The sequence below is a fragment of the Methylotenera sp. L2L1 genome, assembly GCF_000744605.1.
In the GTDB taxonomy this organism is placed as follows: Bacteria; Pseudomonadota; Gammaproteobacteria; order Burkholderiales; family Methylophilaceae; genus Methylotenera.
In genome coordinates this window covers 922241-1037583 of record NZ_JQMG01000001.1, presented here as the reverse complement: position 1 = coordinate 1037583, position 115343 = coordinate 922241, and the positions used below count along the sequence as shown (strand labels likewise).

The following is a 115343-nucleotide window of genomic DNA, read 5'->3' as shown; positions in this document are numbered from 1 at the left end:
ACGTGCACGCCCAGTGACAACGTAATTGAGCCACGCCGGATTAGGTTTGGCTAACGACCCAGTAATGATTTCAACATGATCACCGTTATGCAGCTCTGTACGTAATGGTGCAAGGTCGTGATTAATTCGAACCGCAACGCAGCTATTGCCGATATCCGAATGCACTGCGTAAGCAAAATCAACGGCAGTCGCCCGTTTAGGTAAGGCCAAAATCGAGCCCTTAGGCGTAAATACATAGACCTCATCCGGGAACAAATCAACTTTAAGATGTTCAAGGAAATCTAGTGAATCTATGCTCTCGCTTTGAATATCCAGCAAGCGCTGTAACCACTGGTGGGTCTGCTGTTGCAACGCGGTGAGCTGTGCATCACTTGCCTTGTAAAGCCAGTGTGCGGCAACACCTGCATCTGCAATATTATGCATGTCGGCACTGCGAATCTGCACCTCAATTGGCGTACCAAAAGGGCCAAATAAAGTCGTGTGCAACGATTGATAACCGTTCGCTTTAGGGATGGCGATATAGTCCTTAAATTTGCTAGGAATCGGCTTATACAAGCCATGTAGCGCACCTAAAGCCAAATAGCAGCTAGATAAATCTTTGACAACGATTCTAAACCCATAAATATCATACACTTGTGAGAAAGGCGTTGCCTTGCTCGTCATCTTTCGATACACACTGTAAAGATGCTTTTCGCGGCCAGACACTTCCGCTTCAATATTGAAGCTAAGTAACTGCTGTTTGATTGATTCTAATATTTTAGAAATGACTTCTTTACGATTACCGCGCGCGGCCATAATCGCTTTAGAAATTGCGTTATAGCGCATGGGGTAAAGGTATTTAAAGCTTAAATCTTCTAGCGCTTGGTAGACTTCATTCAGGCCCAGCCGGTTGGCAATCGGGGCGTAGATATCTAGCGTTTCTTTCGCGATGATTCTCTGCTTTTCTGGTCGCATCGCTTCCAGTGTTTGCATATTATGCAAACGATCTGCCAACTTCACTAAAATCACGCGAACATCTTGCGACATCGCTAATAACATTTTGCGGAAATTCTCAGCCTGCGCCTGACTAGCGCTTTGAAACTCAATCTTATCAAGCTTAGTGACACCATCCACTAGCTCAGCCACCTGCTGACCGAACCTCTCTTTGATGTCGAGCGTGGTAATAGCGGTATCTTCTACTACATCATGTAATAGTGCAGCAAGAATGGTAGGCACATCCATGTGCAGGTCCGCTAAAATACAAGCGACAGAGACAGGGTGCGTGATATAAGGCTCGCCGGTTTTACGGACTACCCCATCGTGGGCGGTAAAGGCATAGCGATAGCCATCCCATACTTGTTCGATATCTTGAGGTTTTAAATACTGTTGAAGACGTATGCTTAAGGCCGAGTCCTCGCTGTCCGCAGGCAGCAAGGGAGCCGATGTTAACTTTGATAATTCCGCTTTAAGATTGTTTGCGGTTTTTGGCATGTCAGTTTCACTACTTGTATGAAAAATTAATAAATGCCAAGGCCAAGCAGATTAAGCATGTCCGCGCGCTAAAATTTCCACACCAATTTTGCCTGCTGCAATTTCACGTAACGCGATTACGGTTGTTTTGTCGCGTGTGTTTTGCACGTTAACTTGCGGCTCTGCACCATTGTGCAATTGACGGGCACGATAAGCAGCCACTAAAGTTAATTGGAAGCGATTTGGGATTTTTTCTAAACAGTCATCTACCGTGATACGTGCCATGATGATATTTCCTAATGATAAACAAAATTAATTACTAAAAGACTAAACAACTAACAGACTAGGCAAACGCAATTTAAGTGAGCGCTTGAATTAAACTGGCATAACGTTGCAATTGTGCAGTGGCTACTAAGCGCTGTGCGCGGATAATAGCGCGAATGTCCTGCAACGCTACGTCAAAATAGTTGTTAATTGTAACATAATCGAACTCGCTCACATGGCGCATTTCAGCACGTGCAGCCGCAACGCGTTTAGAGATCGTCTCTTGACTGTCTTGACCTCGGCTATTCAAGCGCTGCTCCAGCGTCTCGATGGAAGGCGGCAGCACAAATATACTGATAGCATCTGGAAATAAACGGCGAACTTGTGCAGCGCCCTGCCAATCAATCTCCAAAATCACATCATGGCCTGCCTGCAATGGCGCATCCACCGCAGACTGCGAGGTACCGTAACGCGCGCCGTGTACTTCTGCGCTTTCTAAGAACTTTGCTTCGCTTAACATCTGCAAAAACGCAGCATCATCTACAAAGTGATAATCTACGCCATCTTGCTCGCCCGGGCGCGGTTTGCGCGTTGTGTGCGAAATGGATAGTTTCAAATGCGCATCTTCGGCCAGCAATGCCTTAATCAGGCTAGTTTTACCTGCGCCTGATGCCGCGGTGATGATATAAAGATTACCTGGAGTCATTCGGTTAAAGCTCTCTTAGCGTATGTTCTGATTATTAAAATAATCTAGCAAGCTAGATTAACACCAATCTGGGCTTGGTAATGCGCTAAATACTGCACGCAATCCATCAGACCAGCCTTGGCGAATTTGTACGTAATATGGGTCGGTTTCTGTAATGCGCTGCTGGCAATCCGCATGTAAGCTATCCACCCGGTAAATCAGCAAATCAATTGGCGCTGCCACAGACACATTACTGCGAATCGTGGAATCAAAAGAAATCAGCACACATTTAACCGTATCCATGATGTCGCTGTTTTGCTCTACTACACGATCGATAATCGGTTTACCGTACTTAGTTTCACCAATCTGAAAATATGGCGTTTCTTGTGTGGACTCAATAAAGTTACCCGCAGCGTACACATTGAACAACCGTGGCTTTTCGCCTTTAATTTGGCCGCCAACTAAAATGCTGGCATTAAACTCAATATTATGATTTTTAAAGTGCTCACCATCGCGCTCAAAAGCTGTCCTCAATTCAGCACCCACCAACCCTGCCGCATCAAACAAACTATCGACATTATGTAAGTGCTTACTAGCAGCTTCATTTTTCTCGATTCGCGCCCTCAGCGCATTCACCACAGACTGGGTAATTGCCAGATTACCCGCCGTTAGCAATACAATCACGCGCTCGTTTTTAAGCTCAAAAATATGCATCTTAGGCGTAGAAGCCACTTGATCCACGCCTGCATTAGTTCGCGTATCAGAAGCCAACACTAATCCTTGTTTCAGCAATAAACCGACACAATAAGTCATATTTTTTGTTTAATTTGGAAGAACGACAATCATACCATTTTGCGTCTACACTCGCCAAAAAACTGTAACGAAGAAATACATGCCTAAACATTATTAAGCATGTATAAAATACAATTTGTATCGTAACAATAAAGAATGCTTACATAAAACTAGCCGCTTCAGTAAACCCTCGCAAGGTGAACTGTATAGGAGTGCGCTTTACAAGGCGCTGTCGCAAATAAAGGGTAAAAGCAATATGAAATTATTTGATAACGTTGAAAAAAGTGCTGAGGATTATCCTAGCTTTATTGACAGGTTGCTTACCGCAATTCTTGCACCGATTGCTTTTGGTTTCCCAGTTTTTATAATCATAGCCTTATTATCAGGGGCTGGGATTCGCATAATTCGGCGCAATCGGCTGTTTGATCAAGTTCCGATAGATTTAATATTGCTAATAATTGTTGTGATACCAGTTATTACAGGATTCGCACTGGGCATATCTAGATTTACGGTGCTTTATGGGCATCTATTTTATACAAATATTGGATATGAGAAAGACATACGTAAAACAATTGCCGCATGGCTGTGTTTATTTTTAATTGCGTTTGGCGTGTCCAGCGTTTTGGGATGAAAACATGATTCAGAATCAAAAACACCAATCACTCATCATTATTGCAATTTCATTAGCATTAATTGCCTATGCCACAAAAGGATTTTTAAAAGAGCAAACGGCAATGCAGTATTTTTCGACTGTAATGATCATTTGCCTTTTGTCATTCGCCATTATCGGAGCTTGGTTTAGAAAGACTTGGGTGCAATATTGCTTTTTCTTTATTGCCACCTACAGTTTATTGATAACCATCTTTACGCTATTGGCAATGTCAGTGGGTGGCTGTTGTAGCTTGGACAATTTATTTTTGATAATCAATGTATCTACGGTTTTATATATTTTCACGTTGACTTATTACGCTACAGCCTATTTAGCCAAACATTTTTTTGATGAAAAAGTGAGTTTGCAACGCAATAAATTTACGGGATGTCTTTTGGTTTCAGGCATTGCAAGTTGTGCAATGGCGGCTCCAATTTTAGGAAGCATACTGATGAGATTAATGATTTCAAATGCTCAAACCGAACGATTGAATATGGCCATATTTGGCATACTTAACTCATGGAATATAGCAGAAAGTTGGTGGTTACTGGCAGTCTCAATACCTAGCTTGCTACTCAATGCATCATTAGTAATGATTATTGTGTTTATCAGCAGCAGATTATTGAAAGTGTGGTCACGCTGGCACGTGTATATGGGAGCACTGTATATTTTTTCATTCTTTCTTCTAGTGCTGTGCTTGCAATACTTAATAGCATTTATCAAAGGTCGAGAGCTATATGCAATAGCTCCGGAAATAGCATGGCATTCGATGAGTGTGATTTTGATTAGTTTCTTTACTGCAGGGCTACTAGCAGTCAACCGAAAGCAATAGATTGGCTGTCAAAATCCATTTGATAACAAATTAAAAGAGATGTATGTTAGTCCGCGTAAGGCACACTCGTTTACAGTACACCGCATGAATAATATCAATTAAGCGAACACACTAATCATCATGCTCACAACAATAATCTAGAGTTGCTCAACCGCCATTAACTATGCATTTATCGACACAGAAAAACCGATTACCTACATAAAACCAGCCGCTTCAGTAAGCTTGGCTACGTTCTCTTTAGTAAAAAATCCATCAAACCTGTCATAACGCTGCACGTATTCGATAATCAGTGAAGAATGCTCGGAAGCATTCGAGAATATCTGCTTTAGCCCCTGCTCTTTGGAGCCAATCACATCTAACAAAAAGCCTTTACCGTTTTGTGAAATCGCATTGACGACAAGATCGATATGCTCTTTTCCATTACGCTCACCATCTTTCACTGCAATCGCCATATGGTGCAAGCGTGGGCCGTAGTTCCGCACGAAAGTTTCCGTAGGGGATGGCAAGTGCTCTAAATGATTAATAAAATAGGGGGTATTGTTAGCAGTAAACACTTTTGCAGGGCTTTTAGACTCAGGTATGGCATGCGTACTTTTCGTCACGTTGGTCGATGAGTTTTGGTCTTTGATGTTATAAGCACCCCAGAAGTAATAACTTGACCATGACAGATATTCTAAAATGGCGACCTCGCGATTCTGGCTATAGACGCGCGTTGCCAGATGATCCAGCGGCAGCAATAAGTCGCTGATGCCCAGTTTGTGCTGCAAAGTTTTGGCATTTTCATAGGCAGCCTGCGCCTCGGATGAAATGACACTTAACCCTAATGCATACACGCGCGTTTCATTAGGTGCTCTTTCTAAATAGGCCACAATATTATGGGTATAGGGTGAAGGCTTGCTCACCGCAAGGTTGCCCGGGAGCTCTAACTTGCGTACGTCATCTTGATTAAAGAACCTGAAATCACGCGCTTGTTGTAAATCAACCACGCCATGTAAATCAGTCACCCGCAGGATTTCACCCATATAACGGCTATTCGGCCTTTTAGCACCGATCGGGTAAACCTCATTCAAGCTTCTAAAAATATCGCGAATACTAGGGTCTTTTACCTCGCGCAGTAATATATCTGGTGAATTTAAATCAATACGCAACACATGCGTTAAATGCTGTTCGCTTTCTAGCGTCACCAAATAATGATAGGGCGTCATTAGCGCCAACTCAGCGATATACTGAACGGCATGGCCAGGGTCGACTGAAATCATGAGCGCATCGATTTCATGAATCATGGCGGTTAACCCTAAGGCATCGCGCTCTTCTAGCAAGCGAATCAGATTTTCTTCAAAAAACGTGGAGTTCTCTTTGTCACCGTGGCGTTCAAAGGCTAGCGATTTCACAGGGCTCTTCATCAGTTGGCTGTTCTTTCATTTGTCACTTTGGTTTAAGCACTTTGGTTTAAGTGCTATATTTTAAGTGCTATATTTCAAGTACGTTGATTTAAGTACTATAGCTAAAAACTACTGTTGTTGCGCATGTTGTGATTGTTTTATCAAAGCAGCCTGTGAGAGTGCCTCCCTGCTTAACTGCGCCTGCGTTAACAATTGAGCGGCATTTATCTTTCGCTGCTGACTAGCAACTAAACCTGCTTGATTAACGATAACGCTAGACGCCATACCTTCAACCCCTCCACCTGAACGCATACCGCTGACAGGGCTAGCACTTCTGTAATCTAGCCCTGTTGCCAAACGTACATGAGTTTCACCCGCGCGGCATCCGTTAGACACATCGAAACTTTGCCATCCGTCAACTGCGACATACACGTCAGCCCATGCATGGGTTTGCATTAAGCTACCATCTTCTGTAAACAAATATCCGCTGACATAACGTGCTGGTAGGTCTATGGCTCGACAGCAGGCAATAAACACATGTGCATGATCCTGACATACGCCTTGGCCTAAAGCAAATGCCTCAATGGCGGAAGTAGTGACTTGTGTCGCGCCTTTAATATATTGCACCCGCGACAATAAGGCATGCATCATTTCCTCTAAAGCATCATTTTGGCGATGTGCTTGCTGGTATTGTTTGGCAAATATGAGCATCTCTTCACTACTTTGCGTAAGGGGCGTCTCGCGCAAATAGATAGGCAAAGGCAGTGCTAAATGCTGCGAAACGACATCAAGCCCTGTTTCAACCTGCCCCATGGCTATGATCAGTATTTCCGTATGTGGCTCATCTACCACCAAAGTATGCGTGGTGTTTCCGTAAGCATCTTCTGAGGGTTGCAACTCACCATTAACCTTAATTTCCCAGTGCCTGACGTGCTGACCAAAACCATGTTGCGGCGTTAAGCGTAGCTCCTGTATGGTGTAATTCACGTCTTCACTATATGCATAACGCGTGTGATGTTCGATATTAAGTAGCATGTTGAGCGCCTAAATTGGGTTAAGAAATGCTTAAAAAGGTTTTATGCACTTCGACCCCCAGCTTATTGTTTGCGGTGACAAACTCACTTAAAAACTCATGCAGACCATGCTGAAAGATATCTCGCATCTTACCAAAGCGTAACTTGGCGTGTAGCTCACCCGCCATCCTTCTGCACTCGGTGGCACGCGAGCTGGACAGCTGCTCTAAGATTGAAGTTATTTCATCAAAGCAAGCATGCAAAGACCTTGGCATATCGCGCCTGAGCACTAACAATTCAGCGACCCGCCATGGCTCAATCGTATCACTGAATATTTTCTGATACGCCTGAAACGCAGACACTGAACGTAGTACTGCACTCCATTCGTAATAATCGACCGCACCACCCACCTCTTCCTGCTCTGGCAACAATAAATGGTACTTCACATCTAGTAGACGCGCGGTGTTGTCAGCACGTTCAATAAAAGTACCTAAACGCACAAAGCTGAATGCATCATCACGCAGCATCGTGCCAAAACACACCCCTCTAAATAAATGTGAACGTGCTTTCACCCAATCACAAAACTCACTCAAACCGCTTTGCGATAGATCTTGACCAAAGAACTGACCAAACTCTAACCACAATGAGTTGATGTTCTCCCATGTTTCTGAAGTCATCGCCACCCGCACTGCGCGCGCATTTTCCCTCGCACTACGCAATGAGCTGTAAATACTGGATGGATTATTCATATCCATCGCAAGATAATGAATCACCCCTGCTGCCGCATATTCTTGCTGCGTTTCGTTAAAATAATCACGCTCATATGCCTCTACATTGCCAGAAATCTCTAGCGCAGGTAGCCACAAAGCCGCTTCACTTTCTGCCGCATTGGGCACTAAAGACATGTTATAGGTGACATCTAGCACACGTGCCATGTTCTCTGCGCGCTCAATGTAACGCGCCATCCAATAAAGATGATCTGCGGTTCGGCTTAACATAGCATTTCCTCTGCTTGGTTGATTTTAGACTTGTTGGGCGCCTCAACTTCCTCTTCCAGCACCCAAGTATCTTTGGTGCCGCCACCCTGCGATGAGTTCACCACCAGAGAGCCTTCTTTCATCGCTACACGACACAAGGCACCCGGTACCAACGTACATGTTTTTCCAGAAAGCACAAACGGCCGCAGGTCTACATGTCGCGGCGCAATACCCTCGTCTACCAAGGTTGGGCAGGTTGAGAGTGCTAATGTAGGCTGTGCAATATAGCTGGCGGGGCTAGAAACAATACGTAGGCGAAACTCGTCTAGCTCCTGTTTGCTAGCTGCAGGACCTACCAACATGCCGTAACCGCCAGAACCTTGTACCTCTTTGACCACTAGCTCATCTAGGTGCGCCAAGGTGTAAGCTAGGTCATCCTCTTTGCTGAGCTCATAGGTAGGCACGTTTTCAAGTAGCGGCTCTTCACCTAAATAGAATCGAATCATCGCGGGCACATGAATATAGGTCGATTTATCATCTGCAACCCCAGTACCCACGGCATTGGCCAGTGTCACACCGCCGTTTCGATACACTGAAAGCAGCCCTGGCACACCCAGCATCGAGTTTGAGTTAAACACCAAGGGATCTAAATAATCGTCATCAATGCGACGATAAATCACATCCACACGTTGCGGTCCCTCCGTGGTGCGCATATACACGGCATTGTTACGCACAAACAAGTCTTGTCCTTCTACCAGCTCAATACCCATCTGCTGCGCTAAAAACGCATGCTCAAAATAAGCGCTGTTGTATGCCCCGGGCGATAAAACCACCACGGTTGGCTCTTGTGTATTGGTCTGTGCAACGGCACGCAGGTTATTAAGCAACACTTGCGGATAGTGCTCAACGGGGGCTATAGGATACTGACGGAATAACTCAGGAAACAAGCGCATCATCATTTTGCGGTCTTCTAACATATAAGACACGCCCGACGGTGTACGTAAATTGTCTTCCAACACATAAAACTGCGATTCACTGGTACGCACCAAATCAACCCCCGCAATATGAGCATAAATTTGATTAGGCACATCCACACCAAACATTTCTGGGCGATATTGGCTATTCGCTAAAATGGTCGGCGGCATAATGCCCGCCTTGATAATATCCTGATCATGATAGATGTCGTGCAAGAACATATTCAGCGCTCGCACCCGCTGAATAGAGCCAGCGGATAAATGACGCCACTCTTTTGCTGACAAAATCCGCGGCAACACATCAAATGGAATCAAACGCTCAGCGCCGTCATTTTCACCATAAACATTGAAGGTAATCCCCACACGGCGAAATAACAACTCAGCTTCCATGCGCTTACTATTCAACTGATGATGTGGCACATTTTTAAGCCACTGATGATAAGCCTTATAAATCTCACGAACGCCATCTGCGCTACTTGCAGCGAGGTCCAGTTGCATTTCATTAAAAAATTGCGGTTGTGATTTTTTCATGATGTAAGCCTTCCCTTGATGGTTAAGGCTTAAGCAAGGTGCGTACCAGATAATTAATATAAATAAATCATATGGTTACAAAGTACACTGGAGATTTACAATCGATACCGCCCACAATAGGTGCATGAAAAAAACGCGCACGCTGATTACGCAATATAAATGTGCGAGATTGTTATAAAAACTGATAATGAATTAAGACAACAACGCTTAGACGCGGAATGATAAGTGACGAAATTAATCAACTTAAATAGGTGAGACTGGTAGCAAAACAGCTAATGTAAAGAGACTCTGCCTGCATAAGCTAAACTAAAATCGTTTAGCTATAGCTATTTCACTAAACTCTCCGCCATTCCCGCGTAGGCGCGAATCTAGCTAGTGTGAATGCTAGCTTTTTACAATAAACCACCATTCGTAGCCGCCACCTTGACTGGATTCCCGCCTACGCGGGAATGACGTGGGTGAGATTAAAGACTGGGATATAAACTTTACTTGGGTTATTTGAAAAAATAGCTATAACGCACAGCTTTCAAACTTTACTCAATATTTTGAATCTGTTCGCGCATTTGCTCTATCAGCACTTTAAGCTCCATCGACACTTGTGTCGTATGTACTGACACCGATTTTGAGCCTAGCGTATTCGCCTCGCGGTTCAGCTCTTGCATCAAGAAATCCAAACGCTTACCCGCAGGCACATTGCTGTTTAAAATACGTTTTACTTCTGAAATATGTGCAGTTAAACGGCTAAGCTCTTCATCCACATCAATACGTTGCGCAAACAGTACTAACTCTTGAGCAATGCGGTCTTGATCAATGGTTTTTAAAGTTTCATGTAATTTAGTTTCAAGCTTTAACTGATAATCTTTGTTCAGCTCAGGCAGCAAAGGCTTCACCTTAGCAACCAAGGCTTCAATTTGTTGCAATCGGTCTAAAATCAACGCTTTTAACTTTTCACCTTCGCGTTGACGAGATGCGTTCAAGTCTTGCAAGCCACGCTCGACTAGCTGCTTTACGTCTTCTATCAATGACGCTTGGCTTAACTCATCATGCATCACAACACCAGGCCAGCGTAAAATGTCTGCCACACTAAGTGCGCGGCTTTCCGGGAATAGTGTTTGCGTCCTTGCTTGCAAGGTTGCCAATTGCTGCATTAATTGCTCATCAAGCTTAGGTGCATGATTTGATTGTGAACGCTGTATTAAATGTACCTTACATTCCAGCTTGCCGCGGCTTAGATGCGTAGAGAGAAGCTCTCTTATCGTAGGCTCTAAGCTACGAAGACTTTCATCCAGTTTGAAATGCATATCTAAATAACGACTATTCACTGCCCGTAACTCTAATAAAAGCGTGGCATTTTCTATCGGCTGTTCTAATGCAGCAAAACCCGTCATGCTAAAAATCATATTAAGATTTTCCAATGAATAAAATAAATTGGCACCATGGTATCAAATACTGGTCATTTATCACTAAAAAATGCAATCTCACCGTTATTTATATGTGCTAAATACTGATGTTTAATCAAAACAATCTATCAAAAAACTTTAATTTCAGTCCATTACGCGCTATATTGCTGTAGTCAATACGGACAAAAAGCAAGCCAACATTAAAATGTAAGATTGCGCACAACCTGCATACAGGTTTAATGGTAAATATCGTTAAAGAAATCAACTTAAAGTGACCTCTACCAAGAATTTAACATCAGCGAATTTAGCGTTAACGGCTGGCTATCACTTGCATGACTACGAAATTACCAAAGTGTTAAGCTCTGGTGGCTTCAGCTTTGTCTATTTAGCACGCGATAAAGAAAAGAACATTGTCGCGATTAAAGAGTACTTACCCACGTCTATCGCAATACGTGCAGATAGCGCAACGGTGCTACCTAATGCAGACGACGTTGCTTTATTCAGACACGGCCTGAAATGTTTCTTTGATGAAGGCCTAGCGCTCGCGAAAATTGAACATAAAAACATCGTGCGGGTGCTTAACTTTTTCCGCGCCAATGAAACCGTGTACATGGTCATGCAGTACGAACGCGGCAAATCATTGCAAGAATATATACTTAGCCAATCCGAACCAGTTTCAGAAAAATTCATACGACGTGTTTTTAGCGAGCTATCGAACGGCTTGCGTGAGGTGCATACCCAAAAACTGCTGCATTTGGATATCAAGCCTGCGAACATCTATATTCGCTTAGATGGCTCACCGGTACTACTAGACTTTGGCTCATCACGTCAGGCACTCAGTGAGAACCAAGCTAAAGTCTCGCCCAGCTATACGCCAGGGTTTGCACCACCTGAGCAATATTATGATAGAAAACTGCTGGGGCCTTGGAGTGACATTTACAGCATAGGTGCCACCATGTACTCATGCTTAACTCGTACATCGCCACTGGCTGCCAACCAGCGCATCAAGAATGATTTGCTAGTACCCGCCGTCAAAATAGGTAAAGATCATTATTCGCAAGACTTACTGCAAACCATCGACAAATGCTTAAGCCTAGATTATCTTAAGCGCCCGCAAAGCGTGTTTTCACTACAAAAATCATTGCTGGAAAACATGCCCAAGACCGATAAAAAGGCTGGCATAGTACATAGAGTGATGAATGTTCTAAATAAATCGATATCGCTTAACGGCAATAAATCACAATGAAATTTACAATTTTCCAGAATAGCCGCCAAGGCCCCCGGCCGTATAACCAAGACCGGCTCGCTTACTCGTATAGCAAAGATGCCTTACTATTGGTGGTAGCGGATGGCATGGGCGGTTATCGCCACGGCGAGGTGGCGGCACAGCTTGCAGTGACCACTATGACTGATGCTTTTCAACGATTAGCCATGCCTTCACTATCTAGCCCAGCCAAGTTCTTAACTGACCATATTCAGCAAGTGCACGATATGATTGACCAGATTACGCAAGAGCGAGAGATGCTGGAAGCACCGCGCACCACCATTGTGGCGGCAATCGTGCAGCGCGGCATGCTGTATTGCGCCCATGTGGGCGACTCACGGCTCTACCATTTCCGTGATGGTCATTTACTATATCGTACCGAAGACCACTCTGTCGTACAGTCGCTATATAATCGCGGCATGATTGATAAAAGCGATATGTCTACGCATCCTTACCGACATAAAGTCTATAGCTGCCTAGGTGGTGATGTGCCGCCAAAAATCACGCTATCAGATAGACAAGAGCTGCTAGAGGGCGATACAGTGCTACTGTGCACCGATGGCGTGTGGGGAGCAATTAATGATGATCAAATCAAGCACATGCTCAGTGGCCCTTCAATTTCAGACAATCTGACACAGTTGCTGGATGAAACAGAAGCGATTAGCCAAGAACAAGGCGATAACATGAGCGCAATTGGCTTGCAATGGGGCGACAAACTTCATAGCAAATTAGCAGTTTCAACCGTCACCATGCCAATGGGTTCAACCACTACCATCATGAATCCAATCACACGCCCGAACAATAAGGAAAACCTTGATCTCTCCGATGATGATATTGAAAGAACCATCGCCGAGATTCAGCAAGCCCTGCGCAAAACCAAACGCGGTTAACCATTTATACACTACTAGAAATTCAGGATTTAAATCATGCAAGATAATATTAGACCAAGCCAGCGCGCTTGCAACCAACTCAGACCCGTTGAAATCATCCGCCATTACACCAAGCACGCAGAAGGCTCTGTACTGGTAAAGTTTGGCGATACGCACGTGTTATGTACAGCCAGTGTCGAGGAAAAAGTACCCGGATTTTTAAAAGGCAAAGGTCAAGGCTGGGTCACGGCAGAATATGGCATGTTGCCACGCTCCACCGGCAGCCGCATGGATAGAGAAGCGGCACGCGGTAAGCAGTCTGGTCGCACCCAAGAAATTCAACGCCTGATTGGCCGCTCTTTACGCGCGATTATCGATTTAGAAAAACTGGGCGAGCGCAGCATTCAAATTGACTGTGACGTGATTCAGGCCGATGGCGGCACTCGCACGGCTAGCATCACAGGCGCTTACGTCGCACTACAAGATGCAATTTCATTTTTGCTAAAAAACGGTAAAATCAGCGAATCACCATTAAAAGATGCTGTCGCTGCAATTTCAGTAGGTGTTTATAAAGGCACCCCAGTACTAGACCTAGACTACATTGAAGACTCTGACTGCGATACAGACATGAACGTGGTCATGACTGGCAAAGGTGGTTTTGTGGAGATTCAAGGTACAGCAGAGGGCGAGCCTTTTGAGCGTGATGCGATGAATGCCATGCTGGATTTAGCAGCACATGGTATTCAACAATTGATTATTGAACAAAACAAAGCACTCGGTTAAACACATGGCACTTCCTTTTAATCAACTTGTGATTGCTACTGGCAACAAAGGCAAGTTACGCGAAATTCAGCACTTACTCAGCCCATTAGCGATTGAGATCATTCCGCAATCTAATCTTAATGTGCCTGAGTGTGAGGAGCCATTTTGCACCTTCATTGAAAATGCCTTAGCCAAAGCTAGACATGCCAGTAAACATACTGGCTTACCAGCGTTGGCGGATGATTCTGGTCTATGCGTGGACGCACTACTCGGCATACCAGGCGTGCGTTCAGCCAGATACGCAGAAGCAGACGCGCTTTCTACGCTTAGCCAAGACGCACGTAATAACCTGAAATTACTAGATGCATTACAAGGCGAAACCAATCGCCATGCGCATTTTTACTGTGTGATGGTACTGGTACGTCACGAGCATGACCCAGAGCCTATCATTGCAGAAGGCCAATGGATAGGCGAGATACTCAATGAGTTGCGTGGTACGGACGGCTTTGGTTACGACCCTTTGTTTTTAGATGCAAAGACTGATAAAACTGTGGCAGAACTACCTTTAGACATTAAAAGCCGTATTAGTCACCGTGGCCACGCCATGGTGAAACTGCTACAAAAGCTGGAAAGGCTCAGTCATGACTAAGCCGGAACAAGCATGGCCTAAATGGGTGCGGGATGATAATAGCGTTGTCTCATGCACTGAAAAAGTAAAAGTGATGACTGAAAACTTTGATGAACTCAAGCAGATTGCGCAAGACGCGCTGGAAGATGGCTTATTGATGGAAGTATCCGAGCAGCAAATGCGTGATGCACTACATCAATTAGTCGATGCGCTCATCAACCCTTATAAAAAGTAATGCTGTACTTAAGAGAAACTTCTATTTAGAGAAGTTTCCATTCAAGGTGATTTTCCATTAAAAAGATTATTGAAATTAAAGCGGCTAGCGAGTTCAAGCCTCAATTAATTAATACCGTCGCGCCACTTGCGGGTGCCGCCACGCTTTCTGGCTTAAGTAACCCGCCACCGCTCTCTTTATACATCCATATCCCTTGGTGCGTGCAGAAATGTCCTTATTGTGACTTTAACTCACATGAAAGTCGTCATAAAAACGGCGAACTTCCAGAAAGTACCTATGTTGAAGCACTTATCAAAGACTTAGAGCTTGCCACACCAAAAGTGTGGGGCAGAAAAATCAAAAGCATATTCTTTGGTGGCGGCACACCAAGCTTATTCTCAGCTGAGGCGATTGATACCATTTTAAGCCAAGTACGCGCATTGACACCTTTGGACTATGACGCTGAAATCACGCTAGAAGCTAACCCTGGCACAGTAGATATTGCCAACTTCGCGGGTTATAAACAAGCTGGTGTTAATCGGCTATCGTTAGGCATACAAAGCTTTAATGCTGATTATTTAAAAGCATTGGGGCGGATTCATGATGACAAACAAGCGATTCATGCCGCGCAGCTAGGACTTGCTACCTTTGAACGCGTTAATTTGGATATCATGTATGGCTTACCAAACCAGTCCTTGCAAGATGCTTTAGCTGATGTAAAACAGGCTGTCGCGCTTAACCCCGACCACCTTTCTTTTTATCATTTAACACTAGAGCCTAATACGCCGTTTTATCATACGCCACCGAACCTGCCGGATGATGACACCAGCGCTGAAATGCAGATTGAGATTGAAAACTTATTAGCACAACATGGCTATGAGCATTACGAAACATCCGCCTTTGCAAAAAAAGGTAGCCAAGCTAGGCACAATCTAAATTACTGGCAGTTTGGCGACTATCTAGGCATCGGTGCAGGCGCTCACAGCAAATTAAGCTACCACGATAAAATCACCAGAGAAACTCGCCCCAAACACCCTAAGGCCTACATGGAACAAGCGCTTCAAGGTAATGCAGTGGAGCGTGAGTCTGTCATTAGCCAAGATGCGCTAGGCTTTGAATTTATGATGAACGCGCTCAGACTCGTTGACGGCGTACCGCTGAATTTGTTTCAGCAACACACTGGCCTGAACATCATGACGCTGGAACCAGCGATTAAACAAGCGCAAGCTAAAAAACTGCTGATTATTCAAGATGGCTACATCAAACCAACGCTGCTAGGTCAACGCTATTTAAACGAGCTATTACAACTGTTTTTAGATGATTAGTCTAAAAATATCCTAAGCAACTATCCACTCATCCGAATGTAAATCCGCCAACCTTTACAGATTAACCTCAAATTAAAGATGAGCGTAAAGTACTAAATTAAGTTCTTTGTAGCCAAAAATGACAATACAGAAATCACCAACGCTAATGCAGAGCATATCAATGCTAAGTTAGCTCTTCCTTTATCATAATACTGCACTGCTACGCCCTCACCACCATTTGGTAGCAATGACTCGCCTAAGGAAGTTGACGGGTCATTCGCATCAAATAATTCATTCAGAAACTTGCTGACAATTACATCTGAAAACAAATAAGGATTAAACCGATCAAACCCGTTTTCCTTAATAAATCGCGTTATCTTGGCATCTATCGGTGCAAACTTCATTGCCCAATCGGCAAAAGAGAGTTGATTGATGTATTTTCTAGAAATGACTTTTAAATCTTGATGTCGTGAATCAGCCGCTAATTTATCCATTAGCACATTGATTGCCTCCTCGTCACCCTCAAGACATTGAAAGAACACACCATCTCCAAAATATAAAACACCCACCAAACCATTCTTACGGTTATTTATTCTGGACTTTGCCAGAATTCTTGCGACGTTTGGCTCAATTCTGTTGGTTGAGTCAGTAGAGTTAAATGTAGAACGGCTGATGTAGATAATCTGTAAAAGTTTATTCATCTTGTTATTTCACGCTTCTTATTAAATGATTTAATTCTTTAAAGACCAACGATGATGCTCAGTTGTTCAAAAAATAATCTTAAAAATAACAAAGTGCACCACCGCACTAAGCTGCACTTACTTATCCTGTCAAAACTACACTTAAATAATGGCATGCATATTGCTAACTATCCAAACAAGAACAAATACCCTCGCTAATCTCATAGGTCTTTTATGCAAAGAAATCTTTGTTTAGTTACATCCACCTTCGCCCTAGGTTTACTGATTTCACCCAGCGCATTCGCCAATGAAACCATCTCCACAATCGCCATCAATAGCACTTGGGTTGTATTAACCGGCGCACTGGTATTTTTAATGCAGGCAGGGTTTGCCATGCTAGAAACCGGGATGTCGCGTTCTAAAAATACTGTCAATATCATGATGAAGAACTACATGGACCTATGTGTAGGCTCTTTAATATTTTGGCTAGTTGGTTATGGGCTCATGTTTGGCAGTAACACTACCGGCTGGTTTGGCACAGATCACTTTGCGTTAGGCTATGGAGATGACTGGGAGTTCACCCTGTTGTTTTTTAACATTATGTTTGCCTCCACCGCCGCCACCATCGTCAGTGGCGCCATGGCCGAACGTACTAACTACCTCGCCTATTTACTTGGGGCAGCTGGCATTACGGCCGTCATTTACCCTGTATTGGGTAGCTGGATCTGGAATGATCAAGGCTGGTTAAAGCAAATGGGGTTTATCGATTTTGCGGGGTCAACCGTTGTGCACTCGCTAGGTGGTTGGTGTGCGCTAGCCGGCGTTGTTTTATTAGGTCCTCGCTTAGGCCGCTTTAGCGAGAGCGGAAAGATACATAGCATTCCTGGCCATAATATTGGCATGATTGGTCTTGGTGGTTTTATCTTATGGTTTGGCTGGTTTGGTTTTAATGCCGGCAGCACATTGGCAGTAAGCACTAATATTGGGCTGATAGTGCTTAACACGCAACTATCTGGGGCAGCTGGCGCGGTTGGCGCAGTGCTCATTAGCGCCATGATGCGCAAGCCTATCTTGATTAGCAACACGGTCAACGGCAGCATCGCTGGGCTAGTAGCCATTACAGCAGGTTGCGCCACCATGGATGTTCCCTATGCGGTACTGACAGGCCTCATAGGCGGCATTATCTCTGTGATAGGTGTCATCTTGCTAGAGAAGCTCAGAATTGACGATGTGGTAGGCGCAATCTCAGTACATGGCTTTGCTGGCGTATGGGGCACGTTAGCTGCCGGTATGTTTTTAAAAGGCAATATGTTCAACAGCGATCAAGTCATTGTGCAGCTGATTGGCATTAGTGCTACTTTTATTTGGGTATTTTTTGCAGCACTCATCATGTATGGCTTAATTAAAGTAACCGTTGGCTTACGTGTTAGCACTATGCATGAGCAACGTGGTTTAGATATTACCGAGCACGGTGAAGTTGCATACCCAGAATTTACTCCCGATGCAGCTTATAAAGCTGAAAATCTAAAACACCTACAGAAATTATAAGCATGGACATGAATTTAACATTAAGACGCCGTGCTATTTACACCGGCCTAAAACCATTTTTGAACGCTACTGAGATGGCACAGGCGTTAGGCATGTGGGAAACCGAGTTTTCATTGAAGCCGCCATATGCCTTAGCAAGCTTCGTTACACGCTGCTGCACCACAGATGCATTAAGGAGAATACGCACGCAAATTTTAAGAGCGCTCATCACTGCACTCGAATCACCCGAAGCCTTACTCTTAAGCGACCCTGGCTCTCAAGTTGGCAAACAGACACTGGCTGATGATAAAGACGATAGCACTGTCGTGCTGGATGCTAAAAACTCAGTATTTGTCGCACTTTCTAGCGCATTATGGACGACCGTTGACGAAGCCACAGAGAAAAGTATCATAGACTTTATATTAAGAAACTTAACGCACCTAAAACTAAGTAGTGAGCAGTCTCGCAAGCTCAAAGACTGGTTTATTAACAGAAATACAGTGTTCCCGTGTAATTTTGAATTAACCACCTTACAGAAGCTCATTAATCTAAACTACATTGCACTATGTGAATACTATGGCCCAGTGAAGGCGGATAAGCTACTGTCTCAAGCAACCAATGCAGTTGAAGCTGAGGCCATACAGCGACAGTTCAACTTACATGATTTACTCTAAGCATGACTTAACTTTAAGCATGATTCGCTTTAAGTAAAACCAACAATCAACTACGGGCATACAAAGCAAATATCACTAAAAATATGCCTACAGAAATATCACCTACTGATTTTCAAGTAACTTTCTTGCTCTTGCGATAGCAGCTTTTACCTGCGATGGCGCAGTACCACCGACATGGTTACGGCTGTTCAGTGAGCCATCCAGAGTAAGCACCGCATAAACATCATCGCTGATTTCTTTAGCAAACTCTTGCAGTTTAGCTAACGGTAAATCACTTAAATCCACTTTTTGGTCTACTGCATAACGTACAGCTAAGGCTACCGCTTCATGCGCATCTCTAAAGGGCATGCCCTTTTTCACGAGATAATCCGCTAAATCTGTCGCAGTGGCAAAACCTTCGCTAGCCGCTTTACGCATATTGTCTTTATTTACGGTAAAACCTGCTTTGACCACCACGCCATTTTCCAGCACCGGCAAACGCAACATGTCTGCATAAATTTCCAGTGTCACCAATAGCGTATCAGCGGTATCGAACAAGGGCTCTTTATCTTCTTGGTTGTCTTTATTGTAAGCAAGCGGCTGCCCCTTCATTAAGGTCAACAACGCAGTTAAATGCCCATAAACACGGCCAGTTTTGCCACGCACCAACTCTGGTACATCTGGGTTCTTTTTCTGCGGCATAATCGATGAGCCGGTACAGAAACGGTCGGCAATATCAATAAACGCGAATCTTGGCGAGCTCCATAGAATTAGCTCTTCTGAAAGTCGTGATAAATGCATCATCACTGTGGATGCGGCAAAGGTAAATTCAATGGCAAAGTCACGGTCTGACACTGCATCCAGTGAGTTTTCGCATACACCCGCAAAACCCAAACTGGCAGCAACGTTTTCGCGATCGATTGGGTAGCTGGTGCCAGCCAAGGCTGCCGCACCTAAAGGCAACATATTCAAACGTTTACTACAGTCTTCAAAACGTGAGATATCGCGTTTCAACATTTCGTAATACGCCATGAGATGGTGGCCAAAGGTCACCGGTTGCGCTACTTGCAAGTGCGTAAAACCAGGCATCACTGTATCAAAATTAGCTTCAGCCAAATTAAGCAAACTAGTTTGCAAGTTAAATAAACCTGCAATCACTTGCTGACAAGTAGTCCGCAACCAAAGTCTTACATCCGTCGCCACTTGATCGTTACGGCTTCTGCCTGTATGTAAGCGCTTACCTGCATCGCCAATTTTATCGGTTAAGCGCTTCTCTATATTAAGATGCACATCTTCTAAATCGAGCGACCATTCAAATTGGCCTGCATTGATTTCTTCAAGAATCTCATTTAAACCAGCTTCTATCGCGTTGAAATCTGCCTGAGAAATAATACCCTGCGCACTTAACATACGCGCGTGGGCAATTGAGCCCTCAATATCATAAGAGGCTAAACGATAATCGAAACCAATAGATGCCGTATATTTTTTTACCAGCTCAGCCACTGGCTCGTTAAAACGCCCAGACCAACTGGTATCTTTTTTATTGAGCGCGCTTATTTTCTGTGTCACTTTATTTGCCTATCTAGTATTAACTTTTTTTATGCCTTTTAGTGGTAAAAGTGTTAATGCAAGGGTTAGCCTTTGCATTAACCTTAAACGTTAACCTGAAGTGGTTACGCCGCTTTTTCTCCATCTAAAAGGAATTTAATTGCGATTGTCGTACAAATTTTATTCAACATTAAAAAATGCTTAATAACAAACTACTTATATGCATTAGTATAATGCAAAATAAAGTCATTTAAGAAAAAGCGATTGCGCCAGACTACATAAATGCAGATAAAAAACTGATGAGAAAAACGAGCCGCCTGCCTAATTTACGCAATTTGGGTGTTGCCCTACGCATCCTTATTATCGCTAACGCAGCGTTAATGTTAGGTGCTTTTGTTTTGAGTGATGGCATCGAGACATTTCTGTATCAGCTCACTAGCATTTCTACCTTCGCCCAACCCACGTTGCTTGTTTGCCTGTTTTTACTTTATAGCTGCTACAACTTTCTAAATAAAACATCTTACCGCCAAGCCATCGCCTTTATTTTCATCCTCATCACACTAGGCACAACGGCTGTGCATGGTTTTTTTTCACAGTTCTGGATATTCAGCGATTTACCGTCACTACCGCGTATGCTTGTTTATGCATGGATAATAGGTGCGATTATTCTGTATTACTTTAACTTACATCATCGCGCTTACTCACCCGCAATCACCGAAGCTAGACTACAAGCCTTACAAGCACGCATTCGCCCACACTTCTTATTCAATAGCCTCAATGCTGTGCTGTCATTGATTCGCGACCAACCCAAACAAGCAGAAACTGCACTGGAAGACATGGCTGACTTGTTTCGAGTATTAATGGCCGAAAATCGGGAACTAGTGCCCATTGCACAGGAATTTGCTCTCTGCCGTCAATATTTAGCACTAGAGAAACTACGCTTAGATGAAAGACTAAACGTAGAGTGGCTGATTGACGATGTACCGCCTGATATCCTCATCCCACCCTTGTTGTTACAGCCCCTCATTGAAAATGCGGTATATCATGGCATAGAGCCATTAATTGGTGGTGGCACGATTACGGTTCAGGTATATACCAAAAGAAATGAAGTGCACCTGATTCTAAAAAACCCATATACAGCACAAAGTAAGCATCATAATGGCAACAACATGGCGCTTAAGAATATCAAAGAACGACTCACGCTGCACTTTGACCTTGAAGCCTCATTAAAAAGCAAACAGATAAACGACACATACGAGGTACATATTACTTTGCCTAATCAACAACAAAAGACAAATGGTTAATTACGCTAACCTCAATATTTTAATTGCTGATGATGAAGCCCCTGCGCGCAATCGGCTACGGACTTTACTCGGTGATATTGAAAACATTCGTGTAGTAGCCGAAGCAAAAAACGGCAGAGAGCTGCTAGACATTATTAATCGCTCACAGAGTGAGCAAACCTCGACAGATATTGTATTGCTAGACATCCGCATGCCAGAAATGGACGGCATAGAGACAGCACAACACTTACAAAAGCTGCCTAAACCCCCAGCTGTTATCTTTACCACCGCCTATGACACTTATGCAATAAAAGCATTTGATATGAACGCTGTGGATTATCTATTAAAACCTATCCGCATAGAACGCCTGCAGACTGCATTACAAAAAGCGCGTGTGCTACTTCCAAACCAACTTGAAGCATTAGCGCCATTAAGTCCTAAACGCAGCCATCTAAGCATTAGTGAGCGCGGCCGCATCTTATTGGTACCAATCAGCGATGTGATATACCTGCGCGCAGAGCTCAAATACATTACGGTACGTACCGCCGAGCGCGAATATTTAATAGAAGAATCACTCGCTCACCTAGAGCAAGAGTTCAGTAATCTTTTCACACGATTACACCGAAATTGCTTAGCCGCTAATGCCTACATTTTGGGCTATGAGAAACGTAATCAAGACGAACATGCAGAGAAACAATGGGTCGCATTGCTCAAGCACGTGCCTGAAACAATCACAGTTAGCCGCAGACAGCAGCACCTGATTCGTCAAAATATGCTTTAAGGACATGCAGTTTTGCATGCCCACAGCACCAAAACTGCATGATAGTGACAAAATAACCGCACTAGTGCGGTTTAAACCACACCAGCCAAAACTTACTTATTTTTGTTCCGATTAGCGTCTAATTCTGCAATGGTTTTTGCCGCCCAATCTTTGCCGCCCAAACCAAAGGCCAACGCCAATGCAAGGAAAACCGCCCCAAACACAATCACAAATAATGAGTGAATCAACTGCATGCCTATGCCCAACTGCTCTAAAGCCACAAATATTGCTAATATTTGAATACCATACTCAGCAGAGGTGCTCACTGTCAGCGCAGCAGAAAATTTAATGCTATGTAGCCATGCAAACATCAACTTGTTCACGAAGCGCGCCAATAGCGTACCAAAGATAATCACAAGAATCGCCAAGATAATACGAGGCAAATAGCCCGCTAACTGCTGTAACAGGCTCGCCACTTCAGTAAGCCCTAAGGTGCTGGCGCCCGTTGTAATGAACAAAATAATCACTAGCCAATACACCACTTGGCTAATAATGCCACTCAGGGTGACATGCAAACTGCCGCTATTCATAAAAGCCTCTAGGCCTGATCTTTGCGCAAACCGATCAAATTGCGTGAGCTCCAATAAGCGCTTAACGGCAAGTCTTACCAATTTCGCCACAATCCAGCCGAAAAAGAGAATGACGACCACTGCCAGTAATTTCGGTACAAAATGAACCAGCTGCAGCCAAAACTGGTTGAGTGACCCAATAAACACTTCAAATTGATATTGCATGTTAACCTCCTTAACATCACTAAAAATTTAAATTTAATCTTGGCTAAAGCAATTTAACCTCGGCTAAAACCTAGTTAAGCCATAAGCTTACCTGATAAATCAACATCATTTAAACACTAAACTGAAAGTTTAGGTGCTTAATGCTTGCTAGCAAGCCCTGTGCTAAAATCACAACATGCAGAATTCATACGAACACACAGCCCCTAAAAAACTCGTTATTGCCTCGCGTGAAAGCGCGCTTGCCATGTGGCAGGCTCGCCATATTCAAAGCCGCTTGCAGTTGATTTACCCTGATACAGAAGTCTCCATTCTAGGCATGACGACGACAGGCGATCAGATCTTAGATATGCCTTTAGCCAAAGTAGGTGGTAAAGGTTTATTTGTGAAAGAGTTGGAAACTGCGCTGGCTGACGGTCGTGCGGATTTGGCTGTGCATAGCATGAAAGATGTGCCGATGAACCTACCTGAAGGTTTTATATTGGCAGCAACCGGTGAGCGTGAAGACCCACGCGATGCTTTTGTATCTAATGACTATGCTTCATTGGAAAGCCTGCCGGCAAACAGCGTTGTAGGCACATCCAGTTTACGTCGCCAAAGTCAGTTACAAGCACGCTTTCCTCACCTTAAAATCGAGTCACTACGCGGCAATCTACAAACACGCCTGCGTAAATTAGATGAAGGCCAGTATGCAGCGATTATTCTGGCAGCTGCTGGCCTCATTAGGTTGGAACTTGGTGACAGGATTCGCCAATTCATCGCACCTGAACATAGCATTCCAGCGGTGGGTCAAGGTGCACTAGGTATAGAAATCAGCGCAGACCGTCCAGACTTGATCGCTGTGCTCGCTCCACTTAACCATCCAGATACACAAGTATGTGTGGAAGCTGAGCGCGGTATGAGCCGCACACTGGCTGGCAGCTGCACGGTTCCGCTTGGCGCTTACGCGGTGTGTGAGGCAGATAGCATCCGCATTACAGGCTTTGTGGCGAGCGTAGATGGTAAACAAATGTTAGTTGAGACTGCTGTAGGTAGCAGAACAAATGCTGAAGCACTAGGCAAAACGCTAGCCAATCAACTGATCTCAAAAGGCGCAGACAAGATTCTCGCGGCCCTGTAATTACACTAGGTAATCACATTACTGTAGGCTTACCCATGCGTGCCGACCATCTACTTAGCAACTTACAGATTGCGGTCACTCGGCCAGTCGATCAGGCAGCAAGCTTGAGCCTTGCTATTGCCCAGCATGGGGGGACTGCAATCTCATTCCCCTTGATTGCCATCTCAGCGTTAGATGATTACCATGCGTTTGAACAGCAACTGAACCGTATTAACACGACAGACTGGGCAATCTTTATCAGTTCAAATGCGGTTGATTACGCCATGCCGCTTTTAATCAAAAGATTTGGCAAAATTCCTGATCATTTAAAGTTCGCAGCCATTGGCCATCAAACAGCCAAGACACTCGCCCTGTATGGCGCCCATGATGTATTGGTGCCGCATACTCGTTTTGATAGCGAAACACTGCTTGCACTGCCAGAGATGCAAGATGTGTCCGCAAAAACCATCGCCATCTTTCGTGGGGTTGGTGGCCGGGAACTGATGGCAGAAACGCTTAAGGCAAGAGGCGCCAATGTCTACTTTGCAGAAAGCTATCGCCGTATTAACCCGCAACAGAGCGCGGAGCTACTTGAGGCACAATGGCGGCAAAACAAACTGGATGCAGTCATTGTGACCAGCAGTGAAGCCATGCGCCATTTGTTACAAATGTCTAAAAATGCAGAGTGGTTACGCCATGTTACATTATGCGTAAATCATGAGAGAATCGCAGAAGAACCACAACAGCTTGGTTTAAAAGTGCTAGTCGCAAAAGCACCGGGGGATGAAGCTATGCTGCAATGTTTATCACAACTTGTAAAACATCATGACTAACTCAACAGATACTCAATTTGCAGGTAAACAAAAGCCTTCTACACTGGCGATTGGCTCCATGATACTGGTGATTATTGCTATTCTAACGCTAGCATGGCAATGGCTGAATACACGCCATCGATTCAATGAGATTGAAAAGTCACTCAGCTTCAAATTAGAGGAATACCACACGCTTAACCAGCAAAGTCTGGCACTAGCAAAACAGGCAGAAGAACGCAGCACTCAAGCCAATGCGCGCACCGTGATTTTAGAACAAAAATTAGCAGAATCGCGCGATCAGCAAGAGGCCTTGCAAACACTTTACACACAACTAGCAGAAAACCGTGAAGCCACTGCTGTTGCAGAAGTAGAGCAACTGTTAACGATTGCAAAACAACAACTGCAACTGGCGGGTAATGTTAAATCAGCACTACTCGCGCTTGAAGCAGCTGACCATAGGCTACAACCGCTTGACTTACCAAGAGCCGTGCAACTACGCGAAACCTTGCAAGTAGAAATCGAAACCTTACGTGATCTGCCGCAAATAGATATGATTGCAATGAGCACACAGCTCACTTATCTGTCTGAGTTATGCACCACCATTCCGCTCATTAGCGAGCGCCAGCCGACGCTTAACGTCAATGCTGGTCAACATCTAGCCCCTGTTCAATCGCTACAAGGCGTGCAAAAGTTCTGGTGGGCTATCTGGGATGACATTAAGAACTTAGTCACTGTAGAACGTATTGATAAACCAGAGCCACCGCTACTTGCTGCAGAGCACGCATTATATTTACGTGAGAATGTAAAACTCAGGCTACTCACTGCGCGAATTGCTTTGTTGCAACATGATGAAAGCACTTACAAGGCCGACCTCAACATGGTGCACACTTGGCTTAATCAATATTTTGACACTAAGCATCCAGATACGATTAAAGCATTAGTGCTGCTGAAAAAGCTATCTAGCAACAACATCAGCTTAGAGCTTCCTCAACTTAGCGACAGTTTAGCGGCCGTGAGTAGCTACAAACTGATGCTTGAGAAGAGCGAGTAGCCAGCCATGCTTAAAAATAGATTTTTTTGGTGGGCTTTAACCTTATTCGGCATCATTCTAATCGTATGGTTAGCCAGTAACAATCAGGGCTACGTGCTGATTGTTCGCTCACCCTATCGTATCCAAATCTCTTTTAACTTCTTTTTAGTTGTCTTTGTACTGAGCGTTTTTGGTTTACATCACCTTCTCAGATTTTTACGATTCTTAAGACATTTGCCTGCGATTAGAAAGAGTAAGAAAGAATCCCTGCGCCTAAAAGCCGGCAACACTGCGCTGCTAGAGGGCATGCACGCGCTGGCAGAGGGAGATTTTGAAAAAGCGGAGGTATCAGCAAAGCTAGCGCAGGAACTGATTCAAAACTCAGACCTTGAAACGCTGATTCAGAAACTTGCTGCTGAAAAGAATAAGCAAGCGTTACTTTTCAAATAAGCTAACCATCCGTTTATGAAAAACACTGCTTTATAAAGTTAAAGGCCACTTTAAAGTGGCCTTTAACTTTTATTCTACGTGCACTTCACTAAAACCAGCACAACCTTATCTAAACACTCGTTCACCTAAGCACTAGCCGTAGCGCTTGGCACAGGTTTCGCATAGTTAAAAGCATCTGAATAGAACGCCCCTTCCGGTAGACCAGCCTGCGCAAAGCTGGCGTGTGCAACCTCCACCATGGCGGGTGCGCCACAACAATATACTTCAACATCGCTTAAATCACTAAAGTCATCCAACACGGCCTGATGCACCAGACCGCTACGGCCCTGCCAATTATCTTCCGGCAACGCATCTGATAAAACAGGGATAAACTCAATATTTGAGTACGCTTCAGCCCATGCTTGAGGAAGCGCCGGCATATACAGATCTTCTAAGGCTCTAGCCCCCCAATACAAAGTCACTTTGCGTTTAATATCGTTATGTATCATGTGCTCGATAATCGCTTTGATCGGTGCAAAGCCAGTACCACCAGCCACCATCACCATCGGCTTTTCTGAGTCGCTTCTATAGTAAAAGCTACCAAATGGCGCTTCAATACGCAAAATAGCTTTATCCGGCATTTCATTAAACACATACTCGGTAAACTGTCCGCCAGGTATTAAACGCAAATGTATCTCTAATAAACTATCCGCATGCGGCGCATTTGCCAATGAAAAAGCACGACGCTTACCATCTTTCAGCAAAAACTCAACATACTGCCCCGCCATAAACTGCAAACGCTCACTGCTAGGCAGTTTTAGAAACAAAGCCATCACGTCATGTGACAACTGCTCTTTGCGCTCTACACGCGTAGGAAGAATGCGCGGCGGAATCACCCCCGCATTGATTTCCCGGCACTCTATCGTCAAATCAGTCAGCGGTCTGGCACAACAGAACAAAGCCTTACCTGCGGCCTTATCAGCGTCCGTCAATGCGCTACTGGCGTAGTCTCCATAATCCACATCCCCACTTAACACCGTCCCTTTACAGCTACCACAAGCACCATTGCGGCAACCATAAGGGATATTAAAACCGGCTTCTATGGCTGACTCTAGAACCGTCTCATAGGCTTTTGCTTGATAGGTGTGCCCACTTGGCTGAATAGTAATTTGATAGGTCATGTCGTAATTTCTGTTTATTTTTTAAATATGTCTTAATTAATCTTCTCGGCGGAACTCGCCTTCAATCACATCATCATTGGCGGCTTGGCCTGCTTGGTATGATGATTGCCCATTGGGTGCCTGATTGTTCTTAATCGGAACCAGCAGCAAAATCACTGCAATCATATCAGTAATCACACCTGGCAATATCAGTAGCACACCCGCAATAATATTACGTGCACTGCCAAATATCGCCTTAATCGGATGATTACCGGTACGCATACTTTGCATCATACGCCCAGTAAATGATGACTTTTCATCCTGAATTAGTCGTAAGCCTAACAAAGCAATCCCGACTAAGTAAACTAACAGCCACCAACCATATTCTTGCCCGAGCTCAATCAATAGCCATATCTCAGCAATTGGAAAAGCGAGTAAAATCAAACCTATTAATAAACGCATGTCTTACTATCCTAAAATAATGTCGAATCCAGAAAATATTTTATTAGTACTCACCAACGTACCGGATGCTACGACTGCAAATCAGTTGGCAGAAACATTGGTCACGCAAAAATTAGCCGCGTGCGTCAACATCTTAAGTCCATGCCTATCCATATACATGTGGGAAGGCAAGGTAGAACGCACAAACGAAATACCAATGCTTATTAAAACAACTCAATTACAGTATGATGCACTTCAAGCAGCGATTATAAAAGCACATCCTTATGAACTTCCTGAAATAATCTCTATCAACGTAGATGGTGGCTTACCTCAATATTTACAATGGGTAACTACGCAATTATCTGCTTAAGGAACACAATGTTTAAAAGATTTTCGTATTTTTTGCTATTCAGCTTCTTTATATTATCTGCCTCTGTCAGCAATGCAGGCAATGTCACCAGTGGCATCAAAAACTTATTCACAGATGAATCTGCAGAAGATGAATTTTTATCACCAGATGCCGCCTTTGGCGTATCTATCAAGCAAGATGGACAAACGGTTCATGCAAATTTCACGGTTGCGCCCAACTACTATCTTTATAAAACACGCACCAAATTTGAGTTCACACCGGCGCAAACGTTCGAATTAAAATTACCAAAAGCAGACATTAAGAATGACCCTAACTTTGGCGAAATGGAGGTCTACCATCAGGATTTTACGGCCACCCTAGTGCTAAAAGACAAAATCAGCACACTTATTGACGTTAAAATCACCTATCAAGGCTGTAGCGAAAAAGGTCTATGTTATGCGCCTCAACACAAAAACTTTACGATTACGCCAGATGGTAGCGCCAGCCTAAATCAAGCCGCGACAACAGCTAGCAACACCTCATCCAGTAACAATAATGCCTCAGAAAGTGATAGCCAAGCTGCCAATTTACTGAAAAGCGGCAAATGGTGGCTGATTATTCTAGGCTTCTTTACGGCAGGTCTACTGCTTGCATTCACACCATGCGTATTTCCCATGATTCCGATTCTATCGTCCATCATCATCGGCAAAAATGCACATGTTTCACGTCTACATGCATTTAACTTATCGCTCGCTTATACCTTGGGTATGTGCCTCACTTACACCCTTGCGGGCATTGCAGCCGGGCTCTCAGGACAAATGCTTAGTAGTGCACTGCAAACCCCGTGGGCCTTAGGATTTGGCGCATTTATCTTTGCCTTGCTGGCGCTCTCCATGTTTGGCTTTTACGAGCTCAAACTACCAAACAGCATAGAAAACGGCCTAATGAACTTAAGCCGCCGCATCAAGGGCGGGCGCTTTTTTAGTGATTTCCTTATGGGCGTGCTATCAGCCCTTATCATCAGCCCATGTGTGGCTGCACCGTTAGCTGGCGCCTTACTCTATATCAGCAAAACCAATGACGTATTATTAGGTGGCGTTGCTTTATTCTCACTCTCTGTAGGCATGGGCACCCCGCTACTACTGATTGGTGCATCAGCCGGCACGCTTTTGCCTAAAGTGGGCAGCTGGATGAACGCCGTCCGTAATTTATTTGGCGTTCTCATGCTTGCAGTAGCGATATGGCTAATTGCACCCGTGATTCCCATGCAAGTACAACTAGCACTGTGGGCTGCACTGTTAATTGTGCCCGCCATTTACATGCATGCACTGGATAGCCTACCAACTGATGCAAAACCCGCACTCAAGTTTTGGAAAGGCATCGGGGTGATGATGGTTGTCATCGGCTTGGCCATGCTGATTGGCGCACTGTCTAATGCGAAGTCACCGTTACAACCGCTCAGTGGACTGATTGCTACGGCATCTAATGTTCAACAACAGCATAACAACTTGAACTTCCAACCCATCAAAAACATCGCTGAGCTAGACAATGCCCTTAAAAATGCACAAGGAAAACCCGTCATGCTCGACTTTTATGCGGACTGGTGTGTGGCATGCAAAGAAATGGAGCAATTTACGTTTAGTGACGCACGCGTCCAATCTGCGCTAAAAGACACACTGCTATTGCAAGTCGATGTCACTAATAATACGGAAGACGATAAAGCCTTAATGCAAAAATTCAACATTTTTGGCCCGCCAGGCATCTTGTTCTTTAATGCAAAGACGGCCGAAGAAACTCACTTAAAAGTAGTGGGTTATAAAAATGCGGATGCATTTCTGCAAATTCTAGATGAGCGCGGCAGCTGCCTGCCAGAAACCATCCAATGCTAGGAACCCAATGCTAGCTAAGATACTAAAGCCACTTTCTTTTATATTGCTAATAGTAGCAATAGCACTGGCACTGCGCTTCTTCTCAGAGCTCAGCGCAAGTAGCAAACTTAGTAGCGCACCGCTATATGCTACCAACCTACCTGACACCTCGGGAAAGGTACAAAACCTTGGCCAATATCAACACAAAATTATAGTGGTTAATTTTTGGGCAACATGGTGCCCTCCATGCAAGGAAGAAATGCCAGAGTTAATTGCGCTACAACAATCCTTTAAAAATAATAATGTGATTGTTTTAGGTATCGCACTTGATGAACCAGCATTGGTTGCTGACTATTTAAAAACCAACCCTGTAAACTACCCTATTTTTGTATCTGAAACAGCAGGCAGTTTACTAGGTGAGCAATTAGGCAATGATAAGGGCGTGTTACCTTACACGGTCATCATTAATGCTGATGGTAAAGTTGTGAATACGCACTTTGGGCGCATCAATAAAGCGATTCTTGAGGCGGCAATCAAGCCTTTAATATCGCCATAATTACACTAGCTACACATGTAAGTTAGGTATTTACAGACAAATCCAAACCATACTCAGCATGTGGGATTTACGGAATTAACTCAGGCAAATTCGCTTAAATTCTTTAAAGTTGCTGGACAAAACCCTTTAACTTCGGCAAACTCGCGTTTATGAATTATCGTAATTTATGCAAAAATCGTTTAAAACAGGTGAATCGTCATGACTACTAAGAGCATTTTGGTATTACATGGCCCTAACCTGAATCTATTAGGTCTGCGTGAACCACAGCATTACGGTAACGCGACACTAGATAGCATCAATCAAACACTATCAAACAAGGCAAAATCAGCCAACATCGCATTAGAGTCGTTTCAAAGCAATGCAGAAGCTGAACTTGTCGACAAAATTCAGTCTATTGCGACTAAAAGCGTAGATTTTGTCATTATCAACCCGGCAGCATTCACACACACATCCGTTGCAATGCGTGATGCGTTGAGTGCAGTTAAGGTTCCATTTATAGAAGTACACTTGTCAAATGTGTTTGCACGAGAATCATTTCGTCATCATTCATATTTTACAGACATCGCTGTTGGCATTATTAGCGGGTTGGGTGCAAAGGGTTATGAGCTTGCACTGGATTTCGCTATTGAAAAAATTAATCATTCTTAAAATAATAATTTATATCGAATTAGTTAGGGGTCATCATGGATTTACGTAAACTTAAAAAGCTTATTGATCTAGTAGAAGAATCAGGCATTTCAGAATTAGAACTCACAGAAGATGGCGAAAAAGTACGTATCAGCCGCAACTTCACTGCCAGCATGCCTGCGCAAAATTACAACCATTACATGCCACAACAACACGCGCCAGCACCACAAGCGGTACCTGCAGTAGCAGTTGAAGCAGCGCCAGTTGTCGAAGAAGGCCATGCGGTTAAATCGCCAATGGTAGGTACGTTCTACCGCTCACCATCTCCAGATGCTAAATCTTTTGTTGAGGTAGGCGACACAGTTGCTGTAGGCGACACACTATGTATTATCGAAGCGATGAAGCTATTAAACGAGATTGAAGCAGATAAAGCTGGCGTCATCAAAAAAATCTTAGTTGATAACGGCCAAGCCATTGAATATGGTGAACCACTGTTTATTATCGGCTAAGTCGTTTTAGCTTATTAAATTACTGCTTAATTAATTAGGTCTTATATCAATACTTAAGATATCAATTACTAAGGCCTAAATACTAGGATCTCACTTTCATGGCAATGTTTGACAAAATTTTAATCGCCAATCGCGGCGAAATCGCGTTACGCGTACAACGCGCATGTCGCGAACTCGGCATCAGAACGGTAGCCGTGCACTCCGAAGCTGACCGTGAAGCTAAATATGTAAAATTAGCGGATGAGTCAGTCTGTATCGGCCCAGCACCCTCTGGCCAAAGCTACTTAAATGTTCCTGCAGTCATCAGCGCTGCTGAAGTCACTGACGCACAGGCGATTCACCCTGGTTATGGCTTCTTATCAGAAAATGCGGACTTTGCAGAACGCGTAGAGCAAAGCGGCTTTGTATTTATTGGCCCACGCGCTGAAACTATCCGCCTGATGGGTGATAAAGTATCGGCGAAAGATGCAATGCGTAAAGCTGGCGTACCTTGCGTACCTGGTTCAGAAGGCGCACTGCCAGACGACCCTAGCGAAATCATTAAAATCGCTAAACAAATTGGCTATCCAGTGATTATTAAAGCAGCTGGCGGTGGCGGTGGTCGTGGGATGCGCGTAGTGCATACCGAAGCGGCATTACTGACTTCAGTGAATATGACCAAGGCTGAAGCACAAGCAGCATTTAGCAACCCGATGGTTTACATGGAAAAATACCTTGAGAAACCACGCCATATTGAAATCCAAGTGTTAGCTGACCAACATGGCAATGCAGTCTTCTTGGGTGAGCGCGATTGCTCTATGCAGCGTCGTCATCAAAAAATTCTAGAAGAAGCGCCAGCGCCATTACTGAATGCACGCTTACGCGACAAAATTGGCGAACGCTGTGCTGAAGCCTGCCGTAAAATCAAATATCGCGGTGCAGGTACTTTTGAATTCTTATATGAAAATGGTGAGTTCTATTTCATTGAAATGAACACACGTTTGCAGGTAGAACATACTGTGACAGAAATGATCACTGGTATTGATTTGGTGCAACAACAGATTTTTGTAGCGGCTGGCGAAAAACTAAAATTCCGTCAAAAAGATATTCAATTACACGGACATGCGATTGAATGTCGTTTAAATGCAGAAGATCCTTACAATTTTGTACCTTCTCCAGGCAAAATCACTAAATTCCATATGCCTGGCGGCCCTGGTGTTCGTATCGATACGCACGCGTATGCAGGCTACACGGTGCCACCGCATTACGACTCAATGATTGGCAAGTTAATTACTTACGGTGATACACGAGACCAAGCCATTGCACGGATGCGCATTGCATTGTCTGAAATGATGATTGAAGGTATTAGCACCAACATTGCATTACATGCTGATTTAATGGCAGATGCAGCTTTTCATTTAGGTGGTACAAGTATTCACTACCTAGAACAAAAGCTTGGTATTTATAACAAATAATTGTTATTTCTGAAGCAACACTGAAAATACGCGTTGCCGCACAAGCGGTACACGCGTATTTGCATATAGTAGTTTAAATAGATTAAGCATTAGATAGGTTGAGTATGGCGTGGGTATCATTAAAAATTGAAGCACAGGATAATAATGCTGATTTAATTAGCGATACACTCATGGAGCTAGGCGCACTGTCAGCCATTATTGAAGATGCAAATGCTGAGACCATTGATGAACAGCCGATTTTTGGTGAGCCGGGCGACCCGCCCCCAGGCATTTGGCAGCAAAATCTGGTGAGTGCTTTGTTTGATGAAGGCGTTGATGTCACTGCAGTGATTCAAGCGCTAGAACAAATCGCCAAGCTAAATCAACTTAACTACACCACCGAAACAATTCAAGAACAAGACTGGGTGCGCGCAACCCAGTCGCAATTCGACCCAATCAAGATTACAGAAAACCTGTGGATTGTGCCTACGTGGCATGTATCGCCAAATCCAGAGGCAATCAATATCGTGCTAGACCCTGGCCTAGCCTTTGGCACTGGAAGCCACCCAACCACGCACTTATGCTTAGGCTGGCTGGCCCAAACTGTGAACACAGGAAACTCTGTGCTCGACTATGGTTGTGGATCTGGTATTTTAGCAATTGCCGCTAAAAAGCTAGGGGCAAATGAAGTGGTGGGTACGGATATCGACACACAAGCCATTCAATCTAGCCTATACAACGCTGAGCAAAACCAAGTACAAGCTGAGTTCTACGATGCGAACCAATATCAATCTAAAGAGTTTGATATTGTGGTTGCCAATATTTTATCTAGCGCCCTGAGCGTACTGGCGCCAGCGTTAGCGAAGTCTTGCAAGGCCGGTGGGAAGATTGCACTTTCCGGTATTTTACGTGAACAAGAATCCGCTGTTTCTGCCATTTACTCTGAATGGTTTGATATGGGCACACCACAGCATATGGATGCTTGGGTGTTGCTCACAGGCACGAAAAAATGCGCGACATAACCCATTGCCCAAACTGCCAAACTCAATTCTTTGTTAGTGAAGATCAGCTCAAGCAGCATGATGGCTTAGTACGCTGCGGGCAATGTCTGCAGGTGTTTAATGCCAAAGAGCAATTTGTCCCTACAAGTACCCCTACCCCAGAAACACCAGCACCTAGCGCTGTGGAAGTAGCCACAGATACATTAACACCTGCCAATAGCGATGCACCATCTAGCTGGCCGACAATTGACCTGAGTTTTGAAGAGGCTGCGCCAAGCACGCATAGCCCAGAGCCTAAGCCAGAGTCTGCCGCATCAGCGGCCGCTCAATCGAGCGCAGCATCAGCAGAGAGTCACGCTACGCCAGCTAATGAGCAAACCGTAGCGACCACAGCGCACACCGGCGCACTTGCTGAACTACCGCATGACCCAAGTAGCATAGCGGAACACCCACCTCACGACGCTGGCAAACTAAATTTCGCCCATCATCCATCTAACGATTTTAATGACCTAGCCAAACACGCAAAACGAGATGGCAAGCAAAGTACAAGCCACCGCTGGCTTTGTTTGCTAGGCACACTGCTATTAGTGTTAGCCGCAGCTGGGCAAAGCGCCTATTTCTTACGCAATACCATCGCTATTTATTACCCCAATCTCAAACCGCAACTAGTGCAAGCATGCCAGCACCTAAAGTGCAGCATAGAGCTGCCCAAGCAGATTGAGTGGATTGTGATTGACGACTCAGATATGCAGGAAGACCTTGAACATACAGGGGTAATGCACCTTAGTAGCAGCCTCTTTAACAAGGCTGGCTTTGTACAAGCCTACCCAAATATAGAACTAACGCTGACGGATACGAGCGACAGCGCTGTTTTAAGACGTATATTTAAACCGGCAGAGTATTTACCACCGAACACAGACATCGCAGCCGGGTTTAGTGCGGGTAAAGAAATCAAAGTGAAGCTTGCCATTACCACACAGGATGTCAGTGTTGCAGGATATCGGCTTTACGTGACTTACTAGCTAGTTTTTTAAAATACACTGCCGATATTGCTAATCAATCATCTCCAGACAATCCGAGGCAATCGCCTTAATCGCATCTGCCACACACACCACAGCAAGCTCTCTTGCATAACTTTTACGCCAAGCAAGCGCCACCCTACGCACAGGGACTGGCGCTAAAAACGGGATAACCCTAACCAAAGGATTTAAATAGCGATCAGTAGCAGCACTGCTCGGTAAGACTGTGATACCTAGATTAGACGCCACCATATTACGTATGGTTTCCAGTGAGTTACCTTGCAATACCTGACCTTTTCTGGATAAATCTGGACAAGCCTGCAATACTTGATGGCTATAACAATGCCCGCTATTTAATAACAAGACATTTTCATCAGCAAGTTCATCGGCACTGACTGATGTACGATTTGCCCAATGGTGGCCAACAGGCACCATGACCACATACTTCTCATCATATAAAGGTAAAGTATTAATGCCTGCCACATCAAAAGGTAGTGCGACCACAGCCGCATCAATCACACCATTTTTAAGTTGGGTTTCTAATTGTGTCGTTAAATTTTCTTCAATATCCAATGGCATATCAGGCGCACTCTGGCGCAAGATTGGAATAATCTCTGGTAGCAAGTATGGCCCTACAGAATAAATCAGTCCCAAGCGGAAAGAACCACTTAACTGGTTGTTACCTTGCTTGGCAAGCTCCCGAATATAATTCACCTCTTCTATTGCCTTAATCGCCTGCTCAATGATTTTTTCGCCAATAGGGGTTGGATTAATATCAGATCTACTACGCTCAAAGATTTGTACGCCCAAGTCCTCTTCTAGCTTTTTAATCGCCAAACTCAATGCCGGCTGGCTGACGTAACACTTTTCAGCAGCACGCCTGAAGTTACGCTCTTTTGCGACAGCAACCACAAAACGCAGCTCACTTAATGTCATTTTTGTCATCCTAATACTGATTATCGATAAGTTTAGCATATCAATAAAATTTGAACATTCAATTATACAAATCAATAATCGCGCTATACACTGGTCTGACTTGCTACACTAAATTGTTTTTCCAATATTCTGAAGTAGCAACCTGAATGGAGACCGAAATGAAAAACTATTTATACGAGTTGCAAGAAATCTTTATTGAGTTATTTGCGCAATACGCATTAAGCCAATAACGAGTGTGGCATGCGCCTGATTTTCATACGACCGTGAGTAGTTTTTAATATCAACCCTTTATTGGCTGACAGCCAGAGGAGATATTGAAACAGGTCCATAAAGTTATAACAATTAAAGGAGAACACAATGACAGCTGAATCAAAATGCCCATTCTCGGGCAATGCAACCAAACCAACAGTCGCTGGAAGTGCGAACAATAGTCAGTGGTGGCCAGAACAATTAAATCTCAGAATACTACATCAGCACTCTTCTAAATCAGACCCTATGGGTCAAGCGTTCAATTATGCCGAAGCATTCAAAAGCCTAGATCTTGATGCCGTCATCAAAGACCTCCACGCCCTGATGACAGACTCTCAGGATTGGTGGCCTGCAGACTATGGTCATTATGGACCGTTCTTTATCCGTATGGCATGGCACGGCGCTGGTACTTACCGTATTCATGACGGTCGTGGCGGTGCTGGTTCTGGCTCACAAAGATTTGCACCACTCAATAGCTGGCCAGACAATGGCAACCTAGATAAAGCACGTCGTCTACTTTGGCCAATTAAACAAAAGTACGGACGCAAGCTTTCTTGGGCTGACTTAATGATTCTTGCAGGTAACGTTGCCTTAGATTCAATGGGACTCAAGACCTTTGGCTTTGCTGGAGGACGTCCGGACATCTGGGAACCTGAGGAAGATATCTACTGGGGTCCGGAAACGACATGGCTAGGCGACGAGCGCTACAAAGGCGATCGTGAGCTAGATAATCCGCTAGGCGCTGTCCAGATGGGCTTGATTTATGTGAACCCAGAAGGCCCGAACGGCAATCCTGATCCAATCGCTTCTGCACGCGACATTCGTGAAACGTTTGCACGGATGGCGATGAATGATGAAGAAACGGTAGCGCTTGTTGCTGGCGGACATACTTTTGGTAAATGTCACGGTGCTGGTGATGCTAGTCATGTTGGTCGTGAACCAGAGGCCGCAGATATCGAAGAGCAAGGGTTTGGATGGAAAAATAGTTTTGGTAGCGGCAAAGGCGTTCATGCCATCACCAGTGGCATAGAGGGTGCATGGACCAATAATCCAATCCAATGGGATAACAATTATTTTGAGAATCTGTTCGGCTATGAGTGGCAGCTAACTAAGAGCCCTGCTGGTGCCCACCAATGGACGCCTAAAGAGGCATCTGCGTCAGGCACTGTGCCAGATGCACACGACCCAACTAAACGCCACGCCCCCATCATGACCACTGCAGATTTGGCAATGAGAATGGACCCGTCTTATGAGCGAATATCTCGCCATTTCTTTGAAAATCCGCAAGCATTCGCTGATGCATTTGCTAGAGCGTGGTTTAAATTAACGCACCGTGATATGGGCCCTGTATCGCGTTACCTTGGCCCGTTAGTACCAACAGAGGCACTTATTTGGCAGGACCCTGTACCAGCAGTCAATCATCCATTAATTAATGCGCAAGACATTGCCGCGTTAAAAGCAAAAATCATGGCTTCTGGCTTATCAGTCTCTCAATTGGTGTCTACTGCATGGGCCTCTGCATCGACATTCCGCGGGTCTGATAAACGTGGTGGTGCAAATGGTGCCCGGATTCGCCTAGCACCGCAAAAGGACTGGGAAGTAAACCAGCCAACAGAACTCGCGGTAGTCATTCAGACATTGGAAGCGATCCAGAAAGACTTTAATGATGCACAAAAAGATGGAAAAAAAGTTTCTATTGCAGATCTGATTGTACTTGGTGGTTGTGCTGCTATTGAAGCTGCGGCTAAAAAAGCAGGTCAAGAAGTAAATGTGCCATTCACGCCTGGTCGCACTGATGCAAGCCAAGCACAAACCGACACTGATTCATTTGCTGTGCTTGAGCCTGTTGCTGATGGTTTCCGCAACTACATTAAAGGTAGCGTTAAAGAAGCAAGTGCTGAGTTATTGCTAGATAAAGCGCAATTACTCACGCTAACAGCGCCTGAAATGACTGTTTTAATTGGGGGCTTGCGTGTGCTGAATGCAAACCACGGAAAATCCAAGCATGGCGTATTAACTAACAGACCAGAAGCATTGAGCAATGATTTCTTTATGAATCTGTTGGAGATGAAAACAAAGTGGCAGAAATCTCATGCATCTGAAAATGTGCTTGAGGGGCGCGACCGAGTAACGAACGAACTCAAATGGACCGGAACAGTGGTCGATTTAGTTTTCGGCTCAAACTCTCAGCTCCGAGCCATTGCTGAGGTCTATGCTGCGGCCGATGCACAACAAACGTTCTTGCGTGACTTTGTGCAAGCCTGGAACAAAGTCATGAACCTTGACCGTTTCGATCTTGCTTAATTGCTAAGGCTAATCTCAAGGATTAAGGTTAGCCTGTGATAAAAAGCCGCTGTATTTTAAGTACAGCGGCTTTTTCATTGATAAACGACAGCTTCAGTGAAGTGCTACATGCCTACGCAATTCTACATACCCACACTACATACCCACATAAGTTGGGCCACTTCCACCCTCTGGCGGTACCCAAACAATATTCTGAGTTGGGTCTTTAATATCGCATGTTTTGCAGTGAATGCAGTTTTGAGCATTGATGTGCAAATAGCTCGCATCGTGCTGCTTAACAATTTCATATACGCCAGCCGGGCAATAACGCTGCTCAGGCGCATCAAAGTTTGCTAAATTAATACTGATAGGTACGTTTTTGTCTAACAGCGTCAAATGGCAAGGCTGATTTGCATCATGTGCAATATTGCTTAGGCTAATTGAATTGAGTCGGTCAAAGCTATAAATACCATCTGGTTTGGGATAGTCGATTACTGGCATTTCCGATGCTGGTTTTGTGCAATCATGGTCAGCTTTCTGATGTACCAAAGTCCATGGTAAGCGAACATGAAAAGCGCTTAGCCACATTTCAATACCACCTAACAGTGTGCCACCCCAGCTGCCAAACCTTGATAGCAATGGCTTCACATTGCGCACAGCGTCTAAATCGTTCCAAACCCATGAGTTCTTTAGCGCATCAGCATAGCTTTGCAATAATGGTGTAGCTTGCGCACTTGCCTGCGTTAATGCCTGAAACACAGCCTCAGCCGCCAACATGCCAGATTTCATCGCATTATGGCTACCCTTGATACGCGGCACATTGACCATACCTGCACTGCAACCAATCAGTGCACCGCCAGGAAACACTAGCTCAGGTAAAGACTGTAAGCCACCCTCACTAATGGCTCTTGCGCCATAACTTAGACGCTTAGCGCCTTTGAGTAAGGTTTTAATCTGTGGATGCGTCTTGAAACGCTGGAACTCATCAAAAGGAGAAAGGTGCGGGTTGGCATAATCTAAATGCACCACAAACCCGATAGAAACCAATTGCTCACCATAATGATAAATAAAGGAGCCGCCGCCAGTATCCGCAGTCAATGGCCATCCAATGCTATGTTGCACCAAGCCCACTTTGTGCTGCTCAGCCGGTACGCGCCACACTTCTTTGAAACCCAAACCATATTTCTGCGGTGAAGATTGTTTACGCAGGTCAAACTTGCTTTCCAACGCTCGTGTTAATGAACCACGCGTACCTTCTGCCACCAATGTATATTGCGCTCTAATTTCAATGCCCTGTGTGAACTGTGCGGCTTCCGCACCTTGCGCATCACGCCCCATATCACCCGTGATGACACCCACCACTCTCTGCTGCTCATCATAAAGCATCTCTTGTGCAGAAAAACCAGCATAGATTTCAACGCCCAAGCCCTCAGCCTGCTCACCTAGCCAACGGCAAACATCCCCTAGGCTCGCGATATAGTTACCTTGATTACTCATCAAAGGCGGCATCAACCAATGTGGAATTGACCAAGATTTAGCTTGCCCTAAAATCAAGAACTCATCGTCACTCACATTAGTCTTGAGCGGTGCACCTTGTGCTTGCCAATCCGGAATAAGCTCATTCAAGGCAATCGGGTCTATCACCGCGCCCGACAAAATGTGTGCGCCTACCTCTGCGGCTTTTTCAAGCACACATACACTGACGTCCTTACCTTGGTCATTAGCTAGCTGCTTAAGTTTAATGGCAGCAGCCAAACCAGACGGTCCAGCGCCCACAATCAACACATCATAATTCATCACATCACGTTGCACATCTGTCATTTTAAAGACCGTCCTTTAAGGTATTTCTGGCAAGTTAACTTGGTCACTGCGCGTGGCGCCTACTACCATTGCTTTACATAAAGCGATAAATTCACGCATACCGGTTGTCTGATACTTCTGCTTATGCCAAAGAAAATAGAAATATCTGCCTAAATTTAGGGAAGGCGTAGCCAGCGGCACTAAACTACCGCGCCGAAAGGCATCTTTAAGTGCCAAACGCGATATACACCCGATACCAAGCCCAGACTCAACTGCGCGCTTAATCGCCTCTGTATGCTCTAATTCTAGCCTAATATGTAATTTTGCATGATTGTTCTGAAAAGCGCGATCAAAAGTTGCGCGAGTACCAGACCCTTTTTCTCTTAAAATCCACTGCTCCTGTAACAGCTGCTCGATTGTAATTTTCTTTAACGCCGCCAATGGATGATTAGGCGCAGCAAACACCACCAGCTCATCAGCCACCCATTGCTGCACCTCGATATCAGCATGATTGCAATCACCTTCAATCATACCTAAGTCTAGCTCATGATTAGCAACCTGCTGCACCACCGTACTAGTGTTATGCACTTGCAGTTGAATGCGGCTTTCAGGATGCTCCTGCAAGAACTTTGCGACAAGTATGGTGGCTAGGTAGTTACCAACAGTAAGGGTTGCGCCAATTTTCATATAGCCAAACCCCGCATGCCCACGCAACTGGTTTTCTATTTCATTAGCGCGGTCTAATAGCTCTACAGCTTTCGGCAATAACTGCCGCCCAGTCTCATTAATACGTAGCGTTTTACCTACACGGTCAAAAAGCTGTAGGTCAAATTGTCGCTCGAATTCACTCAATGCGGTACTGGTGGCAGACTGCGATAACGACAATGCGCCAGCAGCACGCGACACACTCTCTGTGCGACTGATTGCAACAAAAATCTCAAGTTGTCTTAAGGTATATTTCATGCGCTCTCATATCTATAACACAGATATATAATATCTTTATAATCCACTTTATAAATATTATATGCCAATGTAAAATGCTCAGCAATTGCAGAGGAAATTGTCATGAAAATATTGGTCGCAATAAAGCGTGTAGTAGATTACAACATTAAAGTACGCATTAAGCCAGATGGCTCAAATGTAGATATTGATGGCGTCAAGATGAGCCTCAACCCATTTGATGAAAACGCCATTGAAGAAGCGGTACGCCTAAAAGAAAAAGGCATCGCTTCAGAAGTCGTGATCGTTTCATTAGGTAGTGCAGCTAATCAGGATGTATTAAGACATGGCTTAGCAATGGGAGCCGACCGCGCTATATTAGTTGAAACTGAACAAGATATGCAGCCATTGGCTGTTGCCAAGCTGCTTAAATCTTTAGTCGATCGCGAACAACCAGCGCTGACAATACTTGGCAAGCAAGCTATTGATGATGACGCAGGTCAAACCGGGCAAATGCTAGCCGCATTGCTTGACTACCCACAAGCGACTTTTACCTCAGCCATCACCGTTAACGGCAACGAAGTAGTCGCCACACGTGAAGTAGACGGCGGCACAGAAACCATCGGGTTTAACCTGCCTGCAGTGATTACTGCAGACTTGCGCTTAAATGACCCTCGTTTTGTAAAACTGCCAAACTTAATGATGGCGAGAAAGAAATCGATTGAAACCATCAGCGCCACTGATCTTGGCGTAGACACTCAGCCACGTCTGCAGTTATTAAAAGTATCAGAACCGCCTGCGAGAAAATCAGGCATCAAGGTGAGCAGCGTACAAGAGTTACTTGAAAAGCTGCGTGCTCATGAAGGAATACAACTATGAAAACCCTAATTTTAGCCGAACATAACGGTGAGGCATTAAATGCTTCAGTTTACCAATCAGTCACAGCAGCCCAATTTTGGAACGCTCCTGTTGAAATATTAGTGACGGGCAACGATGCCGCAAACATTGCACAACAAGCTGCGTTGATTGCTGGCGTAGCTCGCGTTATCCATGTAAAAGCTGACCACTTAGCACACCCATTGGCTGAAGATATTGCACACATTATTGCCAATATCGCCAATGAATATACAGTCATCTTAGCGGCGCACTCATCGTTTAGTCGCAACATTTTACCGCGCGCTGCTGCATTGCTGGATGTCGCAATGATTTCTGATGTACTAGAAATTCAAGCGAACAATACCTATGTACGCGCCATCTACGCTGGCAATATCCATACGACGATACAAAGCACTGACCGCATACAGCTGATTACCGTACACAGCAGCAACTATAGTGCGGCAGATGTAATCACCAACACTGCAGAGGTAGCCGTAGTTCCGGCGCCTGCACCACAGCAAAAAACACGTTGGATCTCTGAAACACGCACACTGTCAGACCGACCTGCCTTAAGTACCGCAAAAGTGGTCATCTCCGGCGGCAGATCATTGGGTAGCGCGGAAACATTTGAACAAGTACTCGCCCCATTGGCAGCCAGCCTTGGCGCAGCGCTTGGCGCAACTCGTGCAGCAGTCGATGCAGGCTATGCACCAAATGACATCCAAGTGGGTCAAACCGGCGTAACGGTCGCACCTGACTTATATATCGCAGTTGGCGTATCAGGCGCAGCACAACATACTTACGGCATGAAAGATAGTAAAATAGTCGTTGCCATCAACCAAGACCCAGACGCACCTATATTCCAGGTGGCAGACTATGGGCTTGTTGCTGACTTATTTGAAGTTATTCCTGAGCTAACTGCCGCTATTCAAAAAAATTAAACTAAAGAAAAATTCAACCATGAGTAAATATTCAACTGAACGCGTATTAAGTGTCCATCACTGGAATGACAATCTTTTTAGCTTTAAAACAACACGTGACCCAGGTCTACGTTTTGAAAATGGCCAGTTTGTGATGATCGGGCTAGAGGTAGATGGCCGCCCGCTTACCCGCGCATACAGTATTGCCAGCCCTAACTATGAAGAGCATTTAGAGTTCTTTAGCATCATCGTACCGAATGGCCCGCTCACATCAAGATTGCAGCATCTAAAAGTGGGTGATGATTTATTGGTCAGCAAAAAACCAACTGGCACGTTAGTGATTCACGATTTAAAACCAGCCAAAAACTTGTACCTGCTTTCTACTGGTACCGGTCTAGCACCGTTCATCAGCCTGATTCAAGACATCGAAGTATATGACCACTATGAAAAAGTCGTATTAATACACGGTGTGCGCAATGTAAACGAGCTTGCCTATGCTGACTTTATCGAAAAAGAACTACCAAACAATGAGTTCTTTGGTGAGGAAGTTCGCAACAAACTGATTTACTACCCAACCGTGACACGAGAGCCATTCCGTAACCAAGGCCGCTTAACTGACTTGATTAACTCAGGCAAGTTATTTGAAGATATCGGATTGCCACCACTTGATCCAGCAAATGATAGAGCCATGATCTGCGGTAGTCCACAAATGTTAAAAGACACCGAAGAGCTTTTAGATTCAAGAGGCTTTGTTGTTTCACCACGCGTAGGTCAACCAGGCGACTACGTGATTGAGCGTGCCTTTGTAGAAAAATAAGCTGTAGAAAATAAGTTTTAGAAAATTAGGTATAGAGAAATAAAGCAACACCCATCTCAAGCACGTGGTTGCAACATGTGCTTGAGAAACACCCAAACCGCAGGCAAGCTAGGAATAACAATTAGCGCCAGCGCCACTAAAGAGAAGTTCGCTTTCACCCACGGGTGATTCCCCACCAAAAAGCCGATACCGGTTAAGCCACACACCCAAATCAAACCACCAATCACATTATAAAAAGCAAATTTCGGATAGGTCATTTGCGCTACGCCTGCTACAAATGGGGTAAAAGTACGGATAAACGGCAAAAACCGTCCCACCACTATCGTAATCGGCCCATACTCCTCATAGAATGCATGCGCCTTATTAAAAGCATCTTTATTAAACCATCGGGAATTTTCCCAAGCAAAAACCTTGTTGCCTGTCCACTTGCCAATTGAATAATTCAACGCATCGCCAGCAATGGCTGCGATTGACAGTAATGTCATTAAGGCAGGCAAACTCATGCCACCCACCGCAGCGATGGCACCCGCCACAAACAATAAAGAATCCCCAGGTAAAAAAGGCATGGCCACTAGGCCAGTTTCTATAAAAATAATAAGAAACAGCAGTGCGTAAATCCATAGCCCCCAAGCGGCTGTCACCGCCGCCAAATGCTTATCCAAATGCAAAAAGAGATCAATGATGCTTTGTAAATCCATAGATAATTTCTAGCCTTATTTTTCTATATATCAGCCCAGTAAACACTGGCACTTAACTTATTTTCTTATTAGTTCTGCTAATCATTATAGCTATCACCAAACAATCTCACTACCACCTAGTCATTCCGTGCTTTCGCGTGTGAATAACCAGCTGAAGCTGGTATATTACACGGTGAAGACCTTCACGGTCTGACACGGAATCCAGTGACTTAAAGACTCTGGATACCGACTTTTCGCGCTTCCACTTGGCACTTTAGTGCTTAGTGGAGCGGTGAAGACCTTTCACACTTTGCTTGCCAGTTTACTGGCTTAGCAAATTGGGGAAGCCAAGCACTGGCTCACGGTCTCGTCGGTATGACAATTTGTGAGATGGGACACAGCATCGGATTATTTGGTGGAATAGCTATAACAACAGTCCGCCACTTACAATCAACAGCTTCCTAGCGCCTATACACACTGCTTATAATTGCTGTATAAGAAAGAAACCTCCAGCATTATAGCGTTCAGGTAATAAAAAACCCGCCATCAGCGGGTTTTTTATTATTCAAATCGACTACTTAAATATTACACTTCTAACTGTGGACGGCTAGCTTCAGGCCAATCCAAGTGGTAGAACTGACCACGTGGCTCATCTTTACGCTCATAGGTATGTGCGCCGAAGTAGTCACGTTGACCTTGCAACAAGTTTGCCGGTAGATCTGCACTGCGGTAGCCATCGTAATAAGCCATCGCTGCAGCAAAACCTTGTGCTGGAATACCGTTGGTGACTGCCAAAGCAATCACTTTACGCCAGCCTGCTTGACCTTCGTTCATCGCGTGCGTGAAGTATGGGTCTAACATCAAGTTTTTCAAACGTGAGTTCAATGCATAAGCATCAGTGATTTTTTGCAAGAAACGTGCACGAATAATACAACCACCGCGCCAGATTTGAGCAATTTCACCGAAGTTCAATTTCCAGTTGTAAGCCACTTGTGCTTTGTCGATCAATTGGAAACCTTGTGCGTATGCACAAATTTTAGAGCAATATAAAGCATTCTTAATCGCTTCAATAATTGCTTTCTTGTCAGACTCAACTTTGATTGCTGGGCCTTTCAAGATTTTGCTTGCTTCAACACGCTCTTCTTTTAAGCTAGACAATGCACGTGCGTACACCGCCGCTGCAATCGCGTTAGCTGGTGCGCCTAATTCAAGCGCATTTGCTGCTGTCCATTGACCTGTACCTTTTTGACCAGCAGTATCCAAGATTTGATCAACCAAGAAGCCTTTGCCTTTTGGATCTTTTTGTTGCAGGATATCAGCAGTAATTTCAATCAAGAAGCTTGATAGTTCGCCTTTATTCCACTCAGCAAATACTTTACCGATTTCATCAGCTTGCATGCCTAACAGGTTTTTCATCAACCAGTAAGCTTCGCAAATCAATTGCATGTCGATGTATTCAATACCGTTGTGCACCATTTTTACATAGTGACCAGCACCGTCAGGACCAATGTATTCAGCACATGAGAAGCCGCCTTCTACTGGTTTACCTGGTTTACCGCCTTCTAAAGGCTCGCCAGTTACTGGGTCAACTTTAGCAGCGATATCACGCCAGATTGGCTCTAAACTCGCCCAAGCTTTACGTGTACCTGATGGCATTAATGATGGACCGAAACGTGCGCCTGTCTCACCGCCTGAAACACCAGAACCGATGAAATCAATCCCTTTAGCCGCTAATTCTTTTTCGCGACGGATTGTATCTGTCCACAATGCGTTACCACCATCAATGATGATGTCGCCTTGCTCTAGGAATGGTAATAAAGCGTTGATAGTCACATCGGTTGCGCTACCAGCTTTAACTAATAAAATAATTTTACGTGGGCGTTTGATACTTAAAACAAATGAAGCTAAATCAGCATGGCCAACAACGTTAGCATGTGAAGGTTCATTATTTTTGCATTCTTCAATGAAATTCACCATTTTTTTTGGGTCACGGTTATAAACCGCAATGGTGTAGCCATGATCGGCAATATTCAGAGCCAAGTTTTGGCCCATAACAGCTAGGCCAACTAGGCCAATATCAGCATTCTTCGTAGTCATTTATCTTCTCTTTTGGAGTTGTTTAATGGAAAGGTTTTTTGGTAGGCAAGATTATAGAGCTTTTTCTTCAATAAATTACTGAAAATTGACGTAGATCAGAGAATTTTTTTCAATTGCTGTCAATATCCGCCATAAGGCCTTAAAAGCTATCGAAATAACCCTGACTTCAATGCAAGAGTAAGGCGAAAGATTTGTGGCGTATTAGGAATTAAAGTGAATGCCAGCTATATGAATATGGAGATTCAACAATAGTCGCTAAGTATGAGTAAAACGGGATGTAAGAATGCGTACTTTTTAATAATCACTACTTCTGCCGGTTGAGTATCCAGCGGGCACATCATTTTGCCATGCTCCGCAATCGGCACAACAATGATCGTGCATGGTCGGACTTAACACTAAATGCCTACTTTTACATGCCTTACAGTGGGGAACATCTTCTTCAGTCACTTTGTGGTGCAAGCGATGATGCTCTGTTGCAACCTTGCTACTACCTAACCCGTATTTATTATCCATGGCCGACTCCATGTTATGTCTAAACTTGGAATAACTAACTTACGCCTTTTTCATATGGTCAGCAAGTGTTAATCAACAATTGAGTAAACTTCACAACAGGTGTTACAGCAAAAAGCTATCTAAATTAAACCTAGCGTCCAGCTTGGGTCTTGTTGATAGGCTTCCACCCAGCCCTGAACATTGTGCGCAGGCATTGGGCGTGCAACCCCATAACCTTGCACCACAGAACAACCCATATGCAACAACCAAACGCCTTGTTCTGCGTTTTCCACGCCTTCAGCGACCACTTTCCGCTTAAAGTCTCGGCTTAAGCTGATGACACCTGCAACCACGGCCAAATCGTCAACGTCTTGTAGCATGTCGCGCACAAATGACTGGTCGATTTTGATGGTCTCGACAGGTAATCGGCGTAGATAGGTCAATGAAGAATAGCCTACACCAAAATCGTCAAGTGCAAAGCTCACGCCTAATTGCTTACAGCTATTAATGGTATTAGCGACACCCGAAATATCTTCAATTGCAGCGGTTTCTGTAATTTCAAATTCGATTCGGTCTGCTTTCACTTCAGGGAACTCGGTTAACAACAAAATTAAGCGATCTGTAAAGTTAGATTGCACAATATGTCTTGCTGCGATATTCACGCTGACCTGGAAATCCAGACCTGATGCTTGCCAGACCCTAATTTGACCTAAGGCCTCACGGATTACCCATTCGCCCAATAGAATAGAGAAATCAGTATCTTCTACGATAGGTAAAAATGTGGCTGGTGAACGTAAGCCTAGTTCAGGATGCTCCCAACGTATCAAAGCCTCCATCCCAACCACCTTGCCTTGGCGCAGATCGACTTTAGGTTGGTAATACAAGCGGAATTCATTATTCGGTAACGCCGCTTCTACGCGCTCTCGGTCTTGGCGCAAACCTCTAAATTGACGATCATGATGTGAGTCAAATTGTTGCACACGACTACCACCGTTAAGCTTGGCCTGATACATCGCGTGGTCTGCATGCCTCAGCAGCGTATCTGGCTCACAGCCGTCATCAGGGAAAATAGTGTAACCAATACTAGAGGATACCGTGACTGACTTGTCACCAATGCTATATGGGGTTTTAATCACGCTGAGTAAACGCTCTAATGTTTGCGTACATTCATCGACACTTTGCAAACCGCACAGCAGTACTGCAAACTCATCACCACCCAGCCGCGCAACGGTATCGCTGTCGCGCAAGCATGCACTCATACGCACCGCCAGCTGAACTAGCAGGTAGTCGCCAGCCTCATGCCCCAAGGTGTCATTCACTGGTTTAAATCCATCCAGATCTAGACAGCAAACCGCCAGCAACTCACCTGAACGTTCAGCCCTTGCAAGCGCTTGCTGCAAACGATCGGATAGCAAAGCACGATTGGGCAATTGCGTCAGCGGATCATGGTACGCCATGCGCTCTAGGTTTTGCTGCTGTTCTTTCGCTTGTGTAATGTCAGAGAACAAGCCCACAAAGTTTTTAATCTGATTAGCTTCGTCTCGCACGCAGAATATATCAAGCCACGCCGCATAAACATCGCCGTTCATGCGGCGATTCCAAGTCTCACCACGCCACTCACTGTTACTTTCAGCTTGCAGCCAAAGCAGGTCTAGCAGGCTATCATCGTAAGTAACAAATCCTAAGGCTTGCGGCACGCGACCTAATGCGTCTTCTCTTGGGTATCCGGTAATTTGAGTAAAGGCATAATTGACCTCAACGAGGTTTGCATTGGCATCCGTAATAAAAATACCATCATGCGCATGATCAAACACGCTTGCAGATAAACGCATACGTTCTGAGTTTTGCTGCAACGTATCGATGGACTCGCGCAGCTTCTGCCGCATTTCCAACACACTCGCCATTAAAGTATCTGGCTTTGCATTTAGGCCATCTTGCGCTAAATCCCCAGCAGCGATGCGTTTTACCACATCAATCGCAAGCGCTGGGTCGCCCCCTATCGGGTTCAAGATTAAACGTCTTAATTGCCACAAGATAATGACAATCAGTAAGGTACCAAGCAATATGCCAGCAAACACAACAAACCATGCATTGGCTAAGCTCACTGCTCGCGCTTCACTGAGGGGGTAGGCAACCACAACATTAAAGCCCCATTTAGGCACGCCCGCTGTCACAAACTCCCAGTTATCCGGCCTAGACTCTAGCAAGCTCTCGACTTTAGCCTGTTTTACATGGGATGAGAGAAAGCGAATATTATTGGTTTCATCCAAGATTACCGCAAAACCAGTAGTGAGCTGGCGCATATTTTCTACGGTGTCACGCAGTATCTTAATGTCTACTTTATAGCCAATATAGTAAGCCCCAATCACGCGGCCACTTGCATCGAACACTGGGTCGTATCTTGTAATATAAGGCTGACCAAGGATATCAACGACGCCATGGTATTCTTTACCGGCTAATAAAGCGTGAATCACTTTACCCTTAGGATTAAGTAGCGTTCCTACGGCACGCGCCCCATTATCTTGCTTAACATTGGTGGCAATACGCACAAAACCATCACCAGACCGCACAAACATGGTGGCAGTACCACCAAACAAATCACTGACACTATCGACCAGATCAAAATGACCAGTAATCTCAGTCTCACCCATTTTAAGATTGGGTAACGATTTGGCTTGAAGTTGAATCAAGCCATCGATGTGTACTTGACCTAACGCCTGACTGCGTTGTTTTAATAAGCGCATGGCAGAATTAGCCTGCTCACTGACCAATTCTTCGGTGACATCCAACAGACGAACTAGAGTTTTCGCTTGCTCATTTGCGCCTGCATGAATATTGTCTAATTGCTGTGAAGCTTGTTGCCCTGTTAGCACAAAAGGTGCGACAGCTAACAAAATCAGCACAGGCAACAAGAAACGCCAAATTGTGGAAATCTTTTTTTGCATAAGGAGACAATAAGGCTAGATTGAAATTATCCTATCACAATTTAATAAGGACTCAGGCTAAGAATCCATTGAATCAACAATAAATTAAAGCACTAGTGATAAAACCAACAGAAAAACATCATCAAACAGCATGATTAAATACTTTGTGAATATATTATTTCTTTAGCTGTGGCTTGCAATTAAGATAAGCTATTTTCTCACCATCATTCAGTGTTGTAGCATCTCCATTAATTACTAGCGCAATCACGCCACTCGCATAACGGCGATTATCATCGCTTGATTTTGGCAAGTTCACTTCATGATCTGGATAAATTAACCAAGCATCGCTACCGTTGTTCAGTATGCGCACATGAAAGTGTTTATTACCATCACACACGTATTCAGTAGCATCTTTGGGATAGGGCGACTGCTCACTCGTCTCGCCCCGAAAGGGATTGGATAAACCAATAGAACTACAGGCTGGAATCACTACTGCTAATAAAGAGGCTAAAACAAACTGCTTTAATTTAATAATCATATTTCGAACCTAAATTGTACGGACAAATCACTTAAACGGATGACGATTAGATGCGTGCTTAATTGTAATCAATACGTAATATACAACAAATCATCGATATCCAGCGCGACTTAATCTATCCAATACCGCCAGCCATGCGGGTAAAGCAGGTGGTAGCTCCACCAATAAGCGGTCGACTTTCATCGCATCTAAGTGATGTAAGCTACTATATAACAGCTCAGCCGCCTTATCTGGCGAGTTAGGTAACGTGATCGATTGGCAGTTTAGCTCGCTATCATTACTATCGCCAATCAGCATCGCCGCACAAGACAACCCCGCGGCTTGCAATGCTTCGCCTTCTTGAATCAGTGCCTGCCTGTCTTTAAACAACAGCAATGGCGTGCGGGGTGAATAGTGCAATGCATGCTGACCCGGCACTTTAGGTAGCGCCTGTTGGGCATCTGCACTCACGGCAGAGGACACTTGATGATGAGCGGTGGCTACCTCAGCAATATCATCCTCACTAATCATACCCGGGCGTAGCAACTGCCATTGCCCATTGGCAGAGACGCTCACAATGGTTGACTCTATCCCCACATTGCAGGCGCCGCCATCTAGCACTGGAATTGATTCACCCAATCCCGCTTCAACATGTGCGGCTGTTGTCGGGCTAAGCTGGGTAAATAAATTGGCAGAAGGTGCTGCAACGCTTAAACCACCATGCGTAAGCAATGCCAACGCAACCGGATGGTTAGGCACTCGTAGCGCGACGGTTGCTTCATCACCACGCACGACGCGTGACACATGGGGCTGTGCAGGTAACACCAACGTTAATGGGCCGGGCCAAAAGGCTTTTGCCAGATTAACGGCAACTTCGGGAAACGTCGTTGCCCAATTACTCACTTGGTTCATGTCACCAATATGTACAATCAACGGGTGGTCTGCCGGGCGTTGTTTAATCTCGAATATTTTCTTAAGTGCACTATCGTTGGTCGCATCTGCGGCTAATCCATAGACTGTTTCGGTAGGAATCGCCACGACCCCTCCGCTTTTAAGCTCGGCAATTGCCTGTTCTAAACTAACACGCATAATATTTCACTTAATATTCCACAGGTCTAAAAACCGTATTTTACTACTTTACGCTGGTCAGCACTTAATTAGAACATTTCAGCTTTAGTGCTTGATGGGATAAAATGCATTTTTTAAAAGGAATACACATGACTCAAATCACTGTTGAAAAAAATCCAAGTCAGCAACGTTTAGAAGCTTTGAACGTAAGCAAATGGCCGACATGGGAGAAAGAAGTTTCTGTTTTCCCATGGACATTTCCTGAGCAAGAGGTTGCATACATTTTAGAGGGTGAATGTGTGATTACGCCTACTGGTGGCACGCCAGTGACCTTTGGTAAAGGTGATTTAGTCACTTTTCCAGCTGGCATGAGCGCAAGCTGGGAAGTTAAAAAACCGCTACATAAACACTATCAGTTAGATGGCTCTAAGCTTTGCCAAATCTATCGCCGCATTAAACTTGCGTTAAAACTGTAAGGCTTGTCTCATTACCCAGCTTTACGGAAAGTAAGATTGATTCGAACGTCCCCTAAAGCTGGGTGCGTACTGGCCTTAAGTGGCAGTATGCCGTGATAGCGTAAACGCGCTTCCCCGCCCCACACCACCACATCTCCATGATAAAGCGGAACATTCAAGGCTTTATCCGTACGCTTTAAACCACCAAACTGAAATGTTGCAGGCACGCCTAAAGAAACCGAAACGATAGGTTGCGTGAAATCACGTTCGTTTTTATCTTGATGCAAACCCATACGTGCACCGGTTTGATAGCGATTAACCAAACAAGCATCTGGGGTAAAGTCAGCGTAGCCCGCCACTAATGCAGCCGCTTGTGACAAGGCTAGGAAACTAGCCGGTATAGAAGGCCAGGGCTTTTGTGTAAGCGGATCTAAGTTGGCATAACGGTAACCTTGGCGATCAGTCACCCAACCCAGCGCCCCGCAGTTACTCATTGCAACCGACATCGCAAACCCATTCGGCGTTATCATATGACGAAACGGCGCCTGCGTAATGACGCTTGCTAAATCTGCAAGTAAAGCTGCTTCATCTTTAAGCGCAAAGCCCTTGAGTAAGCTCACGCCAGCAAGTGCAGTGTCGATAGGCGTTGTGTTGCCAAACAAATCCAAGCTAAATCACTCCATCCATATGTGTCTGGTTTGTTTAATCAGAATATTGATCAATATTGAACAATATTAAATTCGGATGCTTATAATCATCATATGAACAACCCATACCAGCAGGCACAAGATTTTTTACGCACTATCGACAGCGATTGGGCACAATTGATAGACCTAGTAGGTGCATGTAAGTTTACAACAAAAAGCGAGCGTGACCCTTACGAGGCATTGGTGCGCGCCGTGGCGTATCAACAGCTCAGCACCAAAGCCGGTGATGCCATACTCAAAAAACTGATTAATCATTATGGACAATTCCCGCTACCGTCACAGTTAATAGCCACAACATTTGACGAACTGCGTGCGGTGGGATTTTCTGGCAGAAAGGTAGAGACACTCCAAGGTATCGCCAATGCAGCCCTAACTGGCTTAGTCCCCACACAGGCACTTGCTGACAATATGAGCAACGAAACCTTAATTCAACAAATCACTACCATTAAAGGCATTGGTCAATGGACGGTGGAAATGATGCTGATGTTTACTTTGGCGCACATGGACATTCTGCCGGCAGATGACTTTGGCATCGTAGAGGGCTACAAACGGCTGAAAAAGCTGGAAGTTGCGCCTAAACGCAAACAAATGGTGGAAATTGGCCAAGCATGGAGCCCTTACCGCACGGTTGCCAGCTGGTATTTATGGCAAGTACCGAAATAATCTATGGTGAGTGGCTTACCCATGTAATAATAATGCCCTGCTCCTGTGCAATTTTTTCAAATAAAGGAATGGCATCTTGCAAATGTTTTAAATAAGAAAAAGCCGTTTCTTGATGAAAGCCCAGCACTAACACCCGCCTGTTATGTTCAATTAATGTTTTAAATATCGTGACTAATTGTTGCGTGTCGGTGTAATCAGCCAAGCTGCCATTATTGGGATACTCCATCACCGAGGCAGTTAACTGATACGGCTCATCCAACACCGAGGCCTCGGGATGCAAGGCTTTAACCATTTGCATCAGCCCGCTATTTTCCGCCCACTTACTCGTCAGCAAGTTAGCATCGGTACGTGAGCTATCGAACACAAATTGATTCGCCTCCAGCGCACTCGCTAATTTAGGCCCTAATTGCCAGCCACCAGCCCGAAAGTAGCGCGGGCGCGCAAAACCCTGCTCCACTAATAAATTAGCACTACAACCAATTAACTTCGTTAAATCTTGTGCTGAATACGCATATTCCAAACTCACGGCATATCCACAATCACCCGCCTCACACACTTCATTTTGTGCTGCAAATGAGGGGGAGTTTTGATATGGCACATCACACGCGTCAAGCAGAGATTTCCAGCCATGCACATGCAAGCCCATGCTGTCTGAAGGTAAAAAAGTGGAACGTATCTTTTCAGCTTCCACTATCGCATCGGTGCTTGGACGTAACAAATAGACTGGATTTAACAACTGCATCATCGGGATATGTGGATATTGCTTGCGGAAAGCCTGTATCACTTCGATATTTTCATCATCGAGCGACCACCCTTCCCAATCGACGGTAACGAATATTTGAATCGTGGGCTTGGCATTATTTTCAGCGTAGCTGTTTAAGCTAATAAATAAGCATAGGTAAGCCACAAAGCATAGATTAAGTAGTTCGAGATAAGAATTTTTATGGGTCATAAACGCATCAAATGGTTATCCGTCTTTGCTAAAAAAGCGTAGGTGAATAGCAATGCAGCAATCACGATTGATGCATTCAATTAGCGGTTAGTGCGCCTAATCTATATCGGTAGAATCACACTAGGTCAATGATGACTCATCGGCAAGATCAGATAAATCTTTCAACTTGCTTACTACCTTATTCACTGCACTAACCCGTGCATTCTATCCGTTTACATTCAAGTATTAAATGTTTTTATAGGCGCCTGAGTGCCAATTCTAAATCACAAGCGTTAAAGCAATATGACGTTTGCACTTATAATGTCGCCCATGGAATTATTTAAATATCATCAATTTGCATTTGCCAAACTTTTAGCATTTCGTATTCAACTCGTACTGGCGTACCAAATATTAGCGGTAGTGGTAGGCTGGCATATTTATCAGATTACACATAACCCATTGTCTTTAGGGTTAATAGGTTTGGCCGAAGTGATTCCTTACTTCGCCTCTGCATTATTTGCTGGGCATGCCGTTGATCACTATTACTCACGTCGCTTATTTGCAGGCTTAGCGGCGGTGTTGCTCACCATTAATGCACTTACACTCACCTTAGTAGCGCTAGGTTGGCTAGATGGTAATATCACCTATTGGATTTACGGCTCCATTGCTTTTACCGGGGTGGCTCGTGCCTTTATTGCGCCTAGTTACAATACTTTATTCGCCATCATTTTACCCCGTGAGCAGTATGCACGCGCTGCGGGTATCGGCACCTCTACCTTTCAGATAGGCTTGGTGTTGGGCCCAGCCATTGGCGGCCTATTGGTAGGGTTTGGTAGTAAAGCACTGGCTTACAGCGTTGCTACTGCACTATGCCTAGGTGCTGCCACCTCGATTGCTTTACTTAAGTTAAAAGAACCTACAAAAGCAGAGAGCATTCCTGTATTTACCAGCATTGCACAGGGTCTGCGCTTTGTATTTAGCAACCAAATCGTATTAGGTGCATTATCACTAGACATGTTTGCTGTGTTATTTGGCGGTGCAGTTGCCATGCTGCCAGCATTTATTCATGACGTTTATCACATGGGCCCTGAGAGCTTAGGCATTCTGCGTGCGGCGCCTGCACTAGGCGCTATCGTCACTGGGCTTTGGCTCACTCGACACCCGATTAACCTAAACGCAGGTCGCTGGTTATTAGGGATGGTTGCAGGATTTGGGCTTTGCATTATTGGGTTTGGCTTAAGCACTAGCTTTTGGATGGCGGCTGTTTTTCTATTACTTTCTGGTCTGTTTGATGGCGTTTCTGTCATCACACGACAAACCATTATGCAGCTTGCCACACCAGATGCCATGCGTGGACGCGTTTCAGCCATTAATGGCATTTTCATCGGCTCATCTAATGAGTTAGGTGCTTTTGAATCAGGGGTTGCCGCACGCCTAATGGGACTAGTGCCCTCTGTGATTTTTGGTGGCCTCATGACATTAGGTGTTGTAGGGGCAACGGCAAAGCTTGCACCTAAACTTCGTACATTACACTTGCACCAATTGCATTGAGTCAAATAAAACAACGTGAAAGATCTGGATACGCTATTTGCAGCACTGGCTCAATCTACGTTCAGAAGCAGCTTTCAACTGCGTGATAAAGACTTAGCCTATCTACAGCAAAAAGGCTTATCCACCGTGCTTGATCATGCGGAAGACTTTATCGGCAAACGTTTAGCGCCTGCGGTGATTGGTAACGATGGTAAACAAACGCCGATGCGTGGCCATCCTGTATTTGTAGCGCAACACGCCACGGCTTGCTGCTGCCGAGGTTGCTTACAGAAGTGGCATCAGATACCGCAAGGGCGCGAGGTTACATTAGCAGAGCAAGCTTATATGGTCGTTGTGCTAGAAAAGTGGCTGCGTATTAGGCTTGAAACTGATTAAGGCTGACGATGCTTAAACACATAAAACAGGTTAGGCTCACTCATAATGTAGATACTACCATCTGGGCCTATGGCAATCCCCTCTGCTTGCGGCACATGCTGGCTTAAACCGTGAAACCCTTTCCACAAAGCCAGCGCTCCGACTGCATGACCATGTGCATCATATTCTTTAATCAGCCGTGATTCATCACTTAACAGCACTAGGCTGTCCGTTTCATCGTGATACGTCACTGAAGACAAATCTCTTAATGACCATTTAATCGCAGCATCGTACTGATCTAAACGCTTGATCTCTAGCGACTCACCCGCTTTGGCTTCAAAAAAGCCTTCAACCGATAAAATGTATTTAGGATCACGCTCTTTCACGACCAGCAGGCGGTGATTGTTACCATCCCAAGACACACCTTCGAAGTTCTTATTGCTTGTAAAATTAAGCCCTAATTTCAGCTTTGGCGCGTTGGTGACATCGACACTTGTCGCATCATCATCCAATGTCACTAACACTAAGCGGTTATCACTTTCATCCGCAATCACATATCGGCTATCTGCTACATGGGTAATGCCCTCCATATCCGAGACGCCTGTCACATCCACCCGCCGAATCACTTTTCCAGTTAAGCTCAACTCAATAATCTGCGCCTCTTTATTTAATACGGTAAAAAGCGTATTGCTGCGGGTGTTATAAGTAAAGCCTGAAGCATTGGCTAAATCTGGAATGGATAAGCCGTCAATTTCTACATGATAGTTTTTTAGGTCTAGCGTTTTAGTCGCTTGCTCGGATGCTGATTGGTTGTTATGCCAAACATACCAAGCGAGGGCCTCTAGCCTAAAGCAGTAAATGCTAGCTAATATCAGAATGAATAGTGCTAAGATCCAACGTCGTTTGTTTTTCTGAGGCATGTGAGATTGTGATCAATTGGCATTGCACCAACTGATCACATATAAATTTAAGAAGAACCAAACAGACCCATGCTTTGGATAATAGTTCAGCTAAAAAGACCCATGTTAAACACTGACCTGAAAAATAACCCTTAAACACCACCTTCAGGCAAAACAGCACATTTAACGAACTGATTAACCAGGCGTACCATCGACCCTAGGCATCCATAAGATAGGAGTATAAATCCACACAAAAACTGCAAACCCGAGTATCCAGCATAGTGCAGAAACAAAAATCCAACTGCTATAAAGCTGCATGTCTAGCATCGGTGCAAATACCCGAAACAGCAGGCTCAGCATGATGGCAATAAACACCAACAGCAGCCAGCTAGATGACTTTCGGATATCTCGCCCAGTATGCCCCAATGCCACGCGCGCCATCATGGCTAAGCTCATGAGGCCAATTCCGCCTATCGTAAACAGGTGTAGCACCAATATAAGCGGGATGGAAAGCAAAGCTTGCACACCATAAAACAGAAAGCCTAGATTAATCATCCATGCAGATAAATACAAACTCCATAGCAATGGCACACGCCATATGCCACTGGTATGCCAATGACAGAGGCGATACCCATTGAGTAGAAACAAGCCGCATGCCAAATAAGGCGTTAAGTAAGGGCTTCTATAAAAAATCTCATTAACAAACAAGGCGAGAAACATCACTAATATGCTGATATCCAGCCACTGATGATGCTTGATTTTAATTTTCTCTTGCACGCCACGCTCAATAAAGAATGGAATCACTCGGCGACCTATCATCAGGATTAAACTCACCAGCAATAAAACAGCACCGTTAATTGCGTACAGCATGCCATCTTGCAAGACGCCGTAATATCCTAAGTAGAACACGACATTCCCGACCCATAACAAAGCCACTTTAACAACCACTGCAAGCTGAGCCCATTGCCTTGCACGGATAATTGGCTGGCTGATGGACAACATCAACGCTAAACCAAACAGCAAATCGACAATGGCGGCCCACAGCATCAAACGTGTACCAAACAAAAATAGCACGCGTGCGGCAACCCATAATCCGAATAAAGCCATCAACAGCTTACCATGCAGTGTTTGTACACCCGTCCAATTCCGCACTGCGGTTAATAAGAAGCCAGCAACTACCGCCAAGCTATAGCCATACAGCATTTCATGCGCGTGCCACTGGGCGCTGGTAATCGATTGAATTTGCACAACATTGTGCGCGCTATAAATCAGCATCCACCAAACTATGGATACAATGGCAAAAATACCTGCGCCTAGAAAAAATGGACGAAACCCAAGGTTGAATAATGCACAACCCCGAGTTGGACTAGACTGATGCATCTGGATTTGCACAACGGCCATCGTGATCATGCCTTTTATTGAGAAGGAAACACATATGCTAGCCTAGCTTAACTATTTTTAAATTGATTTAGGTTAAGAAACTAAATCAATTTCTAGCATCAACTTCTGAAGTCAATTGGATGGCTGCTTACTTCTCGTTTCAAATAAAAACTGCATAAACGCTGTGAAGGATTGTGGTCTAGCGATCAAATAGCCCTGCCCATAATCACATTCAAAACTATTTAATAAGCTCTTTTGCGCTTCAGTTTCAATCCCTTCAGCAATCACCTTGATGCCAAGCTTGTGCGCCATGCTGATGACTGCCTCACAAAGAATGGCATCATAGTTATTAGGCCGTAGATTTTGCGTGAAGGATTGATCTATTTTTACATATTCAATATCAAATTTATTCAAATAAGCCAGGGCAGAATAGCCGGTTCCAAAGTCATCAATAGAAAATTGAATGCCGGACTCTCGTAAAGCTGAGATTGTATTCACTACCGACATACTAGGTTGTAGCAGCAAGCCCTCAGTAATTTCAATACAGATGCTACGACCGGCAACCCCTTGTTGCGCCAACACTTGCTTCCAAGCTAATAAGCGCTCAGATTTAATGAATTGGTTAGGAGAAACATTGACGCTAATCTGAAAGTCCGGTGAATACTGTGCATGAATCAACTTGATATCATGTAGTGCTTGATTAAACACCCATGTACCAATTTCATCGATTAACCCAGCCTCTTCTGCAAGCGAAATAAACACTACCGGGCTAACCATGCCTTTTATCGGATGATTCCACCGGATCAACGCTTCTGCTTTTAATGTCACCTGTGTATCCATACACATGATTGGCTGATAATAAAGCTCGAACTGTTGATGTGCTATTGCATCCCTTAGGTCGTTCATTAATGCTAGTCTATTAGTGGAGTCAGACTGCATAGACGCTTTGAAGAACTGAAACCGATTGCGACCCAGTTTTTTAGCCTCATACATCGCCTGATCTGCATAGCTAAATAGCGCTTCTGGATTTGAAGTATCGGTCGGATAGATGGTGAGTCCGATACTTGCTGAGATATAAAAAAGCTCGCCATCGATTTGAAATGGCTTTTCAATCTCTGCCAATATTTTCTGTGAGGTTTTCTCTAATGTCTGTTCGTTGTCAAAATCAGACATGATGACCATAAATTCATCACCGCCAAATCGCGCAGTTGTATCATAAGAGCGCACACAGCGAGTAACCCTTGCTGCAGCTTCTTTAATCAACTTGTCGCCAATCGAATGGCCGGCAGTGTCATTCACATGCTTAAAATTATCTAAATCAATAAATAAAATACCGACTGGTGACAACGACTTATCGGCCTGATCCATCGCCTGTTTTAATCGACTATCTAACAAATGCCGATTAGGTAAGTCGGTTAGATAATCATAATTAGCTTGGTGCCATATTGTTTTTTGTGACTCAATATTTTGTAGTTTAATCGCTTGTTTTAATTTAAAGATTCTATGAACGCCAAAAATGAGCGCTACACTAATGAGCCCCAGCAATAGCGCAATCCATTGACCATATTGGTAATCTGAGATTTTCCACTTATTGATGATCTCTTGGTTATTGGTGCCAAGTACCCGCATACCTTTATTCAAAATAGAGGCTAACTCTGTCAGGTCTTCTCTAACGGCCATTGATACGTTTGAATTAAATGGCGTAATGCCAATTTTCTCCACAAAGCTTAATCGGTGCACAACAACATGGTAATCAATGATGATTTGATTCCCAATATAAGCATCAACTTCACCAAGCCTTAGTTTCTCAAAAGCCTCATCAGCTATGTCTACATACACTAACTTTATCTGCGGGTAATTTGCTGCGATTTCTTTTGTAATTGGCCCATGTCTGAATAGGGCCACTGACTTATGATGAAGATCTTCCATCTTATCAATTTGATGATGACGGCTTTTATCTACATAGATGGCAATCGGAAAATCTAAAAACGGCTGGGCTAGTTTTTTAAATTGTGGATTTTTTACGTTTGTATTAGCGACGCCAGAAATCATCTCGGCCGTAGATGGACTCATATTTTCTGAATAATCTACTAAGGTAAAGTTAACATTAACCGCCTTACCCAGCGCTTGGAGATAATCGACGCTAATCCCTCGATGCTGATTACTTTCCGACTTGAACTCAATTGGCATCCATCCGTCTTTAACAGCAACACGAATATTGGGATTATTTTTCAACCACGCAAATTCATTTGGCGTTAATCGGACTTCGCCATAGGGGCTATTAATTTTGAGGGTATCTTCACTATTTGTAGCGATTGGAAGCCATAAGATGCTCAATAAAATGAAAACAAACATAGCTAATGACCTCTTAGCGAATAAGCGATAATTTCTAAACCTAAATTTAACGCTGTAAGTTTTTTTCATGATTTACGAAGGTTGCGCACAATTAATTTTGCCGCACTATGTTTCCTTAATGGCTTGCTTTCCTTAACGGGTCAAGCAACTGTGATAACCCATTATGGTCTATTTCCTGCATTAATTGTAATAAACGTCCTAAATCACCAGAGGGGAAACCTTCTCGTGCAAACCAGTTTAAATAATTGCCAGGCAAATCGGCAATTAGCCGTCCCTTATATTTTCCATAAGGCATGGCTAATGTCACTAATCGTTGTAAGTCTTCTGGGTTCATCATGGCAGGTCGACTTTATCACAACTTTAACGCTTCGTTCATGCTGTGATAAAGTCATCACTTACCTTAAGTAGGTTAGCTTAATAGGTTTGGTACCTAGCTAACCCTATTGATGTTGGGGCATATTGGCTGTTGGCAATGCAATATGAAACCCCTGTGCATAGTTAATGCCCATGTCTTTAAGTGCATCTAGGATTGCCTGATTTTCAACAAATTCCGCCACCGTATAAATACCAATGTCTTGGCATAGCCTAGATAGGTTATGGACTAGTGCGTAATCTATCTTTGAGTTGAGAATATTACGCACAAAAGCCCCATCAATTTTTACGTATTCAAAACGTAATTCACGCAAATAGTGAAAAGAGTTATAGCCGCTACCAAAATCATCCAAAGCAAAAGCAAAGCCCTTTTCACGCAAATTACTTAAAAATTTACGCATATTAGTCATGTCGCCAATCGCATCGCGCTCCAGTATCTCAAACACGACACATGACGGTGGAATTTCTAGGGTTTGGCACAGCTCTTCAGCATAGGCAAGAATCCCACGCCCCTGTATTTCTTGTGCGGAGATGTTAAGAAACATTTTAGTGCTTGATGCATTGGACATCATGAGCTCACGCTTGGCCTTAAACGCCTTACTGATAATCATGCGGTCAAGGTCACGTCCCATCCCATATTTTTCAATCGTCTCGATAAACATGCCAGCTGAAACGATATTGCCATTAGGCTCAGATAGCCTAGCCAAGGTTTCACAGGCAAACAGCTCACCGGTTCTACAATCTACAATACTGTGATAGTACGGAATGATTCGATCCTGCTGTAACGCTTCACGTAATTTCTCTGCATTATCACGCGTATGCCGTCCAATCTCGACTTGCCCATCTAGCGCATCTAAGGTGCAGGCACTATCTTTACCAATATCTTTGGCACGATACATGGCAGCATCGGCACCTACCTGCAGATCTGCCTCATTCTGTGCATCGATAGGATAAGTAGCGATACCGATAGAGACGGTCAAATGAAAATGTTTACCATCTGGCGCGGTAAATACACGTTCACGTAAAGACTTACCTAGCATATTGGCGACGGTAGTAGCGCCCTCTCTACCAGTTTCCATCAAGATCACCGCAAACTCATCGCCACCAATTCTAGCGGCCAGATCTCCTTTACGAATATGCTCACGTAGCACTTCCGCTACGCCACATAATGCATCATCACCGGTTTGATGCCCGTAAGAATCATTAATGTCTTTAAAGTCATCTAAATCAAGCTGTAGCAGAGAAAACTCATGGTGATGCCGCTCTGAACGCCCAATTTCATATTCCAGCATATTATTGAATTGGCGTCGATTATAGATGCCAGTCAATGGGTCATGCATGGCATAGTATTCCAACTCAGAAAGCGTGCGTGACAGCAACTTACTGGAGCCAACCACCATCACCATCACAGATAGAATAGAACGCACCACGCTTTCTTCTTGCGGGCTCAATTCGCCAGTAGAAACATACGCCACCCCCAATAGCCCCGCCAGCTTAGGGGTATGCTCAGGCACCGCCACTGTTATCATGCGGACTGCATCAACATTATCGGTCGTGCCATTACCCCTGACGATAAACTCTTCTATATTGAGTGGCGCGTTATCAGGCAAATTCAGATTGGCGATCATCTGCTTAGATAACATTTCCCGTGCGTTTCGCTTGGCCTCTTCAGTATGATTGCCAAGGTAATAAAGATAAATCGATAGATCATGCTCCTCAGCAAATGCAATGTAGAAGAAATTGAACGGAAAAATCGCATGAAAATCCGCCAATATTTCCTGCACGAACTCTTTCCACTGCGCAACATGCTCATGTGACAAGATAATGCGCTCTAATACCCGGCTCTGACGCTCAAGTAGGTCTTTTTCAATTAGCGTAGAAGCAAGACCTGTTAAAGTCTCATTAAACTCCCCCATCAGCGATTGCACATAATTGCCATTACGATGCCATTGCCGGTTACGCTCTTGAAACAGAATGTCTAGGCTTTGATCCAAGCGACTACACATTTGGATGGCATTATCAATCGCCAGTGCCGTAAGTGAGTTATCTGTATTGGCTGCTGTTGATTGCAGCTCTGCAACTACCTCTTGATGCACGCTCCGAATCAGCTCTACCACGCCACCGCTAAAAATCTTACTCCGTGTCTGGCTTTCCATCAGCGCGGCAAGTCTATCGGTCACGCGCATGCGCATATTTTCTAAATGATTAGTTTGCATATGCATTACTCAAACTTAGGGCCAAAACTACCACCACGCTGCATGAGGTCAATACCGCATTGCAAGTCCCGTAGCCACGCTAAAAACTCGCCCACCGCTGCACCGCGATAAATTGGGCCATGCTGCGGCGCAATCATCTCGATATCCAAATCTGCAATGTTATCTAGCCAGCATAAAATCGCTTTATTGGAACACATATAACGTTGGTGGAAACTGGCGATGTAGGGCAAATGACTTTTGAAATCATCCACATAGGCATCATCTTTCTCCATAGGAAGCATTGCCGCGCCAATATCACCCGTGAATAGTATTTTTGAGACCGGGTCATAGACGTTAATCTGCCCTTCAGAATGTAGAAAATGTGCTGGAATAATCTTGAGCATGAAGCCTGGGGCAACTTCGCAATCCATGCCTTCGTCTGGTACACCGACAAATTGCGACATATCCTTTAGACCATAGTGCGGTAAAAAACGCATCCATATTCTAGAGATATAAACCGGCGCTTTAATCAATTCTAACCAAGTTGAAATACCACCGACGATATCTGGGTCTTGATGCGAAAGAAAAATCCCTAGAATTTTATCCGGAGAAAGATAGCGCAACATTTCAGCCAGCACGCGCGGCATCACACCAAAACCACCTGGATCAAGCAATGCGCCAGCACCGTTATTCACAATCAAATATTGATTAGATCGAATACCGTCCTCTTCTCCCGGCTCACTCTCATTCAGCAAAATAAACTTATGAGACTCAGATTCGAACAATTTAATATTGCGCATACACTCTCCATAATATAATAAAGACCATTTTTAAATAGTGGTTTTTAGGGCGAAGCATCATAGTGGATTTACGCCTAAGGCGCAATATCCCTTATAACGACATCAACACCTTGTAGTTAGCTGCCTTGTAGTTTGCCGCCGTTTAACAACAGATCCAACTCTTCTACCGGTAAAGGCTTACTAAAGAGGAAACCTTGAAAATAATCGCAACGCCGCTCTCGCAAGAAATCAGCCTGCTGTGCATTCTCAACACCTTCTGCCACACTGGTAAAGTTCATCGCTTGTGCTAAACCAAGTACCGCACTGGCAATGGCACTGTCATCGTTGTTATGAGGCAGGTTAAGCACAAAAGATTGGCATATCTTAAGCGTATCTACTGGGAAATCTTTAAGGTAAGCAAGAGACGATGCGCCACTACCAAAGTCATCAATTGCGAGAGATACGCCCAAGGCTTTAAGCTGCATAAGTTTATTAACATCTCCAGCCGCGCTTTCCATAAACATACTTTCAGTTAACTCCAACTCCAGCAGTTCTGGCGGCAACCCACTTTGTGCCAAAATCTCCGCAACATCCGCAACCAGACCCGGATGCTTAAACTGGCGCACAGAAAGATTCACAGCCACACGCACGGGCGTGCCTGCGTCATACCATACACGTCCTTGTTCACACGATGTCTTTAATACCCACTTACCGACAGGCACGATTAAACCGCTTTCCTCCAGCAGTGAAATAAACTCGCCTGGCGCAACTAAACCACGTTCTGGATGCTGCCAGCGCAACAAGGTTTCAACGGCAGTGACACGGCCGCCTTCTACTGCGATTTGCGGCTGATAATATAAAATGAATTCATTTCGATCCAAGGCATGGCGCAAGTGATTCTCCATCACCAAACGCTCATAAGCAACCGCATCCATCTCTGAAGAATAAAACTGGAAGTTATTACGGCCACGATCCTTCGCGTGGTACATCGCCACATCGGCTTTTTCTAACAACACATCTCTATCATCATGGCCAGGACGATACAGCGTAATGCCAATACTCGCTCCTACAAACACCTCATGGTCACCAACCACAAACGGCGAACGCAACGCATCGATAATCTTTTCTGCCACGACTGCAGCATCACGCTCTTCTCGCACATTCACCAGAATGACCGCAAACTCATCGCCGCCCATTCTCGCCACCGTGTCAGACTCACGGATGCAAAGTGCAATGCGATTACCGACCTGCTGCAATAATTTATCGCCAATACCGTGCCCCAGTGTATCGTTGATATTCTTAAAACGATCCAGATCGATAAACATCACTGCAATCGTATCACTCGTACGATTAGCGTGCGTTTGTGCTTGATGCAGGCTTTCATTGAACAACAATCGGTTTGGTAAACCCGTTAGCGTGTCATAGTGTGCAAGGAAATGCAGTTGCTGCTGTGTACGCTTGCTCTCACTGATATCGCGCACAATGCACAATACCTGCTCGTCACTGGCTCTAATAAAACGGGACTCGTAATTAGTAACCCCTTGCGGTAAAGCCATCTGATATTCAAAAGACGCAATACCTTTACCAACAACGGCCTTTTCCAAGCAGAGCATGGCCTGATCAGCAACACTCTCGGGCAAGGCTTCATGGATGGTTTTGCCCAGAAAATGCTCAGGCTCAATGTGCGTTTGAAAATCTTTAGCGGGTTTACACTCTAAAAAGCGACCCTCTAAATCGAGAAACAAGAGTAAATCCGGTACGGCTTCGTACAGAGCACGGACTTTAGCTTCGCTCTGACGCAATTGCAGCTCTGCACGCTTACGTTCAATGGCATAACGCATCACGCGTAATAACCAGCGCCCATCTACACTACCTTTCACCAAGTAGTCTTGTGCGCCCGCCTGTGCTAACTCTGTCGCCAGCACTTCATCATCATGACCGGTCATGACCACAATAGGCACATCCGACACGACTTCATGCAAACGCCAGAAGGTACCGCTACCTTGCGAGTCTGGTAGTGACAAATCAAGCAAAATAATATCGAACTGCATTAAGCATGCATGCGATATCGCTTTTCCTAAAGTATCGGCATGCGTGAGCGTGCATGCTGTCAGCACGTCATGTAACATAATCTCTAGGAGCCGTGCATCACCTTGATTATCTTCTACCAGCAATATCTTCATTATACTGCCGCCACTGGGCCAAGATGCTGCCCACGCTCTAACAATGCGGTTGCCGCATCGGAAGGCAATGGATGGCAATACAGATAGCCCTGCGCATCATCATAAGCAAGATTACGCAAAGTATCGAGTTGTGCTGCCGTCTCCACCCCACCCGCCAAGCCTTTCATACGGAACACATGTGCCACTTGAATCACCGCACGCGCCATATCGGCACCATCGGTAGAGGCAGAAGCTGCTTGGGTAAGCCTACGATCCAGCTTAATGGCGTGGAAAGGAAACTTACGTAGGTAATAAAATGAAGCGCGGCCATTACCAAAATTATCAAGCGCCAACCTCACGCCTAAATGATTAAGCTTAGTCACTTGTTTAAAAGCAGCCTCTTCGTCTTCCCATAACGCATGTTCAGAGATATCAAGCTCCAAACAATGCGGCGGTAAACCTGTCTCACTCAACACCGCAGACACCTGCTCTGCAAAATCATCCTGTAGCAACTGGCGTGGAGATAGATTGACCGACAACACTAGAGGCGCATCAGAAGACTCACGCCACGCTTGGCCTTGTGCGCATACGCTGCGCAATATCCACAAACCAACCTCTAGAATGAGCGATGAGCTTTCCAACACATTCATAAACGCCGCCGGTAACAATAACCCACGTGTCGGATGTTGCCAACGCAACAATGACTCCATCCCATTAATATGGCCAGTTTTTACATCTACTTGCGGTTGGTAATTAATCACGAACTCGCCTTGCGCCATCGCAGTCGACAGCTCACTGAGCAACACACGGTCTTCAGTGGCCCTATCATTCATATTGACCGAAAAGAAACGGTAAGTATTTTGCATACCGATCTCTGCTTTAGCCTGATACATTGCCACATCGGCATTACGCACTAAAGATTCCAGATTATCGGCATCTGTAGGATAAATACCAATACCGATACTCACCCCAATATCCAATGTACGCCCATCAATCAGGAAGGGGCGTCCAATAGACTCAATAACCTTACTGGTGGCAGCAGCGGCATCCTCTTCATCCTGTATATCGGTCAATATCATGGTGAACTCGTCACCACCAATTCTGGCGACGCAATCCGTTTCGCGCATACATTCACGCAAGCGCTGAGCAACGCCCTGTAACAGCAAATCACCCACATAGTGACCCAAGGTGTCGTTAATGGACTTAAATCCATTAAGATCCAGCAAGAGCAAGGCCAGCTTGGTTTCATGTCTGCGTGCTAAGGCAATTGAATTTTTAAGGGTATCGTAAAAATGCTTGCGGTTAGATAAGCCCGTCAAGCTATCATGATGTGCAAGGTGATTTAGCCGCTCTTCCGTGCGCTTACGCTCAATCGCATAACGCAAAGAACGCGTCAGTTGGTGTGCATCAACATAACCCTTCACCAGAAAATCCTGAGCACCCTGCTGCACCGACCTTACTGCAAGACTCTCATCGGCAGTACTGCTCAGCACAACAATCGGTATGCCAGGCGCGTTAGCATGTATTTTCAGGAGCGTATTCAGGCCACTGCCATCTGGCAACTCTAAATCAAGTAATATCGCGGTAATATCCTGACTATCCAAAATCGCCAGTGCAGTTTCTTGACGATCAGCAGTGACCAAAGTGAAGCTTTCACTTTGGTCAGCCGCCAATAGTTCGCGTACTAGGCGAATATCACCCAGATTATCTTCAACCAGTAAAATGGTCAGTGAAGTGCTACTCATAGAGCCCCCATAACGCAGTTAGTCTTTAACGTCCGATGGTAATTTAACGATGGTGAGCCAGAAGCTTTCAATAGCTTGAATCACCTTGATAAACTGGTCTAAATCTACAGGCTTGCTCACGTAGCAGTTTGCATGTAAATCGTAAGTGCGCAGGATATCTTTTTCAGCTTCCGAAGAAGTAACGATGACCACTGGAATGCGTTTAAGCAATGGGTCTGATTTAATCTCAGCCAATACCTCACGCCCGTCTTTTTTGGGTAAGTTTAGGTCTAGCAACACTACATCAGGGGTTGGCGCATTGGCGTATTGCCCTTCTTTACGTAAAAATGCTAGCGCCTCTACGCCATCTTTAACCACGTTAAGGTTATTGCTTATCTTACTTTCACGTAATGCTTCCTGCGTTAATCTAACGTCGCCGGGGTTGTCCTCGGCTAATAAAAACTCAACCTGCCTGCTCACTTCACTCTCCATGATGTTTCCTTTCCCCATAATGTATAGGTAAGGTAAAATAAAAAACTGCACCCTTGCCAACTTCGGATTCTATCCAAATCTTACCGCCGTGACGCTCAACAATCTTCTTGCATACCGATAAACCAATACCCGTGCCCGGATATTCATGCTTACCATGTAAGCGCTGAAAGATAATAAAAATACGTTCAAAGAAATCTGGCGCGATGCCGATGCCGTTATCGCGCACCGAAAATAACCACTCGCCGTCTTTTTTCTCGGCACCTACATGGATGACTGGTGAGGTATCTCCACGAAACTTGATACCGTTGCCAATTAAATTCTGGAATAATTGCGTGAGTTGCGAAACGTCTGCCTCTAACCTAGGCATAGGGTCACGGGTCACGACAGCGCCTGACTCCTCTATCGCCAACCGTAAATTAGACTCAGCGCGCTCTAACGCAACTGACGTTTCACAAAGCTCCATCCGCTTACCGTGCGTGCCAATACGAGACATAGTGAGTAAATCAATAATCAGCGCCTGCATCCGTGTAGCGCCATCTACAGCATAGCCAATAAATTCGTTCGCATCCTGATCCAGCTTGTCTTTATAGCGCCTGGCCAACAATTGCGTATAGCTAGCGACCATGCGCAGTGGCTCTTGTAAGTCATGCGATGCGACATATGCAAACTGCTCTAGCTCACGATTGGAGTTAGCAAGCTCTTCCGTACGCTCTGCCAACGCCTCTTGTGTCTGCTTAAAGGCAGTAATATCCGAGAACTCAGCAATAACTTGCGTTACTTTGCCAGTAGCCTCTTTAACGGCATTGATATTCATCCATGCCAGATAATCATCACCCTGTTTATTCTTTAACCAGATTTCGCCTTGCCATTGGCCGCCAGCAATGACTGTCGTCCAAAGATCTTGATATAGCGTTGGCTCCAACTCTGTCAGCAGGTCTTGCATCGGCGTACCAATCAGTGCTTCTGAGGCATAGCCCGTAATCTTAGCTACCGATTTATTGACGTGAAGTATATGGCCTTTCACGTCGGCAATAATCACTGCTTCTAAATTACTTTCAAACACTTGCGCGAGCAGGCGCAACATTTCATGGTCAGCATGGAAATAAGCCGATAGAGAAAGTTCGGAATCGAACATGGCGATTTTAGTAATCGCTTTTGAATACGCTAAAAAGCGTTCAGCATCGTTATCTACCAAACGCATCACTTCTGGGAGCACCCAAGACAAGTATTTACTATACGCGCCGAGATACCAGCGTGGCTCTAGCCCTATTTGCTGATAGGTAACGCCAACCTGCAGACGGCTTTTGATATAGTCAGCGCCGTAGTCTCCAGTAAAGACCTGCTTAAAATATTCTCGTTGTTTTTGTTTGAGCAGTGACAGTTGCTCAGGATTACTAAGGCTAGTAGCCATTTCCGGATAGGCATCCAGATGCTGGGATAACATGTCAGCAAAGGCATTTTCAAGTGGTGCAAGTAAAGGCCCCAGTTCTTTAAGTAACTGAGAGTCTCGCTCGCCGAACTCAAGGACATCCTTACGCGACTGAACCTCATCGGCGCTCGGGGTCATGCTGTCGATCAAAGCATCAACGGTAGGCTGGTGCAATAACATGTTATCTCCCACAAAAGTACTAATCTCATTCCTGAATCACTAAGGAGCGCTGGAGATAGCATGGGAGTTATGTATAGAGATGCGGGAAATCCGCTCATCTGGTACTCCCGCTATCTTAGAACTTACGCCCCTTAGACCGGTGATTTTGCGCCCTCGCTTTTCAGCTGAGTTTGCCTTTTTCAAATGCAATGTCGCATGAGTATCAGCACATTTACAAAATCAGTCAACCACCCATTCTAGTGAATGCCCTACAAACACTATGGTTTATGCATTCATCACTGACAAAAATACAAGACCACTCTGTTAACGCGGTCCATTGCACCTAGTGATATGATGTAAGCATCAAAATAATTGGGACGGCACCAAGTAGCTTTTGACTAAGCAACTTGTAGCAAATGATGTTGTGCCCAATGATGGCTGACCAACAGCCAATCAAGTATCAATAAACAAATGCTGTCACGGTTCGCTAGGAATAATCTATGGTTAATAAAATAGACCGCTTTGAAATGCTACGAAAGCTTAATGAAAGCGAACAAAATGCTGTCTATTTAGCCCTTGATCCACACATGGGTCGCGAGGTGATGATTAAGCTACTGCCGCATCATGGCCAGCACTTAGATGCGTTGTTAAAACAGGTACGCATCGTCAGTAAATTACAACATAATAACATTGTCACCTTGCTGGATGCAGGTGAGCATGACGGCGTATCTTATCTGGTCTATGCATTTGTTAACGGCATCACTTTGTCGCAGCAATTAAAATCATCCCAACCAATAGCTGCCACACAAGCCGTACAAATGATTGTCGACGTGCTTGAAGGTGTGAGCTACGCACACACCCAAGGCGTGTTGCCTTTAGGCCTGCATCCAGACAACTTGATGATGACAGAAAATCAGCTGCCCATGATGATGGGTATCGGCATGACGAATCTTGCAGCTAACCACCACGTACAATCAGTTACGCCCTACACTGCACCTGAGCTAATTTCTGGTGATAAAGCCACGGTCTCTGCAGATATTTTTGCATTAGGGGTGATGTTGCACGAGATAGTCACAGGCTTACCATTCATAGAAAAAACAAAGAAATCGACGACTCTCCCAAAAGCGAGCGTTACCCCTCAAAGCATACAGATACATCTTGATGAGGCGCTAGAAAGCATTATTCTTAAAGCAACCAGTAAAGCGCCCGAGGACCGATACGCCGATGCTAACGCCATGAAGCAGGCGCTACAAGATTACTTAAGCCCAGTGCAAGGTGAGCATAAGCCCGTGGATGCGCACAGCACCATGGATTTTTTACTGCGCCGCATGCGTAGCAAAAGTGATTTTCCGGCGTTGTCACACACGATTAGCGAAATCAACCGACTGGCAGACGACGACTCCGCCAGTAACAATGCATTAGCTCAAAGCATTTTGAATGACTTTGCACTGACTAACAAACTATTAAAACTGGTGAACACCGTCACGTATGGTCAATTTGGCGGCCATATCAATACCATTTCCAAAGCCGTGGTGATTTTAGGCTTTGAAACGGTACGTAATGTGGCAATGTCGTTGATATTGCTTGATTTCTTGCAAAATAAAGCACAGGCATCACAGCTGAAAGACGATGTGTTGGCGTCATTCTTTGCGGGGATTTTAGCGGCACAATTAGCCCCCTCCAGCCATGTTAAAAATGCAGAAGAAGCCATTATTTGCTCTATGTTCCGCAATTTAGGCAAGCTGCTCGCCAGCTTTTACTTCTTTGAAGAAAGCCAGCAGGTTTCGCGTCTAGTTACGCAGGGTGATAGCGAGGACAAAGCCTCGGTGAAAGTACTAGGCATGACCTACAACGAGCTGGGGATAGGCGTCGCCAAGAGCTGGAACTTTCCACCACGCTTAATTGCCGGTATGCGTAAATTAACTGGGGATAGAGTCATCAAACCCAATGGCGAGCTAGAGAGCTTGTCGCTAACGGTTAACCTTGCCAATGAGTTATGCACAATTGCCAGTAACGGTAATGTCGCTGACAAATCCAAAGCGCTCAAACAACTAGCAACACGTTACGAAAGTGCGCTTAGCGTTTCAGAGCAGCAGCTACGTAAATCGATGGAAAGTGCTTTAGATGAGCTTGCGGCACGCGCCAGAATAGTCGGCATCAATACCTCGCAAAGCATGTTGATGACACGGGTTAACGCTTGGATTGGCGCTAGAACAGAAGTGCCACACAAATCGGCTGAAGAGACTGAACTAGCATCGTTAGGCATTAGCCTTGAACAACCAGATGGAAAAAACAGCGAAACAGCAAAACTTGATTCCGAGTCTATCCTCACAGAAGGTATTCAAGAAGTCACCAACACCCTGATTGAAGAGCACCAACTCAACGACATCATGCAGATGGTGCTAGAAACCATGCATCGTGGCATGGGTTTTAACCGCACACTACTATTTATAAGAGATGTCAAAAACAATCAAATGGCAGCGCGTTTTGGTTTTGGTTATGACATTGATGCCGCACTCAAGAAATTTAAGTTTAGTTTAGATTTTGCACCAGACGTATTCCACCTTGCCATTAGCAAAGGGGCGGACTTAATGTTAGAGGATATTGCGGCAGATAACGTGACGGCTAAAATTCCTCAGTGGTATAGGCAAACAGCTTCATCACAAAGCTTTTTACTGCTACCGATTATGGTCAACAACAAAGCATTAGGCATGTTTTACGCCGATATGGAGCAGCCCAATAGCATGCAGGTTTCAGCTAGACAGCTTTCCTTATTGCGCACCTTGCGTAATCAGTCGGTGCTCGCCATCAAGCAAAAAGGCTAACCCTAGGCGCCAGCACATTACGTTAACATAATGTAATCGCTACCAATCTGCCCTAAAACCATGGCTAATTGACCTGAGTCAATGCCAGCTTCGGCATTTACCGCAATCATAAGCACCATGTCTCACACCAATCTCTCATGGTAGCGCTATGATGAACTTCGATATTGCGATTGTCGGGGCGGGGCCTGCTGGATTATGCTTCGCGCAGGCTGTTGCTGGATGCGGATTACGCATCGCGATACTTGAGCGCCAGCCAGAAACGATGTTGGCAAACCCAGCCTTTGATGGCCGCGAAATTGCACTCACACACCACTCAGCCCAATTGATGGAATCACTTGGCTTGTGGGAGCGCATTGATAGGCACGCCATTTCACCCTTGCGTGACGCGCGCGTGCTCAACGGACCATCGCTTTATGCCATGAATATCGAACATGGTGATAGTAAAAAAGAATCCTTAGGCTATTTAGTAGCAAACCATCTTATCCGTCAATCTGCTTATGAAGCAGTAAAATCATCGCCGGATATTACGCTTCTCACCGAGTCAGAAATTACCGCTATCAACACAGATAATGATGGCGCATATATCAGCCTTGTCAGTGGTGATAAAGTGAAGGCACAGCTTTTAGTGGCTGCAGATAGCCGCTTTTCTGAAACAAGACGAACGATGGGCATCGCCGCCGCCATGCACGATTTTGGCAAAACCATGATGGTCTGTGTGATGGAGCATAGCATCCCTCATCACCACGTGGCATGGGAATGGTTCGACTACGGCCAAACCTTAGCGCTATTACCAATGAATGGCATGCGCTCATCCGTTGTTATCACGCTACCCGCAGCCGATATTCAACGGCTGATGTCCTTGAATGAAATAGCGTTTAATGAAGAGCTTGCAATACGATTTAAGCACAGGCTGGGCACAATGCAATTAACATCCACTCGGCATGCTTATCCACTGGTAACCGCCTATGCCAGCCAGCTTGTTGCAAAGCGCTTTGCATTAGTTGGCGATGCGGCCGTGGGCATGCACCCAGTCACCGCACATGGGTTTAATTTTGGGCTATCTGGCATTGATGTACTTGCCAACGAAATCAAAACTGCTAAATCACGTGGTAGTAATATCGCAGCCACTGCCCTGCTCAAGCGTTACGAAAGAAAACATCGCCTCAAAACACGCCCTTTGTTTATTGCCACACATGCCATTGCAAAACTGTATGGTAATGACTCGATACCTGCACGCCTAATTAGAGCGGCATCTCTACGTATAGGTAACCGCATCTCTCCTTTTAAACGTGCCGTGGCACATATGCTCACTGAAGCAAATTAATACGTTATCAAACTAATGGATTGTAAAGTGAACCTGCATCAGGTTTAATTGACTATATATAAGTACACATAACATGACCAAGTCATTTAATTGCAAAGGAAACAGCATGGCGACAGCGTCTAAAACATTACGCGAGATTTCGGGGTTAGCACTTTCCGCAGCCCCATTAGCATCTTCAGCCTTGATTATGATTGATTGCCAAAACACCTATAGAAAAGGGTTAATGCAATTAACCAATGTTGAACCAGCCATTATCGAAGCAACCAAACTACTAGCACGCGCAAGAGCGCTCAATATCCCAATCATTCATATTCAGCACGATGCAGGTGTGGGCTCGCCTTACGACATTACCGCCGAAATAGGCGCAATCTGTGATGAGGTTGCCCCTATTGCTGGTGAAGCTGTTATCGTTAAAAACTATCCCAACGCGTTTATCCACACGACGCTTGATCAACATTTAAAAACGCTAGGCATTAACAACATTGTATTGGCAGGCTTTATGACACACATGTGCATCAACTCAACGGCACATGGTGGTTTTAATCTAGGCTATGCAGTCACAGTGGTGGCAAGTGCGACGGCTACACGCCCGCTAGAAGCAGCTAATGGAAAAGTATTGTCCGCTCAAGAAGTGCATGAAGCGGCAATTGCCTCAACGCGTGATTTATATGCAGCTATTGTGGACAATGTGGACGCACTGAGTTAAATCAAAAAGAGCCTAGCTTACTATCTCTACAGCTTACCATTTCTACAACTTAGTAAGCGCTCACTTGGTAAGCGATGATTCTGCTCTTCATGATTACACCAACTTGCTAATATCTGCACCTAAATGATAACTGTGCATAAGGGCATCGAACTGCTCAATAGGCAATGGCTTGCTAAACAAATAACCTTGGTATGCCATACATTGATGTTGCTTAAGAAATGACAACTGTGCCTCAGTTTCAACGCCTTCAGCAATCACATTCAAGCTAAAGTTCTGTGCCATATCAATAATGGTTTTTACCATCACGGCATCACTTTTATCAGTGGTGATGTCGCGCACAAAACTTTGATCAATCTTAATTTGATCCAGCGGCAACCGTTTTAAATAGGAAAGTGAAGAAAATCCTGTACCAAAGTCATCTAAAGACAGCGTCACCCCAACCTCTTGCCTTAATAGATTCTTTTTCGCAATTACATCGGTTATATCATCTAACGCAACACTTTCAGTGAGCTCCAACTTGAGGCGTGATGCATCAATACCATGTTTACGAATCACCGAAATTACCTGCTCAACAAAGTGCGATTGTTTAAACTGCTGTGCACTAATATTAACGGCCAACACCAAATGGCGCATTTTCTCATGCGTGCTCCAAACAGCAATCTGCCGGCAAGCCTCATCTAGCACCCACTCTCCAATATTGAGAATCAATGCACTTTCTTCTGCCACTGGAATAAAATGTGCGGGGGACACCATACCGCGCTGTGGATGCACCCAACGAATTAAGGCCTCTGCACCAATCGGTTGATTTTCGTGGTCTACCTGCAATTGATAATGCAACTCAAATTGCTCAGTCTTTAATGCATGATGTAAATCTGACTCTAATAACGCACGCACTTCAACTAACTGTTGCATCTGCGGGTCAAAAAAGCGAATCCTATTTCTACCACCATCTTTTGCCTGATACATTGCCATGTCGGCACGCTTAATTAATTCCTCTACATTTTTATCCTGCCCGCAAAAAAGCGAAACGCCAATGCTTGAGGAACTATGTATATTCATGTGGTTGATTTGATAAGGCTCAGCAAGCGCCATACGTATGGTTTCAGCGATTTTTGCCGCCATACGGGAGGCCTCTTCCAAACTTGTACCTAATCGTTCCACCAGTACAACAAACTCATCGCCGCCTTGACGTGCAACGGTGTCTACCTCTCGCACACAAGTAACGATTCTTCTTGCCACCTCAATCAATAACAAATCACCGTCGCTATGTCCCTGCGTGTCATTGATGACTTTAAACTTATCTAAATCAAGAAATAACAAAGCACCATACTGCATAGTGCGCGCAGAGGTTGCCAAGGCAATGTGTAGCCGATCCAGCAAGTGCCTGCGATTGGACAAACCAGTTAACGAATCTTTATAGGCTAAGTTCTGAATTTCTTCTTCAGCACGCTTACGGTCACTAATATCACGACCAACCGATTGAATTTCAGTGAGTTGCCCATGCTCATCAAAAATACCCCGGTTACTAAACTGCATCCAATGAACCTGCCCACTAGCAGACAACACCCGATTTTCAATCATCACCACAGGATTAGCCAGTGATAACATGGCTAACTCATCAACCACGCGTTGCAGATCTTCAGGGCACACAACTGGTTTCCATGTAGAGCCTATCATCTCATCTTCAGTTTTACCAAAAAAGCGACAATACACATCATTCACAAAAATATAGGTGCCATCAGCACGCAACCTAGAAATTACTTCTGTTTGATCTTGCACCACTGAACGGAAGCGCTTTTCACTTTGCCTCAGCACAGCCTCCGCCTCTTTAATCGCACTGATATCAGTGACCAGTACAAAAAAACCTTGCACCTCACCATCTCTAAAATCTGGGATGTAATGCGCTAAAGAGTGACGCGAACGAATACCATCAGCGTTAGGGATAATCCTCTCAAACTCCTGAAACTCCCCGTTAAGTGCACCATGAATGTAAGGCAAGTTTAGGTGATACAACTCCTCACCTAGTAGATCCCAAATATACTTGCCAACAATTTGCTTGGCGTCCACCCCAAACCACAGCTCATAAGCCTTATTCACAAAACGGTTTTTAAGGTCTCTGTCCCAATACCCCACCATCGATGGTAAATAATCTAGAACTTTTTGAATCAGTGAACTTGATAACATTGAACCTGCTATCTGATCAGAGGCAATTGAAAGTTTTAATAACTCTTCAGGCAAGATAACATTGTCGGCAATTTTAGCTTTTACAGCTTCTGAATTAGCTAATACCGGTGGAGTTGATGGAGGTTTCATAAGCGAATAGTGCCATAACTTATTAAGGTTAAAAAGCAATTAGTTAAAGACATCCTCCACCTCATGATAAAAATGCTTATTCTCTAAATACAGCCTATCAAACAACTTAGGTAATTTAGAGCCATACTTAAGTGTCTCATGCCTTAAAAGTCTGAACGACGAAAAGACAAAAGGAGCCGAAGCTCCTTTAAATTAGCCACACTGGATTTTCATAAAATTAAAACAAGTGAGATGGCAACGCATTACCATCCTTATTTTTTTGGCGTAGCAGGTTTACTCGGTACGATAGTAGAGCTTGATACCACGACTACTTTTTTATCCTGTTTAGGTTTTTTCGCCTCTTTATTTTTATGTAGCTGTCCTTTTGCCATGATGTTTCTCCTAAAATGTTCAGCATCAAGCTGATTGCCCCTAATTGAGTACGGTATGCCTGAGTTAAGTGCCTTTCAGCTACTGATTTGGACTAACCCCCTCACCAATGGTTTCATCATAGGCTGATGAATAAATATAGGTGGATTATTTTCACTGGAAATAAAGTCTTGCTTAGCCTGCCAATGCAGATATACCCTGCAATTAGACAACAAGACGTAACGTGGGCGGCCTCGCCGTAACAACCTCTTTTCCCAAGAGAGGTCGGTGAAAGATTACTACACACGAGACCGCTCACGTTACGTCTTGCTATTGATGCTAAACCCCTTGCACACAGCTCTACCAGTCGGCTATCTCTTGTAGTAGCCATGTAGAAATGTGCCTACATAGACGCATGTGTTGATTAACTAAACGCCAATTTAATCCACCGTTTTATATGCTGGTCTTATGTTAGTCTAAGGAAAAATGACGTGGTCAGTCGGCCAAGTGCCTTGGTAAGCTACATCAGGATGACCAATCATGACCTTTTGACGAATTTCATAAGCACGATGAAATGGTGCAAGCACTATCATCAGCACTTTGCCTTTCGCCAACTCCTCCTCAAACTGTTTAAGTTGCGTGTTGGGTATCGTCGTCGCAACTAAGCCGGTCATTAGCCCACCAACCATCAACCCGACTAAAGTACATATCACCAAAGTGGTCATCACTGGCAACGGGGCGGTGTACCACCAAGTCGGTACCGATAGAGCCACCAACCCCAGCACAAAACCAAGCAGGGTACCTAACGCCATGCCAACTTCCCAGCCTTCAAACATATCGGTACGCTCGAAAACAGTGGCCTCTGGCAAATCACCCATCGGGGTACCAGACTTAGCAAGAAAGTGAATGCTATCTGCGTTTACGCGGGCAAGCAACAAATCGTGCATCATGGCGTGCGCACTCTTTACGTTAGGCAGTATGAAATATAACCGTCGTTTCATTTTAAACTCCTTATGCTGGGATACACCCTCAATGAATATCAAGCGTGAGATTCGCATCAGCAAACTATTAAACCTGTCACCTAGTAAACCTTGTCACCTAGTGCCTGTTCGGTATTTTGTCGCTTCTTCCCACCCACTAGTTGCGTTACCGGCGCTGTATGAATGTGCGCCAGAACCCGCTAAATGACCGCCATCCACAATCAAGTACTCCTCACGAATTGGGCGGCCTTCAAACCAACATTCCAAAATCTCTCTAGTGCCTGCAGCATAACGCGCTTGTGCACTTAAACTGGTACCGGAAACATGCGGCGTCATGCCATGATGTGGCATCGTGCGCCAAGGGTGGTCTTGCGGAGCAGGTTGCGGAAACCAAACATCACCCGCATATCCGGCTAAATGGCCACTTTTTAATGCCCGCGCCACTGCGTTCTCGTCACAAATCTTGCCGCGTGCTGTATTAACAAGATAAGCACCACGTTTCATCTTGGCAATCATCTTGTCATCAAACATATGCTCGGTTTCTGGATGTAATGGGCAGTTAATCGTCACCACATCACACACTTTGATCATTGATTCTACGTTAGGGTGAAAAGTAAGATTAAGCTCTTTCTCAATATCAGGCGCTAAGCGGTAACGGTCGGTGTAATGCAGTTTCACATCAAATGCTTTTAGCCGCCTAAGCACCGCCAAACCAATGCGCCCAGCCGCAACCGTACCAACACTCATACCTTCAAGGTCGTAAGACCGCTCCACGCAGTCGGCAATATTCCAGCCACCCTTCACCACCCATTGATACGAAGGCATATAGTTACGCACCAAGCTTAATATCATCATCACCACATGCTCAGAAACACTGATGCTGTTACTGTAGCTAACTTCAGCCACGGTAACGCCGTGCCGCATCGCCGCATCAAGGTCAACATGGTCAGACCCGATACCGGCAGTAATCGCCAGTTTCAGTTTTTTCGCTTTACTGAAACGATCTTCTGTCAGGTAGGCTGGCCAAAATGGCTGAGAAATAACGATATCGGCATCTGGTAGCTCTTTCTCAAACCGAGAATTAGGTCCATCTTTATCGGATGTCACCACTAACTGATGACCAGATGACTCAAGAAATTTACGTAACCCCAATTCCCCCGATACACTGCCAAGTAACTGGCCTGGCTTAAAATCAATGGCCTTGGGGGTTGGCAAGATCTGCCCGCCAGGATACTGTTTGATGACTGGAACACCGTCAAGCGCATATGATTTCGGGAAGCCGGTGACAGGATCATCGTAGAGTACACAAAGTACTTTGGACATTTTAGTCTCCTTTCCTTAATAGCGTTTCTGGCATTTTTTTCATGGCAAAGTACCAATCAGTCACTTGATAATCTTTGCTCTCTGCACGACGCTCCGCATCGCCCATGGTGATTGGCGCAGGAATCATCACATCTTTACCATCCATCCAATTGGCTGGGCACACCACCTTATTGGCATCGGCCATTTGCAAAGCATCAATCACACGCATGATTTCATCAAAATTACGCCCCACGTTCATTGGGTAGTAAATCATCGCGCGCAATACACGTTTAGGGTCAATAAAGAAAACGCACCGTACTGTAAATGTGTTGCTGCTGTGTTCGTGAATCATGCCGTATAGCCTAGAAACGCGTTGGTCTAAATCAGCAATAATGGGAAAGTCTATTTTGACGTTGAATTTATCTTGAATGTTACGTGCCCAAGCAATGTGGCTATAAATACTATCTACCGAACAACCGAGCAAAAGCACGTTCTTTTGATTAAACTTATTCTGTCTTTTAGCAAACTCGATGAATTCAGTAGTGCAGACTGGGGTGAAATCTGCAGGATGTGAGAATAAAATCACCCACTTATCCTTTGCCCACTCTGACAAGCGGATAACGCCAGCCCTCGTCTGCGCCTCAAAGTCGAGCACAGTAGCATTCAACTCTAACTTGATAGGGGCGGTTTCAACTGAAATTGTGCTCATGGCAAATCTCCTTGCATGAATACAAGGGCAGTGCATACCGAAAAAGCGAACCTTCTGTGCACACTGCACAAATATTACCCACAGCTTTTAGGCAAATCTCTGAAGGAAAAGTTCTTTAAACAATGGCTTGAAATAATTGCTTTAAATAATTGTAAGAAAAGATGTATAGCAACGATTACTGAAATCACTAACAAGACCGTGTAGTGTGATTACGTAACGCACGAAGAAAAGCACTTATAGAGAGGTGTGACAGAATAATCGCTTGGCTGAATTGCTTGATTACCAAACCTTGATTATCAGACCAAGACAGGCTGGCTTAAGCCGCAGTTAGTAGGGTAAGCAATATATGTCACCCTACTAGGCTTATTAATATGGTCGGCGTGGAGAGATTCGAACTCCCGACATCCTGCTCCCAAAGCAGGCGCGCTACCAGGCTACGCTACACGCCGAAGGCCGGCACTATACTGCTAACTCGCATACCCGTCAACTATTACCGTCTGGTTTAACTTGCATCCAAGAACACACCTAAGTTTGTATATGGTTGGTACCCAGCGGATATCAAAACAGGCAATTAAAAAATGGCGACTGTTTTCCAAACCCGCACGCAGGACTGACCCAATAAACCTGATAACACCGATGCGTCAGCCTAGTCGTGAGTTTTGCCAGTTCGCCATTGTGCATTCAGCAGACGGTCTTGGCGTTCGTCACCTAAACGTCTAATAAATGTGCAAGCCTGACGATGGATAGTCACGCCGCGATCGCATGTCACATAGCCGACTATCGGCTCCGGAAAAACCGGTTTGCAGCATTTCGCCATATTGGTCTGTAAGTTATCGATACCCTCTATCGTCACTTCTGTTGCCGTTAATTGTGCTGGCATTTTTCTCACAGCCACATGACTAACCTTCTCAACCGGTTTTGGATTCATCACCTCTTGAATCGCCGTAGCTATCTGGTGTTCACTCACATCACCACGACCAATCGCATTTAAACAATCTTCCAGCTTAGTAAAGTGCAGTTTCTGTGCGATTTTTTCCTGATTCACAGCGCCCACGCCCGAGCGATGTAGCTCTTTATCTAGCTTCGCGCGGCCTTGCGTAATGTTTTCTTCTACTAGCTGGTGTTTAAACCAATGCCTCACCTTAGCGCGTGCACTTGCACTTTTTAAATAACCAAGCGTCGGGCTTAACCAATCTCGGCTAGGTGACCCAAGCTTAGTCGTCAGAATTTCTACCCGCTCCGCATTCTGTAATTTGTAATTGAGCGGTACGATATGACCATCCACTTTGGCGCCACGCGTGCGGTGCCCTAGGTCCGTATGTAAGGCGTATGCAAAGTCGATAGGCGTCGCGTCTTTAGGCAAATCAACAACTCGCCCTTGCGGCGTAAATACATACACATTGTCCTGAAACAACTCGGTCTTGAACTCTTCAAGTATGTCACCGCTATCTTTGGGCGCCTCTTTCCATGCCAATATTTGGCGTAACCAAGCGATTTTTTCATCCAGCACAATGTCAGACTTACCGCCTTCTTTATAGCGCCAATGTGCAGCCACACCAAGCTCGGAGTGCTCATGCATTTCAAAGGTACGAATCTGCACCTCTAACGCCAACCCTTCTGGGCCATTCACCGCGGTGTGCAGTGAGCGATAGTTGTTACTTTTAGGGCGTGCGATGTAATCATCAAACTCACCCGGAATCGCCTGCCATAAGGTTTGTACCAAACTGAGCGCGGTATAGCAGTCTTTCACGTCATCCACCAAAATACGCACCGCGCGCACATCAAACAACTGTTCAAAATCTAGATGTTTGCGCCGCATTTTGTTGATAATGCTGTAAATATGTTTAGGGCGGCCAGACACTTCGGCCTTAATCCCGGCCTGAGCCAATTTCTGCTTCAGTGTATCCTCAACATGTTGGATATATTGCTCTCGGTCAACACGGCGTGAATCCAGTAGCTTCGCCACTTCTTTGTAAAGCTGTGGCTCTAAGTAACGCAGAGATAGATCCTCCATCTCCCATTTAAGTTGCCACACCCCAAGCCGATTTGCCAATGGCGAAAAAACACCTTGAATACCGCGTGCTATCTGCTTTTGCTGTGCTTCACTGGCGCCCGCTAAGTAGCGCAGTGTTTGTGTGCGTTCCGCCAATTTAATCAGCACCACACGAATATCCTGCACCATCGCCAGCAGCATCTTGCGCAGGCTTTCAATCTGCCGGCTATGATCGCCATTTTCCTTATCTTGCACCTGCAGATCGTCAAACTCACTGAACTCCTGCACTTGCTCTATGCGCAAAATACCTTCTACTAAGCTGACAATATTGCTGCCAAACCTTGCTTTTAAGGTTTCCTGCCAATTATCGATATGCGCAGGTGCCGCATACAAAATGGTCGCGATAATGGTCTCCGCATCCATATTCAAGCTAATCAGTATGGCGGCGGTGCCCGTTGCATGCTGTAACAACGGAACTCCTGTTGATTCGGTATGTGCGGCATACGCCAAGGTTGCAAGCTCGCAAGCTTGGCGTATTAGCTCAACCTCATCAGTTGATAAATACTTCGATAACGAATCTATCCATACTTGCGTATCGTGATCAGATAAAGCTGGAATTTGTAATGAGCTGGAGCCATGAATCATTGTTATCTAATCTTCTATTCTAAAACCAACCTTGATGGTGACTTGGTAATGCGCTATCTGACCATTCACAATATGGCCACGGGTTTCAACCACTTCAAACCAATCCATATGTTTAACGGTTAACGCTGCTTTAGCAATCGCGTTACGGATAGCATCATCAGATGCCAACGGCAGAACTGCCAACAAGTTCGATAAGTTTGTAAGTATGTGCAGACATGTCATTCTCCTTGACTAAAAAAACTTAAAATAAATCCCCAACAACTATAATCATCTGCTTTTTAGTGAAATATTACCAATTTAATTTGGCGTCACTTTTGGCGTTCAAGCTGATTAAGAACATCGCATCATTTAACCTTATCGTATCAGCCCATGTATTGATATCCATCATGTGATGAGTACTGCCTATGGTAAGATTCTGTCAAATCCAATTTGCTTATCAACTTTATATCACCATGACAAACACAGAACAACTAGCACAAACAACAGTCGGCCTTAAAAGCATTACAGGCCTTACCGATCAAGAGTACGAAGCGCTCACCGCTGCACTTGCCAAACTAAGAGCACCGAAAGTGGAAGACTATAGCGTGCATTCAAAAATGCTATCAGCTGTGCGCAACCAGCTGGTACAACGCCTAAACAGCAATGTAAGCGATGATGAAAAAGCCAAGCTCCTAAATGACATTACAGAGCTTGATCGTAAAATGAACGCTATTCAACCATAACAAACAAGCCTTGCCGTCAAAGCGTGTTCATCTAAAACTAGGCACATAACAAAACCTGAATCATTGGAAAACTAAATGAAAAAACTGCTCACCACGCTACTCCTTACGTTTTTCAGCATTAACGCAGTAGCTGGGTGGACCGAGTTTGGCGGCTCGAGCAGTGATGGTAGCGTTAAGATTTATTACGACAAAGTTACTACCCGTAACCATGACCATGTTGCGAGGATTTGGCGAATAAAAGACTACATGAAACCCCAAGCAAGCAACAATACGACTTATCTTTCAGAGAAGTCATTGCTTGAAGTCAATTGTAAAACCAAGATGCGTAGAACCATGGCGTACACCTTATACAAGCAAAACATGGGCGGCGGTGAGTCTGTACTTAAAAATAGCAACCCTGCCGAATGGGAATATATTGCCCCTGATATTACAGGTGAGGCGGCACGCAGACTGTATTGCGGTAAAGAGTAACTGCCCCTTAGTATGCATTGTTCATGCGAATATTTATCCTGACGACCATTGATAGCTCCACTAGAAAACTCTCAGACGCTTACTGGCCGTTATATAGTTGTAACTCACTATTTTACAGGAGTCACAGGACCTCTCACTTAAGCTGTTAGATTTAAGTATTGCCCAGATTACCCATTTACGGGGCTTAAGTCATGGTCTATTTCTGATAAAAATTAAATCTGTTCCGACCCTGCGCTTTTGAATCATACAAAGCAATATCCGCTTCTTTCAACAGCTGTTTAATGCTGACAGGGTCGTCTGGATTGAAAACTGAGATGCCTATGCTCAAATGAATAGTGATTTCTTTATCCAACACTAACCATGGGCTAGCAAATACTTCCGTCAGCTTATGCGCGATTGCATGCACATTATCTAACACTTTAAATTCTTTCAGTAATACAATAAATTCATCCCCCCCTACGCGGCTCACTGTATCACTATCACGCAACGTGGCTTTGATGCCATTAGCAACCACCTTAAGAACTTCATCCCCAAAATCATGACCATACGTATCATTAATTTTTTTGAAGTAATCGATATCGATGATTAGGACTGCCATCATCTTATGTAAGCGTTTACAGGAGTGATATGCAACATCCATACGATCCTGTAACAACCTGCGGTTTGGTAAATGGGTCAGACTATCCAGCATGGCTTGCTCAGATAGCATGCGTATTGCTTGTGTCATGCGATAAACCGTCACTCCGCATAATAGGCTGAGTAAGACCCCAATCATCTGGTAAATAATAAATTGATCGGTAAATGTGTTGGAATGGTTTTTAATCGCCCACTCCCATTTGCCATTCGGCACAATACTGGTTTGCTTATAGGTGTTTTTATCTGCAAACAATTGCGGATCCCCATAAAACACTTTTTTACTATCATGTGTTCGGATGGCGAATTGATGATTTTTTGGCGTATTTTTGAATGCTGCCTTCAAAAAATCATCGGTATTGATAACCGTAGACATAATGCCCCAGTACTTGTCATCTAGGTATATCGGGTAGCGATAAATAAAGCCTTGCCCACCCTGTATTAAGTCTACAGGCCCATCAAAAACACCCTGGCGGGTATCAACTGCTTGCTTTACCTTTGGCCATTGCTGGGGGATATCGCGAAAATCCTTCCCAATGATTTTTAAATTATTCGCCTCCGGATAAACGTAAGTTAATTTATAACCCACGGCCACCCCTAAATTACGGACGTGCTTTGAGCGTTCCCATAAATCTTTAAGAATGAATTTAATTTTTTCTGGCCGAAGATCATCCCTGTATGCGGAGATGAAACTAGCCATCCCATTAGAAATGAACAAAACTGAATTTAATTCACGGTCTACTTCGATCCAAAGCAGGCTGCCATAAACAGACGACTTTAATGTTTCATCTGCTTTCAACTTCTGCTTTTGCAGATTAAGGAAGTGGTTAAAGAAAAGGAATACCATCAGCACCGTGATTGTAGCTGCGACGAAGCACTTAAGCTTCCACCTCTGATTGGTACTCATAAATTTCATCTGTATCAATGGCTTATATATGCAATGACATTAGCAACAACGGCGTGTAAGGAACACTTTCGTGCTGAAAAGCTTCCATTTGACGCTAGGCTCAAATTTTATTTGAGATTTATTAACATAGTAGCATTACTAAAGAATTGTTTAACAAATTGTTGCCTGCCCCCAGCCCCAAGCAGGCCTTACAAATTTAAATCACAATTGACACCGGCATCGTTACCATTAGCCATTGTTCAATTAAATGAAAAGTAATTTACAATTTAACCATCTAGTGTGCAAATAATCATCTCCGTATAGTGGGAACCGTTCCAGCAACAAACGAATTAACTAACCCACTATAAAAAAGGAAATGAAAATGAACAAACCATATGTACGTCTAGACCGCGATAACGCAGTAGTTTTATTAGTAGATCACCAAGCAGGCCTGTTATCTTTAGTGCGTGATATTGATCCAGACCGTTTCAAGAACAATGTGCTGGCACTAGCAGATGCAGCTAAATACTTTAAGTTGCCAACCATCTTAACCACCAGCTTTGAGAATGGCCCGAACGGCCCATTGATGCCAGAGCTTAAAGCGATGTTCCCGGATGCACCTTTCATTGCTCGCCCAGGCCAAATCAACGCTTGGGATAATGAAGATTTTGTGAAGGCGATTAAAGCCACAGGTAAGAAGCAGTTGATTATCGCCGGTGTGGTCACAGAGGTATGCGTAGCGTTCCCAGCACTGGCTGCGATTGAAGAAGGTTTTGAGGTGTTCGTGGTAGCGGATGCTTCAGGTACGTTTAATGAAATGACACGTGATGCTGCATGGCAACGCATGGCAGCGGCAGGTGCACAATTCATGACTTGGTTTGGGGTGGCTTGTGAGTTGCATCGTGACTGGCGTAATGATGTGGAAGGTTTGGCAACATTGCTATCTAACCATATCCCGGACTACCGTAACCTGATTACTTCATTTAACGCGCAAAGCGGTAAAAAATAGTATTAATCATTTAAGTCAGGAGGGGAACACTCCCCTTCTGCCGCCCTTGTTACTTCCCTCAATTAATCCGCCATTAAACCAGCATCTAAAGAATTTGATGAAATCATGAACAAACAGATCAAAACCTCTTGTGTGAACCCCATGCGTTTGAAGGCATCATTAGCGATAATGGCCGCTGCCATCACTTTTCCAGCCTTGGCCGCAGATTATATAGTCCATGATACCGATGAGCCTGAAACACAATCCGTTCATCCTCATGAGTCTATACTGGCAGAAGATGTGCCGTTTGGTGCGCCAAACGCTAAGCCGCCGCCTTATACCATGCTGCGCTACACCGAGCGCTACTCTCACTTGGCTGATTCGGCAAAGCGCACCGACCCTTTTGATAGGTTGAAATACATTCCATTAGACTCTGAAAACCCAGAAAGCTACCTCTCTTTCGGCGGCGAGATAAGAGAGCGCTACGAGCAGTCGCACAACCAAGCGTTTGGCATCAAGGGCGCAGACAGTGAACATTATGGCCTGCAAAGAATCATGCTGCATGCAGACCTGCATGCCAATGAGCGCCTCAGATTCTTTGTGCAGGGAATATCCAGTGTGCAGTTTGGGGGCGAGCAAAAGTTAGACGTGAACCAAAACCCACTCGACCTGCAACAAGCTTTTGTCGACTATACCTTTGGAGACCCAAGCCCTAATGGCAATAGGCAAACCATCCGTGCCGGCAGATTCTCCATGAGTTACGGCTCTGGGCGCTTAATTGCCACGCGAGCAGGACCAAATACTCAACTGAAATTTGATGGCTTACAGTTTATACACTCTAACGAAGGCAATAAAAAACTGTATGCGTTTGTGACACGCCCGGTAAAAGAAGATAGATACGAGGCCGATAAGCCAAATCAGGCACAAACTTTCAGTGGCATTTATGCCAGCACGCCCATAAGCGCTGCATCTGGCACCAATGTGGATGCCTACTACTTAAACTACCGCAACGAAGAAGCCGCTTACGTGGGGTCCAAAGGTGTTGAGAATAGACACACTTTAGGCCTGCGCTGGTTTGGCAAGACTGGGCAATGGGATTACGACTGGGAAGCCGTGGCGCAACTGGGCGAGGTTGGCGACCAATACATTCGCGCCTGGACCTTTGCCAGTGATACCGGTTACACCTTTAAAGACACGGCTTGGCACCCACGCTTAGGCATCAAAGCGGATATCGCAAGTGGCGACAGCAATAAAAAAGACGGCAAATTAGAAACCTTTAACCCACTATTTTTTAAAGCGAATTATTTCAATGATGCCGCGTTTTTTCGCCCAGCGAATCTGGCCGACATTCATGCTTCACTGCAGATGCAACCTAGAGAAGACCTTACCATCACGTTTGGTAGTGATTTCATCTGGAAACATACCAAGCAAGATGCCATTTACGCAACAACAGGCAGTGTGCTGTTACCTGCTAACAATGCATCTAAATATGTAGGCACTGCATTAGAAGCTGCCGCCCAATGGAAGGTTAATCAGCATGTGGTCGCCACTGCATCCTATGTGCATATGTACACAGGCTCACAAGTGGACAAGGCTGGTGGCGGTGACATTGATTACCTTGCTACTTGGGTTAGTTTTATTTGGTAATTACTTAATTGGTAGTTCCTTACAAAATTAATTCTACTCCGCGCTAAATCGCGCTAAATAATGGTTAAGCCCGCGACTAAGATTGAGTATGATGATTAATATTATTAGAAACGAAATATTAGGTTAACTATGGGGTATATCGCAGATTTAATTGAACAATACGGATTGGTCATTGTATTTATTAATGTCCTGCTGGAACAACTAGGATTGCCTATTCCGGCCTACCCAACACTTGTGATTTCAGGCGCATTAATTAGCCCAGAGAAATTCTCTTTTTCAGTGCTGTTATTAACTGCCATTTTTGCGGCTGTCATTGCAGATACTTTCTGGTATTTTACAGGGAGAAAATATGGAACAAAGGTCATGGGTAAGCTCTGCAAGATATCTTTATCTCCAGATACCTGTGTTAGCCAATCTCAATCACTGTATTTAAAAATTGGCTCACCTGCTTTACTGGTATGCAAATTCATTCCGGGATTCGCATCCATTTCCAGCGCGCTAGCTGGCTCTACTGGCACTAAGTTAATTACTTTCCTCATCATGGATGGACTTGGCGCAGCATTATGGGCTGGCTCGGCACTATGGCTAGGCTCACTATTTAGCACAGCGATAGATGACCTGATGAATATCCTCGTAGAGATGGGTAAATGGGGCACTTTGCTGGTTTTATTCGCACTTATTGCCTTCGTTGCCTCTAAATGGTGGGAGCGAAAACGCTTTATCAAAGATTTACGTATGGCACGTATCAGTGTGGATGAGTTGAACACTCTGCTGGCTAACGGTGAAACGCCAATTATTTTGGATACGCGAGCACCTCATCTCATTCAGGACGGATGGATTCCTGGTGCGCAATTTGCCTCCTTAGAAGCTTTAGATCAATTGGTGCTCGAAATGAATGACAATGACCCTGTCGTACTTTACTGCTCATGTCCAAATGAAATAACGGCAGCTAAAATTGCTAAAGCGCTGATGGCAAGGGGCTACTACAATGTAAAACCACTTACTGGCGGCATTGATGCATGGCGTGATGCAGGCTATGAAGTAACAAATACATAGTTAAGATAAGTTTGGTTTGAATGTCCGCTTTAGGCCTTGAATTCAAGGCCGATGATTATCTTTAATTCGCCAGCAGACGGCTACCAACACTCTAGAAGATTTCTTGGCAATTTATCCATGCGTTAGCGTTTGTGGAAAGCATCAATGTATTACACGGCATCGGCGTGTTGAGAGATAATAGCGCCCACAGCATTTTTGCACCATTTTTTGGAATTATCACCATGGAAATTAAAGTCAACTTTCTCGATAAGCTACGTCTTGAAGCCAAGTTCGATGACTTCACGGTGATTGCCGACCAGCCTATCCGCTATAAAGGCGATGGCTCAGCCCCCGGCCCCTTTGATTACTTTTTGGCTTCATCAGCCTTGTGCGCTGCTTATTTCGTGAAGTTGTACTGCAACACGCGCAATATACCTACCGAAAATATCCGCCTTTCACACAATAATATTGTTGATCCGGAAAACCGTTACCAGCAGATTTTCAAGATTCAGGTGGAGTTGCCTCCAGATATTTCCGACAAAGACCGCCAGGGTATCTTGCGCTCCATCGAGCGTTGTACGGTTAAAAAAGTAGTGCAGGCCGGCCCCGAGTTTATTATTGAAGAAGTAGCTAACCTAGATGCCGATGCGCAGGCCTTGCTAATGGTGAACCCATCTGCTGATACGCACACTTATATCACTGGCAAAGACTTACCCTTAGAGCAAACCATCGCCAATATGTCGGGGCTGCTGGCGAGCTTGGGCATCAAGATTGAAATCGCTTCATGGCGCAATATCATTCCTAATGTGTGGTCACTGCATATCCGTGATGCGCACTCGCCAATGTGCTTCACTAACGGAAAAGGATCAACCAAGGAAAGCGCGTTGGCGTCGGCTTTGGGCGAGTATATCGAGCGACTGAGTAACAACCATTTCTACGCCGGCTCATACTGGGGTGAAGATATCGCCAATGCAGCATTCGTGCATTACCCGAACGAGCGCTGGTTCAAGCCAGGCCGCAAAGATGCGCTGCCGAAAGAGATTCTGGATGATTACTGTTTAGAGATTTACAACCCAGATGGCGAGCTGCGCGGTTCGCATCTGGTCGACACCAATTCTGGCAATGCAGCACGCGGGATCTGTTCGTTGCCATATGTGCGTCAGTCGGACGGTGAAGTCGTCTATTTTCCATCCAACCTGATTGAAAACCTCTACGTCAGCAATGGCATGAGTGCAGGCAATACGCTGGCAGAAGCGCAAGTGCAATGCCTGTCAGAGATATTCGAACGCGCGGTGAAACGTGAAATTCTGGAAGGCGAAATCAGCTTGCCTGATGTGCCGCAGGAAGTACTGGCAAAGTATCCTAGTATTCTAGCCGGCATTCAGGGCTTGGAAGAGCAAGGCTTTCCAGTTCTGGTAAAAGATGCATCGCTGGGCGGTGAATACCCGGTGATGTGCGTTACCTTGATGAACCCGCGCACCGGCGGCGTGTTTGCCTCGTTCGGCGCGCACCCAAGCCTAGAAGTTGCGCTGGAACGCAGCCTGACCGAACTACTGCAAGGGCGCAGTTTAGAAGGCCTCAACGATTTACCACAGCCGACTTTTGCCAGTGAAGCGGTGACCGAACCCAATAACTTTGTGGAACACTTTATTGATTCCAGCGGCATCGTGTCGTGGCGCTTTTTCAGTGCCAAATCCGATTATGAGTTTGTGGAGTGGGATTTTTCTGGCCAAGGCCAAGAAGGCAAACCTAGTGACTCTAATGCCGAGGAAGCTGCAACCTTGTTCGGCATTCTCGAAGCCATGGGCAAAGAAGCCTACGTGGCGGTGTATGACCAGCTAGGCGCCACTGCTTGTCGAATCTTGGTGCCTGGCTACTCGGAAGTGTATCCGGTAGAAGATCTGGTGTGGGATAACACCAACAAGGCGCTGTTGTTCCGCAAAGATATCTTAAACCTGCATCAGCTAGATGACGCCAGCTTGGAAGCACTGCTGGAGCGTTTAGAGAATAACGAGCTGGATGACTATGGCGATATCGCCACCTTAATCGGCATCCAATTTGACGAGAATACAGACTGGGGGCAGCTCACCGTGCTGGAGTTGAAGCTGCTGATTCATCTCGCCTTACAGCAATTTGAAGAGGCGCATGAGCTAGTAGGCGCCTTCCTGCAATACAACGACAACACGCTAGAACGCGGATTGTTTTATCAGGCATTAAATGTGGTGTTAGAGGTACTGCTGGATGACGACCTAGCGCTAGAAGACTACGAAGTCAACTTCCGCCGCATGTTCGGCAATGCCCGTATGGATGCCGTCATTGGCTCTGTGGAAGGCAATGTGCGCTTCTTCGGCCTGGCGCCAACCAGCATGAAACTGGAAGGGCTAGACAGGCACCACCGTCTGATCGACAGCTATAAAAAATTGCATGCGGCACGCGCCAATATGGCAGCCACCACAAGTTAACCGGCAACGTTAAAGCGCTCACTATGATTCAATACAACCCAAAAGACTGGATTATCTTTATCTTCCGTTTTCACGAATCGGATACTTTTCGACGCTTGATTCCCATGATGATATTCATTGGACTATACGCCGGTGGCATAGCCTACTTGGAATTAGAGTTTTGGCAACTCTCCGAAAAAAGTCATGTGAAGAATATTCCGTTAATGCACACCACAGTCGGTTTTGTACTGTCATTATTACTGGCTTACAGAACCAACACCGCCTACGAGCGCTGGTGGGAAGGCAGAAAAACATGGGGCGCTTTGGTCAACAACAGCCGCAATCTGGCACTTAAACTTTCCGCTTATTTATCCGAAGAAAGTGACCGCAACTTCTTTAGAAAAGCCATCCCGACCTATGCCTCGGTGCTATCTAAACACTTATCCAACGAAGAAGTCAGCCAAATGCTGTTTGAAGGCTTAGATTTAAAAATCAACCACCACAATCACGCACCTAACCAAGTGGCTAAAATTTTGTTTCAAAAAGCCAATGAGCTATATACATCTGGCAAAATCACAGGCGACCAGTTCTATATCATCAACGACGAACTACAGTCGTTTACAGGCATTTGCGGCGTATGCGAACGGATTAAAAACACCCCCATCCCCTACTCTTACAGTGCATTTATTAAGAAATTTATCTTCTTTTATGTCATGACACTACCGTTTGGCTATGTGTTTAGCTTGGGCTACTACGTGATTCCTGTGGTAGTGTTTATTTTCTATGTGTTAGCCAGCTTAGAACTGATTGCCGAAGAGATTGAAGACCCATTTGGCGGCGATGATAACGACTTACCCACTAAAAAGATGGCTGCGAATATTAAAAAGCATGTGGAAGAGTTGCTTTAACAACCTACAATCCGTGCAATTAAGTAGGGTGTGCAATTTATTGCCCACGTAGAGTTCATATTAACGCGTTGGCATCATGCCCACCCTACAAGGCTGTCATTCCCGCGAATGCGGGAATCCATTTATAACAAAAACTAATGGATTCCGTGTCAGACCGTTAAGGTCTTCACCGTGGAATATACCAGCTGGAGCTGTTTATTCACACGTGAAAGCACGAAATGACGATTCATAACAGGTGTTAATTTAGCTTAATAGTTGTAGCATCCACATAGCCCTAAATCCCCTTATTACCGCGCCGAGCAGCGCAAGCTTTATGGGAGTTTTCGGCAAGCGACTGTTTGAGAGAAGCGAGTTTTAGCTTGCCGCCCATAAAGCTGAGCAGCACAGGAAACAAGCGGTAGGGGGTGCTCTTTTATTTGGTTACTTTCTTTTGAGCAAGCAAAAGTAAAGTAACTCGCCTAGAGGCGAAAAGGAATGATGAAGACTTAGATTGTTACGCGTGGGCATATTATGCCCACCCTACTACTTGGCTAACCTTTTCATTGATTCAATAGAACTTTTTAATTCACTTTGAGTATAAGTATCGCCATTATCAGGATGATGAATACAATTCCTAATATAGGTTGAAAGAGTTGCTTGTTTTAAATTCCCTTTCCAAGGCTTATCCTTAGGAAGCTTATTTCTTTCATGTAAAAACTGAGTATCAAATACTAAAACTTTTTCCCTTTTATCATCAGTTTGGTCTTCATCCTGAAATTTTTGGTGAAGAAATCCATATAGCTCATTGTGATAATCTGAACTAACTATCCCAAAAACCTCATAATTCACGCTGGCAAAAGTTGAATTTTTTGTGTTAATTTCCTCTATAAAAGTGCTGACATTTTCCTTAATAACTTTAAAGTTTCTACTTAACTTTGCCTTATCAATCATGTAATTAGAATGAGTTGCAAAAATGACGACATTACCTCTTTTATTTGTTGTTATCTTTTTCAACTCACTTAAAAAATCTTCTTGCGCTTTAGGATGTAAATGCGTTTCTGGTTCATCAAGTAGCAATAAGCAATTTTCTAATTCGTCATTTCTATCTTCTGCAGAAACAGTAAGTAAAAATGAAATGAACTGCTTAAAGCCATCACTTCTCTGACCGGCTGTCTTTGCCTTACCTTTTACATTAGTGTCTTTAACATGGAAGTTTATTAACTCCCCGTCAATATCAAATGTGATTTTAATTGGATGACCTGGCCAAACTGCTAATATATGCTCAGTCACAGCCTTACCAAGTTGCTCTTCTAACTCTTCCTTTTCCGTTGAATCCCCAGATATACTTGATACTCGAGCTTGTATATCGTCTATTTCAGCCAGAAGAAAACAATTTTTCAACGGGATCGAAATTGCTGGATTTGCTGCAAATGCGGTTAAATTTACTGCTTCTGAGATTAAGTATTCACCTTTTGCAGTCCAAAAAACTGTTTGATGCATTTTTTCAAAAAAAGACTTAGTAACACCAATAACATTTGCCAAATCAGCCTTTTTATTAGAATAAAGAAACTCATAAACTGGTACAGATGGTGTCGCAATTAAAAATGAAATCTTAAAGCCTACTAAGTCATTAGGTGCAAAAGGGTGTGCTGTTAAAATCGTCGGAGGGGTATCGTCTTCTAATAATGCGCTGAAGTCTTCAGTAACATCAATCTCACTCAATCGATACTTATATAAAACTTCTATCTTTTTAGTTTTATCATTGAAATCTTTTGGACTTAAAGCAACTAAAGAATCTTTCAAGCTCATTGCTTTTAATATACTTGATTTCCCTGCCTCATTAACTCCAATTAATCCAAAAGTATATGAGCCATCATCTAATACATTTATATCAAAGGTAATATCTTCAATACTACGATAATTCTTTATTTGTATTGATTCAAGTTGCATATTAACCGCACTTACTTTCACCACAATTCAAGCAAGTCAAACAACCGTCCATAATAATGCTAGCCTTGGTGTTACATTTCTTACAAAGCTGCGCACCTTTTGGGAAGCCTTCTTCGTTTACTTCCTCACCTGATTTAGCGTGTTTTTCCAGGTATTCTGCTTTTTTCTCTTCTACCAATTTTTGTTGGTGTTGGTCTAGACCTGGCTTTTTAAGCATGCCGATTTCTTGCAAGTGTTGTTCTACTACTTCACCGATTTCTGCCACTAGGCTAGGTACAAACTTGCCGCCTTTTTTGAAGTAGCCGCCACTTGGTTCAAATACGCTTTTAAGCTCTTCTACCAAGAAAGTCACGTCGCCGCCTTTACGGAATACGGCTGACATCACGCGCGTTAGCGCCACAATCCATTGAAAGTGCTCCATGTTTTTGGAGTTGATAAACACTTCAAACGGGCGGCGATGTTCTTGTGGCGTGCCTTCGTTCATCACGATATCGTTAATGGTGATGTAAAGCGCGTGCTCGGTGACTGGTGTTTTAATTTTGTAGGTGTTGCCTACCAATTTCTCTGGGCGGCCTAGTGGCTCACCTAGTTGTACAACGTTAGTGCTAGCTTCTGCTACTTTGGCTTCGGCAGCTTTTGCTTTGTCTTCTTCTGACACTAGGTTGTAGCTAACAATTTTCTTTTCAATTTTAATCGCCATGTTTGGTCTCCTGTGGGGTCTTTTTGGCTTTCCCGTTCCTTAATTGCTTGTTGTCTAGCTTTAAGTCAATGACGGCTTATTGCTATTTTTAAATGCTAGATGGTTGCCGTTATTAGCGATGCCAGTGCAAGGCGAAAAGCGGTTTTAAACTGGAGTGTACAAATAGTACATGAGGATTTAAAACTGCTTTTCAACACCGCAATGGTGAGCGCAGTAGGCAAACACTAGAATTTACCGTAGTAGCCTTCTTTTAATGCATCATATAAGTTAGCTGCGCTATGAATCTCACCATCATATTCAATCTCATCATTACCTTTGGCTTCAATTTCAGTGCCGTCTTCTAAGGTAAATTTGTAAGTGGTGCTTTCTAAGTCCTTTTCTGTCACCAATACGCCTTGGAACGCTTCAGGGTTAAATCTGAATGTTGTGCAACCTTTTAGGCCTTTATCGTATGCGTATAGATAGATGTTTTTGAAGTCTTCAAAATCATAATCAGTCGGCACGTTAATGGTTTTTGAAATTGAGCTATCAATCCATTTTTGTGATGCGGCTTGAATATCCACATGCGCTTTTGCCATGATGGTTGAAGAATCTAGGAAGTATTCTGGCAATTGTTCTTCTGGCTTGTCGCTAAATGGCATTGCATTTGGGTTGATCAACTCACGGTAAGCTAACAACTCATAAGAGAACACATCGACTTTCTCTTTTGATTTTTTACCTTCACGAATCACGTTACGTGCGTAGTGATGCGCGAATGATGGCTCGATGCCGTTGCTTGCATTATTAGCCAATGATAATGAAATGGTGCCCGTTGGCGCAATTGAGCTGTGGTGCGTAAAGCGTACGCCTTTAGTAGCGATTTGGTTACGTAAACCTTCTGGGAACTGCTGCATATAGCGGCTGTATTTACCCAACAATACTTTACCTGCGATTTTTTGACCGACTTTAATGCCGTCTGCTGCCATTTCTGGACGTTTTGCCAGCATATCTGCCGTCACTTCAAACTTCTCGTCCATGATCGGTGCGGCGCCTTTTTCTTCGGCCAATTGCACACCAACGCTCCAGCCTTCTTCAGCCATCACGCGAGTTACTTCTTCTGTGAACTTGATTGACTCGTCTTCACCGTACTTCATTTTCATCATGGTGAGGCTTGAACCTAAACCTAAGTAACCCATGCCGTGACGGCGTTTGCGCATGATTTCATCGCGCTGTTGCTGTAATGGCAAGCCGTTGATTTCCACCACGTTATCTAGCATACGGGTGAAAATCGCGACTACTTCGCGGTATTCTTTCCAGTCGAAATAGGCTTCATCGGTGAATGGTTTTTTCACAAAGCGGGTGAGGTTTACTGAACCTAGCAAGCAAGCGCCATAGGGTGGTAATGGTTGCTCGCCGCATGGGTTGGTGGCGCGGATGTTTTCGCAGAACCAGTTGTTGTTCATTTCGTTCACGCGGTCGATCAAGATAAAGCCTGGCTCAGCAAAGTCGTAAGTAGAGGACATAATCACATCCCACAAACGGCGAGCTTTGATAGTTTTGTAAACGCGGCATGCTACTTTGCCTGCATCTACACCATCAGTTTTAGTCAGATATTTACCTTTGACTGGCCACTCGCGCCATACCACTTGGCTTTCATCGTTGGTATTTAAAGCATCCACAATCGCTTCTTTTTCTGTCACAGGGAATGCTAGTTTCCACTCAGCATCCGCTTTTACTGCTTCCATGAACTCTTTAGTGATTAGGCATGACAAGTTAAATTGGCGTAAACGGCCATTTTCACGTTTTGCTTTGATGAAGTCAGTTACATCTGGGTGTGAGATATCAAAGGTTGCCATTTGCGCACCACGACGGCCACCCGCAGAAGATACGGTGAAGCACATTTTGTCGTAGATATCCATGAAAGATAATGGGCCGCTGGTGTAAGCACCTGCACCCGCCACAAACGCACCTTTTGGACGCAAGGTTGAGAACTCGTAACCAATACCGCAACCTGCTTTTAGCGTTAAGCCTGCCTCGTGCACTTTGCCTAAAATATCATCCATGCTGTCTGATATCACGCCAGAAACCGTACAGTTGATAGTAGAAGTGGCTGGCTTATGCTCTAACGCACCGGCGTTTGAAGTAATACGACCCGCTGGGATAGCACCGCGGCGCAATGCCCATAAGAATTTCTCATGCCATTCAGCACGTTTTTCTTCTGTGGTTTCTACATCGGCTAAGGCACGTGCTACGCGTAGATATGAAGCATCCATGTCTTGATCAACATTTTCGCCCTGCTTAGATTTCAAACGATATTTTTTATCCCAAATATCCAATGAAACAGGTTGAATAGGAATCTCTTTTTCAACCTCTGTACTTGAATTCTTAGCAGTATCTACGGCTTTTAGCATTATTTAACCCTCTTATTGGTAGACTTAAATCAATGATAAAACAATGAGATAAGCCTGTATTATTTATACGGTAGCGCAGTTGAAGATGGTAAGCACACACTAACTTTTTAACACCACTAGAACTTTGCATTAACCACTATATATTGTGTTTTTTTAGTAATTTAATCATTCTGTAGTGGTAGGTCAAGTTGTTTTTGCATAAATATTTTTAACAAAAATCATAGATTTCTCTTGCCAAAAATCAACACCGCACCGGCGTTGGCTTAGCGCAATCGCTAAATAAAATACTACGCTATTCACCTTAAAAAACCAGATGAAATAAACTGTGCGAAAATACAACAACTCTACATTGCACCTGCTTAACACTAATATACAAAATGACGCGTAATCTTTATACATGCTTGCTAACTCTACTGCTGCCATTAACGCCACTTAAGCTGCTTTGGCGTGGCAGAAAGCAAGCTGAATACTTAGCACATTGGCGTGAACGTTATGGCTTTTATAGCACCCCAGTACAAACACCTGTGATTTGGCTGCATTGTGTTTCCGTAGGCGAAACCCGTGCCGCAGAGCCTTTAGTCAAAGCGTTATTAAGCCAATATCCACAGCATCAACTCTTACTGACACACACTACGCCAACTGGTCGCGCTACTAGTGAGCAATTGTTTGGAGACAAAGTAAGCAGAGTATATTTACCTTACGATGTGCCATTTGCCGTTGCCCGTTTCTTAAAACATTTTAAGCCTACGATTGGCGTATTAATGGAAACCGAGCTTTGGTTTAACTTAATTGCCGGCTGTAAGCAACGCAATATCCCATTAGTACTTGCCAACGCAAGGCTCTCAGAAAAGTCTGCCATAGGCTACCGCAAGTTGGGCAAAGTGCTCACAGAAGGCTTGCAAAACTTAAGTAAGATTGGCGCACAAACTGACGCAGATGCTACGCGCTTGAAGCAGCTAGGCGCAACTGAGATCAGCATTACCGGCAATATCAAGTTTGATGTTGCACCGCATGAGCATGCGCACGAGTTAGGTAAAAAGCTACGCAAACAATTAGGCGCTGCACGCCCTGTGTTTTTAGCCGCCAGCACGCGCGATGGTGAAGAGGCCTTAATAATTGAAGCCGTCAGCAAAGCCAATATCCCCAACTTGCTTACCATCATTGTACCTAGGCACCCGCAGCGCTTTGATGAAGTGGCAGAGCTCTTAAGAAAGTCTAATCTGCCATTTATACGGCGCACCAGCCTTACCCATGAAACGGCTGACTTAAATAATGTGAATTATCTAGTTGGCGACTCTATGGGGGAAATGTTCACCTATTACGCAAGTTGTGATGTAGCCTTTATCGGCGGCAGCTTACTGCCATTTGGCGGACAAAACCTGATTGAAGCATGTAGCATGGGAAAACCTGTATTAGTAGGACCACATACCTTTAACTTTGAAGAAGCCGCGCAAATGGCAGTGATTGCAGGGGCGACCTACCGCGTGCAAAATGTAGAGAACTTGAGCACAACATTACAGCAGCTATTTGCTAACGATGAACAAAGGCAGGCCATGAGTGATGCAAGCCTACAATTTAGTGAGCGTAACCGTGGTGCTACGGAAAAAACGTTAAACCTACTTAGGCCGTATATTTAAGGCTAATACTAACACCTACAGCTAATCTCACAAATAACGTCATTCCCGAACAGGTGGGAATCCAGCCGGCGTGAATGCTAGCTTTTTTACAATAAACAACCATTCTTGACCATCACATCACCTTGACTGGATACCAGCCTGCGCTGGTATGACGACGGTGAGCATTGAGGTTTCAATTTACAAATGCTGCCATTATCTAGAGGAGCAGCTATAAATACTGACTACTAATACTATAGACAACACTAGCGAATCAGCTTACTAATCGCCTTGAATGCGTCGCCTTCAGCCACACCTAGCCACTCAAACACCAGCGACTCTGTATTAGTAATCACACAGCCTGCGTTACGCATTCTTTCGATGGCATTGGCCTTATTGGCTGGGTTGCGAGAAATGATGGCATCTTCTACCACAAACACCTGTTTACCCATGCTCACTAAATCAAGCGCTGTTTGCAAAATACAAATATGCGCCTCCATGCCAGCCAGCACAATTTGCGAATGATCGCGCGTCAATTGCCGATTAAACTTAGGCTCTGCAGCACAGGAAAAAGAAACCTTTTCAACAGGCTGCAGGGGTTGAACCAAGGCCGAGAGCTCCGGCACGGTATGCCCCAAACCTTTTGGATATTGCTCAGTGACAATATAAGCCACATTCAGCATATTGGCCGCCTGCAACAAGATACCGCAATTTTTAATCACGGCTTGCATCTCGCTCACAGGCATCGCCACCGTTAGCTTAGTCTGCACATCCACAAGCGCGAACTGGCTTAATGTAACACTAGCCTTTTGAGTTGGATATTGCACTTTAGCGCGCCCCTACGATCACTAATTGTTGATTAATATCCGCTAGATCAGGCTCTGCTACAACACCGGAAATGGCTTTAAGGCGGATGATATTGACTAAATAACTATAGCGTGACTGTAATAGATCACGTTTAGCACTAAATAGCTGCTGTTGCGCATTGAGCACATCAACACTGGTACGCACGCCGACCTCATAGCCTAACTTGGTAGAATCTACTTGGCTTTGGCTAGAAAGCAACGCTTGCTCGTAGGCTTTGACCTGCGCAATGCTGGAGCTTAAATTGAGATAAGCACGTTGCGTTTCTAGCTCGGCACTGCGGCGTGCGATTTGTATATCATCCTGTGCTTTTTGCTGATTAAGCACCGCTTGGCGCACACGCGAACTGACAGCACCACCTTGATACAACGGAATTTCCAACTGTAAACCAATCGTAGAAGTTTGCAGCTCACTACCAAGACCATTGGCGCTACCATTGGCATAATTATTGGTATGGCTTGCAACTGCATCTAATGTAGGTAAATGCCCTGCTCTTAAGCGCTCGACCTCTTGGGTGGAAATGGCAAGCGCATCCTGCTGAATCTGAATATTCAGGTTATTTTGCGTGGCTACTTCTAGCCATTTATCTAACCCCTGCGCTAGGCTAGTGGTGGCCATGTTCGCCTTCACCGTGGCAAGCTTTTGCGGTATTTTTCCTGTAATCGCCTGCACAGCATGCTTAGCGATTTGGTGCTCGTTAATCGCGGCTATTTCCTGCGCGAACACTAAATCAAAACGCGCTTGTGCCTCATTGACATCTGTAATCGTGGCTGTACCGACCTCAAAGTTAGCTTTAGCCTGCTCTAACTGGCTTAAAATCGCAGCTTTCTGCGCAACGATTAACTCTATTTTGTCTTGTGCCAACAGCACATCAAAATACGCCTGCGTCACGCGTAGCATCAAGTCTTGCTTACTCAAATTCAGCTGCTTATCGGCTTGGCTGACTTGCACTTTGCTTTGGTCGATTTGCACTAAGCTATCTTTACGGTAAATCGGCTGACGTGCCTGCACACCGTAGTTGTAGCCCTCAAAATTTGAGCGGCCTTCTGCCCTAAATGGATTAAACCCTGTTAAGAACCGAATATCGGTTTGGGTGGCATTGGCACCCGCATTTAAAGTAAGCGTAGGGCGATATAAGGCTTTGGCCTGCTCTATCGCCTCTTGTGCGGCCTGATTAGCACTTAATGCAGAAGCCAATGTAGGATCATTTTCCAAGGCTTGCTGATAAACCTCAATCAAGGAATATGCTTTGTCGTCAGCATGTGCATAAGGAGCAAATGCAAGCAACAGCACGGCGAGCTTGATTAAGGTTTGAGATATCTTAAGCATACTAGCGTTTAATCAATACAGGTGATTAAAAAGCAAACTTGGTTGCCTGTGGTGCATTCTCTAACACTGGTAAGCAGGTTTCAAATATCGTTTCATGACGGTACGAACCTTCGCTTACTCGCTCGGTGACGGTTGCTTCCATGATTGGAGAGCCGCCTACTACCGCAAACAAACGGCCACCTACGTTTAACATTTTTTCTGCTGCAATTGGGCGTAACGGCAATGAGCCAGCAAACACAATCACATCGTAAGGAGCAGCGGCCGCGAAACCGTTAGCCGCATCACCCACGTAAAGCGTCACATTGTGGATACCTTGCGCTTGTAAGCGATATTGCGCAGTATTAGACAGCTCTGGGTAGATTTCAACCGCATGCACATGCTGCGCTAGAGTAGCCAGCAATGCTGCTAAATAACCGCTACCGGTGCCTACCAGCAATACTTTGTCTGTCTTTTTAATATTTAAAGCTTGCAGAATACGGCCTTCCAGCTTTGGCGACAGCATGGTTTGGTCTTCACCAATTGGCAACTCAACATCTGCAAAAGCCAAACCCACCTGAGATTCTGCAACAAAGTTTTCGCGTGGCACTTTATCTAACACTGCTAGCACGACTGGGTCTAACACCTCCCAAGTGCGAATTTGCTGCTCAATCATGTTAAATCTGGCTTCAGCTATATTAAATTTGGCATTAAATTGAACAGGTGCATGCGGTTCTACGGTTTTTGCTGTTTGTGTCATGTTGATTACTCTGTAGTATTTTATTTGCGATGTTTTATTGACAGTGTTTTATTTAATGCTAATTATAACGCAAGTGCTTATTGGCTAAGGTACTTTTACGCGTATCCATACAGTGTACAGCGCAGGCAAAAGTGCAATGCAAACTGATGAATAGGAATAAACCTGCCGCTCAAGCTATCAACGCCGATGCTTACACACTAGCCTATGCCGTATTGGCTCAGTTTGTACCACAAAGAACGCTCGCTAATTTCAAGCACTTTTGCTGCCTTGCTTTTATTACCGTGCGTGAACGCCAAGGCTTTAACGATTAACTGCCGCTCCAACGCCTCAACCGAGTTAGGTAACGATAGCGCATTCACTGCACGCGCGTCACTGGCAGGCTCCGTGGAGGTTAGTCCATGGGCATCCGTATTAGTTGCCGTTAATTCAGTCGCGCTACTTAACATTTCTGCGGGCAAATGTTCTGGCTGTATTATTTGATTGCCACTGATAATGGCCGCGCGCTCTAATACATTTTCCAACTCGCGCACATTGCCGGGCCAGTCGTACTGCATCAGCACCTGAATCGCTTGATCTGATATCGCCACGCGCCGTTTAGCTAAGAAATATTCGGCCAAGGCTTCAATATCAGATTTACGCGCTTTCAGTGCGGGCAGGTCGATACGAAATACATTCAAACGATAATATAAGTCTTCACGCAGTTTACCGTCTTTAATCGCGGCTATCGGGTTACGGTTAGTTGCCGCTACCACACGGATATCTACAGAAATCGGACGGTTACCACCCAAGCGCTCAATCACATTTTCTTGCAACGCGCGTAGTAATTTAGCCTGTAACTGCATTGGCATTTCAGTCACTTCATCCAAAAACAAAGTACCGCCATCTGCTAACTCAAACTTACCGACACGTTCTTTCACCGCGCCGGTAAATGCACCTTTCTCATGCCCAAACAGCTCCGACTCCAGCATTTCATGCGGAATCGCGGCGCAATTAACGGCGACAAATAATGCATTATTACGTGGGGATGCCGCATGAATCGCCCGCGCCACCACTTCTTTGCCGGTACCAGTTTCACCCGCCAACAATACGGTCGCTTTCTCAGGGGCAACTTGCCGAATTGATTCAGCCAACTGCTGCATCACTGGACTATTGCCTACCAAGCCGGTATTAGCTGATTTTTCTTCACGCAAGAACTTGTTTTCAACCACCAGCCGAGAGAATGACAAAGCGCGTTTGATGGCAAGTTCTAATTCCTCCAAATCAAAGGGGCGCAATATGTAGTCTGATGCGCCGCTTTTCATGGCATCAATAGCAGATTTAATCTCGCCCTGTGCCGTGACAATAATCACTGGAAGCTCAGCGTCTGTTTTACGAATTTCTTTCAGCAGCTGCAAGCCATCCATACGTGGCATATGCAAATCGGTCACCACACAGTCAACCTTGTGTGCCTGGATGACTTCCAATGCTTCTCGGCCATCTCTCGCGGTCAATGCTTGATAGCCGGCCTGACGCAGGCTAATCTCCAGCAAACGCAGCATGCTAGGTTCATCATCTACGGCTAATATATATTTAAGGCTCTCTGACATAATCTCGCTTTTTATAATTAGGCATCACCAAGTAACTGCCGTTTTGGTAGTTGCACTCTAAAATCTGCTCCAGTATTGGCAAGTGTACTTTTCTCTACGGTGAGCGATCCAAAGTGAGCGGTTACTATCTGTTTAGATACGGCCAATCCTAAACCGATACCGCCAGGACGCTGAGTAAAGAAAGGGTCGAATATTTGTTCTTTTTGCGCTTCCGACACCCCTGCACCGTCGTCGGCTACACTAATCACAACATCATCTTGTGCATCTAGCACAGACACCACGACCTTGCCGCCAGTTGGCAATACCTGAATCGCATTCAACAACAAATTGAGTAATACTTGGGTGATTTGCTCGGCATCGCACTCTACTATTATTTTACCTACGATTTGGCCTACAATTTGCTCTGCGACTGCCGTTTCCGCTTGGTTTTGAACCACCATGGCTAGGTTAACACTCTTTTTATTGGCCTGCATCCGCAGCATTGCCACTACATGCTCAACCAAAGGCACAAGATCATGTAGCGCAAACTCTGGCTGGCGCGGGCGCGCAGAATCTACCAACGTAGAAACCAGTTTATTTAACCGCTCTGTTTCCATATTAATAAAAGCCACCACCTCTTGGCCTTCTGTGCTCAAGCCTTTTTCACGCGCTAACACTTGTGCGGATGAGCGCAAAATACCTAAAGGCGTTCTAATCTCGTGGCTCATGGCTGCTGCCATCTCACCAGCCACCGCCAGCTTGGCTGCACGCGTCAAATTCTCTTTGGATAGTGCAAGATCATCCATCATTTTGCCAAAGGCACTAGACAACGCACGCACCTCGGTAGGCCCTTCTGTGGCAGGCAATGCTCCCTGCGATGAACGCATAAATCGATTCGCATAATCAGTCAGCCTTGCTAATGGCTTGGTAATACGACCTGATAGTGGTGCTGCAAATGCAGCAGCCAGTAGCCCGGTAATGATCAACAATAATATAAACATATAACCCATGCGATGCACAGGCGCCATGACCACATAGCGATATTGCGCGATTGAAACCACCCAATTAAAAATAGGCGGCGCGGCTGAGGGCGAAAGGACGGAATCCACCGAGATATCATACGCTGCCAGTATCTTTTCCCAATGCCTAGTTGCTGCCAACATGCGCGTTTGAGCGTTTTTGTCATCCAGATTAATCAACGCTGCAGCACTGCCTTGATTTTCTGTGCTGTCCAGAATATTGGTGATGACATTCCAGTCAAACACCACCCACAGCGTGCCGACCTTTTGCTGATTCACATTGAGGATATCACTGGCGATAGGTAGCTTTTGTTCAGCAAGCTGATACAAACGCACGGTGCGATTTGAGAAAGAAATTTGCAGCCACGGTGTTACGGCGGCTGCGGGCTTGCCAATGTCAGCTGGCTGACTAGAGGCTACTACGATATTCCGGTTATTCACAACATAAAGCGACTGATATACGCCGCGATAGCTCACCTTGAGCTCATGAAGAAGATTAGACAAGCGCTTGTCAAAGTCGCCAATCACGACTTCGTCCATCACTTCTAGGCGGCTCCAGGAAACAATGTTCTGCAGACGCTCAAACATCATATTATCCACCTGATGCGCTGCCGCATTCGCGCGCGTCTGCATATCGCGCACGATTTCCTCTCTTAGCACGGTACGCGCTTCGTGAAATGTCAACAATGTCACGATTAACATCGGCAACAAGGCCGTGAGTAAAAAGCCAATTAATAACAGACTTCTTACTGACATTGACTTGATAAATGAATGATTCAAAATATTTGGCCTGCGCGTGAGTCCGTATCGTTGATGATTATCGCCGTTGCTTGTTGATATGCCACAAGGTTTTCCAGCCATTATCGAATATAATTCGCCTATGTATTTAATTTCAACTTATGCACTTCATTTCAAAAAGTTATCGCAGATTTAAAGCTGGAGCATGCATGCATCTAATCAATAAATTCTGTATCGGCAGTGTAGCCCTGCTACTGCTGCTGTGCAAGGCTGCATACGCAGACGATGCCTCACGCCCTGAAAACGGGTTCATGGACGGTTTCAGATTAGGTGGCTATACCAGTGCCGGCATTACCATTCCACGCGAATCGGAAACCACTGCCGCCCTTAATGAAATCAGTATGATTCTGACTTGGGAAGGTGAAAGCCGCTTCAAATTTTTTAGTGAACTGGAGCTAGAAAGCCCAATTTCTTGGGATGACGATAACAAATTTAACACCAAACAAAGCTATATTGATTTAGAACGCTTTTACCTAGACTACAACTTATCAGACAAAATCAATCTGCGCGGCGGTCGCTTTTTAACCCCCACCGGTCGTTGGAATCAACTACATGCATCGCCCCTAGTTTGGACTGGCTCACGCCCTGTAGCAACCAGCAGATTGTTTCCGACAGCAGCCAACGGCATCATGGCATTTGGCGCAATCCCGCTTGATAATAGTGCCATCGAGTACGCACTATACGTTGAAACGCTTAAAGATATGGACGAGGACGATGATGACCTAAGGTTCCGAAACACCAAAGGTGCACGCATCGCGTTTGGTCAACAAGCCAACATTGGCGTGAATCTCATGTCGTTTGACGAAAGAGACCTCTTCAATACTCGCTATCATCTGGTGGGACTAGACTTTATTACTCATTATCATGGCATTGAGTTTCTAGGCGAAGCTTTTCAACGCTGGGGCTCGCACGCTAATACGGACAGCTATGGCGCATATTTACAAACGGCCGTGCCTTTGCCCATCGGTACCAACTGGTTTGGTATTGTACGTATTGAAACCTTTCATCGTCCGGATGAAGAGCATCAGCAACGCTGGCTGCTAGGTACTACTTGGCGCATCAAGCCCACACAATTGCTGAAACTGGAATTCACCGGTGGCAGTACTGATCAACCAGAATCACCTCGCGGCTTCTTGGCTTCATTTGCGGTATTGTTCTAATGCGCGGCTTCATCTCATTATTGCTATTAACGCTAGGCTTGTGTTTGCAAGCGACAGGCATGGCTGCGGATAAGTCTGTGATTGCCGTGATTGTGACCAATGATAATCCAAATAAAAGTATTTCTTTAGGTGAACTCAAGCTCATTTACTGGCGTAAGAAAACTTACTGGGCCAATGGTCAACGCATACATCCGATTAACCTCCCCCCTGACCACCCGCTGAGACTGCAGTTCTCCAACAGTATATTAGGCAGCACCCCTAGCGCACAAAATGATTACTGGAATGGCTTGTACTTTCACGGCATATCACCACCGCACGTGCTGTACTCAGACGAAGCGGCGATTCGTTACGTGCAGGAAACTGCCGGCAGCATTGCTTATGCAGATGCCTGCAAATTGGATAATCGTGTTAAACCATTGCTCTGGCTGCTCCCCAATGGCGAAACAACGACCAACCCCTCCTTCGTTAACTGTAATTAGCACTAATCGAAATACTCTTTCAACTCGCCATGTTTATAGGCACGTGCCGCCGTTTGGTAGTAGGCAATCGCCTCATTCAGCAAGCGATGATCAACTGGCGCTGATACCGCCTCCAAACTGGCAGAATCAACCCGATAGGCTTCTACTTCTCGCTTAGGCGAGAGCACAATGAGCATATTATCTTTGTAGTAGCCTAAGGCTTGATAGTTACTCACAAAGGTCCGCTCTGGCAATTGCTCACGTTCCGCCTCAAACAGTGACTGCCCATAAAAATGCTGCGCATCAGACGTGCCTAATAAATCAAGCAAAGTTGGGACAATATCAATTTGACTAGCCATCCTTTTATAATGCCCAGCGGGTAGTAAATCCGGTGCATAGAAAAATAAAGGAATATGGTATTTAGCCAGTGGTAGCTTGGTTTTACCTGCTACCGAAGCACAATGATCAGCGACAATCACAAATAAAGTATCTTTAAACCAAGGTTTGGTTTTGGCTTGCTTGATAAATTGGCCAATTGCGTAATCTGTATATTTCACCGCACCTGATCGGCTGCCTTGGGGCAAGTCTATTTTATTGGCTGGGTAGGTGTAAGGACGATGATTGCTGGTTGTCATAATATGCGCAAAAAACGGCTGTTGCGTTTTTACCTGTTGGTCAAGCATACGTAGCGAGTTATTAAACAAGCTCTCATCGTCAACCCCCCATACATTTTCACTTTGAATCGTCGTTTTATCAAAATCGGTACGATCAATCACTTTGTAATCATTACCCCTAAAATACTTGTTCATGCTATCAAACACGCCATAGCCGCCATAGATGAAAAATGTTGAGTAACCTTTCACTTCCAGCAACTCCCCAATCGTAGCAAGGTGGTCCGTATCTGGGCGGTGCACGATTGCTTGCCCGGGAATCGGTGGTATCGCAATCGACAGCGCATCCAAACCACGTACCGTTCTGGTACCTGTTGCAAAAATCTTATCAAATACCAAACTCTCGCCAGCCAATTGGTTTAAATGTGGCGTTAGATTTTCCTGATTGCCATAGGTGCCTAAATAATCAGCAGACAAACTTTCTACGGAAATCAAGACGACGTTTTTAGGCCGCCGCTTAAACGGACCTAAATACGCCTCTAATTGCTGCGCATTTTTTGACAAAGCATGGTTATCTGTGGCAATGATCGCGCTTGTTGTTTTTCGATTGACACCAACAGACTTTAATACCGCCAATGCTTGTGTCTGTGGGATGGTTTTGTAGAACTTATCGTAATCCAGCTCGTTACGCCTAGCTGCCGCTGAAAATGTAAAAACACCATTTCCAGATAACTCATTGGCGTAAGTGTTTTGCGAAAAATCCATCTGATCTACATTCGCACACTGAAAGCTCAGCAAAGGTAGCGCAATCGCTACAAGCCCCAAACCTAACTTCTGCTTACCCGAGCGCTGCCGAGTTTCAAAACGCACCACCCTGCTCAAGGTAAATACAATCAAGAATGCAATCAATGCGATTCCCAATAATATTAACGGCACAGGATAAGACTCGCGGATATTACCAATCACCTCATTGGTATAAATTAAGTAATCCACCGCAATGAAATTAAATCGTGTGGTGAACTCTTGCCAAAAAATGTACTCGGATACCGCGCCAAATAATAGGCAAAAAGTAAGGAAACCTGCCACTCCCCAACGGATATGATTCACCCAGATTTTATGACGTAAGGTATTTGGCAGCATTAATGAAATCAACAGCAAAGGCACCACCAGATATGCCAAAGCTGAGATATCAAACCAAAATCCGTTGATAAAAATTCCTAGCAACTCTTTCATTGAAAGCTGTGAGAACCCGACTTGAGCGCTCAACACAACACGCAATAGAAGCCAAATGCTTAATGCAACGCCAGCAATGGCCAATGAAAATGAAACGGTATAGGGTTTATGACGAAGTAATTTAAGCATAATTAGTATTGATGTTGGGCACGCTGGCCTGCTCTATGTAAATGAAAGACTTACTAGGCAATCTCCATGCCATCACAATAAGCGACTGTTCTGATAGGATTTTTTAAAATGACACTAAAAAAACTCATGCAATATTTGTATGGAATTGGCTGAGAAAAACTAAAGCTACCTACATTTCTTGCATAAATTGTTTCAAACTATTCACAAATCACTACCCAATAATAGGCAGCCAGACCCTGATCAGAACTTTGTTTAAGATTGATAATCTATTGATTTATAGATAAAAAGATAATTACAGCGTAGTAATTTTGCTTAAATATGCGTCACCAAACAAAAGTTAGGCACACTCTTTGCGTAAGTCTAGGCATATTTAATTAAGGTGACCTATAAAATGCTTAGCCTAAGTTTTAATGCAAGCCCACTATTTTTTAATGCAGAAGCAGCGTATCAAACTCGCCCATTTGCCGCAGCCAAACGGCATCGTGCAAACAACATTAAAATCACATGCGTAGAAGTAGACGCACCAGACCGCAGAGAGATTGAGCAATTCATTCATGATGTCTTTGCACATACTTACGGCGCGAATGTACAGCAGTTCATGCCGCAACTGATTAGCCTACGCGATGAAAATAATGAGTTAGTCGCAGCATTTGGCATGCGCAAAGCAGATATGGAACCATTGTTTTTAGAGCGCTATTTGGATGCTCCGATTGAAACTGTGATGTCTAATCACTTTAATCGCGTCATTACGCGCCATCAAATTACCGAAATTGGTAATTTAGCAGTAGCCAACCCACGCAATGCTGGGGTTTTAATCGCAAGTGTCATTCAGCACAGCTTAGACATTAACGTTGAGTGGTGTGTCGCTACCGCACACCACAGCCTACAAAATGGATTAGTGAAAGGTGGGCGTGATGTCTATGCCTTACAAGAAGCAGACAAGTCACGCCTAAATGCCACAGAGCAGGCAACTTGGGGACGTTACTACGACAACCCACCACAAGTGGTTGCAGTGAGAGGCACCGCGGAGCTATGACCATGATGCAGCAACACACTGTTAATCAGGCAGTCGCCAAACATGCGAGCCACCATGCAGAGAACATTGCACTACGCGGCCTAGATTGCAGCCTCACTTATGCTGAACTACACACTGCCATTGAAATTCAGAGCCAAGCCTGGCGTGACTTTACCCAAAAACCACAAGCAACCATCGCCTTAGCAGTAGAGAATCATCCTGCTTGGGTGGTGTTAGATTTAGCGGCATTAGCAAGTAACATCACCCTCATTCCACTACCGTTCTTTTTCTCAAGTTCGCAATGGCTGCATGCGATACAAGATGCCGGTGCCAACGCAATTGTGACAGATCAGCCCGCGCTATTTGAAGCACTGTTAAAAGATAAGATTGTAAATCAGACGCAATCGACGCTTGCTGGCAAAACCCTCACGCAATTTGAATTACATCCATCAGCTAAAGTTGCATTACCATCTAATACTGCAAAAATCACTTACACATCGGGCACCACAGGCAACCCTAAAGGCGTGTGCTTAAGTCTAGAAAGCATGACCAATGTGGCACAGTCGATTGCTGAGGCGACTAAAATAACGCCAGATGATATTCATTTGAACGTGTTACCACTGGCTACTTTATTAGAAAATGTCGCTGGTATTTATGCACCGTTACTGGCTGGCGCCACTTGTGTACTCCTGCCTAGCAGTGAAATTGGCTTAAGTGGCGCATCAGGCCTCAATATTCAGAAGCTAATCGCAGCACTTAAACACGCACAAGCAACAACCGCAATTTTCACCCCAGAGCTACTCAATGCACTGGTTTGTCAGGTTGAGTTATGCCAAATTGAGTCATGCCAAGTTGAAACTGGCGCAGAACTACCAAGCTCATTACGCTTCTTAGCCGTCGGCGGCGCATCGGTATCGCCTAATTTACTCAAACGCGCCCTAGCGTTATCAGTGCCAGTATACGAAGGCTACGGCCTTTCAGAGTGCGCCTCTGTAGTTGCGCTCAACACACCAGCATTTAATAAAATCGGCAGTGTCGGTAAGGTGTTACCCCACATCAAAATAGAGTTCGCAGACGACCAAGAAGTAATCGTCTCAGGCAACACCTATCTGGGCTACGTAGGACAAACCACAGCGCAGTCTAACCGCATTCATACCGGCGACATTGGACATCTTGATGAAGAAGGCTACCTCGTCATCACTGGCCGCAAAAAGAACATCTTTATCACCTCTTTTGGTCGCAACGTTTCGCCAGAATGGGTGGAGCGCGAACTCGCAATTTCTCCTTACATTGCGCAAGCCGCGTTATTTGGCGAAGCCAAGCCATGGAACACCGCTATTATCGTTGCCAACAGTAGCTCAGCTACCGAGATTGAGACCGCAATACAAAGCATTAACGAAAGCCTGCCAGACTACGCAAGAATCTCACAATGGATTAGCGCAGACGCACCATTCAGCCTCAGCAACCAACAACTTACTGCGAATGGCAGAAACCGAAGAGACATGATTTGGCAGTGTTACCAACACAGAATTAACGCACTTTATGAAAGACAATACGCATGACTTTTTATCAAACACTACTAAAAGAGACTGAACAAGAGCGTGCAGAGCTCCTAAGCTTACCGCTCATTACCAAAGGTGCAGCAGGTGAGATATCTCATGATACTTATGTTGGCTTTTTAACTCAGGCTTATCATCACGTAAAACACACGACACCGCTACTGATGGCATGCGGTGGCCGCCTACCTGCTCACTATGAATGGCTGCGTACTGCGATTGGCGAATATATTGAAGAAGAAATGGGTCATCAAGAATGGGTACTCAACGACATTGCAGCATGTGGCGGTGATAAAGAGGCCGTTCGCAGCAGCACAACGCCCGAGACAAGTGCCTGCCTTGCCACCGAGGTCATGGTGGCTTATGCCTATGACATGATCAACCGTGTCAACCCAGTCGGCTTTTTCGGCATGGTACTGGTACTAGAAGGCACCAGCACAGCGGTTGCTACGCAAGCAGGGGAAACTTTAATGCAATCACTCAACCTACCCAAAAAAGCATTTAGCTACTTACTTTCCCACGGCTCTCTGGATATTAGCCATGTCTCTTTTTACGAAAGCCTGATGAATCAAATTACTAGCCCAGAAGACCAAGCAACCCTGATTCACAGCGCTAAAATATTTTATAGGTTATATGGTGATATATTCCGTACAATAGAAACCCAATACATGCAAAATTGAATGGCATTCCTATGCAACTAAAAAACAAATGTATCCTACTCACAGGCGCCACGGGTGGTATTGGTAAACACTTAGCATTACAACTTGCTCGCAAAGGCGCCAACCTAATATTGGTTGGCCGCGACAGCACTAAACTTGATAGCCTAGCACAGCTGATTCACAATAAGGGTGGCAATGCAAAAACGCTGGTTGCAGACTTTGAAGTCCCCGGCAGCGTACCGCAGCTCGCACAACAAGCCACCCAGCAATTTGGCAACATTGATATTTTAATCAACAACGCGGGGATTCTTGATTTTATTCAGTTTGAAGATCAAAGCCCAGAACGCATCGCGCAAGTGATTAACACTAACGTCACCGCCCCTATCCTGCTTGCACACGCGCTATTGCCTCACTTCAAAACGAACAACCAAGGCCACTTGGTGATGATAGGCTCGATTCTTGGTTCACTTGGCTTTCCACACTATGCAACCTACTGTGCCAGCAAGTTTGCCGTTCACGGCTTTTCACAAGCATTACGCCGAGAGCTAGTGGACACTAACATAGCAGTCACTTACATTGCGCCACGCGGCGTCAATACCCCCATGAATGATGCAGCCACACTCGCCATGCTCGCTAAAACTGGGGGGAATATTGATGAGCCGGAAAAAGTAGCGACGATTATTGTTAAAGCGATAGAACATCAAAAACAGGAAGTGTTTATTGGGCAACCAGAGTCATTTTTTGCATGGCTCAATGGGTTTATGCCTAGGGTTGTGAACTTAGGCCTTAAAAAACAAGCAAAAGCGGCAAGAGCGTTTGTTGTAAAGAAATAACAAAGAATTCTTTTTCTTTACAACCTGTTTCAATGGGTTAAACGTAAAGCAGCACTTATACGTAAAGTACCACAGGAAATACGGTTGCCGCCAAAACAAGAATCACCCACTCCATGCCCCAGCGCTCTAAATGTCCAGTGAAGTGAAAAAAGAGCGTTGTAATTGCAACGAGGTAATAACCAATATAAATAGCTAATGCCATAATTTCACCAATACCATTGTTAAGTTTGAGTTAATGCGACTCAATGTATGACCAGTGTAACAAAAAATATATCCCGACACTGCGTTTTAAACAATATCAGCATCAAAAAATGGCTCACCTAGACGTACCAACACCTAAGACTGCCATCAAATTATACCGATTTTTATAAACTGACTTTACTACTGTTAGCATCACTTACTAATTACGGCTATTTCAAGCTTTACTTTAACAAACCATTTACTGCGATTAAACACTTGACTTAAACACTTGGTTTTATAGCAAATTTAGCGTATATTTCGCTAATTGCTAGGGGTCTGCGTTTTTAAACAAATGTTTTAACAAAATGCAGTGAGATATACCCTTCGAACCTGATGCGGGTCATGCCGCCGTAGGAAAGCATCTATCCGCTTTCCTACAAATATACTAGTAAGGGCACGCAGTTTTCCTGCTCCTTACGTTTTTGCTAGGAGCCACACTTGAACGCCACCGATAAAAATCTTACCAAGTTTCTTAATGAAACTGCCTCTGTTGATGAGAGCGCAACCACCCCTTTTGCCAAATCACGCAAAGTTTATGTTGAGGGCTCACGCCCAGACATCCGCGTACCGTTTCGCGAAATTTCATTAAGCGACACTCCTTCTGCTTTTGGCGCAGAAAAAAACCCACCAGTTGTTGTTTATGACACATCAGGCCCATACACAGACCCAACCATCAGCATCGATATCCGTAATGGCTTGCCTGCATTACGTACCGGCTGGATTATGGAACGTGGCGATGTAGAGCAATTAGACGGCCCAACCTCCGAATTCGGCCACCAACGTTTAGTTGACCCAGAACTTTCAGAAATGCGTTTTAACCTGCACCGCAAACCATTGCGCGCTAAAGCAGGCCAAAACGTATCG

General features: G+C 44.8%; 102 protein-coding genes, 1 tRNA gene and 2 riboswitches (2 of these 105 running past the window's edge). Of the genes, 50 read left to right on the top strand and 53 right to left on the bottom strand.

Annotation, left to right across the window (positions count from 1 at the left end; all coding sequences use genetic code 11):
* The 4 genes from FG24_RS04850 to FG24_RS04835 all read right to left on the bottom strand — a co-directional run.
* A protein-coding gene (locus FG24_RS04850; RefSeq protein ID WP_036301648.1) for a RelA/SpoT family protein crosses the window boundary here: on the bottom strand, window positions 1-1470 show its 5' portion. Its footprint begins 777 nt before the window's first position; 1470 of the gene's 2247 nt are visible here — the first part of the coding sequence; it begins with the start codon at window positions 1468-1470; its stop codon lies beyond the left edge, outside the window.
* A gap of 51 nt (window positions 1471-1521) precedes the next feature.
* Complete coding sequence (rpoZ, locus tag FG24_RS04845; protein ID WP_019896547.1) at window positions 1522-1734, bottom strand: DNA-directed RNA polymerase subunit omega; 213 nt, start codon at window positions 1732-1734, stop codon at window positions 1522-1524.
* 73 nt (window positions 1735-1807) lie between these two features.
* Window positions 1808-2419, bottom strand: a complete 612-nt coding sequence (gmk, locus tag FG24_RS04840; protein ID WP_036301646.1) for a guanylate kinase — start codon at window positions 2417-2419, stop codon at window positions 1808-1810.
* Between the two features lie 57 nt (window positions 2420-2476).
* The gene (locus tag FG24_RS04835) at window positions 2477-3211 is read right to left on the bottom strand and encodes a proteasome-type protease (protein ID WP_036301645.1); all 735 of its coding nucleotides are present in this window, start codon (window positions 3209-3211) and stop codon (window positions 2477-2479) included.
* 235 nt (window positions 3212-3446) lie between these two features.
* On the opposite strand from FG24_RS04835, the gene FG24_RS04830 reads away from it, so the two are divergent.
* Window positions 3447-3821 (top strand): hypothetical protein, encoded by a 375-nt coding sequence (locus FG24_RS04830; protein ID WP_036301643.1) that lies wholly within the window; start codon window positions 3447-3449, stop codon window positions 3819-3821.
* A 4-nt stretch (window positions 3822-3825) separates the two neighbouring features.
* Window positions 3826-4671, top strand: coding sequence for a hypothetical protein (locus FG24_RS04825; protein WP_036301641.1), 846 nt, complete (start codon window positions 3826-3828; stop codon window positions 4669-4671).
* Between the two features lie 194 nt (window positions 4672-4865).
* Here the strand turns inward: FG24_RS04825 and FG24_RS04820 are convergent, their stop codons facing one another.
* From FG24_RS04820 to FG24_RS04800, 5 genes are all read right to left on the bottom strand, one after another.
* The gene (locus tag FG24_RS04820) at window positions 4866-6074 is read right to left on the bottom strand and encodes a hypothetical protein (protein WP_036301639.1); all 1209 of its coding nucleotides are present in this window, start codon (window positions 6072-6074) and stop codon (window positions 4866-4868) included.
* A 108-nt stretch (window positions 6075-6182) separates the two neighbouring features.
* Window positions 6183-7088 carry a transglutaminase family protein gene (locus tag FG24_RS04815; protein ID WP_036301637.1) on the bottom strand — a complete coding sequence of 302 codons (906 nt, stop codon included), beginning with the start codon at window positions 7086-7088 and terminating at the stop codon, window positions 6183-6185.
* A 19-nt stretch (window positions 7089-7107) separates the two neighbouring features.
* Window positions 7108-8064 (bottom strand): alpha-E domain-containing protein, encoded by a 957-nt coding sequence (locus FG24_RS04810; RefSeq protein ID WP_036301635.1) that lies wholly within the window; start codon window positions 8062-8064, stop codon window positions 7108-7110.
* Window positions 8058-9548, bottom strand: a complete 1491-nt coding sequence (locus FG24_RS04805) for a circularly permuted type 2 ATP-grasp protein (RefSeq protein ID WP_036301634.1) — start codon at window positions 9546-9548, stop codon at window positions 8058-8060. Before FG24_RS04805 ends, FG24_RS04810 begins: the two co-directional genes overlap by 7 nt.
* 533 nt (window positions 9549-10081) lie before the next feature.
* Window positions 10082-10948 carry a YicC/YloC family endoribonuclease gene (locus FG24_RS04800; protein WP_036301632.1) on the bottom strand — a complete coding sequence of 289 codons (867 nt, stop codon included), beginning with the start codon at window positions 10946-10948 and terminating at the stop codon, window positions 10082-10084.
* A gap of 271 nt (window positions 10949-11219) precedes the next feature.
* Between FG24_RS04800 and FG24_RS04795 the strand changes: the two genes are divergently transcribed.
* The 6 genes from FG24_RS04795 to hemW all read left to right on the top strand — a co-directional run bounded on the left by FG24_RS04795 (window position 11220) and on the right by hemW (window position 16010).
* A complete protein-coding gene (locus FG24_RS04795) occupies window positions 11220-12194 on the top strand; it encodes a serine/threonine protein kinase (protein WP_036301630.1) in 975 nt (324 codons plus the stop codon).
* A complete protein-coding gene (locus FG24_RS04790; protein WP_036301628.1) occupies window positions 12191-13102 on the top strand; it encodes a PP2C family protein-serine/threonine phosphatase in 912 nt (303 codons plus the stop codon). The genes FG24_RS04795 and FG24_RS04790 overlap by 4 nt, the downstream gene beginning before the upstream one ends.
* 36 nt (window positions 13103-13138) lie before the next feature.
* Entirely contained in the window at window positions 13139-13864 is a 726-nt protein-coding gene (rph, locus tag FG24_RS04785; protein WP_036301626.1) for a ribonuclease PH, read from the top strand.
* A 4-nt stretch (window positions 13865-13868) separates the two neighbouring features.
* On the top strand, window positions 13869-14492 hold the full coding sequence (rdgB, locus tag FG24_RS04780) for an RdgB/HAM1 family non-canonical purine NTP pyrophosphatase (RefSeq protein ID WP_036301623.1): 624 nt from the start codon (window positions 13869-13871) through the stop codon (window positions 14490-14492).
* Complete coding sequence (locus FG24_RS04775) at window positions 14485-14706, top strand: hypothetical protein (RefSeq protein ID WP_036301622.1); 222 nt, start codon at window positions 14485-14487, stop codon at window positions 14704-14706. The genes rdgB and FG24_RS04775 overlap by 8 nt, the downstream gene beginning before the upstream one ends.
* 107 nt (window positions 14707-14813) lie before the next feature.
* Window positions 14814-16010, top strand: a complete 1197-nt coding sequence (gene hemW / locus FG24_RS04770; protein ID WP_036301621.1) for a radical SAM family heme chaperone HemW — start codon at window positions 14814-14816, stop codon at window positions 16008-16010.
* A 92-nt stretch (window positions 16011-16102) separates the two neighbouring features.
* Here hemW and FG24_RS04765 read toward each other — a convergent pair whose 3' ends face one another.
* The gene (locus FG24_RS04765; protein WP_036301620.1) at window positions 16103-16690 is read right to left on the bottom strand and encodes a BLUF domain-containing protein; all 588 of its coding nucleotides are present in this window, start codon (window positions 16688-16690) and stop codon (window positions 16103-16105) included.
* Window positions 16691-16903: 213 nt separating this feature from the next.
* Between FG24_RS04765 and FG24_RS04760 the strand changes: the two genes are divergently transcribed.
* Window positions 16904-18217 (top strand): ammonium transporter, encoded by a 1314-nt coding sequence (locus FG24_RS04760; RefSeq protein ID WP_051901436.1) that lies wholly within the window; start codon window positions 16904-16906, stop codon window positions 18215-18217.
* 8 nt (window positions 18218-18225) lie between these two features.
* Window positions 18226-18870, top strand: a complete 645-nt coding sequence (locus FG24_RS04755) for a hypothetical protein (protein WP_152553392.1) — start codon at window positions 18226-18228, stop codon at window positions 18868-18870.
* A 102-nt stretch (window positions 18871-18972) separates the two neighbouring features.
* Here the strand turns inward: FG24_RS04755 and argH are convergent, their stop codons facing one another.
* Complete coding sequence (gene argH, locus FG24_RS04750) at window positions 18973-20418, bottom strand: argininosuccinate lyase (RefSeq protein ID WP_036301617.1); 1446 nt, start codon at window positions 20416-20418, stop codon at window positions 18973-18975.
* 278 nt (window positions 20419-20696) lie between these two features.
* Here argH and FG24_RS04745 point away from each other — a divergent pair, with 278 nt between their 5' ends.
* Both FG24_RS04745 and FG24_RS04740 read left to right on the top strand, forming a co-directional pair.
* Entirely contained in the window at window positions 20697-21701 is a 1005-nt protein-coding gene (locus FG24_RS04745; RefSeq protein ID WP_036301616.1) for a sensor histidine kinase, read from the top strand.
* Window positions 21694-22461 carry a LytR/AlgR family response regulator transcription factor gene (locus tag FG24_RS04740; protein ID WP_036301615.1) on the top strand — a complete coding sequence of 256 codons (768 nt, stop codon included), beginning with the start codon at window positions 21694-21696 and terminating at the stop codon, window positions 22459-22461. The genes FG24_RS04745 and FG24_RS04740 overlap by 8 nt, the downstream gene beginning before the upstream one ends.
* A gap of 92 nt (window positions 22462-22553) precedes the next feature.
* Here FG24_RS04740 and FG24_RS04735 read toward each other — a convergent pair whose 3' ends face one another.
* Window positions 22554-23234 carry a mechanosensitive ion channel family protein gene (locus FG24_RS04735; protein WP_036301614.1) on the bottom strand — a complete coding sequence of 227 codons (681 nt, stop codon included), beginning with the start codon at window positions 23232-23234 and terminating at the stop codon, window positions 22554-22556.
* A 175-nt stretch (window positions 23235-23409) separates the two neighbouring features.
* Here FG24_RS04735 and hemC point away from each other — a divergent pair, with 175 nt between their 5' ends.
* The 4 genes from hemC to FG24_RS04715 are packed head-to-tail and all read left to right on the top strand — an operon-like array spanning window position 23410 to window position 26622.
* Complete coding sequence (hemC, locus tag FG24_RS04730; RefSeq protein WP_036301612.1) at window positions 23410-24351, top strand: hydroxymethylbilane synthase; 942 nt, start codon at window positions 23410-23412, stop codon at window positions 24349-24351.
* Between the two features lie 35 nt (window positions 24352-24386).
* On the top strand, window positions 24387-25163 hold the full coding sequence (locus FG24_RS04725; RefSeq protein ID WP_036301611.1) for a uroporphyrinogen-III synthase: 777 nt from the start codon (window positions 24387-24389) through the stop codon (window positions 25161-25163).
* Window positions 25156-26193, top strand: coding sequence for a uroporphyrinogen-III C-methyltransferase (locus FG24_RS04720; protein WP_036301609.1), 1038 nt, complete (start codon window positions 25156-25158; stop codon window positions 26191-26193). Before FG24_RS04725 ends, FG24_RS04720 begins: the two co-directional genes overlap by 8 nt.
* A gap of 6 nt (window positions 26194-26199) precedes the next feature.
* Entirely contained in the window at window positions 26200-26622 is a 423-nt protein-coding gene (locus FG24_RS04715) for a heme biosynthesis HemY N-terminal domain-containing protein (RefSeq protein WP_036301608.1), read from the top strand.
* 125 nt (window positions 26623-26747) lie between these two features.
* Here FG24_RS04715 and FG24_RS04710 read toward each other — a convergent pair whose 3' ends face one another.
* Both FG24_RS04710 and FG24_RS04705 read right to left on the bottom strand, forming a co-directional pair.
* Window positions 26748-27782 (bottom strand): CDP-6-deoxy-delta-3,4-glucoseen reductase, encoded by a 1035-nt coding sequence (locus FG24_RS04710; RefSeq protein WP_036301606.1) that lies wholly within the window; start codon window positions 27780-27782, stop codon window positions 26748-26750.
* 36 nt (window positions 27783-27818) lie between these two features.
* Window positions 27819-28223 carry an FxsA family protein gene (locus tag FG24_RS04705; protein ID WP_036301604.1) on the bottom strand — a complete coding sequence of 135 codons (405 nt, stop codon included), beginning with the start codon at window positions 28221-28223 and terminating at the stop codon, window positions 27819-27821.
* A 19-nt stretch (window positions 28224-28242) separates the two neighbouring features.
* Between FG24_RS04705 and cutA the strand changes: the two genes are divergently transcribed.
* The 8 genes from cutA (at window position 28243) to FG24_RS04665 (ending at window position 35567) form a co-directional block, all read left to right on the top strand.
* Window positions 28243-28572, top strand: coding sequence for a divalent-cation tolerance protein CutA (gene cutA, locus FG24_RS04700; protein ID WP_200876867.1), 330 nt, complete (start codon window positions 28243-28245; stop codon window positions 28570-28572).
* Window positions 28573-28580: 8 nt separating this feature from the next.
* Entirely contained in the window at window positions 28581-30440 is a 1860-nt protein-coding gene (dsbD, locus tag FG24_RS04695) for a protein-disulfide reductase DsbD (RefSeq protein WP_036301600.1), read from the top strand.
* Between the two features lie 7 nt (window positions 30441-30447).
* Window positions 30448-30975, top strand: coding sequence for a TlpA family protein disulfide reductase (locus FG24_RS04690; protein ID WP_036301598.1), 528 nt, complete (start codon window positions 30448-30450; stop codon window positions 30973-30975).
* Between the two features lie 198 nt (window positions 30976-31173).
* Window positions 31174-31623, top strand: coding sequence for a type II 3-dehydroquinate dehydratase (gene aroQ, locus FG24_RS04685; RefSeq protein WP_036301596.1), 450 nt, complete (start codon window positions 31174-31176; stop codon window positions 31621-31623).
* Window positions 31624-31658: 35 nt separating this feature from the next.
* Window positions 31659-32111, top strand: coding sequence for an acetyl-CoA carboxylase biotin carboxyl carrier protein (accB, locus tag FG24_RS04680; protein ID WP_036301595.1), 453 nt, complete (start codon window positions 31659-31661; stop codon window positions 32109-32111).
* Window positions 32112-32215: 104 nt separating this feature from the next.
* On the top strand, window positions 32216-33565 hold the full coding sequence (gene accC / locus FG24_RS04675) for an acetyl-CoA carboxylase biotin carboxylase subunit (protein ID WP_036303986.1): 1350 nt from the start codon (window positions 32216-32218) through the stop codon (window positions 33563-33565).
* A 104-nt stretch (window positions 33566-33669) separates the two neighbouring features.
* Window positions 33670-34566: a 50S ribosomal protein L11 methyltransferase gene (prmA, locus tag FG24_RS04670; RefSeq protein ID WP_036301593.1), complete on the top strand. Its 897-nt coding sequence runs from the start codon at window positions 33670-33672 to the stop codon at window positions 34564-34566.
* Window positions 34554-35567 carry a DUF3426 domain-containing protein gene (locus tag FG24_RS04665; protein WP_036301591.1) on the top strand — a complete coding sequence of 338 codons (1014 nt, stop codon included), beginning with the start codon at window positions 34554-34556 and terminating at the stop codon, window positions 35565-35567. The genes prmA and FG24_RS04665 overlap by 13 nt, the downstream gene beginning before the upstream one ends.
* Before the next feature lie 30 nt (window positions 35568-35597).
* Here FG24_RS04665 and FG24_RS04660 read toward each other — a convergent pair whose 3' ends face one another.
* On the bottom strand, window positions 35598-36500 hold the full coding sequence (locus FG24_RS04660; RefSeq protein ID WP_036301589.1) for a LysR substrate-binding domain-containing protein: 903 nt from the start codon (window positions 36498-36500) through the stop codon (window positions 35598-35600).
* A 357-nt stretch (window positions 36501-36857) separates the two neighbouring features.
* On the opposite strand from FG24_RS04660, the gene katG reads away from it, so the two are divergent.
* Window positions 36858-39053, top strand: a complete 2196-nt coding sequence (katG, locus tag FG24_RS04655) for a catalase/peroxidase HPI (protein WP_036301587.1) — start codon at window positions 36858-36860, stop codon at window positions 39051-39053.
* Window positions 39054-39188: 135 nt separating this feature from the next.
* Here the strand turns inward: katG and FG24_RS04650 are convergent, their stop codons facing one another.
* Both FG24_RS04650 and FG24_RS04645 read right to left on the bottom strand, forming a co-directional pair.
* A complete protein-coding gene (locus FG24_RS04650; RefSeq protein WP_235189717.1) occupies window positions 39189-40853 on the bottom strand; it encodes an electron transfer flavoprotein-ubiquinone oxidoreductase in 1665 nt (554 codons plus the stop codon).
* A gap of 15 nt (window positions 40854-40868) precedes the next feature.
* Window positions 40869-41795: a LysR family transcriptional regulator gene (locus tag FG24_RS04645; RefSeq protein ID WP_036301585.1), complete on the bottom strand. Its 927-nt coding sequence runs from the start codon at window positions 41793-41795 to the stop codon at window positions 40869-40871.
* Between the two features lie 102 nt (window positions 41796-41897).
* Between FG24_RS04645 and FG24_RS04640 the strand changes: the two genes are divergently transcribed.
* The 3 genes from FG24_RS04640 to FG24_RS04630 are packed head-to-tail and all read left to right on the top strand — an operon-like array spanning window position 41898 to window position 44384.
* Window positions 41898-42650 (top strand): electron transfer flavoprotein subunit beta/FixA family protein, encoded by a 753-nt coding sequence (locus FG24_RS04640; protein WP_036301583.1) that lies wholly within the window; start codon window positions 41898-41900, stop codon window positions 42648-42650.
* Entirely contained in the window at window positions 42647-43588 is a 942-nt protein-coding gene (locus tag FG24_RS04635) for an electron transfer flavoprotein subunit alpha/FixB family protein (RefSeq protein WP_036301569.1), read from the top strand. The genes FG24_RS04640 and FG24_RS04635 overlap by 4 nt, the downstream gene beginning before the upstream one ends.
* Window positions 43589-43607: 19 nt before the next feature.
* Window positions 43608-44384 carry a ferredoxin--NADP reductase gene (locus FG24_RS04630; RefSeq protein WP_036301567.1) on the top strand — a complete coding sequence of 259 codons (777 nt, stop codon included), beginning with the start codon at window positions 43608-43610 and terminating at the stop codon, window positions 44382-44384.
* Between the two features lie 56 nt (window positions 44385-44440).
* On the opposite strand, the gene FG24_RS04625 is transcribed toward FG24_RS04630, so the two are convergent.
* The 6 genes from FG24_RS04625 to FG24_RS04605 all read right to left on the bottom strand — a co-directional run bounded on the left by FG24_RS04625 (window position 44441) and on the right by FG24_RS04605 (window position 52180).
* On the bottom strand, window positions 44441-45082 hold the full coding sequence (locus FG24_RS04625) for a VTT domain-containing protein (RefSeq protein WP_036301565.1): 642 nt from the start codon (window positions 45080-45082) through the stop codon (window positions 44441-44443).
* Window positions 45083-45646: 564 nt separating this feature from the next.
* The gene (gene gndA / locus FG24_RS04620) at window positions 45647-47158 is read right to left on the bottom strand and encodes an NADP-dependent phosphogluconate dehydrogenase (protein ID WP_036301564.1); all 1512 of its coding nucleotides are present in this window, start codon (window positions 47156-47158) and stop codon (window positions 45647-45649) included.
* Window positions 47159-47452: 294 nt separating this feature from the next.
* Window positions 47453-47671, bottom strand: coding sequence for a hypothetical protein (locus tag FG24_RS12510; RefSeq protein WP_081880944.1), 219 nt, complete (start codon window positions 47669-47671; stop codon window positions 47453-47455).
* A gap of 119 nt (window positions 47672-47790) precedes the next feature.
* Window positions 47791-50595, bottom strand: coding sequence for a bifunctional diguanylate cyclase/phosphodiesterase (locus FG24_RS04615; RefSeq protein ID WP_036301558.1), 2805 nt, complete (start codon window positions 50593-50595; stop codon window positions 47791-47793).
* Window positions 50596-50749: 154 nt separating this feature from the next.
* Window positions 50750-51112, bottom strand: coding sequence for a hypothetical protein (locus FG24_RS04610; protein WP_036301555.1), 363 nt, complete (start codon window positions 51110-51112; stop codon window positions 50750-50752).
* 90 nt (window positions 51113-51202) lie between these two features.
* The gene (locus FG24_RS04605) at window positions 51203-52180 is read right to left on the bottom strand and encodes an L-threonylcarbamoyladenylate synthase (protein ID WP_036301553.1); all 978 of its coding nucleotides are present in this window, start codon (window positions 52178-52180) and stop codon (window positions 51203-51205) included.
* A 128-nt stretch (window positions 52181-52308) separates the two neighbouring features.
* On the opposite strand from FG24_RS04605, the gene FG24_RS04600 reads away from it, so the two are divergent.
* On the top strand, window positions 52309-52635 hold the full coding sequence (locus FG24_RS04600) for a cupin domain-containing protein (RefSeq protein ID WP_036301551.1): 327 nt from the start codon (window positions 52309-52311) through the stop codon (window positions 52633-52635).
* A gap of 11 nt (window positions 52636-52646) precedes the next feature.
* Here FG24_RS04600 and alkB read toward each other — a convergent pair whose 3' ends face one another.
* Window positions 52647-53282, bottom strand: a complete 636-nt coding sequence (gene alkB / locus FG24_RS04595; RefSeq protein WP_051901435.1) for a DNA oxidative demethylase AlkB — start codon at window positions 53280-53282, stop codon at window positions 52647-52649.
* Window positions 53283-53375: 93 nt separating this feature from the next.
* On the opposite strand from alkB, the gene FG24_RS04590 reads away from it, so the two are divergent.
* Complete coding sequence (locus FG24_RS04590; protein ID WP_036301549.1) at window positions 53376-53984, top strand: DNA-3-methyladenine glycosylase family protein; 609 nt, start codon at window positions 53376-53378, stop codon at window positions 53982-53984.
* Between the two features lies 1 nt (window position 53985).
* On the opposite strand, the gene FG24_RS04585 is transcribed toward FG24_RS04590, so the two are convergent.
* Window positions 53986-54936: a hypothetical protein gene (locus FG24_RS04585; RefSeq protein WP_051901434.1), complete on the bottom strand. Its 951-nt coding sequence runs from the start codon at window positions 54934-54936 to the stop codon at window positions 53986-53988.
* A 309-nt stretch (window positions 54937-55245) separates the two neighbouring features.
* Between FG24_RS04585 and FG24_RS04580 the strand changes: the two genes are divergently transcribed.
* Both FG24_RS04580 and FG24_RS04575 read left to right on the top strand, forming a co-directional pair.
* Window positions 55246-56466: an MFS transporter gene (locus FG24_RS04580; RefSeq protein WP_036301547.1), complete on the top strand. Its 1221-nt coding sequence runs from the start codon at window positions 55246-55248 to the stop codon at window positions 56464-56466.
* 15 nt (window positions 56467-56481) lie between these two features.
* Entirely contained in the window at window positions 56482-56841 is a 360-nt protein-coding gene (locus FG24_RS04575; RefSeq protein ID WP_036301544.1) for a DUF4186 domain-containing protein, read from the top strand.
* On the opposite strand, the gene FG24_RS04570 is transcribed toward FG24_RS04575, so the two are convergent.
* From FG24_RS04570 to FG24_RS04525, 10 genes are all read right to left on the bottom strand, one after another.
* Window positions 56838-57740 (bottom strand): SdiA-regulated domain-containing protein, encoded by a 903-nt coding sequence (locus FG24_RS04570; protein ID WP_036301541.1) that lies wholly within the window; start codon window positions 57738-57740, stop codon window positions 56838-56840. The genes FG24_RS04575 and FG24_RS04570 overlap by 4 nt on opposite strands.
* Before the next feature lie 174 nt (window positions 57741-57914).
* Window positions 57915-59120, bottom strand: a complete 1206-nt coding sequence (locus tag FG24_RS04565; RefSeq protein WP_051901433.1) for an NnrS family protein — start codon at window positions 59118-59120, stop codon at window positions 57915-57917.
* Window positions 59121-59231: 111 nt separating this feature from the next.
* Window positions 59232-61454 (bottom strand): EAL domain-containing protein, encoded by a 2223-nt coding sequence (locus FG24_RS04560; RefSeq protein WP_051901432.1) that lies wholly within the window; start codon window positions 61452-61454, stop codon window positions 59232-59234.
* A gap of 115 nt (window positions 61455-61569) precedes the next feature.
* The gene (locus tag FG24_RS04555) at window positions 61570-61788 is read right to left on the bottom strand and encodes a DUF3820 family protein (protein ID WP_036301536.1); all 219 of its coding nucleotides are present in this window, start codon (window positions 61786-61788) and stop codon (window positions 61570-61572) included.
* Window positions 61789-61894: 106 nt separating this feature from the next.
* Window positions 61895-64042 (bottom strand): putative bifunctional diguanylate cyclase/phosphodiesterase, encoded by a 2148-nt coding sequence (locus FG24_RS04550; RefSeq protein ID WP_036303978.1) that lies wholly within the window; start codon window positions 64040-64042, stop codon window positions 61895-61897.
* Window positions 64043-64047: 5 nt separating this feature from the next.
* The gene (locus FG24_RS04545; protein WP_036301533.1) at window positions 64048-64821 is read right to left on the bottom strand and encodes an MBL fold metallo-hydrolase; all 774 of its coding nucleotides are present in this window, start codon (window positions 64819-64821) and stop codon (window positions 64048-64050) included.
* A 116-nt stretch (window positions 64822-64937) separates the two neighbouring features.
* Window positions 64938-66983: a putative bifunctional diguanylate cyclase/phosphodiesterase gene (locus FG24_RS04540; protein ID WP_036301530.1), complete on the bottom strand. Its 2046-nt coding sequence runs from the start codon at window positions 66981-66983 to the stop codon at window positions 64938-64940.
* Window positions 66983-68707: a putative bifunctional diguanylate cyclase/phosphodiesterase gene (locus FG24_RS04535; protein WP_036301527.1), complete on the bottom strand. Its 1725-nt coding sequence runs from the start codon at window positions 68705-68707 to the stop codon at window positions 66983-66985. Before FG24_RS04535 ends, FG24_RS04540 begins: the two co-directional genes overlap by 1 nt.
* An 18-nt stretch (window positions 68708-68725) precedes the next feature.
* The gene (locus FG24_RS04530; protein WP_036301525.1) at window positions 68726-69178 is read right to left on the bottom strand and encodes a response regulator; all 453 of its coding nucleotides are present in this window, start codon (window positions 69176-69178) and stop codon (window positions 68726-68728) included.
* Window positions 69168-70787: a sensor histidine kinase gene (locus FG24_RS04525; RefSeq protein WP_036301523.1), complete on the bottom strand. Its 1620-nt coding sequence runs from the start codon at window positions 70785-70787 to the stop codon at window positions 69168-69170. The genes FG24_RS04530 and FG24_RS04525 overlap by 11 nt, the downstream gene beginning before the upstream one ends.
* A gap of 97 nt (window positions 70788-70884) precedes the next feature.
* Window positions 70885-70972, bottom strand: a riboswitch (cyclic di-GMP riboswitch).
* A gap of 294 nt (window positions 70973-71266) precedes the next feature.
* On the opposite strand from FG24_RS04525, the gene FG24_RS04520 reads away from it, so the two are divergent.
* The 3 genes from FG24_RS04520 to FG24_RS04510 all read left to right on the top strand — a co-directional run bounded on the left by FG24_RS04520 (window position 71267) and on the right by FG24_RS04510 (window position 75621).
* Complete coding sequence (locus FG24_RS04520; protein WP_036301520.1) at window positions 71267-73591, top strand: HDOD domain-containing protein; 2325 nt, start codon at window positions 71267-71269, stop codon at window positions 73589-73591.
* A 148-nt stretch (window positions 73592-73739) separates the two neighbouring features.
* Complete coding sequence (ubiM, locus tag FG24_RS04515) at window positions 73740-74915, top strand: 5-demethoxyubiquinol-8 5-hydroxylase UbiM (protein ID WP_081880943.1); 1176 nt, start codon at window positions 73740-73742, stop codon at window positions 74913-74915.
* 106 nt (window positions 74916-75021) lie between these two features.
* On the top strand, window positions 75022-75621 hold the full coding sequence (locus FG24_RS04510) for a cysteine hydrolase family protein (protein ID WP_036301518.1): 600 nt from the start codon (window positions 75022-75024) through the stop codon (window positions 75619-75621).
* A 93-nt stretch (window positions 75622-75714) separates the two neighbouring features.
* Here FG24_RS04510 and FG24_RS04505 read toward each other — a convergent pair whose 3' ends face one another.
* The 7 genes from FG24_RS04505 to FG24_RS04470 form a co-directional block, all read right to left on the bottom strand.
* Entirely contained in the window at window positions 75715-77934 is a 2220-nt protein-coding gene (locus FG24_RS04505) for a sensor domain-containing protein (RefSeq protein WP_036301515.1), read from the bottom strand.
* 824 nt (window positions 77935-78758) lie between these two features.
* The gene (locus tag FG24_RS04500; RefSeq protein ID WP_036301512.1) at window positions 78759-79283 is read right to left on the bottom strand and encodes a hypothetical protein; all 525 of its coding nucleotides are present in this window, start codon (window positions 79281-79283) and stop codon (window positions 78759-78761) included.
* A gap of 93 nt (window positions 79284-79376) precedes the next feature.
* Entirely contained in the window at window positions 79377-80585 is a 1209-nt protein-coding gene (locus tag FG24_RS04495) for an NAD-dependent formate dehydrogenase (protein WP_036301509.1), read from the bottom strand.
* Between the two features lies 1 nt (window position 80586).
* The gene (locus tag FG24_RS04490; protein WP_036301507.1) at window positions 80587-81273 is read right to left on the bottom strand and encodes a peroxiredoxin; all 687 of its coding nucleotides are present in this window, start codon (window positions 81271-81273) and stop codon (window positions 80587-80589) included.
* Between the two features lie 372 nt (window positions 81274-81645).
* A tRNA-Pro gene (locus FG24_RS04480) sits at window positions 81646-81722 on the bottom strand.
* Window positions 81723-81919: 197 nt separating this feature from the next.
* Window positions 81920-83911 carry a RelA/SpoT family protein gene (locus tag FG24_RS04475; protein WP_051901431.1) on the bottom strand — a complete coding sequence of 664 codons (1992 nt, stop codon included), beginning with the start codon at window positions 83909-83911 and terminating at the stop codon, window positions 81920-81922.
* Window positions 83912-83917: 6 nt separating this feature from the next.
* On the bottom strand, window positions 83918-84133 hold the full coding sequence (locus FG24_RS04470) for a dodecin (RefSeq protein ID WP_255344015.1): 216 nt from the start codon (window positions 84131-84133) through the stop codon (window positions 83918-83920).
* Window positions 84134-84363: 230 nt separating this feature from the next.
* On the opposite strand from FG24_RS04470, the gene FG24_RS04465 reads away from it, so the two are divergent.
* Window positions 84364-84633: a hypothetical protein gene (locus tag FG24_RS04465; RefSeq protein WP_036301503.1), complete on the top strand. Its 270-nt coding sequence runs from the start codon at window positions 84364-84366 to the stop codon at window positions 84631-84633.
* Window positions 84634-84708: 75 nt separating this feature from the next.
* Window positions 84709-85104: a surface-adhesin E family protein gene (locus FG24_RS04460; protein WP_036301500.1), complete on the top strand. Its 396-nt coding sequence runs from the start codon at window positions 84709-84711 to the stop codon at window positions 85102-85104.
* 196 nt (window positions 85105-85300) lie between these two features.
* Here FG24_RS04460 and FG24_RS04455 read toward each other — a convergent pair whose 3' ends face one another.
* Entirely contained in the window at window positions 85301-86644 is a 1344-nt protein-coding gene (locus FG24_RS04455; protein ID WP_051901574.1) for a sensor domain-containing diguanylate cyclase, read from the bottom strand.
* A gap of 361 nt (window positions 86645-87005) precedes the next feature.
* Here FG24_RS04455 and ycaC point away from each other — a divergent pair, with 361 nt between their 5' ends.
* The 5 genes from ycaC (at window position 87006) to FG24_RS04430 (ending at window position 93642) form a co-directional block, all read left to right on the top strand.
* On the top strand, window positions 87006-87632 hold the full coding sequence (gene ycaC / locus FG24_RS04450) for an isochorismate family cysteine hydrolase YcaC (protein WP_036301495.1): 627 nt from the start codon (window positions 87006-87008) through the stop codon (window positions 87630-87632).
* A 105-nt stretch (window positions 87633-87737) separates the two neighbouring features.
* Entirely contained in the window at window positions 87738-89258 is a 1521-nt protein-coding gene (locus tag FG24_RS04445; RefSeq protein WP_036301493.1) for an alginate export family protein, read from the top strand.
* Between the two features lie 129 nt (window positions 89259-89387).
* Window positions 89388-90314, top strand: coding sequence for a DedA family protein/thiosulfate sulfurtransferase GlpE (locus tag FG24_RS04440; RefSeq protein ID WP_036301491.1), 927 nt, complete (start codon window positions 89388-89390; stop codon window positions 90312-90314).
* A gap of 221 nt (window positions 90315-90535) precedes the next feature.
* On the top strand, window positions 90536-92755 hold the full coding sequence (locus FG24_RS04435) for an OsmC domain/YcaO domain-containing protein (RefSeq protein ID WP_036303973.1): 2220 nt from the start codon (window positions 90536-90538) through the stop codon (window positions 92753-92755).
* 23 nt (window positions 92756-92778) lie between these two features.
* Window positions 92779-93642: a bestrophin family protein gene (locus tag FG24_RS04430; protein ID WP_081880942.1), complete on the top strand. Its 864-nt coding sequence runs from the start codon at window positions 92779-92781 to the stop codon at window positions 93640-93642.
* 522 nt (window positions 93643-94164) lie between these two features.
* On the opposite strand, the gene FG24_RS04425 is transcribed toward FG24_RS04430, so the two are convergent.
* The 3 genes from FG24_RS04425 to FG24_RS04415 form a co-directional block, all read right to left on the bottom strand.
* Window positions 94165-95571: an ATP-dependent nuclease gene (locus tag FG24_RS04425; RefSeq protein ID WP_036301488.1), complete on the bottom strand. Its 1407-nt coding sequence runs from the start codon at window positions 95569-95571 to the stop codon at window positions 94165-94167.
* Between the two features lies 1 nt (window position 95572).
* The gene (locus FG24_RS04420) at window positions 95573-96271 is read right to left on the bottom strand and encodes an NrdJb (RefSeq protein WP_036301485.1); all 699 of its coding nucleotides are present in this window, start codon (window positions 96269-96271) and stop codon (window positions 95573-95575) included.
* 224 nt (window positions 96272-96495) lie between these two features.
* Window positions 96496-98661, bottom strand: coding sequence for an adenosylcobalamin-dependent ribonucleoside-diphosphate reductase (locus tag FG24_RS04415; RefSeq protein WP_036301482.1), 2166 nt, complete (start codon window positions 98659-98661; stop codon window positions 96496-96498).
* A 377-nt stretch (window positions 98662-99038) separates the two neighbouring features.
* Between FG24_RS04415 and waaA the strand changes: the two genes are divergently transcribed.
* Entirely contained in the window at window positions 99039-100298 is a 1260-nt protein-coding gene (waaA, locus tag FG24_RS04405) for a lipid IV(A) 3-deoxy-D-manno-octulosonic acid transferase (RefSeq protein WP_036301475.1), read from the top strand.
* A 242-nt stretch (window positions 100299-100540) separates the two neighbouring features.
* Here waaA and FG24_RS04400 read toward each other — a convergent pair whose 3' ends face one another.
* The 5 genes from FG24_RS04400 to FG24_RS04380 form a co-directional block, all read right to left on the bottom strand.
* A complete protein-coding gene (locus tag FG24_RS04400; protein ID WP_036301473.1) occupies window positions 100541-101101 on the bottom strand; it encodes an isochorismatase family protein in 561 nt (186 codons plus the stop codon).
* Window position 101102: 1 nt separating this feature from the next.
* On the bottom strand, window positions 101103-102467 hold the full coding sequence (locus tag FG24_RS04395; RefSeq protein WP_036301471.1) for a TolC family outer membrane protein: 1365 nt from the start codon (window positions 102465-102467) through the stop codon (window positions 101103-101105).
* A gap of 25 nt (window positions 102468-102492) precedes the next feature.
* Complete coding sequence (locus tag FG24_RS04390) at window positions 102493-103203, bottom strand: protein-L-isoaspartate O-methyltransferase family protein (RefSeq protein ID WP_081880941.1); 711 nt, start codon at window positions 103201-103203, stop codon at window positions 102493-102495.
* 197 nt (window positions 103204-103400) lie between these two features.
* On the bottom strand, window positions 103401-104789 hold the full coding sequence (locus FG24_RS04385; RefSeq protein WP_036301468.1) for a sigma-54-dependent transcriptional regulator: 1389 nt from the start codon (window positions 104787-104789) through the stop codon (window positions 103401-103403).
* A 17-nt stretch (window positions 104790-104806) separates the two neighbouring features.
* Window positions 104807-106648 (bottom strand): sensor histidine kinase, encoded by a 1842-nt coding sequence (locus FG24_RS04380; protein ID WP_235189716.1) that lies wholly within the window; start codon window positions 106646-106648, stop codon window positions 104807-104809.
* Window positions 106649-106734: 86 nt separating this feature from the next.
* On the opposite strand from FG24_RS04380, the gene FG24_RS04375 reads away from it, so the two are divergent.
* Together FG24_RS04375 and FG24_RS04370 are read left to right on the top strand one after the other, a co-directional pair.
* Window positions 106735-107745, top strand: coding sequence for a hypothetical protein (locus tag FG24_RS04375; RefSeq protein ID WP_036301465.1), 1011 nt, complete (start codon window positions 106735-106737; stop codon window positions 107743-107745).
* Window positions 107745-108224 (top strand): hypothetical protein, encoded by a 480-nt coding sequence (locus tag FG24_RS04370; RefSeq protein ID WP_036301461.1) that lies wholly within the window; start codon window positions 107745-107747, stop codon window positions 108222-108224. The genes FG24_RS04375 and FG24_RS04370 overlap by 1 nt, the downstream gene beginning before the upstream one ends.
* 2 nt (window positions 108225-108226) lie before the next feature.
* Here the strand turns inward: FG24_RS04370 and FG24_RS04365 are convergent, their stop codons facing one another.
* A complete protein-coding gene (locus tag FG24_RS04365; protein WP_036301458.1) occupies window positions 108227-110176 on the bottom strand; it encodes an LTA synthase family protein in 1950 nt (649 codons plus the stop codon).
* Window positions 110177-110567: 391 nt separating this feature from the next.
* Between FG24_RS04365 and FG24_RS04360 the strand changes: the two genes are divergently transcribed.
* The 4 genes from FG24_RS04360 to FG24_RS04345 are packed head-to-tail and all read left to right on the top strand — an operon-like array spanning window position 110568 to window position 114239.
* Entirely contained in the window at window positions 110568-111212 is a 645-nt protein-coding gene (locus tag FG24_RS04360; protein WP_036301455.1) for a thermostable hemolysin, read from the top strand.
* 2 nt (window positions 111213-111214) lie between these two features.
* Entirely contained in the window at window positions 111215-112753 is a 1539-nt protein-coding gene (locus FG24_RS04355) for an AMP-binding protein (protein WP_081880997.1), read from the top strand.
* Window positions 112750-113427: a TenA family transcriptional regulator gene (locus FG24_RS04350; protein ID WP_036301451.1), complete on the top strand. Its 678-nt coding sequence runs from the start codon at window positions 112750-112752 to the stop codon at window positions 113425-113427. Before FG24_RS04355 ends, FG24_RS04350 begins: the two co-directional genes overlap by 4 nt.
* 11 nt (window positions 113428-113438) lie before the next feature.
* Window positions 113439-114239, top strand: coding sequence for an SDR family oxidoreductase (locus FG24_RS04345; RefSeq protein ID WP_036301449.1), 801 nt, complete (start codon window positions 113439-113441; stop codon window positions 114237-114239).
* 55 nt (window positions 114240-114294) lie between these two features.
* Here FG24_RS04345 and FG24_RS12725 read toward each other — a convergent pair whose 3' ends face one another.
* Window positions 114295-114441 carry a hypothetical protein gene (locus FG24_RS12725; RefSeq protein WP_200876865.1) on the bottom strand — a complete coding sequence of 49 codons (147 nt, stop codon included), beginning with the start codon at window positions 114439-114441 and terminating at the stop codon, window positions 114295-114297.
* A 298-nt stretch (window positions 114442-114739) separates the two neighbouring features.
* Window positions 114740-114853: riboswitch (TPP riboswitch) on the top strand.
* Window positions 114854-114917: 64 nt separating this feature from the next.
* Between FG24_RS12725 and thiC the strand changes: the two genes are divergently transcribed.
* A protein-coding gene (gene thiC / locus FG24_RS04340; protein WP_036301447.1) for a phosphomethylpyrimidine synthase ThiC crosses the window boundary here: on the top strand, window positions 114918-115343 show its start. The gene runs 1458 nt beyond the window's last position; the window shows 426 of its 1884 coding nt (coding positions 1-426); its start codon is at window positions 114918-114920; its stop codon lies beyond the right edge, outside the window.

Coding starts and splice junctions, on each gene's coding strand:
- FG24_RS04510 (WP_036301518.1), top strand. CDS start 75,022: ATGGCGACAGCGTCTAAAACATTACGCGAGATTTCGGGGTTAGCACTT.
- FG24_RS04710 (WP_036301606.1), bottom strand. CDS start 27,782: ATGACCTATCAAATTACTATTCAGCCAAGTGGGCACACCTATCAAGCA.
- FG24_RS04740 (WP_036301615.1), top strand. CDS start 21,694: ATGGTTAATTACGCTAACCTCAATATTTTAATTGCTGATGATGAAGCC.
- FG24_RS04350 (WP_036301451.1), top strand. CDS start 112,750: ATGACTTTTTATCAAACACTACTAAAAGAGACTGAACAAGAGCGTGCA.
- katG (WP_036301587.1), top strand. CDS start 36,858: ATGACAGCTGAATCAAAATGCCCATTCTCGGGCAATGCAACCAAACCA.
- FG24_RS04390 (WP_081880941.1), bottom strand. CDS start 103,203: ATGACACAAACAGCAAAAACCGTAGAACCGCATGCACCTGTTCAATTT.
- FG24_RS04525 (WP_036301523.1), bottom strand. CDS start 70,787: ATGTTATTGCACCAGCCTACCGTTGATGCTTTGATCGACAGCATGACC.
- FG24_RS04615 (WP_036301558.1), bottom strand. CDS start 50,595: ATGCAAAAAAAGATTTCCACAATTTGGCGTTTCTTGTTGCCTGTGCTG.
- FG24_RS04835 (WP_036301645.1), bottom strand. CDS start 3,211: ATGACTTATTGTGTCGGTTTATTGCTGAAACAAGGATTAGTGTTGGCT.
- FG24_RS04630 (WP_036301567.1), top strand. CDS start 43,608: ATGAGTAAATATTCAACTGAACGCGTATTAAGTGTCCATCACTGGAAT.
- FG24_RS04810 (WP_036301635.1), bottom strand. CDS start 8,064: ATGTTAAGCCGAACCGCAGATCATCTTTATTGGATGGCGCGTTACATT.
- FG24_RS04470 (WP_255344015.1), bottom strand. CDS start 84,133: ATGACATGTCTGCACATACTTACAAACTTATCGAACTTGTTGGCAGTT.
- FG24_RS12725 (WP_200876865.1), bottom strand. CDS start 114,441: ATGGCATTAGCTATTTATATTGGTTATTACCTCGTTGCAATTACAACG.
- FG24_RS04530 (WP_036301525.1), bottom strand. CDS start 69,178: ATGGAGAGTGAAGTGAGCAGGCAGGTTGAGTTTTTATTAGCCGAGGAC.
- FG24_RS04760 (WP_051901436.1), top strand. CDS start 16,904: ATGCAAAGAAATCTTTGTTTAGTTACATCCACCTTCGCCCTAGGTTTA.
- FG24_RS04505 (WP_036301515.1), bottom strand. CDS start 77,934: ATGAAACCTCCATCAACTCCACCGGTATTAGCTAATTCAGAAGCTGTA.
- FG24_RS04650 (WP_235189717.1), bottom strand. CDS start 40,853: ATGACAGATGTGCAACGTGATGTGATGAATTATGATGTGTTGATTGTG.
- FG24_RS12510 (WP_081880944.1), bottom strand. CDS start 47,671: ATGGATAATAAATACGGGTTAGGTAGTAGCAAGGTTGCAACAGAGCAT.
- FG24_RS04560 (WP_051901432.1), bottom strand. CDS start 61,454: ATGTTTGTTTTCATTTTATTGAGCATCTTATGGCTTCCAATCGCTACA.
- FG24_RS04765 (WP_036301620.1), bottom strand. CDS start 16,690: ATGAATAAACTTTTACAGATTATCTACATCAGCCGTTCTACATTTAAC.
- FG24_RS04715 (WP_036301608.1), top strand. CDS start 26,200: ATGCTTAAAAATAGATTTTTTTGGTGGGCTTTAACCTTATTCGGCATC.
- FG24_RS04735 (WP_036301614.1), bottom strand. CDS start 23,234: ATGCAATATCAATTTGAAGTGTTTATTGGGTCACTCAACCAGTTTTGG.
- FG24_RS04745 (WP_036301616.1), top strand. CDS start 20,697: ATGAGAAAAACGAGCCGCCTGCCTAATTTACGCAATTTGGGTGTTGCC.
- FG24_RS04805 (WP_036301634.1), bottom strand. CDS start 9,548: ATGAAAAAATCACAACCGCAATTTTTTAATGAAATGCAACTGGACCTC.
- FG24_RS04830 (WP_036301643.1), top strand. CDS start 3,447: ATGAAATTATTTGATAACGTTGAAAAAAGTGCTGAGGATTATCCTAGC.
- FG24_RS04430 (WP_081880942.1), top strand. CDS start 92,779: ATGATTCAATACAACCCAAAAGACTGGATTATCTTTATCTTCCGTTTT.
- waaA (WP_036301475.1), top strand. CDS start 99,039: ATGACGCGTAATCTTTATACATGCTTGCTAACTCTACTGCTGCCATTA.
- ycaC (WP_036301495.1), top strand. CDS start 87,006: ATGAACAAACCATATGTACGTCTAGACCGCGATAACGCAGTAGTTTTA.
- FG24_RS04585 (WP_051901434.1), bottom strand. CDS start 54,936: ATGACCCATAAAAATTCTTATCTCGAACTACTTAATCTATGCTTTGTG.
- FG24_RS04500 (WP_036301512.1), bottom strand. CDS start 79,283: ATGAAACGACGGTTATATTTCATACTGCCTAACGTAAAGAGTGCGCAC.
- FG24_RS04425 (WP_036301488.1), bottom strand. CDS start 95,571: ATGCAACTTGAATCAATACAAATAAAGAATTATCGTAGTATTGAAGAT.
- FG24_RS04385 (WP_036301468.1), bottom strand. CDS start 104,789: ATGTCAGAGAGCCTTAAATATATATTAGCCGTAGATGATGAACCTAGC.
- FG24_RS04535 (WP_036301527.1), bottom strand. CDS start 68,707: ATGAGTAGCACTTCACTGACCATTTTACTGGTTGAAGATAATCTGGGT.
- FG24_RS04625 (WP_036301565.1), bottom strand. CDS start 45,082: ATGGATTTACAAAGCATCATTGATCTCTTTTTGCATTTGGATAAGCAT.
- FG24_RS04360 (WP_036301455.1), top strand. CDS start 110,568: ATGCTTAGCCTAAGTTTTAATGCAAGCCCACTATTTTTTAATGCAGAA.
- FG24_RS04800 (WP_036301632.1), bottom strand. CDS start 10,948: ATGATTTTTAGCATGACGGGTTTTGCTGCATTAGAACAGCCGATAGAA.
- accB (WP_036301595.1), top strand. CDS start 31,659: ATGGATTTACGTAAACTTAAAAAGCTTATTGATCTAGTAGAAGAATCA.
- FG24_RS04475 (WP_051901431.1), bottom strand. CDS start 83,911: ATGATTCATGGCTCCAGCTCATTACAAATTCCAGCTTTATCTGATCAC.
- dsbD (WP_036301600.1), top strand. CDS start 28,581: ATGTTTAAAAGATTTTCGTATTTTTTGCTATTCAGCTTCTTTATATTA.
- FG24_RS04415 (WP_036301482.1), bottom strand. CDS start 98,661: ATGCTAAAAGCCGTAGATACTGCTAAGAATTCAAGTACAGAGGTTGAA.
- FG24_RS04610 (WP_036301555.1), bottom strand. CDS start 51,112: ATGATTATTAAATTAAAGCAGTTTGTTTTAGCCTCTTTATTAGCAGTA.
- rph (WP_036301626.1), top strand. CDS start 13,139: ATGCAAGATAATATTAGACCAAGCCAGCGCGCTTGCAACCAACTCAGA.
- FG24_RS04565 (WP_051901433.1), bottom strand. CDS start 59,120: ATGGCCGTTGTGCAAATCCAGATGCATCAGTCTAGTCCAACTCGGGGT.
- FG24_RS04455 (WP_051901574.1), bottom strand. CDS start 86,644: ATGAGTACCAATCAGAGGTGGAAGCTTAAGTGCTTCGTCGCAGCTACA.
- FG24_RS04420 (WP_036301485.1), bottom strand. CDS start 96,271: ATGGCGATTAAAATTGAAAAGAAAATTGTTAGCTACAACCTAGTGTCA.
- FG24_RS04820 (WP_036301639.1), bottom strand. CDS start 6,074: ATGAAGAGCCCTGTGAAATCGCTAGCCTTTGAACGCCACGGTGACAAA.
- FG24_RS04345 (WP_036301449.1), top strand. CDS start 113,439: ATGCAACTAAAAAACAAATGTATCCTACTCACAGGCGCCACGGGTGGT.
- FG24_RS04355 (WP_081880997.1), top strand. CDS start 111,215: ATGATGCAGCAACACACTGTTAATCAGGCAGTCGCCAAACATGCGAGC.
- aroQ (WP_036301596.1), top strand. CDS start 31,174: ATGACTACTAAGAGCATTTTGGTATTACATGGCCCTAACCTGAATCTA.
- FG24_RS04645 (WP_036301585.1), bottom strand. CDS start 41,795: ATGAAATATACCTTAAGACAACTTGAGATTTTTGTTGCAATCAGTCGC.
- FG24_RS04755 (WP_152553392.1), top strand. CDS start 18,226: ATGAATTTAACATTAAGACGCCGTGCTATTTACACCGGCCTAAAACCA.
- FG24_RS04445 (WP_036301493.1), top strand. CDS start 87,738: ATGAACAAACAGATCAAAACCTCTTGTGTGAACCCCATGCGTTTGAAG.
- FG24_RS04790 (WP_036301628.1), top strand. CDS start 12,191: ATGAAATTTACAATTTTCCAGAATAGCCGCCAAGGCCCCCGGCCGTAT.
- gmk (WP_036301646.1), bottom strand. CDS start 2,419: ATGACTCCAGGTAATCTTTATATCATCACCGCGGCATCAGGCGCAGGT.
- prmA (WP_036301593.1), top strand. CDS start 33,670: ATGGCGTGGGTATCATTAAAAATTGAAGCACAGGATAATAATGCTGAT.
- FG24_RS04635 (WP_036301569.1), top strand. CDS start 42,647: ATGAAAACCCTAATTTTAGCCGAACATAACGGTGAGGCATTAAATGCT.
- FG24_RS04495 (WP_036301509.1), bottom strand. CDS start 80,585: ATGTCCAAAGTACTTTGTGTACTCTACGATGATCCTGTCACCGGCTTC.
- accC (WP_036303986.1), top strand. CDS start 32,216: ATGTTTGACAAAATTTTAATCGCCAATCGCGGCGAAATCGCGTTACGC.
- FG24_RS04600 (WP_036301551.1), top strand. CDS start 52,309: ATGACTCAAATCACTGTTGAAAAAAATCCAAGTCAGCAACGTTTAGAA.
- FG24_RS04555 (WP_036301536.1), bottom strand. CDS start 61,788: ATGAACCCAGAAGACTTACAACGATTAGTGACATTAGCCATGCCTTAT.
- FG24_RS04365 (WP_036301458.1), bottom strand. CDS start 110,176: ATGCTTAAATTACTTCGTCATAAACCCTATACCGTTTCATTTTCATTG.
- ubiM (WP_081880943.1), top strand. CDS start 73,740: ATGATGAACTTCGATATTGCGATTGTCGGGGCGGGGCCTGCTGGATTA.
- FG24_RS04690 (WP_036301598.1), top strand. CDS start 30,448: ATGCTAGCTAAGATACTAAAGCCACTTTCTTTTATATTGCTAATAGTA.
- FG24_RS04395 (WP_036301471.1), bottom strand. CDS start 102,467: ATGCTTAAGATATCTCAAACCTTAATCAAGCTCGCCGTGCTGTTGCTT.
- FG24_RS04640 (WP_036301583.1), top strand. CDS start 41,898: ATGAAAATATTGGTCGCAATAAAGCGTGTAGTAGATTACAACATTAAA.
- FG24_RS04825 (WP_036301641.1), top strand. CDS start 3,826: ATGATTCAGAATCAAAAACACCAATCACTCATCATTATTGCAATTTCA.
- FG24_RS04660 (WP_036301589.1), bottom strand. CDS start 36,500: ATGACATTAAGTGAGCTGCGTTTTGTGGTTGCTGTCGCAAAAGAGCGT.
- FG24_RS04720 (WP_036301609.1), top strand. CDS start 25,156: ATGACTAACTCAACAGATACTCAATTTGCAGGTAAACAAAAGCCTTCT.
- FG24_RS04545 (WP_036301533.1), bottom strand. CDS start 64,821: ATGCGCAATATTAAATTGTTCGAATCTGAGTCTCATAAGTTTATTTTG.
- FG24_RS04815 (WP_036301637.1), bottom strand. CDS start 7,088: ATGCTACTTAATATCGAACATCACACGCGTTATGCATATAGTGAAGAC.
- gndA (WP_036301564.1), bottom strand. CDS start 47,158: ATGACTACGAAGAATGCTGATATTGGCCTAGTTGGCCTAGCTGTTATG.
- FG24_RS04570 (WP_036301541.1), bottom strand. CDS start 57,740: ATGCCTCAGAAAAACAAACGACGTTGGATCTTAGCACTATTCATTCTG.
- FG24_RS04375 (WP_036301465.1), top strand. CDS start 106,735: ATGCATCTAATCAATAAATTCTGTATCGGCAGTGTAGCCCTGCTACTG.
- FG24_RS04705 (WP_036301604.1), bottom strand. CDS start 28,223: ATGCGTTTATTAATAGGTTTGATTTTACTCGCTTTTCCAATTGCTGAG.
- FG24_RS04550 (WP_036303978.1), bottom strand. CDS start 64,042: ATGCAAACTAATCATTTAGAAAATATGCGCATGCGCGTGACCGATAGA.
- FG24_RS04520 (WP_036301520.1), top strand. CDS start 71,267: ATGGTTAATAAAATAGACCGCTTTGAAATGCTACGAAAGCTTAATGAA.
- FG24_RS04380 (WP_235189716.1), bottom strand. CDS start 106,648: ATGGCTGGAAAACCTTGTGGCATATCAACAAGCAACGGCGATAATCAT.
- FG24_RS04580 (WP_036301547.1), top strand. CDS start 55,246: ATGGAATTATTTAAATATCATCAATTTGCATTTGCCAAACTTTTAGCA.
- FG24_RS04665 (WP_036301591.1), top strand. CDS start 34,554: ATGCGCGACATAACCCATTGCCCAAACTGCCAAACTCAATTCTTTGTT.
- FG24_RS04490 (WP_036301507.1), bottom strand. CDS start 81,273: ATGAGCACAATTTCAGTTGAAACCGCCCCTATCAAGTTAGAGTTGAAT.
- FG24_RS04590 (WP_036301549.1), top strand. CDS start 53,376: ATGAACAACCCATACCAGCAGGCACAAGATTTTTTACGCACTATCGAC.
- cutA (WP_200876867.1), top strand. CDS start 28,243: ATGTCGAATCCAGAAAATATTTTATTAGTACTCACCAACGTACCGGAT.
- FG24_RS04370 (WP_036301461.1), top strand. CDS start 107,745: ATGCGCGGCTTCATCTCATTATTGCTATTAACGCTAGGCTTGTGTTTG.
- FG24_RS04605 (WP_036301553.1), bottom strand. CDS start 52,180: ATGCGTGTTAGTTTAGAACAGGCAATTGCCGAGCTTAAAAGCGGAGGG.
- FG24_RS04440 (WP_036301491.1), top strand. CDS start 89,388: ATGGGGTATATCGCAGATTTAATTGAACAATACGGATTGGTCATTGTA.
- FG24_RS04725 (WP_036301611.1), top strand. CDS start 24,387: ATGCGTGCCGACCATCTACTTAGCAACTTACAGATTGCGGTCACTCGG.
- rdgB (WP_036301623.1), top strand. CDS start 13,869: ATGGCACTTCCTTTTAATCAACTTGTGATTGCTACTGGCAACAAAGGC.
- FG24_RS04435 (WP_036303973.1), top strand. CDS start 90,536: ATGGAAATTAAAGTCAACTTTCTCGATAAGCTACGTCTTGAAGCCAAG.
- rpoZ (WP_019896547.1), bottom strand. CDS start 1,734: ATGGCACGTATCACGGTAGATGACTGTTTAGAAAAAATCCCAAATCGC.
- FG24_RS04460 (WP_036301500.1), top strand. CDS start 84,709: ATGAAAAAACTGCTCACCACGCTACTCCTTACGTTTTTCAGCATTAAC.
- FG24_RS04775 (WP_036301622.1), top strand. CDS start 14,485: ATGACTAAGCCGGAACAAGCATGGCCTAAATGGGTGCGGGATGATAAT.
- FG24_RS04465 (WP_036301503.1), top strand. CDS start 84,364: ATGACAAACACAGAACAACTAGCACAAACAACAGTCGGCCTTAAAAGC.
- FG24_RS04540 (WP_036301530.1), bottom strand. CDS start 66,983: ATGAAGATATTGCTGGTAGAAGATAATCAAGGTGATGCACGGCTCCTA.
- hemC (WP_036301612.1), top strand. CDS start 23,410: ATGCAGAATTCATACGAACACACAGCCCCTAAAAAACTCGTTATTGCC.